The 115,343-nt window shown below is 37.2% G+C and carries 96 protein-coding genes, 1 pseudogene and 4 riboswitches (2 of these 101 cut by a window edge); of the genes and pseudogenes, 67 read left to right on the top strand and 30 right to left on the bottom strand.

The window, feature by feature from the left end:
* The 8 genes from AC4PID_RS09045 to AC4PID_RS09080 form a co-directional block, all read left to right on the top strand.
* Positions 1 to 154, top strand: the end of a protein-coding gene (locus tag AC4PID_RS09045) for a hypothetical protein (protein WP_492135246.1). Its footprint begins 443 nt before the window's first position; only the last 154 of its 597 coding nucleotides appear in the window; its start codon lies beyond the left edge, outside the window; its stop codon occupies positions 152 to 154.
* Between the two features lie 87 nt (positions 155 to 241).
* Positions 242 to 1,723, top strand: coding sequence for a metallophosphoesterase (locus tag AC4PID_RS09050; protein WP_492135247.1), 1,482 nt, complete (start codon positions 242 to 244; stop codon positions 1,721 to 1,723).
* A 2-nt stretch (positions 1,724 to 1,725) separates the two neighbouring features.
* On the top strand, positions 1,726 to 2,151 hold the full coding sequence (locus tag AC4PID_RS09055) for an HNH endonuclease (RefSeq protein WP_492135248.1): 426 nt from the start codon (positions 1,726 to 1,728) through the stop codon (positions 2,149 to 2,151).
* A 117-nt stretch (positions 2,152 to 2,268) separates the two neighbouring features.
* Positions 2,269 to 2,466 carry a hypothetical protein gene (locus AC4PID_RS09060; protein ID WP_492135249.1) on the top strand — a complete coding sequence of 66 codons (198 nt, stop codon included), beginning with the start codon at positions 2,269 to 2,271 and terminating at the stop codon, positions 2,464 to 2,466.
* A gap of 244 nt (positions 2,467 to 2,710) precedes the next feature.
* Entirely contained in the window at positions 2,711 to 3,190 is a 480-nt protein-coding gene (gene rlmH, locus AC4PID_RS09065) for a 23S rRNA (pseudouridine(1915)-N(3))-methyltransferase RlmH (protein ID WP_492135250.1), read from the top strand.
* Between the two features lie 117 nt (positions 3,191 to 3,307).
* A complete protein-coding gene (locus AC4PID_RS09070) occupies positions 3,308 to 4,774 on the top strand; it encodes a hypothetical protein (RefSeq protein WP_492135251.1) in 1,467 nt (488 codons plus the stop codon).
* A 1-nt stretch (position 4,775) separates the two neighbouring features.
* Positions 4,776 to 5,489, top strand: a complete 714-nt coding sequence (locus tag AC4PID_RS09075; RefSeq protein ID WP_492135252.1) for an ABC-three component system middle component 1 — start codon at positions 4,776 to 4,778, stop codon at positions 5,487 to 5,489.
* Complete coding sequence (locus AC4PID_RS09080; RefSeq protein WP_492135253.1) at positions 5,476 to 7,860, top strand: AAA family ATPase; 2,385 nt, start codon at positions 5,476 to 5,478, stop codon at positions 7,858 to 7,860. Before AC4PID_RS09075 ends, AC4PID_RS09080 begins: the two co-directional genes overlap by 14 nt.
* A 473-nt stretch (positions 7,861 to 8,333) precedes the next feature.
* Here AC4PID_RS09080 and AC4PID_RS09085 read toward each other — a convergent pair whose 3' ends face one another.
* A complete protein-coding gene (locus tag AC4PID_RS09085; protein WP_492135254.1) occupies positions 8,334 to 9,206 on the bottom strand; it encodes an SDR family oxidoreductase in 873 nt (290 codons plus the stop codon).
* A gap of 139 nt (positions 9,207 to 9,345) precedes the next feature.
* Here AC4PID_RS09085 and AC4PID_RS09090 point away from each other — a divergent pair, with 139 nt between their 5' ends.
* Positions 9,346 to 9,714, top strand: coding sequence for a winged helix-turn-helix transcriptional regulator (locus AC4PID_RS09090; RefSeq protein ID WP_492135255.1), 369 nt, complete (start codon positions 9,346 to 9,348; stop codon positions 9,712 to 9,714).
* A gap of 209 nt (positions 9,715 to 9,923) precedes the next feature.
* Here the strand turns inward: AC4PID_RS09090 and panF are convergent, their stop codons facing one another.
* From panF to AC4PID_RS09105, 3 genes are all read right to left on the bottom strand, one after another.
* Positions 9,924 to 11,375, bottom strand: a complete 1,452-nt coding sequence (panF, locus tag AC4PID_RS09095; protein ID WP_492135256.1) for a sodium/pantothenate symporter — start codon at positions 11,373 to 11,375, stop codon at positions 9,924 to 9,926.
* A complete protein-coding gene (locus AC4PID_RS09100) occupies positions 11,368 to 11,649 on the bottom strand; it encodes a YhdT family protein (protein WP_492135257.1) in 282 nt (93 codons plus the stop codon). The genes panF and AC4PID_RS09100 overlap by 8 nt, the downstream gene beginning before the upstream one ends.
* A gap of 318 nt (positions 11,650 to 11,967) precedes the next feature.
* Positions 11,968 to 12,435 (bottom strand): DUF2798 domain-containing protein, encoded by a 468-nt coding sequence (locus AC4PID_RS09105; RefSeq protein WP_492135258.1) that lies wholly within the window; start codon positions 12,433 to 12,435, stop codon positions 11,968 to 11,970.
* 358 nt (positions 12,436 to 12,793) lie between these two features.
* Here AC4PID_RS09105 and AC4PID_RS09110 point away from each other — a divergent pair, with 358 nt between their 5' ends.
* Positions 12,794 to 14,245: a flotillin family protein gene (locus tag AC4PID_RS09110; RefSeq protein ID WP_492135259.1), complete on the top strand. Its 1,452-nt coding sequence runs from the start codon at positions 12,794 to 12,796 to the stop codon at positions 14,243 to 14,245.
* A 185-nt stretch (positions 14,246 to 14,430) separates the two neighbouring features.
* Here AC4PID_RS09110 and AC4PID_RS09115 read toward each other — a convergent pair whose 3' ends face one another.
* The gene (locus AC4PID_RS09115) at positions 14,431 to 15,819 is read right to left on the bottom strand and encodes a PucR family transcriptional regulator (protein ID WP_492135260.1); all 1,389 of its coding nucleotides are present in this window, start codon (positions 15,817 to 15,819) and stop codon (positions 14,431 to 14,433) included.
* Between the two features lie 158 nt (positions 15,820 to 15,977).
* On the opposite strand from AC4PID_RS09115, the gene AC4PID_RS09120 reads away from it, so the two are divergent.
* From AC4PID_RS09120 to AC4PID_RS09145, 6 genes are all read left to right on the top strand, one after another.
* Positions 15,978 to 18,290, top strand: a complete 2,313-nt coding sequence (locus AC4PID_RS09120) for a sulfatase-like hydrolase/transferase (RefSeq protein ID WP_492135261.1) — start codon at positions 15,978 to 15,980, stop codon at positions 18,288 to 18,290.
* Positions 18,291 to 18,383: 93 nt separating this feature from the next.
* The gene (locus AC4PID_RS09125; protein ID WP_492135262.1) at positions 18,384 to 19,640 is read left to right on the top strand and encodes an anaerobic sulfatase maturase; all 1,257 of its coding nucleotides are present in this window, start codon (positions 18,384 to 18,386) and stop codon (positions 19,638 to 19,640) included.
* Positions 19,641 to 19,734: 94 nt separating this feature from the next.
* Positions 19,735 to 20,442, top strand: coding sequence for a B3/B4 domain-containing protein (locus tag AC4PID_RS09130; RefSeq protein WP_492135263.1), 708 nt, complete (start codon positions 19,735 to 19,737; stop codon positions 20,440 to 20,442).
* 70 nt (positions 20,443 to 20,512) lie between these two features.
* On the top strand, positions 20,513 to 20,956 hold the full coding sequence (locus tag AC4PID_RS09135) for a hypothetical protein (RefSeq protein WP_492135264.1): 444 nt from the start codon (positions 20,513 to 20,515) through the stop codon (positions 20,954 to 20,956).
* Positions 20,957 to 21,052: 96 nt separating this feature from the next.
* Complete coding sequence (locus tag AC4PID_RS09140) at positions 21,053 to 22,924, top strand: glycoside hydrolase family 3 protein (RefSeq protein WP_492135265.1); 1,872 nt, start codon at positions 21,053 to 21,055, stop codon at positions 22,922 to 22,924.
* A 117-nt stretch (positions 22,925 to 23,041) separates the two neighbouring features.
* Positions 23,042 to 23,767, top strand: coding sequence for a glycosyltransferase (locus AC4PID_RS09145; RefSeq protein ID WP_492135266.1), 726 nt, complete (start codon positions 23,042 to 23,044; stop codon positions 23,765 to 23,767).
* Positions 23,768 to 23,896: 129 nt separating this feature from the next.
* Here the strand turns inward: AC4PID_RS09145 and AC4PID_RS09150 are convergent, their stop codons facing one another.
* Entirely contained in the window at positions 23,897 to 25,255 is a 1,359-nt protein-coding gene (locus AC4PID_RS09150) for a M20/M25/M40 family metallo-hydrolase (RefSeq protein ID WP_492135267.1), read from the bottom strand.
* 181 nt (positions 25,256 to 25,436) lie between these two features.
* On the opposite strand from AC4PID_RS09150, the gene AC4PID_RS09155 reads away from it, so the two are divergent.
* The gene (locus AC4PID_RS09155; RefSeq protein WP_492135268.1) at positions 25,437 to 25,721 is read left to right on the top strand and encodes a hypothetical protein; all 285 of its coding nucleotides are present in this window, start codon (positions 25,437 to 25,439) and stop codon (positions 25,719 to 25,721) included.
* 417 nt (positions 25,722 to 26,138) lie between these two features.
* Complete coding sequence (locus tag AC4PID_RS09160) at positions 26,139 to 27,932, top strand: diguanylate cyclase domain-containing protein (RefSeq protein ID WP_492135269.1); 1,794 nt, start codon at positions 26,139 to 26,141, stop codon at positions 27,930 to 27,932.
* 91 nt (positions 27,933 to 28,023) lie between these two features.
* Here the strand turns inward: AC4PID_RS09160 and AC4PID_RS09165 are convergent, their stop codons facing one another.
* Complete coding sequence (locus AC4PID_RS09165; protein ID WP_492135270.1) at positions 28,024 to 29,373, bottom strand: prolyl oligopeptidase family serine peptidase; 1,350 nt, start codon at positions 29,371 to 29,373, stop codon at positions 28,024 to 28,026.
* 28 nt (positions 29,374 to 29,401) lie between these two features.
* Positions 29,402 to 30,748 carry an APC family permease gene (locus AC4PID_RS09170; RefSeq protein ID WP_492135271.1) on the bottom strand — a complete coding sequence of 449 codons (1,347 nt, stop codon included), beginning with the start codon at positions 30,746 to 30,748 and terminating at the stop codon, positions 29,402 to 29,404.
* 317 nt (positions 30,749 to 31,065) lie between these two features.
* On the opposite strand from AC4PID_RS09170, the gene AC4PID_RS09175 reads away from it, so the two are divergent.
* From AC4PID_RS09175 to AC4PID_RS09200, 6 genes are all read left to right on the top strand, one after another.
* Positions 31,066 to 32,394 carry a hypothetical protein gene (locus tag AC4PID_RS09175; protein ID WP_492135272.1) on the top strand — a complete coding sequence of 443 codons (1,329 nt, stop codon included), beginning with the start codon at positions 31,066 to 31,068 and terminating at the stop codon, positions 32,392 to 32,394.
* Positions 32,387 to 33,052: a DUF6320 domain-containing protein gene (locus AC4PID_RS09180; protein WP_492135273.1), complete on the top strand. Its 666-nt coding sequence runs from the start codon at positions 32,387 to 32,389 to the stop codon at positions 33,050 to 33,052. The genes AC4PID_RS09175 and AC4PID_RS09180 overlap by 8 nt, the downstream gene beginning before the upstream one ends.
* A 2-nt stretch (positions 33,053 to 33,054) precedes the next feature.
* Complete coding sequence (locus AC4PID_RS09185) at positions 33,055 to 33,972, top strand: alpha/beta hydrolase (protein ID WP_492135274.1); 918 nt, start codon at positions 33,055 to 33,057, stop codon at positions 33,970 to 33,972.
* Positions 33,973 to 34,147: 175 nt separating this feature from the next.
* Positions 34,148 to 35,572 (top strand): Na+/H+ antiporter NhaC, encoded by a 1,425-nt coding sequence (gene nhaC / locus AC4PID_RS09190; RefSeq protein WP_492135275.1) that lies wholly within the window; start codon positions 34,148 to 34,150, stop codon positions 35,570 to 35,572.
* Positions 35,573 to 35,788: 216 nt separating this feature from the next.
* On the top strand, positions 35,789 to 37,792 hold the full coding sequence (locus AC4PID_RS09195) for an ATP-binding protein (RefSeq protein WP_492135276.1): 2,004 nt from the start codon (positions 35,789 to 35,791) through the stop codon (positions 37,790 to 37,792).
* 4 nt (positions 37,793 to 37,796) lie between these two features.
* A complete protein-coding gene (locus tag AC4PID_RS09200; protein ID WP_492135277.1) occupies positions 37,797 to 39,134 on the top strand; it encodes a sigma-54-dependent transcriptional regulator in 1,338 nt (445 codons plus the stop codon).
* An 18-nt stretch (positions 39,135 to 39,152) separates the two neighbouring features.
* On the opposite strand, the gene AC4PID_RS09205 is transcribed toward AC4PID_RS09200, so the two are convergent.
* From AC4PID_RS09205 to AC4PID_RS09250, 10 genes are all read right to left on the bottom strand, one after another.
* A complete protein-coding gene (locus tag AC4PID_RS09205; protein ID WP_492135278.1) occupies positions 39,153 to 40,505 on the bottom strand; it encodes a YjiH family protein in 1,353 nt (450 codons plus the stop codon).
* 180 nt (positions 40,506 to 40,685) lie between these two features.
* Entirely contained in the window at positions 40,686 to 41,297 is a 612-nt protein-coding gene (locus tag AC4PID_RS09210) for a V-type ATP synthase subunit D (protein ID WP_492135279.1), read from the bottom strand.
* A gap of 8 nt (positions 41,298 to 41,305) precedes the next feature.
* On the bottom strand, positions 41,306 to 42,679 hold the full coding sequence (locus tag AC4PID_RS09215; RefSeq protein ID WP_492135280.1) for a V-type ATP synthase subunit B: 1,374 nt from the start codon (positions 42,677 to 42,679) through the stop codon (positions 41,306 to 41,308).
* An 8-nt stretch (positions 42,680 to 42,687) separates the two neighbouring features.
* The gene (locus tag AC4PID_RS09220; protein WP_492135281.1) at positions 42,688 to 44,457 is read right to left on the bottom strand and encodes a V-type ATP synthase subunit A; all 1,770 of its coding nucleotides are present in this window, start codon (positions 44,455 to 44,457) and stop codon (positions 42,688 to 42,690) included.
* A complete protein-coding gene (locus tag AC4PID_RS09225) occupies positions 44,444 to 45,001 on the bottom strand; it encodes a hypothetical protein (protein ID WP_492135282.1) in 558 nt (185 codons plus the stop codon). The genes AC4PID_RS09220 and AC4PID_RS09225 overlap by 14 nt, the downstream gene beginning before the upstream one ends.
* 61 nt (positions 45,002 to 45,062) lie before the next feature.
* The gene (locus tag AC4PID_RS09230) at positions 45,063 to 45,368 is read right to left on the bottom strand and encodes a V-type ATP synthase subunit F (RefSeq protein ID WP_492135283.1); all 306 of its coding nucleotides are present in this window, start codon (positions 45,366 to 45,368) and stop codon (positions 45,063 to 45,065) included.
* A complete protein-coding gene (locus tag AC4PID_RS09235) occupies positions 45,368 to 45,805 on the bottom strand; it encodes an ATP synthase subunit C (RefSeq protein ID WP_492135284.1) in 438 nt (145 codons plus the stop codon). Before AC4PID_RS09235 ends, AC4PID_RS09230 begins: the two co-directional genes overlap by 1 nt.
* 10 nt (positions 45,806 to 45,815) lie before the next feature.
* Entirely contained in the window at positions 45,816 to 47,783 is a 1,968-nt protein-coding gene (locus AC4PID_RS09240) for a V-type ATP synthase subunit I (protein ID WP_492135285.1), read from the bottom strand.
* Positions 47,784 to 47,788: 5 nt separating this feature from the next.
* Positions 47,789 to 48,817 (bottom strand): V-type ATPase subunit, encoded by a 1,029-nt coding sequence (locus tag AC4PID_RS09245; protein ID WP_492135286.1) that lies wholly within the window; start codon positions 48,815 to 48,817, stop codon positions 47,789 to 47,791.
* Positions 48,818 to 48,826: 9 nt separating this feature from the next.
* On the bottom strand, positions 48,827 to 49,156 hold the full coding sequence (locus AC4PID_RS09250; RefSeq protein ID WP_492135287.1) for a hypothetical protein: 330 nt from the start codon (positions 49,154 to 49,156) through the stop codon (positions 48,827 to 48,829).
* Between the two features lie 351 nt (positions 49,157 to 49,507).
* Between AC4PID_RS09250 and AC4PID_RS09255 the strand changes: the two genes are divergently transcribed.
* Positions 49,508 to 49,858: a DUF2200 domain-containing protein gene (locus AC4PID_RS09255; protein ID WP_492135288.1), complete on the top strand. Its 351-nt coding sequence runs from the start codon at positions 49,508 to 49,510 to the stop codon at positions 49,856 to 49,858.
* A gap of 78 nt (positions 49,859 to 49,936) precedes the next feature.
* On the opposite strand, the gene AC4PID_RS09260 is transcribed toward AC4PID_RS09255, so the two are convergent.
* On the bottom strand, positions 49,937 to 50,740 hold the full coding sequence (locus AC4PID_RS09260; protein WP_492135289.1) for an SDR family NAD(P)-dependent oxidoreductase: 804 nt from the start codon (positions 50,738 to 50,740) through the stop codon (positions 49,937 to 49,939).
* Between the two features lie 121 nt (positions 50,741 to 50,861).
* Between AC4PID_RS09260 and AC4PID_RS09265 the strand changes: the two genes are divergently transcribed.
* From AC4PID_RS09265 to AC4PID_RS09315, 11 genes are all read left to right on the top strand, one after another.
* On the top strand, positions 50,862 to 52,694 hold the full coding sequence (locus AC4PID_RS09265) for an urease accessory protein UreH domain-containing protein (RefSeq protein ID WP_492135290.1): 1,833 nt from the start codon (positions 50,862 to 50,864) through the stop codon (positions 52,692 to 52,694).
* A 26-nt stretch (positions 52,695 to 52,720) separates the two neighbouring features.
* Positions 52,721 to 53,425: a response regulator transcription factor gene (locus AC4PID_RS09270; protein ID WP_492135291.1), complete on the top strand. Its 705-nt coding sequence runs from the start codon at positions 52,721 to 52,723 to the stop codon at positions 53,423 to 53,425.
* Positions 53,422 to 54,819, top strand: a complete 1,398-nt coding sequence (locus AC4PID_RS09275) for a sensor histidine kinase (protein ID WP_492135292.1) — start codon at positions 53,422 to 53,424, stop codon at positions 54,817 to 54,819. Before AC4PID_RS09270 ends, AC4PID_RS09275 begins: the two co-directional genes overlap by 4 nt.
* A gap of 12 nt (positions 54,820 to 54,831) precedes the next feature.
* The gene (locus tag AC4PID_RS09280) at positions 54,832 to 54,969 is read left to right on the top strand and encodes an LDCC motif putative metal-binding protein (RefSeq protein WP_492135293.1); all 138 of its coding nucleotides are present in this window, start codon (positions 54,832 to 54,834) and stop codon (positions 54,967 to 54,969) included.
* A gap of 205 nt (positions 54,970 to 55,174) precedes the next feature.
* Positions 55,175 to 56,338: a GGDEF domain-containing protein gene (locus AC4PID_RS09285; protein ID WP_492135294.1), complete on the top strand. Its 1,164-nt coding sequence runs from the start codon at positions 55,175 to 55,177 to the stop codon at positions 56,336 to 56,338.
* A gap of 100 nt (positions 56,339 to 56,438) precedes the next feature.
* Entirely contained in the window at positions 56,439 to 56,933 is a 495-nt protein-coding gene (locus tag AC4PID_RS09290) for a 4Fe-4S binding protein (protein ID WP_492135295.1), read from the top strand.
* A 53-nt stretch (positions 56,934 to 56,986) separates the two neighbouring features.
* A riboswitch (FMN riboswitch) is annotated at positions 56,987 to 57,101 on the top strand.
* Between the two features lie 203 nt (positions 57,102 to 57,304).
* The gene (gene ribD, locus AC4PID_RS09295; RefSeq protein ID WP_492135296.1) at positions 57,305 to 58,432 is read left to right on the top strand and encodes a bifunctional diaminohydroxyphosphoribosylaminopyrimidine deaminase/5-amino-6-(5-phosphoribosylamino)uracil reductase RibD; all 1,128 of its coding nucleotides are present in this window, start codon (positions 57,305 to 57,307) and stop codon (positions 58,430 to 58,432) included.
* A complete protein-coding gene (locus tag AC4PID_RS09300; protein WP_492135297.1) occupies positions 58,413 to 59,054 on the top strand; it encodes a riboflavin synthase in 642 nt (213 codons plus the stop codon). Before ribD ends, AC4PID_RS09300 begins: the two co-directional genes overlap by 20 nt.
* A 9-nt stretch (positions 59,055 to 59,063) precedes the next feature.
* Positions 59,064 to 60,272, top strand: coding sequence for a bifunctional 3,4-dihydroxy-2-butanone-4-phosphate synthase/GTP cyclohydrolase II (locus tag AC4PID_RS09305; protein WP_492135298.1), 1,209 nt, complete (start codon positions 59,064 to 59,066; stop codon positions 60,270 to 60,272).
* A complete protein-coding gene (ribH, locus tag AC4PID_RS09310) occupies positions 60,269 to 60,730 on the top strand; it encodes a 6,7-dimethyl-8-ribityllumazine synthase (protein ID WP_492135299.1) in 462 nt (153 codons plus the stop codon). The genes AC4PID_RS09305 and ribH overlap by 4 nt, the downstream gene beginning before the upstream one ends.
* 1 nt (position 60,731) lies before the next feature.
* On the top strand, positions 60,732 to 61,391 hold the full coding sequence (locus tag AC4PID_RS09315; RefSeq protein WP_492135300.1) for an HAD family hydrolase: 660 nt from the start codon (positions 60,732 to 60,734) through the stop codon (positions 61,389 to 61,391).
* A 74-nt stretch (positions 61,392 to 61,465) separates the two neighbouring features.
* Here AC4PID_RS09315 and AC4PID_RS09320 read toward each other — a convergent pair whose 3' ends face one another.
* Positions 61,466 to 62,989 carry a sensor domain-containing diguanylate cyclase gene (locus AC4PID_RS09320; protein ID WP_492135301.1) on the bottom strand — a complete coding sequence of 508 codons (1,524 nt, stop codon included), beginning with the start codon at positions 62,987 to 62,989 and terminating at the stop codon, positions 61,466 to 61,468.
* Positions 62,990 to 63,200: 211 nt separating this feature from the next.
* On the opposite strand from AC4PID_RS09320, the gene AC4PID_RS09325 reads away from it, so the two are divergent.
* The 4 genes from AC4PID_RS09325 to AC4PID_RS09340 all read left to right on the top strand — a co-directional run bounded on the left by AC4PID_RS09325 (position 63,201) and on the right by AC4PID_RS09340 (position 65,596).
* A complete protein-coding gene (locus AC4PID_RS09325; RefSeq protein ID WP_492135302.1) occupies positions 63,201 to 63,752 on the top strand; it encodes an ECF transporter S component in 552 nt (183 codons plus the stop codon).
* Between the two features lie 31 nt (positions 63,753 to 63,783).
* Positions 63,784 to 64,893, top strand: a complete 1,110-nt coding sequence (locus AC4PID_RS09330) for a pyridoxal-phosphate-dependent aminotransferase family protein (RefSeq protein ID WP_492135303.1) — start codon at positions 63,784 to 63,786, stop codon at positions 64,891 to 64,893.
* A 137-nt stretch (positions 64,894 to 65,030) separates the two neighbouring features.
* Positions 65,031 to 65,261: a DUF1653 domain-containing protein gene (locus tag AC4PID_RS09335; RefSeq protein WP_492135304.1), complete on the top strand. Its 231-nt coding sequence runs from the start codon at positions 65,031 to 65,033 to the stop codon at positions 65,259 to 65,261.
* 17 nt (positions 65,262 to 65,278) lie between these two features.
* Positions 65,279 to 65,596: a hypothetical protein gene (locus AC4PID_RS09340; protein ID WP_492135305.1), complete on the top strand. Its 318-nt coding sequence runs from the start codon at positions 65,279 to 65,281 to the stop codon at positions 65,594 to 65,596.
* Between the two features lie 66 nt (positions 65,597 to 65,662).
* Here the strand turns inward: AC4PID_RS09340 and AC4PID_RS09345 are convergent, their stop codons facing one another.
* On the bottom strand, positions 65,663 to 67,663 hold the full coding sequence (locus AC4PID_RS09345) for an S-layer homology domain-containing protein (protein ID WP_492135306.1): 2,001 nt from the start codon (positions 67,661 to 67,663) through the stop codon (positions 65,663 to 65,665).
* 33 nt (positions 67,664 to 67,696) lie between these two features.
* Positions 67,697 to 69,205, bottom strand: a complete 1,509-nt coding sequence (locus AC4PID_RS09350) for a S8 family peptidase (RefSeq protein WP_492135307.1) — start codon at positions 69,203 to 69,205, stop codon at positions 67,697 to 67,699.
* 319 nt (positions 69,206 to 69,524) lie between these two features.
* On the opposite strand from AC4PID_RS09350, the gene AC4PID_RS09355 reads away from it, so the two are divergent.
* The 5 genes from AC4PID_RS09355 (at position 69,525) to AC4PID_RS09375 (ending at position 78,226) form a co-directional block, all read left to right on the top strand.
* Positions 69,525 to 70,547: an O-acetyl-ADP-ribose deacetylase gene (locus AC4PID_RS09355; RefSeq protein ID WP_492135308.1), complete on the top strand. Its 1,023-nt coding sequence runs from the start codon at positions 69,525 to 69,527 to the stop codon at positions 70,545 to 70,547.
* A gap of 79 nt (positions 70,548 to 70,626) precedes the next feature.
* Positions 70,627 to 71,268, top strand: a complete 642-nt coding sequence (locus AC4PID_RS09360; RefSeq protein WP_492135309.1) for a vWA domain-containing protein — start codon at positions 70,627 to 70,629, stop codon at positions 71,266 to 71,268.
* 249 nt (positions 71,269 to 71,517) lie between these two features.
* Positions 71,518 to 71,593, bottom strand: a riboswitch (cyclic di-GMP riboswitch).
* A gap of 248 nt (positions 71,594 to 71,841) precedes the next feature.
* On the top strand, positions 71,842 to 73,374 hold the full coding sequence (locus tag AC4PID_RS09365) for a methyl-accepting chemotaxis protein (protein ID WP_492135310.1): 1,533 nt from the start codon (positions 71,842 to 71,844) through the stop codon (positions 73,372 to 73,374).
* 180 nt (positions 73,375 to 73,554) lie between these two features.
* The gene (locus tag AC4PID_RS09370) at positions 73,555 to 75,888 is read left to right on the top strand and encodes a sensor domain-containing protein (protein ID WP_492135311.1); all 2,334 of its coding nucleotides are present in this window, start codon (positions 73,555 to 73,557) and stop codon (positions 75,886 to 75,888) included.
* Between the two features lie 295 nt (positions 75,889 to 76,183).
* A complete protein-coding gene (locus AC4PID_RS09375; RefSeq protein WP_492135312.1) occupies positions 76,184 to 78,226 on the top strand; it encodes a methyl-accepting chemotaxis protein in 2,043 nt (680 codons plus the stop codon).
* Positions 78,227 to 78,318: 92 nt separating this feature from the next.
* Here the strand turns inward: AC4PID_RS09375 and AC4PID_RS09380 are convergent, their stop codons facing one another.
* The gene (locus AC4PID_RS09380; protein WP_492135313.1) at positions 78,319 to 78,849 is read right to left on the bottom strand and encodes a GNAT family N-acetyltransferase; all 531 of its coding nucleotides are present in this window, start codon (positions 78,847 to 78,849) and stop codon (positions 78,319 to 78,321) included.
* A 123-nt stretch (positions 78,850 to 78,972) separates the two neighbouring features.
* On the opposite strand from AC4PID_RS09380, the gene AC4PID_RS09385 reads away from it, so the two are divergent.
* Genes AC4PID_RS09385 through AC4PID_RS09400 form a run of 4 tightly spaced genes read left to right on the top strand, consistent with a single transcriptional unit; the run spans position 78,973 to position 82,647 of the window.
* Complete coding sequence (locus tag AC4PID_RS09385) at positions 78,973 to 79,296, top strand: winged helix-turn-helix transcriptional regulator (RefSeq protein WP_492135314.1); 324 nt, start codon at positions 78,973 to 78,975, stop codon at positions 79,294 to 79,296.
* A 21-nt stretch (positions 79,297 to 79,317) separates the two neighbouring features.
* Positions 79,318 to 81,099 carry a sensor domain-containing diguanylate cyclase gene (locus AC4PID_RS09390; protein WP_492135315.1) on the top strand — a complete coding sequence of 594 codons (1,782 nt, stop codon included), beginning with the start codon at positions 79,318 to 79,320 and terminating at the stop codon, positions 81,097 to 81,099.
* Between the two features lie 29 nt (positions 81,100 to 81,128).
* Positions 81,129 to 81,602 (top strand): Cys-tRNA(Pro) deacylase, encoded by a 474-nt coding sequence (ybaK, locus tag AC4PID_RS09395; protein ID WP_492135316.1) that lies wholly within the window; start codon positions 81,129 to 81,131, stop codon positions 81,600 to 81,602.
* Between the two features lie 16 nt (positions 81,603 to 81,618).
* On the top strand, positions 81,619 to 82,647 hold the full coding sequence (locus tag AC4PID_RS09400; RefSeq protein ID WP_492135317.1) for a kanamycin nucleotidyltransferase C-terminal domain-containing protein: 1,029 nt from the start codon (positions 81,619 to 81,621) through the stop codon (positions 82,645 to 82,647).
* 88 nt (positions 82,648 to 82,735) lie between these two features.
* Here the strand turns inward: AC4PID_RS09400 and AC4PID_RS09405 are convergent, their stop codons facing one another.
* Genes AC4PID_RS09405 through cbiQ form a run of 4 tightly spaced genes read right to left on the bottom strand, consistent with a single transcriptional unit; the run spans position 82,736 to position 85,558 of the window.
* Positions 82,736 to 83,062 carry an energy-coupling factor ABC transporter substrate-binding protein gene (locus AC4PID_RS09405; RefSeq protein WP_492135318.1) on the bottom strand — a complete coding sequence of 109 codons (327 nt, stop codon included), beginning with the start codon at positions 83,060 to 83,062 and terminating at the stop codon, positions 82,736 to 82,738.
* Positions 83,062 to 83,814, bottom strand: a complete 753-nt coding sequence (locus AC4PID_RS09410) for an energy-coupling factor ABC transporter permease (RefSeq protein ID WP_492135319.1) — start codon at positions 83,812 to 83,814, stop codon at positions 83,062 to 83,064. The genes AC4PID_RS09405 and AC4PID_RS09410 overlap by 1 nt, the downstream gene beginning before the upstream one ends.
* Before the next feature lie 15 nt (positions 83,815 to 83,829).
* Complete coding sequence (locus AC4PID_RS09415; RefSeq protein ID WP_492135320.1) at positions 83,830 to 84,672, bottom strand: energy-coupling factor ABC transporter ATP-binding protein; 843 nt, start codon at positions 84,670 to 84,672, stop codon at positions 83,830 to 83,832.
* 1 nt (position 84,673) lies between these two features.
* On the bottom strand, positions 84,674 to 85,558 hold the full coding sequence (gene cbiQ / locus AC4PID_RS09420; protein ID WP_492135321.1) for a cobalt ECF transporter T component CbiQ: 885 nt from the start codon (positions 85,556 to 85,558) through the stop codon (positions 84,674 to 84,676).
* Between the two features lie 151 nt (positions 85,559 to 85,709).
* Positions 85,710 to 85,892, bottom strand: a riboswitch (cobalamin riboswitch).
* A 200-nt stretch (positions 85,893 to 86,092) separates the two neighbouring features.
* Here cbiQ and AC4PID_RS09425 point away from each other — a divergent pair.
* The 4 genes from AC4PID_RS09425 to AC4PID_RS09440 all read left to right on the top strand — a co-directional run bounded on the left by AC4PID_RS09425 (position 86,093) and on the right by AC4PID_RS09440 (position 91,426).
* A complete protein-coding gene (locus AC4PID_RS09425; protein WP_492135322.1) occupies positions 86,093 to 86,494 on the top strand; it encodes a Na-translocating system protein MpsC family protein in 402 nt (133 codons plus the stop codon).
* A 117-nt stretch (positions 86,495 to 86,611) separates the two neighbouring features.
* Complete coding sequence (locus tag AC4PID_RS09430; RefSeq protein ID WP_492135323.1) at positions 86,612 to 88,345, top strand: methyl-accepting chemotaxis protein; 1,734 nt, start codon at positions 86,612 to 86,614, stop codon at positions 88,343 to 88,345.
* A gap of 68 nt (positions 88,346 to 88,413) precedes the next feature.
* Positions 88,414 to 89,370, top strand: coding sequence for a diguanylate cyclase domain-containing protein (locus AC4PID_RS09435; protein WP_492135324.1), 957 nt, complete (start codon positions 88,414 to 88,416; stop codon positions 89,368 to 89,370).
* Positions 89,371 to 89,395: 25 nt separating this feature from the next.
* On the top strand, positions 89,396 to 91,426 hold the full coding sequence (locus tag AC4PID_RS09440; protein WP_492135325.1) for a sensor domain-containing protein: 2,031 nt from the start codon (positions 89,396 to 89,398) through the stop codon (positions 91,424 to 91,426).
* Positions 91,427 to 91,432: 6 nt separating this feature from the next.
* Here the strand turns inward: AC4PID_RS09440 and AC4PID_RS09445 are convergent, their stop codons facing one another.
* Entirely contained in the window at positions 91,433 to 92,761 is a 1,329-nt protein-coding gene (locus AC4PID_RS09445) for an MATE family efflux transporter (protein ID WP_492135326.1), read from the bottom strand.
* A gap of 198 nt (positions 92,762 to 92,959) precedes the next feature.
* Positions 92,960 to 93,043, top strand: a riboswitch (cyclic di-GMP riboswitch).
* 25 nt (positions 93,044 to 93,068) lie between these two features.
* On the opposite strand from AC4PID_RS09445, the gene AC4PID_RS09450 reads away from it, so the two are divergent.
* From AC4PID_RS09450 to idi, 4 genes are all read left to right on the top strand, one after another.
* Positions 93,069 to 95,648, top strand: coding sequence for an MSCRAMM family protein (locus AC4PID_RS09450; protein ID WP_492135327.1), 2,580 nt, complete (start codon positions 93,069 to 93,071; stop codon positions 95,646 to 95,648).
* Positions 95,649 to 95,851: 203 nt separating this feature from the next.
* Positions 95,852 to 97,282, top strand: a complete 1,431-nt coding sequence (locus AC4PID_RS09455) for an extracellular solute-binding protein (protein WP_492135328.1) — start codon at positions 95,852 to 95,854, stop codon at positions 97,280 to 97,282.
* 13 nt (positions 97,283 to 97,295) lie between these two features.
* Positions 97,296 to 99,407 (top strand): diguanylate cyclase, encoded by a 2,112-nt coding sequence (locus AC4PID_RS09460; RefSeq protein WP_492135329.1) that lies wholly within the window; start codon positions 97,296 to 97,298, stop codon positions 99,405 to 99,407.
* 12 nt (positions 99,408 to 99,419) lie between these two features.
* On the top strand, positions 99,420 to 100,337 hold the full coding sequence (idi, locus tag AC4PID_RS09465; protein ID WP_492135330.1) for an isopentenyl-diphosphate Delta-isomerase: 918 nt from the start codon (positions 99,420 to 99,422) through the stop codon (positions 100,335 to 100,337).
* Here the strand turns inward: idi and AC4PID_RS09470 are convergent.
* A complete protein-coding gene (locus tag AC4PID_RS09470) occupies positions 100,330 to 102,183 on the bottom strand; it encodes a diguanylate cyclase (RefSeq protein ID WP_492135331.1) in 1,854 nt (617 codons plus the stop codon). The two genes, idi and AC4PID_RS09470, sit on opposite strands and share 8 nt — an antisense overlap.
* 231 nt (positions 102,184 to 102,414) lie before the next feature.
* On the opposite strand from AC4PID_RS09470, the pseudogene AC4PID_RS09475 reads away from it, so the two are divergent.
* The 3 genes and pseudogenes from AC4PID_RS09475 to abc-f all read left to right on the top strand — a co-directional run.
* Positions 102,415 to 102,729, top strand: a pseudogene (locus AC4PID_RS09475) (GNAT family N-acetyltransferase); the annotation flags it as partial.
* A 54-nt stretch (positions 102,730 to 102,783) separates the two neighbouring features.
* On the top strand, positions 102,784 to 103,434 hold the full coding sequence (locus AC4PID_RS09480) for an NUDIX hydrolase (protein ID WP_492135373.1): 651 nt from the start codon (positions 102,784 to 102,786) through the stop codon (positions 103,432 to 103,434).
* Positions 103,435 to 103,831: 397 nt separating this feature from the next.
* On the top strand, positions 103,832 to 105,748 hold the full coding sequence (gene abc-f / locus AC4PID_RS09485; protein WP_492135332.1) for a ribosomal protection-like ABC-F family protein: 1,917 nt from the start codon (positions 103,832 to 103,834) through the stop codon (positions 105,746 to 105,748).
* A gap of 77 nt (positions 105,749 to 105,825) precedes the next feature.
* On the opposite strand, the gene AC4PID_RS09490 is transcribed toward abc-f, so the two are convergent.
* A complete protein-coding gene (locus tag AC4PID_RS09490) occupies positions 105,826 to 107,136 on the bottom strand; it encodes a methyl-accepting chemotaxis protein (RefSeq protein ID WP_492135333.1) in 1,311 nt (436 codons plus the stop codon).
* 272 nt (positions 107,137 to 107,408) lie between these two features.
* On the opposite strand from AC4PID_RS09490, the gene AC4PID_RS09495 reads away from it, so the two are divergent.
* The 7 genes from AC4PID_RS09495 to AC4PID_RS09525 all read left to right on the top strand — a co-directional run.
* A complete protein-coding gene (locus AC4PID_RS09495; RefSeq protein ID WP_492135334.1) occupies positions 107,409 to 108,734 on the top strand; it encodes a sensor domain-containing diguanylate cyclase in 1,326 nt (441 codons plus the stop codon).
* A 127-nt stretch (positions 108,735 to 108,861) separates the two neighbouring features.
* A complete protein-coding gene (locus tag AC4PID_RS09500; RefSeq protein WP_492135335.1) occupies positions 108,862 to 109,746 on the top strand; it encodes an ABC transporter ATP-binding protein in 885 nt (294 codons plus the stop codon).
* 1 nt (position 109,747) lies between these two features.
* Positions 109,748 to 110,545, top strand: coding sequence for an ABC transporter permease subunit (locus AC4PID_RS09505; RefSeq protein ID WP_492135336.1), 798 nt, complete (start codon positions 109,748 to 109,750; stop codon positions 110,543 to 110,545).
* A 9-nt stretch (positions 110,546 to 110,554) separates the two neighbouring features.
* Positions 110,555 to 111,352 carry a DUF2705 family protein gene (locus tag AC4PID_RS09510; protein WP_492135337.1) on the top strand — a complete coding sequence of 266 codons (798 nt, stop codon included), beginning with the start codon at positions 110,555 to 110,557 and terminating at the stop codon, positions 111,350 to 111,352.
* Between the two features lie 264 nt (positions 111,353 to 111,616).
* A complete protein-coding gene (locus AC4PID_RS09515) occupies positions 111,617 to 113,353 on the top strand; it encodes a DUF4153 domain-containing protein (RefSeq protein ID WP_492135338.1) in 1,737 nt (578 codons plus the stop codon).
* A 203-nt stretch (positions 113,354 to 113,556) separates the two neighbouring features.
* Entirely contained in the window at positions 113,557 to 114,915 is a 1,359-nt protein-coding gene (locus AC4PID_RS09520) for a glutamate-cysteine ligase family protein (RefSeq protein WP_492135339.1), read from the top strand.
* Positions 114,890 to 115,343 carry the 5' portion of a hypothetical protein gene (locus AC4PID_RS09525; protein WP_492135340.1) on the top strand. It continues 875 nt past the right edge of the window, so only the first 454 of its 1,329 coding nucleotides appear in the window; the start codon lies at positions 114,890 to 114,892; the stop codon falls past the right edge of the window. The genes AC4PID_RS09520 and AC4PID_RS09525 overlap by 26 nt, the downstream gene beginning before the upstream one ends.

A 115,343-nucleotide genomic window follows, 5' to 3' on the forward strand; every position in this document is an offset into this window, starting at 1 on the left:
TGAGTCGCCTTGGGGTGGTCGTTATGTGGTGATGTTTGACGATGAAGATCATCTTGTATTGACAGAGTATTATACAAATGTCACACCAAATGATGCATATAATAAATACACTTATTTGAAAATACCCGCAAATGAATGGACTATAAGCGAGTAATTATTTGTTCTTAAATGATGTAATCTGTACCTGCTTTCTAGAGTTTTCTACGCTGAAAGCAGGTATTTTTATAGAAAAGGAATATAAATGATTGAAAAAAAGTTTAAAAATTGGATTCAAATAGTAGTACTAACAACGCTTGTAATTTTTATATTATCTGGCTGCGGAATTACCAGTAACCTTCAGGCTACTAATGACGATCAAGCTTCAGAAAATGTTTCAAGCAATGAAAACAATATGCCTGAGAATGATGAACAAACAACTGACGAGCAAACATCTGAAGCGGGCAATCCCTCTGTAACTGATTTTGCAGATGAACGATATTCGCTGACTATTGCCTCAGATTTACACGTGCTTGCTCCTGATTTTATGGGGGATAACTCGGTATTCGACGCATTTGTTGCAAGTGGTGATGGTAAGTTGATTCAGTATGCACCGGAGATTATTGGTGCCATGCTTGAAAAGGTGAATACGGATATTTTGATTTTATCAGGCGATTTGACCACACATGGCGAGAAGGCTTCTCACCAGTGGCTTGCAGATCAGCTGAAAGCACTTGAGGCGAAAACGGGAACTCGTGTGTTTGTCATCCCTGGCAATCATGATATTGATAACCCCTATGCAAGAGATTTTAGTTCAGGGAAACAGGTTGTGGCAGAGAGTGTCACACCAGATGAGTTTGCTTCGATCTATGGCGCATTTGGTTACGATGAGGCTTGGTCTAGGGATCCAAACTCACTAAGCTATGTGATTCAGCTGGATAAGGATTATTATCTTTTGATGCTGGATACCTGTAAGTATGAAGACAATCAAAGCCTTGGTTATCCAGTTAAGTCAGGAGACATAAGGCCAGAGACTTTAAAGTGGCTAGATGAAGTGGCTCAAGAGATCAAGGTAGAAGCGCCAGAAGGTGCGACGGTGATATCTAGCTCCCATCACAATCTAGTTTCGCACTCACCGGTACATGACAAAGGGTTTGTCATAGATCACGCGGAGCGAGGGCTAGAAGTGATCAATAAGTTGGGGATAAAGCTGAATTTTTCAGGACATATCCACATTCAAGACATCGTTTCGGTGAAACTTTCAGAAGATACCAACCTTGACTCTGTATTTACTGAAGTAGTCAGTGGCAGCTTGATTCAATACCCTCAGACCTACGGTGTGGCAAAGGTCTCTAGTGATCGAGTAATTTACCAGACACAGTGGGTGAATATGGCGAGTTATCTCCTTGCACATGAACTCGATAGTGATGAAAAACTTGCATTTTTGAATGCCTTTGAGACGAATGCAGAGCTTAAATTTAGAGCGGATTCTGTGGCTTTAATCGATGCCTCGCTACTAAAAACGCATTCACAAGAGGAAGTAGACGCGATGCTCAGTGTATTCGCAGATCTTAACGAAGCGTATTTCGCCGGAACGGATAGCGATGAAGAGAGAAAGGAAGCGATTCGAAACGGAAAAGGCTACGCCCTTTGGACACAGGAAAAAGAAGGGTTTTTAAGCGGATACGTCGAATCCATGTTATTAGATACTTCGGACGATAACTTTTATGAAGGCGATTTGAGGTGAGCATGGTTTATAAAAGGACGATTCAACTCTATATATTTGAGCGCGAGGGCGGACACTGTTATCATTGCGGAAAGCTTCTAAAGCCTGGAAAGATGACGCTTGACCATTACTATCCTAGGAGTCTTGGCGGCACGGAGGAGTACTATAATCTCGTGGCGTCTTGTAAGCTGTGCAACAAGTTTAAGAAAAGTGTGGTGCCTAAGGATTGGATTGAGGTCAATATCGAGCTGCTTTTAAGGGCGATAGCAGATGAAAAAGTCGTGTTCGATCAGAGCCTAAAGCATGAAAAAGAGTTTATCGTCAGTTTGTTACCCAATGTGCGAACGATAGAGCATTCTAAAAGTGGCACACAGTTTGAGGGGCGAGGGTTTAGGGTGTTGATAAAGGACAATCGCGTGGTGAAGCTGGTGCGGTATGGAGAGGTCTAATGACACTTAATTGATGCCGTTTGTGGACTTTAGCATATTATTGACTAATACCCCTTGGGGGTATATAATAATGAGGCAACGTTTGTTGTCTAAAATATATTTTTGAGGAGTAATGATATGGTTAAGGTTTGTAAGTGCTGTTCAAACATGGATGTTGACGTGTTAAAATCTCAATTAGAGGGTATCGAAGTTGAGTTAGGTTGTGTTGACAACTGTACAGATGCTTCGGGTAAAGCATTTGGTTTAATCAACGAAGAGTTAGTTGTGGTTGAAGATGTTAACGCTTTTGCTAAAGAGGTTTTGGCTAGAAAATAGTGAGGAAGTCATAAGGAAATAATAAGGAATTAATAAGGAATAAATAAGTTATTCGTTTCTGTGATAAATAAAATCGTTCATTTAGGAAAGTATGATCTGGATGGTTTAATAAATTTATAGTGTAGTAGTGTTCTTAAGCCTTGCATCTGCAAGGCTTTTGTTATATCTTAAGGATAACGGGAATAAAGGTAGAATTTACCAAAGTTAGTTTCAAAGTTTAACATATAAAAGTTTAGGAGAAACGATGAGAATTACATTGATCACTGTTGGAAAAATTAAAGAGAAGTATTTTACAGGTGCGATAGAGGAATACGCCAAGCGTCTAACCAAATACTGCACGCTGACTCAGATAGAGGTGGCAGATGAAAAAGCCCCAGAGACGCTTTCAGATAAAGAGATGGAACAAATCAAGGACAAAGAAGGCGAGCGGATCTTAAGTAAGGTGAAGGATTCGCAGTATGTGATCACCTTAGAGATCAAAGGGAAGCAACTGACTTCAGAGGAGCTTTCAGAAAAGCTATCTAACCTAGGACTTGAGGGAAACTCCGATGTGGTGTTCATCATAGGTGGGAGCTTGGGGCTTTCCGATGCGGTGATGAAGCGGTCTAACTTTGCGCTGTCATTTTCGAAGATGACGTTTCCACATCAGCTGATGAAGGTGGTGCTGCTGGAGCAGGTGTATCGTGGGTTTCGGATTATGAAGGGGGAACCTTATCATAAGTGAGTGGGTGTTTATGAAGGCAGAGAATGTCAATTGAATAATTAGTACAGTGAAAAGGAGTATTATATTATTAGATAGTATTCTAAAAATATTGTGGGGAAATGATAGGAGAGTAATGTTATGTACATGGAAGCATTATATAATGAAAATCGAAATGCAATACCAAGTTGGCAAGGATATAATTATCAAGGTGAAGTAGCGTCTTATAAATTACTGGAATACATATATAACCAGTTAGAATCAGGAAGAAGTGATTTGACGGATATTAATATGAAAATAGAGTGGCTTGAAGATTTTGTTATTATCGATACAGAAGGAGTTAAAAAAATATATCAAGTAAAAAAAACATTAAATCAAACTAGTTATAATGAAGTAATAGATAATTTTATTCTTCAATATAAGCTATCTGAAGACGGATGTGTTTGGTATTTGGCATATGATGATGTTAAATCTGTTGAGTTAGAAGCAATAAGTCAACAATTGTTTAGTGAAAGGTACGAAATATTTATTAATAATTTGATTCTGAAAGAACTAATTTTACTTCAGCAGAATATAAATCTTGATTATTGGAAAGAAAATTTAAGACTTAAAAATTCTCAAACTTCGAGCTCAACTATTCCTAATATAAGAGGAATTATAAGAAAAATAATGATAATGAATGCCATTGAATATGATAATTTGACAATAGATCAATGTAGGGATTTTGAAAAAAATCATATTCGAGTTTTAGTAAATAAATTGGCTAGTAAAGATGATGACTATACGACCTTTTCAAAACGAATAATGTTTGAAAGGCTTGAAATAGCCAATATAAAGTCTAGCTCAATTGCAATTATTAATAAGTTGTGTGATAAAGCTTATCTTCAGAAAAATGATATTTTGACTGCAGAAAATATTTATGATTCGTTGTATATTTATGTGTACGAGAAGCTTATGAACATCAAAAACAAAAAGACTGAAATATTCAATATAGCATTTGAGGATATAAGAAGAGTGTTTTTAAATGAAGATAAGCTTAGGCTACTATGGTGTAATCTTGTATATAAAGCTAGAGAGGATTTATTAAAAGAAATATCATTACACTGTAAAGAGTGCAGGGAGCAACAATGTAATATATGTTCAATAAATTTATTTACAGATTTGGAATTTATTAGATTGGTTGAAAACTTAAATCTTGAATATCCAAAGACTACACAAGGTGTAGATCGGATAGATATCCAAAATAAATTGACAGAAGACAAAGTATATTATATTTTAGATATTTTGACAGAATTTAAGGACAAGATTGAATGTGTTAAGACAGATGACTTTATTGAAATTAAAACTTTGGATGAACGATTATTTGTTTCTGCCAACATATCAGATGACCATAGTAGAAATAAAGCAAGGTTAATAGAAAATATCAATGAACATATTGAAGTATATAAAGAGTATAGTCAAATATTAACTAAAAATTTCTCCGATACACTGGATTATGAGAAGACTAAGATTAAAAAAAATACAGAATTTCAATATGAAGGTTCAGAACCAACTTTTATGGATTTGTTACCAATTAAATATATAAAGAAAGACAATCTAGAGGTGTAAAATGAAAGAGATAATTAATAATTTGTTTTATGAGCATAAGTTTATGTTGTTTGATACAATTTGGGGAGATTTCGAAACAAAAACTTATATTAATGATTGTTCAGAAACATATATTCTTTTATACATAAAAGGATTATATGATGGGCTTTATACAGATATAGTTAACCTTTGTTCAAACGAAATTTTTGATTCGAATTTATTAACAAAAGCACAGAAGTCGAATCTCTATCTTATTGTCATATCAGAAGTAGAAAATGATTTTAATACAGAGGAATATAATTTAATATTTAGAATTGAAGAAAATAATTTATATTATAAGAAATTCTTTTTTTGGTATACCAAATCGGAAATAAAAGAATTAAATAAATTAACTAATGGTAATTTCTCAATTAAGCAAATGAATAGAATATTAGTTGATTATAAAGAATTTGAGGAAGCTAAAACTGGTAATATAGGCTATAAACTTTTATCAAGGATGTTTATAAAGTTTGCTTTCTTAACATTAGCAGATATAGATACACTAGATAAATCACTACTTGACTATATCAAAATTCATGTGAATGAAATAAATAATCAATTATTCGAAAGTATAGTTAATCAATTTGGTAAGAAGAGTTCTATAGACGAGATTTTGGAAATGATCGATGTAGATGATAGTATTTTGTTGGAAATAGAACAAAGCATGAAGGCGGTGAGAATTGATGAAAAATTGTAAGTTTATGATTAATAATTTATATATAAGTAATTTTAAACCATTCAAGCCATCAAATCCACCGTTGAAAGTTCCTTTTACGAACAGCGAAGGGACTCCAATTCATTTCATGATGCTTTCAGGATATAATGGCTATGGTAAAACATCAATATTTCAAGCAATAGAATTTATATTAAACGGAAGAATAGAAATCTTTTCTTTTAAAGATACAACAAGAAAATATACTGAACACATCTCGATTAATAAACTGAATGAAGAGTCATTATTGGCGTTAGAACTAAAGAACGTTACTGAATGTGAATATATTACGTTAATTAGATTTAATGAAAATGTAAAAGCTTGTACGGAAGCAGATTTAATAAATGGAGATAAAAATTTCAAATTATATTTAATCGAGGAAAAATTTGAATATAAAAAATTTAAAAAGATGTATGACCTTAAGTTGATTGAAGAAACTCAATTAGATGAAGTGGCCAAAATTTTTGGTGAGAAGAATTTTGATGAGTGGTTAAAAGCAAATTTTTTGAGGCAAGAGCAGACGTCAAACTTGCTTTTTAAAAGTAATAAAGAAAGAGTAAATTTTGTTAATAATTTTATAGAAACGGATTATGAAGAGTATTTTGAAAGTTATAAAAATGAGAGTGAAAAGGTTATAAATGAAATAAAAATTACGACTGAAAGCTTAAATTTATTAAAAAAGAGTATTTCTCAAAAGCAAGAAGAGGCTATAGGGGAAAAACCGGAGGATTTTAGTGTTTTTAATGATAATAAATTGGTCTGGGATAAGAATACATATTCACCTGAAGAAAACTTTGATGAATATATAAAAGTGCTAGATGAGTTAAGTTCATTAAATACTGGTATAGAACGTTATGTTGCACATGACAGTATTGAGGGAATTAATAAGCTTTTAAAACAAGTTGAAATTATTAAGAATATAGTTGTGTACGATTTATATCGTCAAGATTTAAAAACTTATCAAGTTAATTACTTGAAAAAAGAGTATATTCTTCAATTTGTTAAAGATAATGAATCTATTTTACATACTGAGATAGATGAACTTTACTTAGAAGCGGAATTAATTGACAGGATAACTGTTGTTAGAGAGAATTCAAAAGCCCTAGATAAAATGAAGTCAGATAAAGAGAAAATTTATCAAAGTGTCAAGAATATACGAAATCAATTGATATCAAATAAGGATATTGTAATAGATTTGTTTTCTGATGTATGTCCATTATGTGGTTGTAATTACTCAGAAAGTGAAAAATCATTATTTGATGTGATTAATGAATATCAGAAGTTATATAATGATATTATTGTTAGTTTGGATAATAATTCTCATGAGCTTCAAAAAAACTTAGATAACAATCTGCTTCTTTTGAAAAAAGATATACTAAATAGTATTAAAGAAATAAGTGTAGAAAAAGAAATCTATGATAGAATTGTAACTATTGATAGGGATATAAAGAAATATAATGATTATTTAATGCGTCTTAAGTTTCTTATTGAAAAAGATTGGTTTTTGCAAGAGAACAGCGAAGATGTTAATGCTGAAAAGCTTGAAATCTTTACTAAGAATATTATATCCTCCTTAGAGGCAGCATTAGCCCAAAATACTCTTTTGCTAACTGATGGAAAGCTGGATGAAAATGAACTAATGATTTTGGATGGAAATAGAAAGTTATTACAGAGAATTCAAGAGATCGGTAAAGACAAATTAGAAGAAAAATTGAAGAAAAAAAGAGATTTACTTCATTGGTATAATTTAAGAAAGCAATTCAATAAATACTCAAAAGATTTAAATGATTACAAGAAGGAGTATCAGAGACTGAAAGATATGCACATAAGAAGGATTAAGTTATCTAAAATATTGGATAGTGTAAAAAGTGCAAAGAATCAATATTTGAGTGATTTGATTAGATTTATAGAAATACCTCTCTATATCTATAGTGGTAAACTTTTACAGACTCATCAAAATGGATTAGGTGTGTATTGTACTACAGGAAAGAATGAAAATAATGTAACACAATTTAAATTAACCACAGATGCTAATATATCTGGACATGATATTGTGAATAAGTTTAGTTCAGGTCAAAAAGCAGTTATGAATATATCTATCATTCTTGCTTTTCGAAAAATAAGAGCCTCAAAATTGGACTTTTTTATGATTGATGATCCATGTCAGTCAATGGATGATATTAACATTGCGTCCTTAACTGAAATACTGAGGAAAGAATTTATAGATACACAAATTTTGATATCTACGCATGACGATACTACTGCAGGTTATATGTGCTATAAATATAGCAAGGCAGGTAAAGAGTGTAGAAATCTTAATGTACAAAATGAATTTTATCCATTAGCAACAGATTAATCCAAAAGTTTAAAGTTTCTTAACCATGACTTTTTAATAGTCATTATACAGGTAGTTCAAATTGAAAAGCATAATTGAATAGTACAAGAAAAAAATGCATAATGGCGTTAAACGGTGAACCGTATTATAAATAAAATTCATATTTAGTATTAAAAAAATTATGTTCTATATAGTAGTTCAATAATTTCCCAAATAACCGCTACCTAACATCAAAGCTGCATTTTGGATGATAAGCCAATATAGTTAACAAAAGTCTTCCATAAAGGACAAAAAATCTAAATGCCATACAAAAGTCTTGTACGAAAGACTTTTGTATGGCATTTTTAAGTAGCACAATATGGCTAGGTCAGTTAAAGAAAAAATTTTCAATTACAGTAATCTAGTCAAGAAACTACAATTTCCTTAACAATAAATCAATATCACCAGATTATCAACCATTCTACATTTTACAATTCTTTTGTCACCCATAGATCCTAATTCATTTTAGAAACATGATCAACCAGTTGCGCCAACGCATCCTTAATAGGCGTAGCCGATCTACCAAGAACCTTCTCAAGATCATCACTTACAACGTCAAGTGAACCATTTCGAATACTTTCTTGAATGCCCAATACGATCGGGATGACAAAATCAGGTAAACCCAATCCCTTCATAATCTCTGCGTATTTTTCATCACTCACTTGCTGTACAGAAATTTCTTTACCCAATACCGTTTGAAGTTCAGATACCAGTTCTTCTTGGGTTAAAGGCTTGCCAGAAAATTCATACACCGTATTTTCATGACCGCTACCGAGAAGTACAGCAGCTGCAGCCTCAGCGTAATCTTGTTGTAGTGACCAACCGACTTTTCCATTTCCTGCAGAGGTTACCCATGGTGCACCTGACATAACACCTTGAATACTTCCAATTTCATTTTCTAAATACCAATTGTTGCGTAGGAATGCATATGGGATACCGGTTTTAAGGATTGCTGCTTCTGTTGCCACATGAGTAGGTGCAAATAAATTCTTGCTTTCAGTTGCATTGACGATGCTTGTATAAGCAATAAATTTTACACTTGCACGCTCTGCAGCTTGAACTGCATTTGCGTGTTGACGGGTTCTGGTATCATTATCGCCATCAGCAGAGATAATTAATAAACGATCAATTCCTGCAAATGCAGTATCTAGAGTTTCTGGATGGTCAAAATCACCTTGGCGAACTTCCACGCCACGAGCACGAAGTCCTTCTGCTTTCTCTGGATTACGAACACTAACGGCCAATTGATTTGCCGGTAAAGTTTTAAGTAGTGATTCAACGACCTTTGAGCCTAGTTTTCCTGTCGCGCCTGTTACTAATATTTTCATTTTTTATGCCTCCTCTTAATAGGGTAGTTGTTTTATTGTTTGTAATATTATATTATATCCTTAGGCGGATTTTTAAAAGTAGGCACATTTTTATGACCTAGTCATAAAAATATAACCAATAGAAAAAGAAGGTGATTAAATGGCTCGTACTTCATTCACAGGAAAGATTCCTGAAGAACAAGTTACAGTATGTCCAGTAACAGAAACACAAAACATCATTGCAGGAAAATGGAAAATTATAATTTTATGGCATCTTAGAGAGACAAGACGCTTCGGCGAGCTTCAGAGACTAGTACCTGGGATATCGAAAGGGATACTAACCAGTCAGCTTAGGGAGCTTGAAAAAGATCAAATGATCAACCGCAAGGTGTATCAGGAGGTACCGCCTAAAGTTGAGTACTCATTGACCGCTGCAGGAAAGCAGTTTATTCCGATACTCGAAAGTATGGGAGAGTGGGGAAAGAAATATGCGATCAGCAAGAAAGAGGAATTATTAAGTGTAAAATAGTGAATTTTAAGTGTGAAAGAGGAATTCTTAAGTGTGAAATTGTAATTCGTATGATGCAATAATTCGTATAAATCTGTATAAAGCAGTAATTACGAATAATAGAAAAGAACTCATACTATTTAGCTTTTTATATCAAGCTAATAATATGAGTTCTTTTTATATGCATCGCTAATTTACTTTCATAAGATTTTTATCACACATTCAACTGATCAACTTTCCCAAAACAACTTAATCGTCTCTTCCGAATTCGCTTTTCCAAAGAATGAACCAATTAAGAATGCGATCAAGGCGATGAATAAGGTAGGTACGATTGGATGAGTACCGAATACCTGTATGCCTTGGATGGTAAAGTAAAAGAAGGCGGCGATACCTGTAACGATGGATAGAATAGCGCCTGTTGCGTTTGCTCTTTTCCAGTAAAGGCCCAGCAGTGTTGGCCAGAAGAAAGCGGCTTCTAGTCCGCCGAAGGCAAAGAGATTAATCCAAACGATTATTGAAGGTGGCTTAATCGCGAAGATAAAGACGATTAGGCCAATGATCGCTGTGGTTACAAAGCTGATACGGTTTAAGTGCTTCGCTTTCAAATTCCCTTTACCATAGCTGAGATAAAGATCTTTGATGATCGAGGCAGAAGCTAAAATAAGCATAGAGTCTACTGTAGACATAATCGCTGCAAGTGGGCCTGCGATAAAGATCCCTGTTAAGATAGGTGGTAATACTTTAATTGTGATACCAGGGATGGCACTATCCCCTGAAAGACCAGGAACGACATATGCGCCCAAAGCACCAACCAAATGCATGCCGAGCATCAAAAATCCAACCACTACTGTACCGATGATCATGGCACTGTGAAGTGACTTTGAGTCCTTAAAGCCCATACATCTGACAGTGGTTTGAGGTAAGCCAAGCACAGCAAAGCCAACGAGCACCCAAAAGGATAGAATGTATGGAATAGGAACTTTGCCACCTGCTGTAGGTGTCAAGGCGTCTGGATTTTCAACGATCATTTTTGCAGTGATGTTATCCATACCACCACCTGCATGAATGACGGCTACTAAGAGAAATATCGTTGCAAGCACCATGACGACACCTTGTATGGCGTCGGTTATTGCCACCGCTTTAAAACCGCCAATGGTCGTATAGATAATTACTGAGATGCCAAAGATGACGAGACCAGTGATATAGGAATAGCCGGTTACCGCTTCAAATAGCTTCGCACCACCGATGAATTGTGCCACCATTGCAGCGGCAAAGAAAACGATCATCGCGATAGAGGTAGAAACGGCTATGAAATGATTGTCATAGCGTTTCTTTAGATAATCAGTGACGGTAACCGCATTGATCTTTCTAGAGATAATGGCGAATTTTTTACCGAGGACACCAAGGGTTAAAAAGGCCGTTGGCACTTGTATCATTGAGAGTAAAATCCAAGCATAGCCTCTTGAATAAGCGACGCCAGGGCCACCGATGAAGCTACTTGCACTTGAGTATGTGGCGATCAAAGTCATGGCAAGAACAAATCCCCCCATTGAACGCCCTCCAATGAAGTAATTCTCTAGGAAGTTGCCGTTATTTGAAGCACGTGAGTTTGTATAAAATGCGATCGCCAACATAGAAAAGAGGTAGACGATCATAGGGATTAAAATCATAAGATTATTCATGGCGATCCTCCTTGTCGTTTGCGTCATCTTCAAATGGGATGTCTTTAAAGTACCTTTTTACGACAATAGCAAGAAGTGCTGAAATAAATACATATCCTAAGATACAGCTAAAAAAGAACCACGCAGGAAACCCTAAAATATAGTTGTATTCAGAAACGTCTTTTAGCCCTAGGCCATAAGCAAAGGCAAACCACCAGATGAAAAATATAACGTAGAGTCCAACGGTGATGAGGGCTTCTTTATTGATCTGTTTGTTTTTTTCCTTGAAATTCATAGCTATTCTCCTCATTAATAATCAAAAAGGCAATAAAAAAAGATGTAGATCGAGACCTAAATGTCTAACTACACCTGCTTAGAATCGTTTATAAAGTAAAACTTAAAGCCACCAAAAATCGATGGTTTTGGTCTGTCTTTGGCCGAAGCTCAAAGCAGAATGATGTTAAAAAAATGTATTCTAGCAGGTATGATTCATAAAGATATCATCCAATCGCATAATATCATAATTTTATAATGGAATCAATACAGAGTAAAATAGATCGGTAGCGAGTGGGATAAGTCAAACATCAGCTACCGATGATTGGGGAAATGTTCTTTATTCCATGATCACCCCTATAGGAAACACAGCTCTAAACACAAATCGAACGATTGGTCCTGCGATCAGTATCTGTAATGGGAGTGCAACGACAAAGTTTGCTGGAATATTCAATAGCCATACGATCAACGTTTGCGATGAAAAGCCTACGGCATGTATTGCGCCAAAGAGAGACATGATAACGACCATGCCACTCACCATGCAACCTGAAATGCCGAGGACCATTTTCCAGACAGGGGGATTTTGTCCGATGATTTTGAAGGCAATTTTTTTAGCTGGCTTGCCCCAAATGAACCAATCGGATATAAATGCGACCGCATAAGCGATGTGAAACTCAAGCCATGCCTCGCTAAACAGCGTTGTAGACACCCCTTTGACCATTGCGATGTTGTAAAGGGTCATGACATAAACCATAAAAGCGCACATCAAAATAGTAAAAATAAGACTTTCTCTCTTGTTAACTGGCATTTGTTTCTCCTTTTTCTTCATAAATAATTTTAAATAGAACACTTAAATACAAAAAATGGCAATAAAAAAGACAGCTGGCCAATACATAACTTTCGCTACGATTGACCTTCTGTCATCATTTTCACTACCATTTTCATCTAAGTTTCAATATTCAATTGCTTGATTATTTTAACATTAGCTTGCTCAATTAGCAATACTTTAGTAATTTGAGGTTTGAGTATAACGTACTGATTTGAAGCTAAAAATACCAATAACACCGCAATATTTATAATAATAGTAAAAAACACTATATTTATAATGGGAAAATCAGTAAAATGAAAGTAACGACATAAAACATACTATTTTGGAGGTACATACTATGGGCACTTTAATTACTTTTGCTTCGATTGCGATTCCGGTAATTGCAATTGTGGTCGCTATTTTAATGACGGGTTACATAAAAGCATCACCAGATGAGGCGATTATCATATCTGGTCTCAAGAAAACGCCGAAGGTGGTTATCGGTAAAGCGGCAATCATGATTCCATTTTTCGAAAGAAAAGACAAGCTGACGCTGAGAGCAATGAAGATAGATGTAAAAACCAGTGAAGCGGTACCGACACAAGAGTTTATCAATGTTTTAGTAGACTCGGTGGTAACTGTAAAAATATCATCTGAAACAGAGCTGCTGACAAAAGCCAGCGAAAACTTCCTCAACAAAAATGAAGATTACATCCGCAATATGGTACAGGATGTTTTGGAAGGTAACATACGTGAAATCGTAGGTACGATGTCGCTTACCAATATGATTTCCGATCGTCAAAAGTTCTCTGAGAAAGTTCAGCAAAATGCGGTTCCTGACATGCGAAAGCTCGGTCTTGAAATCGTATCGTTCAACGTTCAAAACTTTGCGGACCGCGAAGGGGTTATCAATGACCTCGGTATCGATAACGTGGCTAAGATTCAAAAGAATGCAAAAATCGTTAAGGCTGAAGCTGAAAGAGACGTAAAGATTGCTCAGGCGATGGCCAACAAAGAAGCAAACGATGCAGAAGTGGCTTCACAAGAAGAGATCGCAGTAAAAAACAATCAGCTTGAAATTAAGAAAGCGGAGTTAAAGCAAGAATCAGATACAAAAAAAGCGCAAGCAGATGCCGCTTATAGAATTCAAGAAGAAGAGCAACGTCGTACGATAGAGATTACGACAGCAAATGCGAACCTTGCAAAACAGGAAAAAGAAATTGAACTCAAAGAGCGTGCGGTTCAAATTATGGAAAGAGAACTGGATGCAACCGTTCGTAAAAAAGCGGATGCAGATAAATATTCAAAGGAAAAAGCAGCAGATGCAAAGCTTTACGAAGTTCAAAGAAACTCTGAAGCTGAAAAAGTCAAAGCTGAAAATGAAGCACTTGCACTTAAAGCAACGGCAGAAGCCAATGCTTTTGCGAAGAAACAGGATGCTGAAGCGCAAAAGGCATATATGATGGCAGAAGCGGACGGTATTCAAGCGAAGGGACTTGCGGAAGCAAAAGGGGTGGATGCAAAAGCTGAAGCGATGAAGAAGATGGAAGAAGCTGCTGTTCTTGAAATGTTCTTTAAAGTCCTTCCTGAAATTGCAGCGAATGTCGCAAAACCACTGGAAAACATCGATTCGATTACGATGTACGGTGAAGGTAATAATGCAAAATTGGTGGGTGATATCACTAAGTCGATGTCACAAATCATGAACGGCGTAACCGATGCAACTGGACTAGATGTTAAAGGATTAATATCCGCATTTATCGGTGGCAAAGTGGCACAACCGGATTATGAGGAAATAACTAAGAAATAAAGAAATATGAAAGGAAATAAAACAGGAAGTAAAAACAAGAAATATTACAAGAAAAACTGATTTCAGAATTAGAAATCAGTTTTTCTATTTAAATCAAAGCCACAACCACATGTGTGGATTTGTGTAATGTCGTTTTTTACACTTTAAACAAAAGCTTTCTTTAATATTTTAGTATTGTATACTGATTAAATAGACTTTGAATGATGTTTAAACGGTTGAAAGATATCATCATCAATATATTCTAATATTCTAAATGAAAAATAAATGAGAAAAAAATCATCAAGGTTCGTTAACTTTAGTTTAATGATTTCTTCAATCTTTCCAATGCGATAATAAAGCGTATTTCGATGGAGATGCTCTTTCTGAGAAATTTCTGTGGTCTTTCCAAAATTAATAATGTATGAATATAAAGTGTTTAAATAGGACGTGCCATGCTCATGATCGTAATCCCATAGCTCAAAGATGGCAGGATGACATAGATCTTTAAGCGGTTCTACTTTTGAGCAGATGTTAAAGACGTATTCCAGGGTTGCGTCATCGTAAAAGTTCACAGCATTTTTACCAGTCTTTTTTCGACTATTTTTCAAAGCAAGAAGTGATTGCTTGAAATACTTTTTCAAATCGAAAAGGTCTGTGAATATTCGACTTAAGCCGCAATATAATCCAGTATCCTCCATAAATTGATTTAATTGTACTAATTGCTTTTCACTGAAATCACGTTTTGGATCTCGCTGAAGAATGACGATAACATAGCCTACATATTTAATACAAAACGACTTTGGGAAAATATCGAGAAAGAACCCATTGACGTAGTTAAAGGGTATATTGGATATGGAATTCTTGTCATTTGTAATGGTGATTACCTGTAAATGATTATATTGACGCCATTCAATAAATCTCAATCTTTCTTCGATAATCATTTTATCTTTAATTTTACCTTGAATTAAATCGATAAATAACTTATCCCGGTAAGTGTCCACAAGTTCATCGTAATCTCTGTTGTTCTGAACGACTAGAGCAATTACTTGACTTATGAGTCTCATCATCTCAAAATCAGCTTGTTTAAAAGGTTGGAATGCCTCTAAGACGATTACCTGACCCATGGATTTATTATGCTTAATGATGTTTGACCAAATTCTTGGTATTATAACTTTTTTTTCTTCTATTCCATCCGCTATAAATTTATAATATGGATAATTTCCTTCATAAGTATCAAATAATTTTGCTTTTTCAAGATGTGATTCAATACCACGATCCAAGAAGCAAATCGGATCTTTAGCTTTTTCCATACTTTCCAAGAGACCTTTTTTTGAGAGGTACTGAAAGCTTTTGTAGTTTTGATAGCCCAATTGAACTATTTCTTCATTCCAAATATAGTCATCTACGATAGCATCTTTAGTATGGGCTAAGATTTTAAAAAAATTATCTCGGACAAACAGAGGATTTCCCATAATTTTGCTTGCAATATCAACAATTTCTTGGATGTCACAACCATTGGCCAATGCTTGGAAAAAAATGTGTGTCGCTTCTACAATGCTCAAGTCTTTTTTAATATTTTCAATTAACCCATTCATTATAAACCACTCCTTTATAGTCAATCAGCCATTGTGCAATTGCACAAAAACATTGTTCCTTTTTCCAACTTATGTCCATTGTTTTCATGTACATAAATAGATAAACTTTTCCTTGTAAGATAATATATTTATCATATTACAAAAGGGGGAAAAGTTAAATGAAATTTAGTTTTGCATGTAAAAATCTTGCGAAAAGAGCGATAGTACTTGGCTCTGTTTTGGCGCTTGTAACGCCAATGTCATCAAGTGCCTTCGCTGAATCAAATGATTCACAAGCAAGTCCCGTTAGCACTGATAAAAATAATATTACTCAAAATGTCACTAAGAATGCAGATGATACAAACATCGTCTATATCATCTTAGACGACATTGGATTCTCCGACCTTGGGAGCTATGGTTCTGAAATTAAAACACCAAACATCGATTTATTGGCAGAAAATGGATTAAGATATACCAACTTTAATGCATGTCCTCTTTCTTCTGCAACAAGAGCTTCTTTATTAACTGGTCGTGATAATAATGCGGTTGGCGTTGGTCATGTTGCTAACGTTTCAATGGAAATGGACCGTCCTGGTTTACAGGGTGGGGTAACACCAAGTGCGGCACTAATATCAGAGATTTTAAAAACCAATGACTATAGCTCTTATGGTGTGGGGAAATGGCATATTGCACCAGTTAATACCGTAACTCCTGCTGGACCATTTGACTACTGGCCATTAGCTAAGGGCTTTGACCGTTACTATGGTTTCATGGATGGTGAAACTGACCAATACACACCTCAACTCGTTAATGGTAATGAGATGGTTACAGCGCCAACGACTGAAGGTTATAATTTAAACGACGATTTATTAGCACATGCAAAACAATACATCACAGATCATGCCTCTATATATCCTGAGAAAGGCTTTTTTCTAAACTTTGCATTTGGAACTGGTCATTCACCTCAGCAAGTTCCTCAAAATTATGCAGATGCATATAAGGGAGTTTATGATAAAGGCTGGGATCAAATCCGATTAGACCGTTTTGAAAAACAAAAAGAACTCGGCATAATACCATCAGATGCAAAACTTGCTCCAGCAGATCCAACTGTAAAAGCATGGGATACTTTATCCGATGAACAAAAAAAGCTGTATATAAAATTTATGGAAAACTATGCCGGCTATATCACACAAGCGGATGAAGAAATTGGAAAACTGATCTCACATTTAAAATCTGTTGGCGAGTATGATAATACTATTTTTGTTATATTAGGCGACAACGGTGCTTCACCTGAGGGCGGACCTGATGGAACGGATAGCTTTTTCAGTGCTTTCGGTGGACGAATAGCAACAGTTGAAGACTTAATGCCAAAATATGATTTAATTGGTGGCCCAGAAATGCAAGCACTCTATCCAAAAGGTTGGGCACAAGTATCCAACACACCTTTTGCTGGTTATAAAGGCTCAACAGCTGCAGGAGCACTAAGAAATCCGCTTATTATTTCCTGGGAAAATGGCATCTTAGATAAAGGTACGATTAGAAATCAATATGTCAACGTTACAGATATCACACCAACTGTACTTGAAATGGTAAATGCAGATATCCCTCTAAGAATTAATGGCGTTAATCAAATGGCAATGCATGGTAAGAGCTTTACTTACACTTTTAGTGATGAAAATGTTTTAGAAGCGCCACGTACTGCCATCACCTACGTATCACCAAAAAGAGCAATTTACAGTGATGGATGGAAGGCAGAAGCCATTCATATCCTTGGAACTAGCTTTGATTCAGACGAATGGAAGCTCTTCAATGTAAAAGAAGATTTTACTGAATCACTTGATGTTTCAAAAATATATCCTGAAAAGCTTGAAGAACTCAAAGCGTTATTTGAAAAAGAGGCTTATCGTAAAAATATTCATCCGTATAAGGAAGTAACGCCAAAAGATATGGGATATACTCAATCAGGGTCTGCTGCAGATAGAAAAACCTTTAAATACTACCCTGGAGTTAATACTATAAATGTTAAAGCTACACCAAGTGTAAACACCAGTCATTTTACAATAACTGTACCCGTAACAATCAATTCTAAGGAAGATCAAGGTGTGCTTGTTGCAATGGGAGATGAAATGGGTGGCTACTCGCTTTATGTAATGAACAACAAACTTACCTTCGTCTACAATAAATATGGTGATTACACTAGAATTACATCTGACATTAATGTACCTCTTGGTAAAAGTGAATTCAAATTTGACTTCACACGAACAAGTATGGAGGGCGGTAAAGGTAAACTCTATATCAATAATCAATTAGTGGGAGAATCTGATTTTAAAACTGCAATTAACCTTACACTTGAAGGCCTTGATATCGGTAGAGATCAGTACAAGGCAACAGAAGTACTTTATAAGGATTTCGGAGATTTTGTGTTTACAGGTGAATTTGATTATGTCAAATTCGATCTTAAGCCATTTATTCCGGTAAACATTAATCATTAATATATTTATTTTGAATAGCGTCTTAAGCCTCTTACAAGTTGAAGAGAGTTTAAGACGCTTTCTTCACAAAATTAATCAAATCAGAGGTGAATGATGAATTTAACTGAAATCGGATCAGGTTTTCATATTTTAGCGAAGCCAATTGGCCCTCTTTGTAATCTAGACTGCAACTATTGTTTTTATACAGAAAAGTCCGAACTTTTTCCTAAAACGGAAAGTTCAAAAATGTCGGATCAAGTTCTTGATGCGTTTATAAAAAATTACATTCAATCTCAAAATATACCTGAGATTCAGTTCGTTTGGCAAGGCGGTGAACCCACTTTACTTGGTATAGATTATTTTAAAAAAGTGATTCAATATCAGCGTAAATATTCTGGTGATAAAACCATTATAAATTCTATTCAAACCAATGGTACTCTTATAGATGAAGACTGGTGCCAATTTATCAAAGCAAATAACATCCTCATGGGAATTAGCATAGATGGACCGGATTACATTAATGATTTTTATAGGAAAGACTTGAAGGGACAAGCCACAGCAAGTCGCGTCATTAATGCTATTGAACTTTTTAATAAGCATGGAATTCATTACAACGCTTTGGTTTGTGTAAGCCATGCATCGGCTGGATACGGACTTCAGATTTATGACTTTTTAAAAGGAATAGGTGTGAAATATATTCAGTTTACTCCTATTGTAGAACGAACAGCTAACATAAGTGAGACTCAAATCGGATTGAAGCACGCCACTCCTGCACATAAAAAACAGGCATCTCAACACCATCAAATTACCTCTTTTAGTGTCCTTAAGGGTGAATATGGTGCTTTTTTAATTGAAATTTTCAATCATTGGGTTCAAAATGATGTAGGTAAAATTTTTATTATGAATTTCGAATGGGCACTTGAACCTTGGCTGGGATTGCCTTCGACCATCTGCATATTTTCCAAGACCTGTGGTAGGGCGTTAGCAATAGAGAGCAATGGCGATTTATTTGCCTGTGATCACTATGTCTATCCAGAATATAGACTTGGCAATGTCATTGAAGATAATCTTAAAACAATTATAGATAAGCCTAGACAGATTGCCTTCGGTAAAGCTAAAGTTGAATCACTACCCAATCAATGTCAAAGTTGTGAAGTCAAATTTGCCTGTAATGGCGAATGTCCTAGACATCGTTTTGAAATTACAAATGATGGTGAATACGGCTTAAATTATCTGTGCTCTGATTATAAAAAATTTTTTCATCACATTCATCCTTATATGAAGGTCATGGTGAAACTTATTGAAAATAAACTTCCTGTCTCTAGGGTAATGGAAGTAAGCAAAGGACCTATTATCGTGATAAAAGATTAAGCTTGTAACAAATTAAGTAAAAATCAATTTATGTAGTTTAAATCAGTTTTTTGATATATTATAGAAAATAAAATGATTACTAAAGGAGGCACATATGAAGTATACCATTCAACCGGATGTATTTGATTTAAATCCTAGATTGCAGTTTGGAATCTTAATCGGAAAAGGCCTTAATAATAGTGAATCAACGTCATCAGATGTTACTTTACTTAGAGATGCTGAAAATAACGTAAGACAAGCCATTCACGAAGAGGCATTAAGAAGTGTACCAAATATACAAGATTATCGTGAAACCATGGAAAAAGCGGGTCTAAACCCTAATAAATATACCGTATCCACAGAGGCAATGCTCAAAAGGGTATTAAAAGGAAATCCACTTCCCAATATCAATGCACTTGTTGATTTGTGTAATGTCGTTTCCCTACAGAATCAAATTTCCTTAGGTGGTCACGATCTCAGAGATCTACATGAGGATTTAAGTGTATGTTTTAGCAAAGGAACAGAGCAATTCTTACCATTTGGAGCAGATGCGTACGAACCAGTTGAAGCAGGAGAATTAGTATTTACAAGTGGTGATATCGTTCAGACGAGAAAGTGGATTTGGAGACAAAGTGAACTGGGTAAAATGACTTTAGATACAAAAGATGTCTTCTTTCAACTCGTGGGGTTTGATGAAAGTGAAAACGGTTCATTGGTGTGCGCTCTAGATACTTTGGGTAAGTATATTGAAGAGCGATTTGATGGAACTTATCAAAGGTTTATAGTAAATAAAGACAATCCTAGTATTGAGTTTGACGTGTAGTGGCTCAATCATTTAACCTGAATATTTTAACTGTATTATGAATCAATCCTTAAGAAGATTGGAGGGCAAATTGCCAAAACGAAATGATATTTCGATAAAAACCAAATATAATACAAAAGAAGAATGTATGGAAAACTGTAGAGACGTCAAAGGAAAGCCAGTTCTTGCAACCACCTACTCAAGACAAATCAGTGGTGAGGTTTTTCCAGATGGTAGCTTTGTGCTTAGTAGCAGAGCAAAAGGAAGCTCTATGTTTGAATTTAAAGGTATCATTAGCGAGGAAGCAGATGGCGTCTATATGAAAGGCGACATCGTTAAAAAGCCTTCTTCCATAAGAATCGTTTACGGCTCAATTCTTATTTCAACCTTAATAGCCATCGCAATGGTGATGACGATGAATCCTGTCTTCATCTTATTTGCAATCTTATTTGCAACGATACCATGGCTAAATTTGATAATTATCAATAAAAGTGATTTTTTATATAACGATATTTTGAATAAGGTCGGTTCATGATTCATGTCATTTAATACAGTAAAATTATTATGGAGTCAATTAAAAAACAGTATAAAATCAATCGCATAATCAACTATTAGTGTTCGAGGAGACCATATGAAAAAATCATTCATATTATTTATAATCATAGTTGCAATAATCAGTCTAGCAGGGTGCTCCAAACAGACAAATACACCAAATCCAAATGTGAGTAGTGAGCAAGCAGAAGCGGTATACCTTGATTCAACGAGGTCAACAGCTGAGCGTGTAGTTGACCTTTTAGGTAGAATGACGCTTGAAGACAAAGCGGCACAGATGGTTCAAGGCGAACGTAATGCGGTAACGAGCAAAGACTTAAAAGAATATGGCCTTGGCTCTGTGTTAAGTGGTGGCGGTAGCGTGCCCGGTGATGGAACAGTTGAGGACTGGGAAACGATGATGGCACAGTATCAGGATGCGATTTTGTTACGCGATTTAAAGATTCCGATGCTCTATGGAATCGATGCGGTTCATGGACACTCAAACGTAAAGGGAGCAGTTGTTTTTCCGCATAACATTGGTTTAGGTGCTGCAAATGACCCTATACTTGTAAAGGAAATGGCTAAAATCGTTGCGGATGAAATGAAGCTGACAAAGATAATTTGGAACTTCTCACCATGTGTGGCGATTGCCAGTGATCCAAGATGGGGGAGAACCTATGAATCTTACTCTACAGACCCCAGTATCGTAACTGAGCTAGGGAATGCTTATTTTGAAGGTTTAAAAGAGTCGGGTGTCATAGCGACAGCGAAGCATTATGTGGCAGATGGCGGTGTTACCTTTGGAACAGGCAGTGGTGGTAACCTTATCGATAGAGGGGATGCACAAATGTCAGAAGAAATGCTAAGAGCGATCTACTTAGAGCCCTATAAAGAACTCGTGAAAAATGGCGTACCTGTGGCAATGGCATCCTTTAGTAGTTTCAATGGCGAACCGATGCACAGTCACAAGTACTTGCTAACAGATGTATTAAAGAACGAGCTAGGATTTAAAGGCTTTGTGGTATCTGACTGGGAAGCCATTCACTTGTTAGAGGCAGGGACAGATTTTAACGATCAAGTGCAGCTTTCTATCAATGCAGGTGTAGATATGCTGATGGAGCCGAACGAATGGTTAAGATCGATAGAGGCTATTGTAACAAATGTGGAAAACGGTAAGATTTCAATGGCAAGGATAGACGATGCTGTCAGTCGCATATTGACAGTTAAATTCGATTCGGGTCTGTTTGAAGATCCTTATCTTACACAACAAGCACTAACTGATAAGGCTTTAGGCGATACAGATGCGCGACAAGTCGCTTCTGAGCTTGTGAGCAAATCGTTGGTCCTTTTAAAAAATGAGGATGAAATCTTACCATTTAAAAAGGGTGAGACCATTTTAGTGTTTGGTCCGGGAGCCGATAATATGGGAATTCAGTGCGGTGGTTGGACGATCTATTGGCAAGGGTCTCCTGATATTGCAGGCTATCCACTGACAACTGGTACGACCATATTGGAGGGTTTACAAAGCCTAGGTGAAAAACAAGGGGTTACGGTTATAACCGATGTGAATCAAGCTTCAAAAGCGGACAAAATCTTGCTCGTACTAAGTGAAGTGCCATATGCGGAAATGAATGGCGATACCGCTGATATGAGCATCACAGGTAGCTTAGCTTCGCCTGAGAATAAAGCAGCGATAGAACTGGCAATTGCGCAAAACATACCTATAGCTACTTTGTTAATAGCGGGAAGAGAAGTCATTATCGATGACTATGTCAATCAATGGGATGGGCTGGTTATGGGCTTTTTACCTGGAAGTGAAGGACAAGGCGTTGCAGATGTTTTTCTAGGTGTAAAGGCGTTTGTCGGTAAACTTCCTATGCCTTGGTACAAAAGTGTCGAAGATATTGGTAATGAGCAAGCTGAACTGATGTATCCGATTGGTTACGGGTTGAGTTATGCAAATCACTAGAATGAATAGTCGCTTATATTGAATATGTATTTGTTTTGTAAAAGGACAGTACGTAGGGATTAAGTAGATGAAGTAAATTAAACAATGATTTGAAAGTTAAACCAAGTGGAGACCGTAATGAAAATTTCCTTGATTATTCCAGCATATAATGAAGAGCAGCTGATTGAAAAAATGCTGCTTTCAGTTATGAAAGCAAAAAAAGAGTTCGAAAAAAAAGAGACAAATTTGCTAGAAATCATTCTTGTAGATAATAATTCGAATGATAGAACCGTTGAAATCGCAAGCAAATTTGACATCGTAATCGTAAATGAAAGTGTGCATAACATTGCAAAAGTTAGAAATACAGGGGCTCGGTATGCTTCTGGTGAGGTCCTGTGTTTTCTTGATGCTGATTCTGAAGTTAGCTTAAATATGTTCAATCTTATTTGTAAATATATGCAGACAAACAAATATATTGGAGGGGGAACAAAGTTTAAACTGGATAGAAGGAACTTGACTTTTAGTCTTATATTCGTTGCAAGTGTTCTTGCGACTCACATCATTGGATTAAGTGGCGTACTGTTATACACAAAGAGAACGTTTTTCGATGAGTTAGAGGGCTTCAACGAAAAATTTTATGCCGCTGAAGATATCGATTTTGTTTTGAGGTTAAGGGATTTAGGTAGGGAAAAGGGACTAAAATATTGCAATATATATCGTGGTTATATTAAAACCTCATCTCGTAAATTTAAAAAATTGAAGTTCAAGGATTTATTTTTACAAGGCGGTTTACTTTTGCATAAGTCACTTCGAGAAAATCCTAAAAAATGTGAACAGTGGTATAATACACATAACTATAGATAAATAAATAAGACATACAGAATAAAGCAAGGCTAATCTTTCTATAAAGCCTTTCATTATTCTGTATGTCTTTCTGTTTTGAGCATATTGCCTATATATTAGATAAAAGTGATGGTTTGACTGCGATAGGGATTAGTATTGAGACATGAGTAAATCGGGAATTCGTTTCACGATGAGCTCTGTCCCTAGCGCACATACTTCCACTAATCTCTCAGGATTGATCATCTCAAAGGTATCTAAATCTGTATGATAGTCATGAAAAGGTCCAACTTGGATGTAAACAGCGTCTATTCCAGCCTGAGCAAATGGTGCATGATCACTTCTATCGGTCATAGATGTCGTTGGAAAATAGCCCATATCTTTTAAGGCATCACGTGCGATACCGATTAATTTAGGTGCCACAAGTCCTTCTGCAGAACCGAGATCAAAGCTATCTCCAACACCAACCATATCAAAATTTAGCATAGCTACGATCTGATCTCTATCTTTTTTAGTTAAACGATCGACATAGTAATGAGAACCGACGAGTCCAATTTCCTCAGCACCGAATGCGATAAACTCGACATCATAAGGCAGTGAGACTTTCCCGTCGCTGATAGCCTTTGCCATTTCAACGATGGCTGCTGCACCAGAGGCGTTGTCATTTGCTGCAGGTGTGTCCACACCATCATAATGTGCACCGACTATGATCCGTTTACCATCAGGATTATTCTCTGATTTATAAAGTGCAATAATATTACTTGAAGTAGCATCTTCATAGGTGATGTCCACTGTGAGTGAAACTGATACTGTATTACCTTCTCGCGTTGCATTTTCAAAGGATTGACCATCATCGCGAGTGATACTAACAGCAGGGATTTTGGAAAGCTGTGTTAAAGTCGCTGAAATAGCGCCTTCGCTGTTAGGATCATAGAATAAGACTGCTGCTGCTCCCTTGCTAGCCGCCCTTGCAGTTTTAATATAAAAATACTCTCCACCCCGCTGCATCAGTACGATTTTACCATTAACATCTTGACCAACATAGTCACTTTCTGCACCCATACCCAGTGGTACGATATCAGCGGTGATGCCACCTTCTGGTGTCGCGGCGCTGTAGCTCAATGCTTTAGCCTCACTTAATACACGATTTGAATCACTTGTCACTTTTAGCTCTAATAGATCACAGACGTAAGCTTTAACTGGAAAGCTTTGTTTAGATACTTCAAGTCCAAATGAAGTGAGTTGATCGATTAGATAATCTGCAGCGGCAGATTCCCCTTCAAAACCAGTGATGCGTGCGTTATCTTCTGAGGACAATAATTTAATGGTATCGAGCATGCGTTCACTTGAAAATTCAGGTTCAAATAGAGCAACCTCATATCCATCTTCAATGGATGATACAGTAGTGTTATTTGACTGTGCATCTGTCTCCTTAACGCTGCATCCAGCACTGATCGCCAAAACAAAGACCAATAGTGCTATAATAATTATATATTTCGTTCTTTGTTTCATAAAAACCTCCGCTTATAATTGTCAGATAATTCTGTTAACTATAGTTTACTTCTTTTGACAGAATAAAGATTTTTTGTTTTCTTAATAATCAGCGAAAAAATTAATTAATTGTAATAATTAAAATGGATGTGGGTAAAAAAATAATTCATTTTAATCAATTAAAAAGGAGACTGTAAAATCATTGAATAAAAGAAAAGCAGATCTAAACGCATTTGATCAAAGCGAAAGTGATTTTGTGATAGGTAATCTTGAACATACAGGTATTCAAATTGAAGAACTAACAGAAATCAATGAAAGAAATGATTTAGTGTGCCAAGTCATAGAATCAGGTCTGACAGGTGTAATCTATCAAATTAATAATATTGATGTGCAGCTTTCATTCTTGAATGAGTTGATCTGCAGAGATAAAATCATGAAATCTAGTGACGCGTTTGAATCTTTGAAAAATGGGCATTACATCGGATGAAAACCTAAAAGGGGGTTTTATTAAAGACATGATAAGAGCTCATATTCTAGACATTCATGATGATTTATCGGAAGAATCTTGCACGAAAGACTCACTTTTAAGAATTAAGCATCTCCGAACGATAGTAGAAACATTCTCTTGGGAGCTAATAAAACCGATAGTAAATCATGATTCAAAAGTGGATATTTAAACGCACTGACAAATTATTATGATCAAACAATACTTTTTCATCAAAAATTGATAGCATTAGATTGAAAGTCAAAACTAAATCATTCAAAATATAGACCTTACCGCTTCAATATTGGTGTTTTCAAAACTTTATGCGTAAAAAACATAAATTTAGTATATATTAGTATAAGGAAGTATTTATGTGTTTAGATTCAGAGATTCATAACTAAGAAGATTAGGAGCATATACATGGTTCAGCTAAAAACCAAACTAAAAAAGAATTATAGACTTGCCTTATTTGTTTCATTTTCAGTTTTTATTTTACTTATGTTTGTGAGTTCTGTTTTTATATACAATTATTCTATGAGAGTAAAAGAAGATAATGAGAACAATGCAACTGTCTCTTACTATAGTTTAATTGATGAGATTAGAGATTTTAAAAATCAGAATATAAGTCTTCTATCCGGTTTTGCAGCTTATGTTGAATTAAAAGATACGACAGATGAGGTAGAGATTTATAGATATTTAGATTTTCTTTTGAAGGATCATCTTGATGATATTAGAAGTATAGGGGTTCTTGTAGATACCACGATCGAATGGGTTTATCCACTTAAAGGCAACGAAAGTGTCATAGGTAGAGATTTGGCTGAAATTCCGGATCAAGCAGAGGATGTTCTAAGAGTAAAGAACAACTTAGAAACGCTTTTCATAGGTCCAGTAAACTTAATTCAAGGTGGTACAGCATTTATTGTCCGAATGCCACTTCTGAAAGATTCGTCTTATTGGGGCATGGTAAGCATTGTACTCAAAGCAGAAAATGCATTTAAGTTTGTCGATGAAAATTCTGAAAACTATAAAATGGAATATTTGATAACATCTGCCGATCAACCTGACGAAATCTTATATGGGAATAAAGAGGTTCTAAGTGAGTATCCACTACAATTTCGAACAGAAGATGCATTAGGTGGATGGGATGTGTATGTTGTACCTGTTGGTGGTTGGGATTATAGAATAAAACAGATTTTAATTATCCTCATGATCTGCATAATCTTCAGCATTTTAATTTCATGGCGCATATTTTCATGGATGAGAAATTACAGTCAGGTACTAAAAGACAAGGTTGAACTGGAAAGCAAATATATATTAGATCGCTTCACGCAAATATATACGAGAGAATATTTTAACTTTCGATTAAGAGAGGAAGTTAGTAACGGGTTAAGAAGTAATCGACCAATAGGTATGATCTATTTTGATCTAGATCACTTTAAGAATGTGAATGATGAACATGGTCACTCCGCAGGGGATGAAGTGCTACTTGAAGTGGTAAAAAAGTTAAAAACCATCATCAGAACGGAAGATGTATTTGCTAGATGGGGTGGAGATGAGTTTATTCTGTTACTTCCAAACACAAATCTTGATGGTACTAATTATGTAGCTGAAAGGATTCGATACGAAATTGAGATGTTGGAAATTAGTAAAGCTTATGGCGTGACAGCTAGTGTCGGATATTCTGAATGGAAAATGAAAGAGTACATTGAGTCATGGTTTCTTAGAACTGATCATGCACTTTACACATCTAAAAATACTGGTAAGAATAAAATTACTGCAAGTGATTACAATACCGAAGAGAACATCCTTGTAAAAGTGGACTGGGATGAATCTTCAAACTCTGGATGTAAAATCATCGATGATGAACATAGAGCAATTTTAGAACGGTGCAACAAAATCGTTGAAAGTGCACTTGAACAGTCTTCATTTGATGAAACTGTAAGAAATGTTGAACTTGTAATCCAGGAGATGGAACAGCATTTTAATGATGAAGTTGAGATCCTATATAAAGCAGGATTTCCAAATGTTGAAATGCATAAAATGGTTCATGAAGCTCTGTTAAATAGGACAAAATCAATTTTTCAAAAGACCATTCAAAGGGACATTAATGCAGTGGAGTTCTTCTCATTTTTGTTGATAACTGTCGTTGAGGGTCATTTTAAAAATGAGGATGTGAAGTATTTCCCATATATTAAGGATTACAAGGATAGCTAGTTAAGACTAACGAGACATAGTTTAATAATTAAGAAGGACACTGCATCAGAGATTAATGCGGTGTCCTTTTATTCTTTTAAGGAATGTAGTATTACTTTTTTTGTTGAGCCAACCATTCAAACAAGTAAATGGTTTTTCCATCTATGATCTGTGAGCAAGTATTGCTAAGTGTATAGACCCAAGACCAATGTCCATGATACTTATAGGGTTCACCATCCGGTGTCAAATATTTACCGGAAGGATCTATCACTTGATCATACTGGTTATAATATATTTTTTTATTCCCAGAGTTTTTGAGTCTTTGATAAAGTGCATTTGAGTATGTGTCAGTTGGTATGAAATGACCTTTTTCATCAATAATGGGAATACCACAAGTCATATCAAACTCAGAAATCCTTACAACTGGATCATCTTGTGAATGGACGAGCCAAAGAGGGATATTTTTAATTTTGGCAACTCTTTCATCTGTTAGCCACTCTGTTTCATAGACCTCACAAGTTGGATAAGCTGCTGCGAAGAGGTCTGGGTATTCAACGAGCATTTTAACTGTCATATAACCACCGTTAGAGCAACCACCAATGTAGATCCGATCGGTGTCAATATCCACGTGTTCAGCTAGAAAATGATCACACAATGTTTTTAGTGCGATCGTATAATGTGAATGACCATCACTATTTAAAACGGTGTTGTTGTAAACACTTTTACCGTTGTAATCCATCCACATTGTCGGTACTTGTGGAACGAGAACATACGCACCCTCATTGCCAAAAAGAGCTTGAATCTCAGGTTGTATTAAATAGGTGACTTTGTTCCCTAAGACGGCGATGCTTGTATCATTTCCACCTTCACCAGCACCGTGGAGCCATATGATGAGCGGCACTTTAGCTTCTGTCATGGAATCTATATCTTGATCTAAGTGAGTTGGTTTTTTGTGGTTCGGTTCAAAGTATGCATAGCTAAGTTTCACATGATCCACTTCAAACGCTTGATTGTGCTTAAAACGATCGCAAAGTGGCTTGATATCACCAGCAAAGGCTTTAATCGTCGGGTTATCCATGAGCGCTGTAGCCACTGAAGTATCGGTAGCATTTGAAACTAGCGTTTCTTTTGAAATTGAAATCTCATAGCTGGTTTGAACGTATTCATTACGTCCTGTAAGTCGATTATAGTTAAAAGGCGATCCTTCAGTTCTAGTGGGACCTACTTCGAGTTCGAGTGTGATATATCGACTATCATCAGAGACATTTCCTAGCTCATCTGAGGTGTAAGCATTCAATACATTTCTTTGTGCTTCCTGTACCTCTTCAAAATTACGACGAACGGTTACTTTAAAGGCTTCTTCGGTTACCTTATTTGAGTCGATAATGATTTCTAGATCGAGGATGATTTTATCGATCGCTGGACCCCAATCGTATCCGTTGGTGACAGTTTTATAAGTCAAGTGGATGACCTCCTTAGTAGAAAAAACGTTATTTTGCGGTTTCTTCTCTATAGAATAACATTCCTAAACCCACTGCTGCAAGAGAGACAATGAGATAAAGTCCAATACTAGGATTGGTTATACCACCATAAACGATGACAAGAGCACCTAGAATGGCACAGATCGGAACGACATAGCGTTTCCCAAAACCGAGATCGTCAAACGTTCTAATGTACCAGATGTAGAGGAAAATATATAAGCCATAAATCATGACGATAGGGATTTCATCGAGTCCAATATATCTGCCAAAGGTTTCGTTGATACTTGCGTACCAAAGTGCGGTATAAAACAAAGATAATGCTGCGGCGAATAACGCGGAATAAGTCGGGATACCTGACTTAGGGTTAACAAGCGCAATTTTCTTTGGAAAAGGACCTTGATTTCTAATCGCCAAAGAATATGGAATACGAATAGTAGAAAGAACGAGGCCATTCAGTGTTCCTAAACAAGAAATAATAACGAACACCGTTAAAATTGTGGAAGCTACAGATCCAAACAGCTGTGTTGTCGCAGTTGTGATGGCACCATCTCCCTGAGCAATGATTTCAGAGGTTGGTAATACTGATGCGATTCCTAAGAAGTACATGACGTAGACCACAAATACGATAAATGCGCCAAAAATAAGTGCTTTAGGGAGATTTTTCTTTGAGTCTTTAATTTCGCTGTTGATCGTCACTGCCGTTATCCATCCTTCATAAGCGAAAGCAGTTGCAACAACCGCGTTTGCAAGTGTACCACCGGAGCTGCCTATCGAACTTACTGCTGATGAGAAATTATCAAAAGTAACGTGATTAAGAAGACCAGAAATCGTCCCAATTATAGCCACTAAGCTAAGTGGTATCAGCTTAATCACCGTAGAGCCAACTTGCAGTTTACCAGCTAAAAGAGGCGCAAGGTAGTTAATTAGGTAGATAACGACTAGGTAAATAAGTGCCAATCCCCATGTCATTGGTGAATTCGAAGGATTGTCGCTACCTGATAGTATCATCGTATAGAGTGAAGCTACCCAAGCGAGGATCGCTGATAGTGGCGCATAGTAGAGCACGCCTTTAAACCATCCGACCAAATAGCCAAAGCGTTTGCCGTATGCCATCTCTGAGTAGTCTACAATACCATTTGATTTTTCAATTCTTTGTGCAAACTCAGCAAATACCAATGATCCGAAAATCATGGAAAAGGCACCCAAACCCCATGCGAGTAAAGCTAATATTAAGTTACCGTTAGTAAGTGTTAAAACGTCATCGGCTTTAAAGAAGACTCCAGAACCGATTACGACGCCGACTACCATTGCGATAGCAGTGGGTAGCCCATATTTTTTCTCTAATTTTTTCTCCATCCTACACCCCTTGGTTAATGTTAGGTGTAATTTTAAGGGTTTCAGATAACTCTGTCAATGTATTTATATAATACATAGCGTTTAGAAATATAGATAAGTTATAAACAATTTTGAACATTAGTTTTCTTTACGGCTTTCAAAAACGCGTTTATAATTATAAATAAGCATTATAAGGATAATTATTTATAAAAACAACACAATAGGAAAATCATCAAAACGCTCAATAATTTAATTGCAATAAAAAGACGAATTCTATTATCACAGAAAGCAACTCCAAGAGAAGTTTCTGTGATTTTTATATTAGGAAGGTAATTTATATGCCAGATAGAGAAAGCAAAAAAGAAGAGAGACGCAAAAAGAGAGAAGCCTTTTTTAACGATGCTGAAATTTGGTGGGATAAGCTCGATAATACCGCACATATTTTTCCCGTAATAGCAGGTGAAAATATGTCGAATGTGTATCGCATCAGTGTAATTCTAAAGGAGGATATTATACCTGAAAAGCTTCAAGAGGCTCTTTCAATTGTCTTGCCAAAGTTTAAGGGATTTAATGTTAGATTGAGACAGGGACTTTTTTGGTATTATTTTGAGAAAAATGGTAAACCCGCACCAACTGTGAAGGAAGAATCCTACTATCCGTGCCGACTCATCGTCCCACATAAAAATAGGAGCTATTTGTTTAGGGTCAGTTACTATAAAAAGAAGATCAATCTAGAAGTCTTCCATGTTCTATCAGATGGCATGGGAAGTTTGGCTTTTTTAAAAGAGCTTACCTATCAATACCTGAGATTGGTCCACCCGACATTACGCGAAAATCTTGGCGATACCTTGAGTAGTGAAACCTCTATGAACCGTGAGGATAGCTTTTTAAGTAACTTTAAGAAAAAAGCGGCCAAACCTTATGTTTCTAATCGGGCGTTTTTAATTAAAGGATCTAAGCTGACCAAAAATGAAGTAGGTATCTTACACGGCTACATGCAGGTGGATCAGCTTAAAGCAGTTGCTCGAAATTTTGGTGTCACCATAAATGAGCTTTTAGTTGGGGTTTACACGTATAGCATTTATAAGGAGCATCAAGAAGAGGTTAAAAATAATAAAGCCATAAGAATCGCCGTTCCCGTAAACTTAAGAGGTTTTTTTGAGTCAATAACTACAAAGAATTTCTTCGCGGTGGTATCATCCGAATTTCAAGCAGAAAATGATGATTATACATTTGAAGAGGTGCTTGAAATCGTAAAAACTAGCCTTAGAAATCAGATTACACCTGAAAATTTAATGAAGATCGTCTCTTATAATGTTTCTAATGAAAAGAATCTTTTAATCCAAGTTTTACCACTGGAGATTAAAAAACTTGCGATGTATTATATTTTCAGAAAGGCATCTCTTGCAAATACTTCAACGATATCTAATCTAGGCAATGTCGTTTTCAAGGAAGAGTATGAGCCTTATATTGATAAATGTAATGCGATTATTGCATTATCAAAAGGCCAAAATCTAAAGGGAATTGTCTGTTCCTATAACGGAGTTCTATCGTATACGTTTAGTTCGATTTTAGTAAAGCCAGCGATTCAAAGGCGCTTCTTCAGAAAGTTTGTGGAGCTAGGCATAGACGTTACTATAGAAAGTAATGGGGTGTACGATGAGTAGATGCAATCAATGTAACATAGAAATTAAAGACAATCATGCCGTTTGTCCGCTGTGTCAAAGTGTTTTGGAGAAAACTGAGCCAGCTGAGAATTTATATCCCAATGTACGCGTCATTGCTAAGCGCATTGATCTTATGATTAGAGTCTATGCTTTTGTGGCAATTGTGGTTGAGACTTTTCTCGCGTATTTCAATTATAGGACGTATGAAAACTCCTATTGGTCAGTGCTGGTAGGTGTCGTCTTATTTTATGTATTTATCGCACTTAGAGTTACCTTTAAAGAAGGCTACGAGTATCGAACCAAGAGCATTATGCTTGTGACCATTGGGGTTATCTGTGTGGTACTAATTGATCTACTAACAGGATTTAGAGGCTGGTCTCTAAATTACGTTCTGCCGTCTGCAATAATCCTTGTTAACACAGGCATCGTCGTCGCTATGATCATCAATATCAGAAATTGGCAAAGCTATATGATGATTGAGCTTTTTACAATCCTCTGGAGCATCCTCCCCTTTATACTAAATAAAATGGGATTACTGACGAAGATGAACCTTAGTCACGTGGCATCAGGCTACTCTGTTTTATTATTTTTAGGCACCATCATCATTGGTGGCAAACGTGCATCCAATGAACTTAAACGAAGATTTCACGTGAGGTAAACATGTCAAAAGAGCCTAGCATTAGAGGTAAAATCGCACGAAATATGATTGCCAGTATAGCTTCAACCAAGCTGGTTGGACTTAAAATAAACGTCGGTACGAATCTAAAAAGTAAAAGTATCTTCAAATGGATCTATCCACAAAGCTTTAAGAGTGAGACCGTAAAGAAAGCACAATTTACTATGGAAACAGTGACTAAGAATGGTTCAAAAGCCACAATCGCCATCCTTTATCTACATGGAGGTGGCTATGTTGGGAAATTAAAAAACAGACATCGACTTATGGCGATGAAGTATTGTGAAAGTACAGAAGACGTTATGATTTTGATGCCTGACTATAGAACCGCACCAGAGCATCCTTATCCAGAAGCCTTAGTCGATGCCGTAGATGCATTTGATTGGTTGATCAGACAGGGGTTTAAAGAGGAAAATATAATAATTGCAGGTGATTCTGCGGGAGGCGGACTTGCGCTAGCGGTTTGTCTATATCTAAAGCATTACAGAAGAAATTTACCAAAGGCAATCATTGCAATGTCTCCGTGGACGGATATGACGGCAAGTGGCGCCTCTTATCTATTTAATTATGAAAATGATCCGTTATTTGGTAAAACTAAGAAATCACTTTTATACAACAGAGATTATTTAGGAAAAGCAAATCAACAAACGCCGTATGTGTCACCCCTTTTTGGAGATTACACTGATTTTCCACCGATGCTGATTCAGGTGGGTGGCGATGAAATGCTACTATCAGATTCGATTAGAGTAGCAGAAAAAGCCAAAAAAGAAGGCGTAAAAGTGTGGCTACATGTTTATGATGGCATGTTCCATGATTTTCAAATGGCGGGCGATTTGATTCCAGAGTCAAAGGAAGCGTGGAAAGAAATAGCTGAATTTTTAGGGGACTTAAAAGAATTAGAGTAATCCGAGTCAATATTCTAACTATTTTGAAAAATATTTCAATTGAATTGAAATTTATTTCAAAAAAACATTCATTGAAAACTTTATAACCCTTCAAAATACAAACCTATTACTTGGCATGGCATTTGCAGTTAAAGTAGTAGGTTTTTATATGGAAGAAATAAGAGGAGGGTTACAAATGAAAGTGAGATCACCTTATTTGATCGAGGCAGTTTCAACATTTGCTATGCTTATTTTGGTTATGGGGGTAGGGATTGCAGTGTTTGGTGCAGACCCGCACATACCGATGCTGATTGGTACTGCAATTGCAGCCATGATGGCACTTAAAATCGGTCACAAGTGGCATGACGTAGAACAGTTTATGTTCGATGGGATCCGTCAAGCGCTACAAGCAATTATTATTTTAGCAATTATTGGTGTTTTAATCGGGGTTTGGATTTTATCTGGTGTCGTACCATCGATGATTTATTATGGATTAAACATTTTGTCACCTAAGATTTTCTTGGTTGCAACCGTATTAATTAGCTCTGTGACATCACTTGCTACAGGAACGTCATGGGGAACTGCGGGTACTATTGGTATCGCTTTGATGGGTATCTCATCAGGCCTTGGCATTCCTGCGCCTATCGCTGCTGGTGCGGTTATATCAGGTGCTTATTTTGGTGATAAGATGTCACCATTATCAGATACGACAAATTTAGCACCTGCTATGGCGGGTACAGATGTTTTCACACACGTTAAATTTATGCTTAAACCAACTGTAATTGCATATGGGATTACTTTAACTGTTTTTGCAATTGTTGGACTTAAATTTAGTGGTACAAATGTTGATTTAACAACCATTGAAACGATGAAAAGCGGACTTGAAGGTGCGTTTACATTATCGCCAATTTTATTATTACCACCATTAGTGGTTATTTTCCTTATCTCAAGAAAAATGCCCGCTATTCCTGGTATTTTTATCGGTATCATTTTAGGTGCTATCATGGCACCGATCTTCCAAGGGGTTAACTTTGGCGATATTCTAAATGTGAGCTACGGTGGTTATGAATCAGCAACTGGTATTGAATCTGTAGATAGCTTGTTGTCTTCAGGTGGTTTAATGAACATGATGTATTCTATATCGCTTACAATTATCGCGATGATGTTTGGCGGAATCATGGAAAAAACAGGTCAATTAGATGTTATTGTCGAGAAACTACTCAAATTGGTACACAGTACAACGAGCTTAATTACGCTTACGATTTTAACTTGTATCGGATCAAACATGACGATGCCAGAACAGTACATCTCTATCGTCGTTCCAGGTCGTATGTACTCAAAAGCTTATCACGATAGAGGGCTTCATCCTAAGACGTTATCCAATGCACTTGAATCTTCAGGGACGCTCACTTCAGCACTTATTCCTTGGAATACCTGTGGTGTATTCTTAATGGGTGTATTAGGGGTTCCGACGCTACAATATGCACCATGGGCAATTTTCAATTATACGATGCCAATTATCGTAATTCTATTGAGCTTTGTCGGTGTAACTGTGGCGAAACTAGAAGATGATAAAGCATCTGTCATTCAACCGTTGGATGCATCAGCTGAAGCAGCATAGTTGTTATTCAGTCAAATTTTAATCTGTGATATACTAAAAACCGGAGATGACTCCGGTTTTTATATTATTAAGCAGCAAGGAACTTGATGTAAAATCTGAGGACTCGATGTCCGAAGATTTTTATTTAGACACAATCTTGCTTGTGGTAAAATCTGAAGGCTCAATGCTCAAAGATTATATTAAGCATCAAAATAAAAAGATAGTTGAGGCAGATTCGTGAGAAGAGAGCTTGGTGTAACTGGAATTGTATTGTTAGTGATCGCATTAGTGGTTATAAATAATTTTATCAATATCGATTACAACTTAAATATTTTTGAATACATTGCATTATCATCTGATATTACAGCTGAAGAACGTGCTGTTTTGAAAAGTTATGGCACTTTGACGTATGGTGGCAACATAACAGAGCCACCTCTGGGGAAGTATTATGAGGATACCGATCAATATTATGGTCTGATGACGGACTTAATCTATGCCCTATCCTTAGAGCTTGAGACTGAAATTGAGATGCGTCCACTGGTTTGGGAGGAAGCCCTTGAAGCTTTGAAAGAGGGTGAAATCGACTTTGTGGATTTAACGCCTTCTCCTAATAGAAGCAAAGATTATCTGTTTACAAATCGAATTTATGATCTTAATGGCTCAGTTTTAATCAACTCTGAAGATGCAAAAACGATTATTGCAGTTGAAGACTTGAATGGGATTTCTGTTGCTGTTCAAAGTGGTGATTATGTAATAGAAAGCTTGTACGACAAAAATATTTATCCGAATTTTGTATATACTGATAATCTTACCGAAGCCATGTCGCTATTAGAAAATGGTGAGGTTAATGCCATTGTAGGGGATGAACCAGTAATAAAGAACCATCTGAACGATGTGAGGAATGTCAGTAAATACGAGATACTACCAGAAAAGATCTACGAATCGTACACTGTGCTGGGTCTCCCAAAGACGCATGAAGACTTAAAACCAATTCTGAATAAGGCCATTTTTAAAATGAAAAAAAGTGGTATTCTACAGAAAATTCAAGGGAAATGGCTGGGTACCGATTCAGCCAACGAAATCAAGAGAACCAACGAAAAGATGAAAAGCATTGTCTTTGTTGTGATCGCACTTTTTGGCATCTTACTTTATTTGATTTTTGCCTGGAATAGAAATCTAAAGAAACTTGTAGATGAGCGTACCTTGGATTTAAGACAGATTACAGACGAACATGAAATCATCCTAAACAATATTAAGTCGACCATAATCTTAGTAGATCCTAAGGGCAAGATAAGAAAAGCCACAGGAAAACTACAACTAGAACCGCAAATATCTGAAATTAAGGAAGGGAGATCTATAGAGGATCATGCTTTTCTTAAGTCTTTGAACCAGAAATATTATGAGAGAACAGGTCATAGAATATATGAAGCTGAATATGGTGTAACCTTTGAGTTTTCAAATGTAAATCATATCTATCAGTGTCATGTCACACCAGTCGATTCAAAACAAGAGCTCGTATTAATCATCATTTCAGATGAAACCTTAGAACGGATTCAAAAAGCACAGATCTTTCAATCCAATAAAATGGCTGCAGTTGGACGACTTGCTGCTGGCATTGCACATGAGCTTAGAAATCCACTGGGCACGATTCGCAACTCTTCCTATATATTAAAAGACACTGCGGATTTAGATCAGGATCATGCAATCGCAATCAACTCAATTGAACGATCGGTTTCTAGAGCGAGCCAGATTATTGAGAGCCTTTTAAAGTATTCGAGGCTGGATGAAGGACAAGACACGAGCATTAACATAAGTCACTTACTTGAAGAACAGATCAATTATTATAAAAAGAGTCCAGAAAATAGAGCGGTAAAGTTTAAAGTAGAGGTTGATCCTAAAATTTATGTCATTTCAAAGGAAAATGCACTGCGACACATCATCACGAACTTAGTGGGCAATGGTATTGAGGCGATGAACCGTGAAGGTCAATTATCCGTCGTTGTACGCGAAATAGAAAACGACATCGAGATTTCAGTAGAAGATGAAGGCATGGGCATTTCAGAAGAGCAAATTGAACAGATCTTTGATCCGTTTTATACCACAAAGCCAGTTGGACAGGGGACTGGACTGGGCCTATACATTGTCTATTCACAAGTGGAAAAGATTAACGGGACGATAAACGTAGAGAGCAAGCTAAACCAAGGCAGTAAATTTACAGTAAGAATGCCAATGAGGGAGTGAAGAAATGCTAAAAGTATTGGTTGTTGATGATGAACAGGACTTTAGAGAATTGCTGGGTATTATTTTAAATAGAAAAGGCTATCAGGTTAAGCATGCTGATAATGGTAATACAGCAAAACGTATGCTCAGTCAGGAAGCGTTTGATGTACTCATTACGGATTTGGTTATGGAAGAATGTGATGGGATTGAATTGTTGAAATTCACTTCAGAAGAGTATCCACTGATTGAAACCATTATTATGACGGCATTCGGCAGTATAGAAAATGCGGTTGAAGCTATGAAGCTGGGGGCATTCTCCTATTTTATCAAGAGCAATAATCCAGAAGAAATTCTGTTTGATTTGGATAAGATACAGAAGATTAGAAAATTAGATGCAGAAAACAGAATGCTTCGAGATGCGGTTGTAGATAACAACATCATGCTGGATTCTAAAAGTGAGATATTTAATCGTGCGATAGACATCGCTAAAAGAGCTGCTGCCTCAAATTCCAATATTCTTATCCTGGGTGATTCCGGTGTAGGAAAGGAGGTTTTCGCAAAGTTCATCCATATGAACAGTCAAAGAAAGAACAATATTTTCATGCCTGTAAATTGTTACAGTTTTTCTGAATCACTGATAGAAAGTGAACTCTATGGTCATGAAAGCGGCGCTTTTACAGGTTCAACTGGCCGTCGTATCGGGCGATTTGAAGCTGCAGATCAAGGCACACTGTTTTTAGATGAAGTAGGGGATTTGCCTGAATCTACGCAAATCAAGATTCTTAGGAATATTGAAAATCGAGAAATTACGCGAATCGGTAGCAATGAAGTCATCAAAACAGATTTTAGATTAATTGCTGCAACCAATAAGGATTTAAGTGCAGCCATTAAAAATATGACATTTAGAGAAGATCTCTATTATCGACTGAGCACGGTGATCATCAGAATTCCTTCACTTAAGGAAAGACGTGAGGATATCCCTAACCTAATCGACTATTTCGTAGAAAAGGCTTCGATTGATTTAAAAAAGAAATTTACTGGTATAGAGCCAAAACTTAAAAATTTACTTTACAGTTATGACTATCCAGGGAATGTAAGAGAGCTCAAGAACCTTGTAGAAAGATTGGTCGTTTTATCGCCTGAAGGGGTTTTACAAATGGATGAGGGCTTTATCATCAATCCACTTAAAACCACAGACAGCGATAAAAGTTTAAAAACAGTGAGACGGATTGCGGAAACCGCTCATATCAAATCGGTTCTTGCTTCGGTAGAATACGATTATAATAAAGCGGCTGATATTCTTGAAATTAGCTCAAGACAGTTGTATAACAAATGTCACGAGTACGATATTAAGAAAAATTAGTTAGGCAGATCCCTCAATCTAATGTACCAATATCCCTAAGAAGATCAATCCTCTTGTAAGGATGAATAAAAGTGGAATTGATAGCAAGGTTCTGAAGACAAATACCTTTATTACATCCCAAAAGTTAAGTCCAATTTTACTTTTAACCAGTACCATACCTGTCTCAGACATAAAGACAAGCTGCGTAAATGCTAAGACACCGATAAAGAAACGTGAGGATTCTGATAATGATTCCCCTATGAAAAGTGCAGGTAGATACATGTCAGCAAAACCAACCACGCTAGCAGGTGCCATTAAGGTTGCTACCTCGTGGCTGTAGCCAACGATCTGAAAAAGCGGAATTAATGGTGCACTGATAAAACTAAAAAACTGTGTGTATTCTGCAACGATCAGTGAAAATGTACCGACAAACATGATAATCGGTAAGAAGCCGACATAGATATGAACTACGCTTTTTAATGCATCGATAAAAGATTTACCAACGTTTGTTTTTCCTGCGGTTTCTGTGGCTTCAGAGAATGCGTAAGCAAGTCTCGATGTTCCCTCAGGTAATCGGATCTCATTTGGTGTGACCCCTTCATAGTAAGTAGGGGCAAATTTTTTAAGTGGCAGTTTAGACGTAATCACAGCAAGAATCACTGTAATTAATGAGATGGTGCCATAGAAAATTGGGAAAATTGCTGAGAAACCAAGTTCTTCTGCAACTGCAGATGCAAATGCAATCCCTACGATAGAGAAGCTTGTCGCTATGATAAAAGCTTCTCTTTTATTATAGTAGCCTCTTTGATATTGAGTGTCGGTAACGACGATTCCAATGGTACCATCTCCTACGAAAGAAGCGATAGCATCAACAGCGGAATAACCGGGCACATTGAAGAGCTTTTTAACCACCGGTCCAAGTAAGATGCCAAAGAACTCAACTGAACCGAAATGCGTGAGTAATGGTAGTGCGATGATCCCAACAAAGAAAGTAATGTATAAAGTGGTTAAAAGGCCGCCATCACCAGCCATGACACCACCTGTGTTTGGGTTGAGAATCGGCTCGGCCCACGAGAAATTGCTAAACCAGTTGGACAAGACCATGAGATATAAGAAAGAACCACCAATTCTTAAGATCTGGTTGAGCCATGATGTTTTGAACACAGAATTCCAGTACTGACTTTTTACTGATATCCAGTTAAATAGCACTGTACCCAGTATAACAATCCATGCACAGACCATCGTGAAAAGGATAAAGGCATCGAAGAAGTTACCCGTAATAAAATTGACGATGTGTGAAATGGCGATTTTTTCTTCGCCCATTAATTCTATCGGAACCAAAAAGAATATAAATCCTATCAACGATAGGATGATAAATTTAAATTTTCCCAAAATAAAACCTCCAAAAGTATTATAAAATGACAACTATGCCAGTATAACACGAGGAGGTTTCGCAAACAATATATATACATATTTGTGAATAAAAATACACAATCTTGAAATACATGTTTGAGTAATTGATCAATTAGGAGTTCAATTAATAGTTCATGTAAAATTAGATAACTGATTTTTTTAGAACTTTTTCCCCTTAACCCGTTTCAGTCTAAAGAAATCTTCGCGCTCTTTTTCTTCCAAGGAATCTTCGATCCATTTGGTGAGCTCTGAATACTTAGGGATCTGAATCTTATCCAGAGCATTGGCGCGTTTGCTGGTTTTTCGAATCTCTTCAGCCAATCTGAAAACCGCATTCTCAACCTCAGCTAGTCGGTAGAGCAGCTGCTGAACATCCTTCATCTTCGTCACAGTAATATCTACCGCTGAATTTGTCCTATAAAAACCGTAAGAAGGCGCATTGCCACGTTTGGTCTGCTTAATGGTCGGCAACTCGACGTTCATAACGCTTTTATTCAGGATGCTGATGTCCTCGTCCTTTGGTATAGAGAGAGCCGTTTCCATAACTGCATTGGTTCCCATAGTGATATTGGCGTGCTTGAGGGCTTCATAGACCTCTGTAAACACCTCGTCGATATCCTTTTGAAGGGTCTCTACCTCTTCCATCATGGACATCATTTCTCGAATTAAAACCGTACGTTTTTTATCTAGCAACTGATACCCTTGCTTAGAGAAGGCAAGGAGTGATTTTGATTTCATTAAGTTGGCTTTGGTTGGCGTCATTTTTTCCATAATACACCTTATTTCCGTCTATAATACTTACGAATCAACTCGTCATTGAGGCGGTCGAGGGCTTCTGGTGGCAATTCGCCGAGGAGCTCCCAGCCTAAGTTTAAGCTGTCAATTATAGTGCGGCGGGTAGAGAAGCCTTGGTTGACGAACTCTTCTTCAAATCTTTTACCGAAGGTCATGTAATGCTTGTCGATATCGGATAAGTCCGCTTCACCTATGATTTGTGCCAATGACCTGATGTCCAAAACCTTTGAATAAGCTGAAAATAGCTGATTGGCAAGGTCTGGATGATCCTCTCGCGTAAACCCTTCTCCGATGCCATCCTTCATGAGTCTTGAAAGGGAAGGCATGACGTTGATTGGTGGATTGAAGTCCTTGTTGGAAAGTTCTCTTGAGAGAACGATCTGTCCTTCAGTGATATACCCAGTAAGGTCTGGAATAGGATGTGTGATGTCGTCATTTGGCATGGTGAGTATCGGTAAGAAGGTAATAGAGCCATTCTTAGTTTTTAACATACCAGCGCGTTCATAAATAAACGCAAGATCTGAATAAAGATACCCTGGATAACCTTTTCTACTCGGTACCTCTTCCTTAGCGGAAGCGATTTCTCTTAAGGCTTCGCAGTAGCTGGTCATATCGGTCATGACCACAAGGATATGCATATCTGCTTCAAATGCAAGATATTCAGCGGCTGTTAGAGCACATTTAGGGATGCTCAAACGCTCGGTGACAGGATCGTCGGCATAGTTCATGAACATGACGACGTTGTTAATCGTGCCACTTTCCTCAAATCGTTCGACAAAGTAAGCACCATCGTCTTTAGTAATCCCTATAGCGACAAAACATACGGCAAATTTTTGTTCAGATTCAGAGGCGATTTTGGCTTGACTAACGATCTGAGCAGCCAGCTCCTTATGTGTTAGACCATTTCCTGAAAATATGGGAAGCTTTTGGCCACGGATCAGCGTAAACAAGGTGTCGATCGTTGAGATACCTGTTTCGATGAAATCTCTAGGGTATTGTCTAGCCACTGGATTAATCGGCCTTGAATTAATGTTATACCGCTTGCTAGCAAAGATAGGACCACCACCGTCGATGGGTTCTCCAACACCATTGAACATCCTTCCGAGGATGTCCTTTGATAAACCTATCGTAAGCGGCTGACCAGTGAAACGAACAGAGCTATTGACGGTACTCATTCCTGAAGTCCCTTCAAAAACCTGTGCAACCACCATATGTGCGTCTATTTTGATGACCTTTCCAAGACGTCTTTGACCTTCCACAGAGATCTCGATGATTTCGCCATATTTGGCTTCGTTGATCCCTTTTAAGAAGATTAAAGGGCCTTCTATTTTATCTATTCTCAAATATTCCTTTAGCATGGTGCCTCCTATTCGTATTCTGACGTTAAAGCGTCATAATACCCATCGATGTCTCGAACTAAGGCGTCAATTGGCTCTTTATAATCATTTGGAATTGTATATTTCATCTTAACCACGCGCTCAAACAGAGCTGAATCTTTGATCCGAGAGATTGGGATGCCAAGCTCTGAACAAGCTTTCGCTCTGTCGTAAAGGTGTAAGACGACTTTCAGCATACTGAACTGTTTTGCAATCGGCACAAATGAATCATCTTTATGAAATGCGTTCTGTTGTAGGATACCTGTCTTTAAAATCCTAGAGATTTCAAGTACCAAGCGCTGTGAATCTGGTAAAACGTCTTCGCCGACCAATTGAACGATATCCAATAGCTTGCTTTCCTCTTGTAGGAGCTTCATAGCATTATTTCGCATTACCAGTGCATCTTCACCGACATTTGTCACATACCAATCGCCCAACATTTTAACATAGCCACTATAGCTGGTCAGCCAATTGATCGCTGGATAATGTCTCGAGTATGCGAGTTTTCTGTCCAGTGCTAAAAATGCGTTGACGTAACGCTTTGTGTTTTCCGTTACCGGTTCAGAGAAGTCACCGCCCGCAGGGGAGACTGCACCAATAACTGTGATAGAGCCTTCTTGATCGTTCAAGGTCGTCACATAACCTGCGCGCTCATAGAATTCTGCCAGTCGGTAAGGGAGATAAGCAGGATAGCCTTCTTCAGCAGGCATCTCCTCTAGACGACCGCTGATTTCACGAAGTGCTTCAGCCCATCTAGAAGTAGAATCCGCCATGATTGCCACATGATAACCCATGTCGCGATAGTACTCTGCGATGGTGATCCCTGTATAGATACTGGCTTCACGAGCAGCAACAGGCATGTTTGAGGTGTTGGCGATTAAAACCGTTCGCTCCATAATGGCTTTTCCCGATTTCGGATCGATGAGTTTTGGAAATTCTTCAAGAACATCTGTCATCTCATTCCCACGCTCTCCGCATCCAATGTAAACGATAATATCGGCATCTGACCACTTGGCAAGCTGATGCTGCGTCATGGTTTTTCCCGTACCAAAGCCACCAGGGATAGCCGCAGTTCCACCCTTTGCAATAGGGAAGAAACAGTCAAAAACACGCTGCCCAGTGACGAGTGGCTTAGAGATTTTCATTCTGCGCTTTGAAGGTCTCGCTTTTCTAACGGGCCATTCTTGATACATCTTAATATCGTGTGTGATGCCCAAAGCATCTGTAATTTTCATAACCACTTCATCGGCGCTATGAGAGCCATTTTCTGCAACAAAAGCAACTGTGCCGTTGAGTTCAGGCGGCACCATCAATCGGTGCTCAACGAGCCCTGATTCGCCTATGGTCGCATAGATATCGCCTGCAGCTAAAGTATCACCAACTGAAACTTTAAAGGTCACATCCCACTTTTTCTCAAGATCGATACTGAGTAAGCCAATCCCATTTGGGATAAAATCAGCACTCATTTGATCGATGCGCTCAAGGGGTCTTCCGATGCCATCGAAGATGCTACCGATTAACCCTGGCCCTAGCTTAAGTGAGAGGGGAACCCCCAAGCCGTAGACGGTTTCACCCAGCTCGATGCCCTCGGTTTCTTCGTAGACCTGAATGGTCCCTATGGCATCATCAATAGAGATGACTTCAGCTATGAGTTTATCTTCACCGACGAGAACCATCTCGCGCATTTTAAATTCTTCCATTTGGCTTCCTTTAATAACAGGGCCATTAATGTATATGATTTTTCCTTCATTCGCTTTCATTCTGAATCTCCTCATCGTCCTCGAATAAGGCGTTTACTTGCCAGCCAAGATCATCCATGATGTGTTCCAGTTCAGTATTTAAGGTGTAATCGTATTTGACTCTGCTATTTCTGACGAGGTAAAAGCCACCGATGATTGTATCATCAATATGTGAGCGCATGTTAATTGGGAGAAGATCGACATCAAAGGCTTTAACGCCAACCAAAACATCGTCTTCACCTTCGAAATCCTTCATCGCCTTTTCAAACTTCTCTTTAAAATAGGTTGCATAACCCTGCGATTCTGTAAAGTTCATAATAGCCGACTTAAGGTCGGTCATCAGTCGATTAAAGAGTTCATTCTTTTTTATGAGAATTTTCTTTTGAATTTCTGATTCAGTTTTAGATAAAAGCTTGTTTTTGTCTTGAAGGGCTCTTTTTTTAACGCCCTCAAGATATTGACTTCTCTGCTCATGATATTTGACTTCAAGGTCATCAAGAATTTGAGCGTACTTACGATTCAACGCTTCTAAAACACGTCGATCTTCTGATGCCCCTTTTTCCATAACCATTTTTGAGAAGAGGTCTATTTTTACGTCTATCGTAATGATAAGATCACCCTCTTTATTATAATTTTAGACCAATGGAGTTTTTGATGTACTTCATAATGTAATCTTTGTCCTTTAGACCATCGGTTTCTGGGATTTGAATGATAAGTGTATGCTTACATTCCAGTTTAATCGGCATAATATAAGGCTTAATGCGATTGTGAATGTTCTCAGATACCATGATTAAAGCAATTTGAGAATCCTTTATCAGCTGATCGATGAGTGACTTCGCCTCCTCGTCTGAGTGGATGAGTTTGCCTTCTATACCGCCCAAACGCATCGCTGTTAATGTTTCCTGAGACTCACAAAGACAATAGGATCGCATTATAATTTTCCTAAAATTAAAATAGAGATAATCAACCCATAGATGGCAATCCCTTCTGCAAGACCTACGAAAATAAGCGTCTTACCAAGGATCTTTGGATTTTCAGATACAGCGCCGAGGGCAGAAGAGCCAACGCTACCAACAGCATAACCAGCACCTATCGTAGCAAGCCCAGTTGATAGAGATGCAGCGATGAATCCCAGTCCTGAAGCACTTGTGGTAGTGGTAGCTGCTGCAGTCGTACCAGTTGCAGCAAATGAAGCGCCAGAGAATGCGGAAACTGTTCCTGCAACGAGCATCATGATGAACAAAGCAACATTTGCGCCGAGGATGAATTTTAACTTACCCTTCGCATTAGGGTCTTCCTTATTCATAAAGTAAAAGCCGAGACCTACGGTAAATACAACGACTAACCCAAGACTTATAACATAAAACATGTGCTACCTCCTATAGTTTATCAGGCATATAGGGCACGCCATCACCTGAATAGTATTTGCTAAAGATTTCATAATAGAAAAGTCTTAGTCCCTGTATAAATACGATAAGACCTTCTAATCCGATAATAATCGCATTGCCTAAAAAGAACATAAAAATATTACCACCTGTATTGCCGATCAAATCTGCCAACGTTTGAAAAGCAATAAACAGACCGACGTGGTTGAGTGCAAATGCGCCAACCCGTATAAATGAAGTGCTATTACTTAACGTGCTGAGCAAGGTTTCTAATACGTCAAAACCACTTTCGATGTAATAGCCATCGGATTCATCTTCTAACCTAAATCCAAACTTGCCGTGCTTGATTAAGTTTGTAAGTGGCAACTTAATCACAAGTAATGCCAAGGAAACGAGGATTGCGATGTACAGTATTATATTTGGAAGGATCACAATCTTAAAGCCCAGATTCAAAACCAATAGGATGAGGAACGTCATTAAAAAGGCACCGTTAAAGCCATTTCGTCCGAATACACCTTCCTCGATATCCCCAACTCTTAGTTTATTGATAATACTATAGACGAAGCTGACATAGAGTAGGAAGATCCCAACGCCTATGGCAAGCTCGAGAATCAAATTAATATTTTCAATCGGTCTAAGATAGTAAAGCCCTGGTAAGAATTTTGAAATCACTTCTTCATATCCAAAAAATGAATCATATAGAACCCCGAACAGCATTGAACCAACGCCGATACGGGTTAAGATACCACAAAATTCAGGTGCTACTTTCTTCTTAAGAAGTAAACCAGCTAATACTAGAATTAGCCCTTGTCCAAGGTCGCCAAACATGGCACCAAATAAAAAGACATAGGCAATTCCCATAAAAGCGGTTGGGTCAATCTCGTTGTGAGATGGTGTGCCATACATATTCACGAGTGTTTCGAATGGCTGAAAAAAAAAATTGTTTTCCATCCTAGTTGGTACGGGGATGAGTGGAGAAACTTCCTCCGCAGTTTTATATGAAACTAAGATATCAGGGTGTTTTGCGAATGCGTCTTCAAAATGATCCTGTTTCTCACTTGGCACCCAAGCAGACAAGTAAGCAAAATTTGCTGTTGCGCCTACTTTCACGCGGATCGTGTCGATCTTAGCTTCCATTATCAGTTTAGAATACAAGATATCGATGGCTTCGCTTTGAGCGTTGAGTTTGTGCTTGGCGTTATCGAGAACTTCTTTTAACTGGTGCTTATAAGCGTGTAAATCTTCATGAATCTGATCCAGCATCTTCGAAGGTACATCTAGATAGCTTTCAGGAATCATGATTTCCATAAAGTTTGTACTTCTTAAAATTCGCCCCATCTCCACATCTAAACTCTTTGGTGTCAGAATCATATAAAATTCCTTTTCCTCTGAGCTACCGACGTGAAGAACGATTGCTTTGATATTTTCATAGTTTTGTGCGATTTTGCGCGCCTTTTCACGTGTTAAATAACCAAACTTCATAGTGAAATGATGTAGATTAATGAGCTTGCTAAAGTCCACATCTATATTTTTCATATAATCAAGTGGTTTTAGATCTTCAAGCGTTTGGATGTTTTCTGAAAGACGCCGGATATCTTCGGTTTGACTGGCATAATCATCACAAAGTTGGTCGATCTCTTTTTTAATCTTTTCGAAATGATGCTCACCGTGCATGTATTTGGTCTTAATTTTAGGCTCGTATTTCATATCCTGTAACGTCTGCTCGAGTTTTTGCGTGTACTGCTTGATTTCCTTGTTTTCTTTAATGGGGACGATGTCCTCCATATCCAAGATTTCATCTGCATGTTCTTTGGAGATACCAATATTGAATTCACCTTCGTTGATCTCCAAAAATGTATCTATGAACTCGCATTTACCAATGAGAATCAAGTCACGAATCAACTCATCTAGTCCGTTCCTACGACAGACTATATTGACCATAGATAGTTTTTTAATTGCCATTTAAATTACCTCTCAATCTCTCGGATAAGCAAGTCTTTCACATCCTCTGAACGGTAGTGAATGCCCTCCAAGATGGTAAATAAATCTCTAATTTCGTATTCGAATTTAAAAAGTAGTACCACGGGAACTGCGATTGAAAAAGTTGCCTTTTTTGTATAATCATTGAGTGCATAATAGAGGTGCCTTTCCATTGCACGTTCCATCATATATTCTTTATCGCTGAAGATATCTCTGTAATCGCCACTTGAGATAAAAGTTCTAAACTCATCTAAGGGCAGATAACACAACATCTTTATGGCTTTTTCATCATAGCGTCTACCATGTAATAGCGTAAAGTTGAAAAGTTCCTCTGAAGATATATCAAAGAATCGTCGCCCTCTATAGAGCCACTGAATATTGAGGATGTCGATGTTAATCCCTAACAGCTCAAGCATAATTTCACGATCGTACTTACCCAGCTTAGTGATGGCAAGGTAAAGTCGATCAAAATAGAGTTTGTCGAGCACCATTTCCATATGGAAGACCATTAATGAAGAGTCGTCCTCGATGAATTGTTTCAGTGGATTATAGTAAAGCGTGTCTTTTAATCCTTCAATAAACTCGGTGATGGTCGTAGCTTTGCTCAGTTTTGCATAATCCAAATTTGAGTAAAGTGAAGAAAAAATCAAGTGCGTTTCAAGGTTTTCAATCTTATCGTCCCTCGCCAATAATCTAAGGTAGAGTTTTAAGTTCTCAACCTCATATCGAAATAACAAAGCTTTAAAAAAATCGCGATAGTTATCGACGTAGTAATGGTAAAATTTTTCGTAAGTATTAAAGAAGTACTTTTCAATGCGAACCTCTATTTGATCTAAGGATTCGCCCTCAGTAAACTCCAACACAGCATGATAATGCGTTTGGTTTCTCAAATAATCAATAACCTCTTGAAAGGTCTCAAGCTTGAGAAGCTCTTTATAATGATGATCCGTTAGCAGCCGACCCATAATGGCTTTTGCCTTCGCGATAGCGGCTGCATGTGTGCCAACTTTGTCCACAATAGCCTCCTAACGCTGTAGATTTAATTTGCTAAGCGCATCCTTAATCAGTGCTTCCTTACCAGATTCGTACAGCTGATCCATCGACTCTAGTTTGCTTCTACACTCAGTTTCTTTTTCTTCCTTCTCCTTATTTGCTTCAGAAAGGATGAGGTCGTAAAGCTTTTTACCTTGCTCTGCCTGAAGGAGATTGGAATTGTTTTCAATATTGCGCCGAATATCCTTGAGCTTTTTCTCTCGATCTTTTATTTCTGCTTGGAGCTGTTCAATTGTTTGATCGGTGCTTTCGTCAATCTCAATAATTCGTTTTAATACGGATTCAACTAAAATATCATCCAATTTGATCACCTTCTAATCTTTAATGTAAATTTCAAATCCTGTAAAATTAATTATCTCGGAAGATATCATTATAACTACCCAATATTTATGTTAAATAAATAAAATCAGTTATAATGTTCTTGACGGTAAAAATTTAATGTCTAATATAAGTTTCTACCTTAATTATAAACCTGATTTTACAGAATTGTGCAAATTTTATGAATTTGCGTACAAAATTTAGTACAAGTGAAGAATAATTTCTTTCTTGGGTATATTAAAAACATCGAGTTTTTTTATATAGCAGTACAGCAAACATGTTCAAAGAATGTGGATTTGAGCAGATATGAGATAAATGAAAAAAAGGAGAAGCAGATGGCAAAATTTGATGTTACAAAATCCAGCTTTGGTGGCGTATATCCACTGTATATTACAAAGGCTGAAAGAAAAGGAAGAACCAAAGCAGAAGTAGATGAAATTATTTTTTGGTTAACAGGATATGATGAAGTGGGATTAAAAAAAGTAATCGACACTGCGGTCACATTTGAAGATTTTTTTAAAGAGGCACCCGAGATGAATGCTTCAAGAGGACTGATAAAAGGCGTCGTTTGTGGTGTACGCGTCGAGGATATTGAAGACGATACGATGAGAGAAATTAGATATCTAGACAAACTGATAGATGAGCTGGCTAAAGGCAAGGCAATGGAGAAAATTCTTAGAAAATAAGGTAGAATGAAAAGGTATCAAATAGATTAAAAGCTCTACATTTGTCTAACACTGGTAACGACAAATGGAGAGCTTTTTTTAATGTGTTTTATTAGAAGCCATAAATTTTGTGATTGTATGAATTGCAAATTTAGGAAAGTGTTTATAGAGAAAAAAGAAGACGTTACTATCTTTGCTAAGCTTCATTGACAGCTTGTTTTTTTCCATTGCTTTTATGATTAGGGTTGCAGCTTTATTTGGGCTGAGCAATATCTTTGCAGCAGCGCTATCAGTTGCTCCAGCACCAACTTCTACACCAGAATGCCTTGCTATGTCGGTATTGATACCGCCAGGCATAACCACTGAAACGCCAATGTTTGTATCTTTTAGTTCAGCGTATAAGCCTTCGGTTAATAGCCTAACTGCAGCTTTAGATGCACCATATACTACCTGTCCAGGAACTGGTAAAAAGCCCCCCATACTTGAAACGTTGACAATATGTGCTTCAGGTCTTTTTAGAAGCTCGGGAAGTAAAGCTTTTATAAAGTAGAGCTGACCATAGAAATTGACGTGCATAACTTGATCAATTTTTTCCCAATCCAAATCATTTACATCAATGAAGGGTTGTATGATACCTGCATTATTGATTAGACCATCAACTACATGCCCATCCTGTAAGATCTGAGATACTGCATTTGAAACGGCCTCTTTACTAGAGACATCAACAGAATAAATGATTAGCTGATTACCATATTTAGAAGTTTGCTTAAAGGCTTCAAGTCCCTTGATGTTTCTACTTATGGCGATTACCTTTGCCTCTCTAGTAAGTAGTTCTTTAACGAGTTCAGTACCTACACCGCCGCTTGCACCCGTTATTACGATGGTTTTTCCTTTTACGAGCAAATATTTCCCTCCTTTTAAACACTAAATATCCCAAAACCCTAATTATAAACAGATGAATCCACATAATAACCACAAATTCTTATCCTATAATGATAATGAGATTAACTGTAGGAGGATTCGGATGGACGAATACCAGAAGCAATATCGTATAAAGATCAGTGGCATGACATGTGTGCAGTGTCAGAATAAAATTCAAAAAGAGTTACTTAAACATCCAGGAATTATCGAAGCAACAGTAGATTTCAAGAAAAGCAGTGCATCTGTAGTCTATAATCAAACCATGACGGATGAGAGTAGAATCAATCAGGTAATTATTGATGCTGGTTATGAAATTGATAATAATAAAGCCAGTAGTATGGATAGTGTCAATCGATCCATAGAAGTATTAATCAGTATTGGACTTATGTATTTCGTCATACAAAGATTTGGACTTTTAAACTTACTCTCGCCCAATCAGTTGGTTACAAACTCAATGAATTATGGCATGCTGTTTATCGTCGGGGTATTTACCTCTGTACATTGTATCGCCATGTGTGGTGGCATTAATCTATCACAAAACATTCAAATTGATACAAATATAGGGGAAAGTGAATCGAAGGGTATCTTTAAAAAAAATGTGGCTTTACGTCCAGCTTTCTTATATAACTTTGGTCGTGTAGCGTCCTATACTGCGGTTGGATTCGTCGTTGGTGGTCTTGGATCTGTACTGGATTTTTCTCTCACTTTGCAAGGCGTTATAAAAATCTTCGTTGGATTTTTAATGATAGCCATGGGGATGAACCTATTAGATGTATTCCCATTTTTTAGAAAATTTGTACCGAAGGTGCCTGACTTTATTCGAAAATTAAAACCAACTGGTAAAAGTAGTCCACTTTTAGTCGGTCTTCTAAATGGTTTAATGCCATGTGGTCCTCTTCAGGCGATGCAGCTCTATGCATTATCAACAGGAAGTCCAATTAAAGGTGCATTTGCAATGCTGATGTTCAGCCTTGGAACAGTACCGCTTATGTTTATTTTAAGTGTCACCAGTGCTTATATGAGCAAAAAATTTGCTCAAAAAGCGGTTGCTGTCGGAGCGATGCTGGTTGTGGTTATGGGACTATCTATGTTCAGTCAAGGAATAGCGCTTTCAGGTTTAAATAGCGTGAGCTTTGCTCAATCAGAGCCATCTGAAACCTTTGCTATAGATGATACACTTTCTCCACAGCTTATTGAAAGTACACTAAATACAAGAAGTTATCCTGAAATTACAGTTGAAGCTGGAAAACCAGTTGTTTGGAAAATTATCGCACCTGAAGGTACGGTTAACAGTTGTAATAATCGATTTTTTATTAGAGAATATAATTTAGAGGTTACTTTAAAAACTGGTATTAATGAAGTCCGTTTTAGTCCAGAACAAACAGGTGTCTATAATTATACGTGTTGGATGGGAATGGTATCTGGAACCATAAGAGTGGTTGCACCTGGATCAGATGCAGTAATCGGAGATACAACACCAGTGCCAGAACCGCCAAAGCCAGCGGGGTATCAAATTCCAACAAATGAGTTAGAAATTGCTGGTATTAAAGCAACTGAAGACAACAAGTTATATCAAGAGGTTAAAATCACACTGACAGATGATGGATTTTCGCCAGCTGTCATAGTCATTCAGAAAGACATCGAAACGAGATGGACGATTGATAATCAACAGACAGAAACAGGTGATTTTGAGCTCAGAGTACCAAAGTATGCGACTAAATTAAAGATAAAATCTGGTGAAAACTTGTTAATGCTATATCCGGATCAAGATTTTGAATTCACAAATGCTACCAGTCAATATTTTGGGTATATTAAGGTTGTAGATGATTTAGAAACACTTGATGTTGAGACGCTGAAAAACGAGATAAATCAGTTTGAAACACTCATTTATCCAGAAGAAACATATCAGTCTAATTCAGGCGCGTCTTGTCATTAAACCTTATTCTATGAGGAGTCATAATTATGGCAGAAATCTTAATTGTAGATGATGAAAATAAAATATTGGATGTAGTTGAGTCCTATTTAGTGAGTAAAGGCTATCAAGTTAAGGTTGCGACAAATGGCTCAGAGGCACTAAGCATTATTAACTCAGGACAAATTGATCTAGTTGTTCTTGATTTGATGTTACCTGATATCAGTGGTGAAGAAGTATGTCAAAGCATTCGGGAATCAAAAAATGAGCGCGTTCGATTAACCCCAATTATTATGCTTTCAGCTAAATCACATGAGGCTGCTATCATAGATGGCCTTAAAACAGGTGCAGACGACTATATGGTTAAACCTTTTAGCTTAAAAGAGCTACAGGTTCGGATAGAAACTGTACTTAGAAGATTTGATTTGAGTAGACTTCTTTTAAAACCTACGGTTTGGCAAGACGATTATCTAATGGTGGATTTAACCAACAAAACAGTAAGAATTAATCATGAACTGATCAACTTAACGGTAAGTGAACTGCGAATATTAATGACGATGCTCGATCAACCCAATCGCGTTTTTACAAGAGAGCAATTGATCGATGCGGTATTTGGAGATGACTTTGACAGCTATGATCGAGTAATTGATACACATATAAAAAACTTGAGGCAAAAAATCGAAAAAAACCCCAAGGAACCCTTTTATATTAAGACCATATATGGTCTAGGTTATAGATTTGGCGGTGAAAAGTGAAGGGTGGATTAAAGAAAGAACTAACGGTTACCATTACAGGTATTGTTCTTTTGAGTATCGTTTTGATTAGCGTTGTTGCCAATGTGTTTATCAATAAAGAGTTTGAAAAATACGCTCAAAAAGAACAATCTGCAAGATCTGAAGAAATTGTAACCCATTTGGAAAGCCAGTATCAACCTCTGTTTCAGTCTTGGAATGACGATTATATTCATGGACTTGGCATGTATGCATTATATGAAGGCTATATCATCCGGTTATTTGACAGCAAACACAATCTTGTTTGGGATGCAGAAAATCACGATATGGCACTTATGACAGAGGTTATGCAAGCAATTGAATCTAGAATGAAGTCCAGTAAACCTTTTTTTGAAGGCGGGTTTGTTACAAAATCGTTTCCGCTAAATTATGACAATTCAGCTATTGGAAATGTTGAGATTACATTTTATGGGCCGTATTTTTATACGGAAAATGATTTGAATTTTTTAAAAGCGCTCAATACGATTTTTTTCGTTGTTGGTTTAATTGCTTTGGTCGGAGCTATGATTACAAGTCGATTGATTTCTCAAAAAATGATAAAACCGATTTTAAATACAGTTGAAACCGCAAAGTTAATATCGAAAGGCCAGTACAAAGTAATGGAGGAAGATATTCCTGATAGTGATGAGCTTAAAGTGTTGGTTACGACGATGAATCAAATGGCCTCTTCATTAGAGCAACAGGAGAAGTTAAGAAAGCAGCTTACAACTGATGTTGCACATGAATTAAGAACCCCTCTAACGACTGTTTCTTCACATTTAGAAGCGATGATTGAAGGCGTTTGGGAGCCAACAGAAGATCGGTTGAGAAGCTGTTACGAGGAAATAGGGAGAATCACAGGACTTGTTTCTGATCTTGAAAGTCTATCTAAAATAGAAGTGGACAACCTTAAACTCACTAGGACCAATGAAGATTTATTTGAGATACTGAATACCATTAAGTATAATTTCGAGATTGAAACACGAAAAAAGCAGATTGACTTTACTATTACTGGTACTTCTGTAATTGCACCTATTGATAAAGATCGCATCTACCAAGTTATCGTAAATTTAGTGTCTAATGCGATTCATTATACGCCAGAAGGTGGAAGCATAAGTTGTTCTATCATCAAAACAGAAAAAGAAGCAGTTTTAGAAGTAGCCGACTCTGGAATTGGTATTTCAGAAGCAGATTTGCCCTATATATTTGAAAGGTTTTATAGGACAGATAAATCCAGAAATCGACGAACAGGTGGCGCTGGAATAGGTTTGACCATTGCGAAATCAATCGTATTAGCACATGGTGGTAGCATAGAGGTTGAAAGCGAGTCAAGTCTTGGCAGTCGGTTTATTGTAAGACTACCGCTTAAAACGATTTGAAAGGAGTGCATCATGTTTAAGAAAATCAAAGCTTCATGGCAACATTTTTTAGAATCACTTGCCGAACAAAATAAAACAAACTATGGTGAGGGTGGCATAAACTGTTGTGAACTGAAACAGGCAAATTCAGACCAACCAAAACAGTCTTAATCAAAGTAAACTAGAAGCATACCGATAGGTGTTGAGGAGCTAAATCATAGCTCCTTTTTTATTTAGCAGCAAGGAACTTGATGTAAAATCTGAAGGTTCGATGCCTTAGGATTTTTATTTTAGCTAAAGAAATTGATTATGTTATAATAAATTGGGTTAAATCTATTAGATGGATATTAAAAACTTTCACTGAAATGAGGCTCAAATGTTCAAACGCATATTTAGCAATGAATCTATAAGAGAATTAAATGAGTTAAGCCCAGAGCAACAAAATCAAGTAAAGATAGAATTAATCAGGACAAATAATAAAAGGTTGTTGATTTTCAGTATATTAACTGCTTTTTTAGAGCTGATGTTAATCATTTTTAACGATATTCCTAATATTATGAGCCAGTCGGGTGATTATAACATTAGTTTGCTTTATCTAGTATTTCATTCTCTTATTCTTATGACGAGCCTGACGGTACTGGTTTTATTAAACCGTTTTAAAAACAAGCTTACCAGTCGATTGTATAATTATCTATCAGAAGCAATCGTATTATCTGGCATGATATGGATGGCCTTTATAGGTGTACTAGACCAACTCACACTGGGCAACTTCACATCGTATATTACGATTTTTATCGTAGTTGGGATAGCCGTATTAATTAAATCACCGAATAATTTTATCGTCTACACCATACCACAGGTTCTGTTTTTAACGCTTAGCTTTTACTTTCAAGAGGATACAAATATGCTCATGGATGTATTCGTTAATGGAACGATGTTTTATCTATGCGTATTATTTATTTCTAAAATCACCTACGAAAATCACTTGGATCATATCGTTAAAAATATGGTCTTAGAGGAAATTAATAAAAAATTAGAATACATTTCAAATTATGATTTTTTAACCGGGCTTTATAATCGTAGATATTTTGAAACTATTCTAAAAGAGAACGTGATAAATGTAACCTCGCTTTCTAAAAGTGCTATCTTCCTTGGTATTATGGACATCGATCACTTTAAAACCATCAATGATCAGTATGGTCACAAAACAGGTGATCTCGTCTTAGAACAAGTTGCTGATCTAATAAGAAAAAGTATACAAGAGGACGCTATCTATGCCAGATGGGGTGGAGAGGAGTTCGTATTCTTATTTACCGAAAAAGATAAGGTATCCAGTCATGAATTAATGGAAGGATTACGACTCAGAATAGAACAAGCCGAAATTTATGTTGATGGAAAAGCGATTACAATGACTGTGAGCTCTGGAATCACTCAAGTTCTAGATACTTCGGAGTTATCGTTTACAAATGCATTTAAAAATGCGGATCAAGCGCTTTATTCTGCGAAAGAAAACGGAAGAAACAGAGTGGAGTGGTTTTAGTAATCTAAAGTATTTTTTTTGATTTAAATGAACTTAAAAACATGCTATACTGATTTAGACCCCCTGTACAGGGGGTCTAAATTTTAGGAGGCATAAAGTTATGGTGAAACGATTGGCGAAGTATAGAAGGAGTTTTCAATATCTTTTTGGTGGCATTACACTTTACTTGTTTTTGGCGCATCCCAAGGGCATTTTAATCATTCTTGGTGTAGGCATTATCCTCGGTGCTTTATTGGGTAAGGTATTTTGCAAATGGATGTGTCCAATAGGGCTAATGATGGAGTTTATGACTAAAAATATGTCGTCAGAACAAACCAAAGTACAAATGTATAATTATTATAAATTAGGGTGTCCTGTGGCATGGATACAAGGGTTTTTAAATAAATTTTCACTCTTTAGAATTCGAAGAAATAAAAGCACCTGTACCTCATGCGGTCTTTGTGATAAAGCTTGTTACATTTCCTCGATCAATCCAGAGATGAGCCTATATAAAGCTGATAAGAAGGATTCTAGTACAGCTTATAGCTGTTCTAAATGCATGGCTTGTGTAACCTCATGTCCAAATAACAGCTTGGATTTTACCATTAAAAATTAATAAATCTTAACTTTGACAAATATATATCGATGTGTTATCCTAACGATGAATTGAATAATCTTCAGGGCAGGGTGTAATTCCCGACCGGCGGTGATAGTCCGCGAGCCTAACGGCTGACTTGGTGTAATTCCAAGACCGACAGTATAGTCTGGATGGGAGAAGAGTGTATCGGTAGGCTATCTATTTTTTTGGTCTGTACTTTTTTCGATGAGCATGGCTCTGAAGGTATTTTTATACTTTCAGAGCCTTTTTTTATCCTTAAAGAGTTGCATAGCTCATCAAAAGTTGAGATTTTATTATCCGAGAACTTATTTAATGTGTTTTATGAATTATACCTGAAGACCTCAATATTAATTAATAAGGAGGTTAAAATGGATCAAAATTGGATGAATCAAGCCATTGCTTTAGCGCGGCTAGGCAGTGGACATGTCAATCCAAACCCCAAGGTAGGGGCGGTTATTGTAAAGGATAACCGCAAAATTGGCGAAGGCTATCATCAAAGATATGGTGAGCCACATGCAGAAATCATCGCCATTCGTTCAGCAAGTGAATCATGTGAAGCTGCCACACTTTACGTCACATTAGAACCTTGCTTTCACTACGGCAAGACACCCCCTTGTGTAGATGAAATCATCAGACAGGGCTTTAAAAGAGTTGTCATTGGCATGGTTGACCCCAATCCAAAGGTGGCTGGGAAAAGCATTGAAAAACTAAGAAGTAATGGGATTGAGGTGACTTTAAACGTACTTGAAGCCCAGTGTCGAGAATTGAATCCAGGATTTATAAAGCTCGTAGAAACTCAAAAACCTTATGTCTTACTGAAATCGGCGATGACTCTAGACGGAAAAATAGCCACTAAGACAGGTAAGAGTCAGTGGATAACATGCGAAGCTTCGAGGAATAAGGTGCATGAACTGAGACAGGATTTTCATGCGATTATGGTTGGGATCGGTACGGTTTTATCAGATGATCCGATGCTGAACACTCGTATCTACGAGACGCCGTCACATCCTATTCGCATTATCGTCGATTCAAAAGGTAAATTGCCACTAGACTCTCAGATCGTAAAGACTGCGAGAGATTATAAAACCATTTTAGTGACCACGGATCAAATTGAAGCTAAAAAAAGAGACGCGTTATTACGTGCAGCTATAAAAGTCGAAATTGTTAATCAAAATAATGCCAAAGGCTGTAATCAGGATAAAGTTTGCATGGATGCAATGATGAAACGCTTAGGTGAGCTAAACATCTGCAGTATCTTACTTGAAGGTGGCGGTACACTAAACGATAGCTTATTAAGAAGCGGCAATGTAGATGAAGTATTATTTTTTATTGCTCCTAAAATTTTCGGTGGAGAAGCTGCTAAGTCACCAGTATCGGGTATTGGCATCGAAAACATATCAGAGGCAATAGAATTGGTTGATTTAAATTATGAAATGTCTGGAACAGATCTATGCATTAAAGGAAAGGTGGTCAATCATGTTCACAGGGCTGATTGAAACGATGGGAAGGGTAAACAGCATAAAAAAGACCTCTGAGAGTGCCATATTAACCATTGAAGCGCCAGAAATTGCATCTTTTATAAAAGTGGGCGACAGTATCTCTACAAATGGGGTCTGCCTAACGGTTACTGCGATTATGGGCAATCAATATACCACAGATGTCATGCCGATTACCTTTGCATCGACGAACCTAAATTTATTAAGTATCGGCAGTAGGGTTAATTTAGAACGTGCAATGACCTTGAAAGATAGATTGGATGGACATCTTGTAACTGGACATGTCGATGCAATCGGTAGGATTTCAAATGTTCAGAAGCACGGAAATGCAACTCTTTACACGATTATGATAAACGAGGCATTAATTGCTCGGATGATTGAAAAAGGCTCCATAGCTGTAGATGGGATTAGTCTGACCATACAAAAGCTGAACCATGATAGTGTCGTCGTCTCTATCATTCCACACACGTCGAAAATGACAACACTATCATTTTTAAAAACAGGTGACGTTGTGAACATTGAAAGTGATGTAATTGGAAAATATGTTGAAAGACTGTTAGGTAAATCGTCACAAACATCAAGTGTAGACATGGACTTTTTAAGTAGAACAGGTTTTTTATAGGAGATCATTATGTTTAGCAAAATAGAAGAAGCAATTGCCCAAATTAAGTTGGGAAAAATGATCGTTGTCGTAGACGATGAGGATAGAGAGAATGAAGGCGATTTATTGATGGCGATGGAACATGTCACACCACAAGCGGTCAACTTTATGGCGACACATGGTAGAGGGCTTATCTGTGCACCTATGGTTACAGAGGCTATCGAGCGTCTTGATCTCCATCCAATGGTCGTCAACAATACAGATCCAAAAGCAACTGGATTTACAGTTTCTGTGGATGTTAAAACTTCAACCACAGGCATATCTGCCTATGAGCGTTCTGAAACGTTAAGAGCGCTTCTAGATCAAAATAGCAAACCAGCTGATTTTACGAGGCCAGGACACATTTTTCCACTTCATGCAAAAGAAGGTGGCGTGCTAAGAAGAGCTGGACATACCGAAGCTGCAGTTGATTTTGCAAGACTTGCAGGACTGGAGCCAGCTGGTGTCATCTGTGAAATCATGAACGACGATGGCACGATGGCTCGCGTTCCAGATTTAGTGAAATTCTGCGATAAGCATCAGTTAATTATGGTGACGATTAAGGATTTAATCGAATATAGAAAACGAACTGAATCTCATGTAAGACAGATTTCTGCTGCCAAAATGCCGACGAAATATGGTGAGTTCACAATGGTAGGATATGAGAATCTTTTGACGCATGAGCACCATGTTGCTTTAGTTAAAGGAGAGATAGGTCCAGATGATGTCGTAATGGTTCGTGTACATTCAGAGTGCCTTACAGGAGATGCGTTTGGTTCATTAAGATGTGACTGTGGTGATCAATTAGCTCACGCACTTGAAGCCATCGAAAAAAAAGGTAAAGGTGTGCTGCTCTACATGCGTCAGGAGGGAAGAGGAATAGGCCTACTGAACAAAATAAGAGCATACGCCCTTCAGGATCAAGGACTTGATACTGTGGAAGCAAACCTGGCATTGGGATTTGCCGAGGATCTAAGAGATTATGGCATTGGTGCACAAATTTTATACAATTTGGGTTTACGTAAAATTGAGCTAATGACCAATAATCCGTTGAAATTAACTGGCATAGAAGGTCATGGACTTGAAGTGGTTGGTCGCGTTCCAATCGTTATGTCTCACAATGATAAGAACTTCAAGTATTTAAAAACCAAGCAGGATAAGATGCAACATCTATATAACATGGAGGAGAACAAAATATGATATTTAGTGCGAATTTAATAGGAACTGGGAAAAAATTTGGAATTATCGTTGGCAGATTCAACGAGTTTATTGGGAGTAAACTTCTTGAAGGTGCAAAGGATACGCTCATCCGACATGGTGTAGATGTGGATGCAATCGATGTGGCGTGGGTACCAGGCGCTTATGAAATCCCTCTTGCAGCAAAAAGACTGGCTATGACGAACAAGTACGATGCTATTATCTGTCTGGGTGCTGTCATTCGAGGTGCGACACCACATTTTGAGTTTGTTTCAAATGAAGTCGCTAAAGGCGTTGCGCAGGTTTCTTTAGATCAAAATCTACCAGTGATATTTGGCGTATTAACGACAGATACCATTGAACAGGCCATCGAAAGAGCGGGGACCAAGGCTGGTAATAAAGGTGCGGATGCTGCGATGACCGCTATCGAAATGGCAAATTTCCTTGCCTTAGTCGAGTAACATGGACAAGATTATCTATTTTGATTTTGATGGGACTTTGCATGAAACAGCCTTAATTTATCAAAAAGCATTACAAGCGGCTTATGATATGCTTAGAGGCAGAGTAGCTTTGCCGGAAAGACGATTAAGTTTGGAGGAAGCATCTGTTTGGCTGGGGTATTCACCACCGGAGATGTGGGAAAAGTTTATGTCTGAATTAGAGCCGGAACTTAAAAAAGAAGCTTCTCAGTGGATTGGTCAGCTTATGTCACAGGCGATTGAAATGGGTGAAGGACGCTTATATGTAGGCACTGAGGCGGTATTGCAAAAGCTTAAGCAAAAGGGATATCGCCTGAAGATTCTCAGCAACTGTAAGGAAAGCTATCGAGATGCAGTCGTAAAAGCCTTTCAACTTGATCGTTATTTTGATGCCTTTATTGCAGCGGAGACATACGGTTATTTGCCTAAGGAAGAGATATTAAAGTTGGTTGAGGATCTTAATCAAGAAGATTCAAAAGCAAAAATCGCAGCATTTATTGGAGATAGAAAAGCAGACATCGATGCGGCAAGTGCCAACCAGTTGTTTTCCATAGGCTGTTTGTATGGGTATGGTGAGCTGGAGGAACTAAAGGCTGCCAATGCTTTAATACATGACATTGGTGAACTTTTAGATTATTTTTAAGCTTAGTATCACAAAATTAAAGAGCTAAAATAACACATTTAAAAGTCGTTATTTTAGCTCTTTTTGATCTTTCATTACTTATTTAAAATTTTCGACCGTTTTTTCTCTTTTGAAAGATACATCTCTTTGTCTGCAAGCTCTAGTATCTCTTCAAGCTGCATGGTTTTTTCATATTCGATGACACCCATGCTAAAGCTCAAACTATAAACCTTGTGTGAGGTTTTGTTAAACTGATCAATGGCGTCAATAATCAGAGCTTCAACAGATTTAGCTTTCTCTAAATTGTGGTTCTTTAAGATGATTAAGAACTCATCACCACCCAATCGTATAACATATCTAGGATCTGGTATGGCATCAAGTACGAGTTTGATTGCATCAGTAATCATTTCATCACCAGACGAGTGACCAAATTGATCATTCACAAGCTTTAAGTTATCAATATCAAGATAAATAACAGAAAAGGTGGCTTCGTTATTTTTAAAACTCTTAATTAAACCGTCCAAAATATCTAAACCGATCCGTCTGTTATAAACCCCAGTCATATCATCGTATGCGGCGAGTTTAGAGAGCTCAGTATGAATTTCGTCGATTTCCTCCAGCATCAGATTGATGTTTTCACCGAGTTCACCAATCTCATCATAGCCTTTGGAATTAAGCCTTTCTTTGGTGCTTCTAGATTTTCTAATAAAGGCAATTTGTCCATTGAGCTCTAAAAGACGTCGAATGACAACACGTTCAAAAGACACATTTAGTAAAACAGCAAAAAAGCTAAGGATTAAAAAGACTAAAAACACTGCGAGATAAATGAATCGTGTCCCTAGCTTTTGGATTGCGTTTTCAAGATTTGTCGTTAGGACAAGGGTTTGATCTGAATTAACGATTGGAACAACGAGCTTGAGTGTACTATCTGCACTTCTCGTATGATTGAGATTACTGGATACATTAAAATGACCTCGCATTGAATTGTTTGCTGAATCATTTGAGTCTGAGTCATCAGTAACCACTATCTTTTCTATAGTGAAATCCATACTGGTTTCTATATTAAAAAACTCAACAAAATCTGAGTCAATCACCTTGGCAAATCCGAGGAACCCTTTTGGGTCTGCTGTCCCTTCATTATTGGTAATACGCATGGTAGAAAAAATAATGAGCTGATCGCCTATGGACAACACACCAGTCTGATTTGGATATTCCTTCAGCACATCTAAAACAATCTGATCAATTCCTGTGCTGAATCCATTTGGATCTTTCATTTGATCATAAAGCAGTTTGTCAGAATCATCGTAAATATAGAGATAGTCTAATTCTAATCCCCCTAAAACATCGCCGCTTAAATTCTCCTCAATAAAATTGTTATCCTCTCCAGATACGAAATCGTAGGTCAAATCCCATTTCGACCAGTCCGTTAAGGTATACTCAAGTGCGTAAAATTCATTTTCAAGAGCAACTCTTGCGGTATCTACCTTGTCCTTATAAAAAATGGATTCAACCCCATAGAAATTCTGTCGGCTGATAAGGACCAATACAAAACTGAGAACGATAATAACGATAACCGTAAATGCAACGGTTAGTGAATGAAGCTTATATCTTAATTTCATCTAAACTCCTTTTTCTAGATGTGTCATTATAGACGGATAAATCTTTTTCTATGACTATTATAACTCAAAATTTGAAAGAAATACGCATTTTTAATATAAGTACGACGATCAATATATCGAACTGACCCTATTATATAATTCGATTCTGACACTTTTTAAAAGGACAATCCCCTTTTATAATGAAAATGAAAAATTCATTTGGAGAGGTATTATGAAACCGACAAATTTAAAAACAAAACAAGTGGTTCTTGCAGGTCTTTTTACTGCCATCGTATTTGTATGTACTTACGCAATTCAAATTACGCTTCCAGGTATTGCAACTGGGGGATTGATTCATCTTGGTAACGTCGCTTTATTTACCATTGCAGTTGTTTTTGGCAAGAAGTATGGTGCGATTTCAGGTGCACTGGGTATGGCACTATTTGATATATTATCACCTTGGGCAATTTGGGCACCAGGTACTTTTATCATTAGAGGCATCATGGGCTATGCGGTGGGTAGCATCGCAAACGGTGGAAAAAGTGAGAGCAAAAGCTTTTTTAGATTGCTTATAGCACTTGTTTTGCCAAGTGTTTGGATGATTTTCGGTTATCTCGGATATAACTTATTACTTTACAGAGATTTGCCAGCTGCAATCGCATCGATTCCTGGCGATATCACGCAGGCTGTTGCGGGTATCGTAATCGCAACACCAGTTATTTTAACCATTCAAAAGAGTGGCTTCTCAGGCTATTTGAGAAAGTTATCCGCTGTTTCGAATTAATTATGACGATTGATCTATGAAAGGAAGTCACATGAATGCAAATTATCTAATGATGACACCTGGGCCAACGATGATCCATGAAAGTATAAGAATGGCAATGTCAAAACCGATGCTTCAGCCTGATATTGATCCCGATTTCTTTCAGCTGTATCAGGAGACGGCTTCGCTTGTGGCAAAGCTTTTGAAGACAAAAAATGAAACCCTAATCCTCAGTGGAGAAGGGATACTGGGACTAGAGGCAGCTTGTGCCTCCCTTATAGAAGATGGTGACCGTGTGCTGATTATCAGCAATGGTATCTTCGGTGAAGGCTTCGGCGATTTTGCAAAGATGTATGGCGCAGAGTGCGTCTATTATCAGCAGGACTTTAGAAAACCTGTCGATATCTTAAAACTAAGTGCATTCTTAGATAAGGATCACGATTTCAAGCTTGCGACGGTCGTACACTGCGAAACGCCATCTGGACTAATAAACCCTATCGAATTGATCTGCCCACTTCTCAGAAAGCATCGTATACTAAGTGTGGTGGACGCAGTTTCTTCTATCGGCGGCATGCCGATTGAGACCGATGAATGGTCAATCGATATGATTCTGGGCGGCTCACAAAAATGCCTGTCCGCACCTCCAGGTCTCACCTTTTTAGCGATGAGCGAGGAGGCGAAGCAAGCCATGAAAGAGAGAAAGACACCGATTAGAGGCTTTTACACCAACCTATTAACATGGGAAGGGTATAACGAGCAAATGTGGTTCCCTTATACACAGCCGGTTAGCGATATTTATGCATTTAATGCTGCGCTAAAAAGATGGTTTGAGGGGGAAAACGTCATAGCAAAGCACGAAACTGCTGCGAATCGCACAAGAAAAGAACTTCTCGAGCTTGGTTTTGAGCTTTACCCACTTGAGAGCCCTTCTAATACCGTAACCGCTATCATAGTTCCAGAAGGATTTGATGAGGCTGTTTTTAGAGAAACACTTTTAAAACAGCATGGCATTATGATCACAGGCGCATTCGGTCCATTAAAGGGGAAAGTACTCAGAATAGGACATATGGGCGAAAACATCAATGAAGACTATCTGGATCGAACCTTGAGTGCGATTAAGATGTTGGTTCAAACCGATAAGAGATTTAATATCAAACTTTAAACCCTAATAGAACACATTCAGTTGATTTCTGCTTATGATATAATGAGATGAGAAGCTTACTGCATGTGTTTTTTATTTAGCTCGTGCCTGTGTGGTATAATTAGGTTAATAAGCCTTGTAAGGGGGGAAAACTTATTTTGGAAGAGCTAGTTATTGGCGGTACTTACAGACATTTCAAAGGCAATCTCTATAAAGTGTTGGCAGTGGCGACGCACAGTGAGACGGAGGAGCGCATGGTCGTCTACCAAAAGCTTTACGGTGAACAGGATGTATGGGTAAGACCCTATGATATGTTTTTGGATATGAAGGAGACGCCGGAGGGCAGGGTGAAACGCTTTGTCCTTATGAGTGAAGATTTGAGTAAGTAAAATCATTGGAGGGATCTATGAAAAAGAAGAGTATCTTATTGATTTTGTTAGTGGCTATGATGGCAGTACTTTTGACGGGCTGTCTGCCTGGAGATAGCAAGTACACCAGCGAAGATCCAGCTGGCTTCTTTTGGGGCATCTGGCATGGTTGGTTAGCACCGCTATCATTAATTATCAGCTTATTTAATGACACGACTCGTGTCTATGAGGTCAATAACACTGGTTGGTGGTACGATTTTGGATTCTACATCGCCATCATCAGCGGATTTGGTGGTGTCAGACTTTCAAGAAAGAAAGCAAAATCTAAGTCAAAGTCCAGTAGGGATGACTATTAATAAAAAAGAAAAACGTCTCAAGCGGTACCGTATGAAAAACGGTATGCTTGGGACGTTTTTATTTGATTACTTTAAAGTTTTATTGGTGATTTGTTCATAGAGTTTCACAAACATCACAATGGCTTCTTCTCTTGTTACATTACTTTTCGGAGAGAGTTTGCCGTTATTGCTTATAAGGATGCCATTTCTATTGCAGAAATTTACTGCGTCAATGGCCCAACTGGAGATGGATGCTTGATCTTTGTAACTGGTATCAATGGCATATGTTTCATAAGTTCTTTTTTCAATTTTTTGAGCAAGTTTGTAGATAACGACGCAAAATTGCTCGCGGGTTATAGTGCTTTGTGGACTAAAATGTTCTTTATCTGTACCACTTAGTATGCCAGCCTTAAAGGCTTTTAAAATAGCTTCACTTTCAGTATCTTTAAAAGTTGAAGTATCAGCTGTTTTCAGAGTCCCGACATATTTTTCGAGAATTTTTACTGCTTGAATACTCACTTCACCTCTTGTAATATCTTCCTGATACTGGCTTAGAATACTATTTTCAACTAGTTTTTTAGTAATTGCAATCGCTATGCTTTCTTTCGCCCAATTTGAGGCATCCATGCTTATGATTTCTGGAATTGGCGTAAAATCATCACCATTTTCATTGTCATGTGATCGTATTAAATTAAGTGTTGTGGTCGTTACGCCTCCAGCGCCATCGTAAGCATTTACCTTTACGACGATATCGTTATTTTTATAGTTCGAAAAATACAGAATATTGTCGATAACACATCCTTTATCAGCTTTATAGACCAACGTGGATTGCTCATTATCTTTGAAAATTCGATTTAAATCAATCCAACCACTGAAATTTTTCGTAATATAATAAGTGTGAGAGGTATCTGAGCTTGGGGCAGTGTTTGTACCATTAAATATTTTATTGTCTTTGATTTCTACAACCGAATCATAATGTGCATAAGGGAAGAAAATTACACCTTCTTCATATTCGAAAGTCATTCTGTATTTTCCATTTGGAATCCCTTTTAATTTGTAAGCATCTTGAGATTGCTCATTCACGTAGCTATAATAGCCTAATATAGTTTTATATCCTTTTATTCTGTATGTTGCTTTCGTTTTAGTATCTGTTAGGACGAGTATTGGGTTTACATAGTCATGTTCAGTTATTACGATACTACCGCCAACGTTGTTAACCAGTTCATGGAGGATAACACCTTCTCCACTATCTAACATGACCTCTTCTTTAACTTCTTCTAAAAAAGGAGAGTCTATTATTAATGGTTCAAAAAGATTTATATTGGTAAAGATTTTGTAGTATAATTCTCGATTATTAAGCGCATGTTTAAAACAGTATTTTATATTATAGATATTTCTACCGAGCTTAACATCATATGAATCGGCGACGCTGTCTAGATAACTCAAATCTACATTTATTACATAACTTAATGAAACTGGATCTACAATTTCAATTTGATTGAAATAAGCTTCTGGAACTAGTTTAAATGAAACATCACTAAAGTCTTCATAGGTAAGATCAAAATCATCTAAATAACACAAGTAATCGTTATACAATACTTCAGGTGGCTTAATACTATCTGAATAACTTGTATCATTGTAAATTTTTACAAAAAATTTCCCTTTATCTTGTGATATTGAATAGGTTCCATCTGGATTATCGTATACTTCTTGGGTTGTTAAGAGCTGCCTCATGCCAACTGTATATTGCAGGACTCTTTCATATAAGGGACTAATATATTTTGAGTTTTTAAAACGATCAAATGGAATGTTGTATTCCACGTAAGCGTTGTCTCCGAATTCCCAATCGGACTCAAAGGTTACGGTTTCACAACTGAGTGGTTCGAGTAAGGTAAGACCGCTGGTAAAGAGACCTCTAAAATAAAATGGTGTATCCGAATAGGACAAGTTTAAACAACCATATGTGATTCGATTTGCCTTGGCCATTGCTGTAAAATCAATATTGAGCTGATAAACATTTTCATCCATGAAAAGAGAAGAAGGCTCATCATAAATATTTTCGTCTAAATCATACTCATAAAATTCCATTTGAGGACGAAAATTGTCTGAACCAATAATATTTCAAAGAAGATCAAATACAATAATTGAAACATTGTAATCAGGGATTAGAAATTTTGAATTAATTACGGTTTCTTGACTGCCATTGGTGTTGTTTATTGTAACGGTTAGCTTATGTTCACCTAATTTCAATTTACGAATGTTAAGTGAAGCGTCTTGTACGCTATCTGTAGAATACAAGGTTTTAACAGGAACACCATCTACCAAAAAATCGATGGTCTCAATAGTATTATCTGAGTAAAATTTAATGGGAAGATCGAATTTATATTCGGGGATGTTGTCAACGTTTGCATAAGTATGTCCAATCAAGTAAAAAGAATCACTAGAGGCATAACCAGTTAAATTTATTTCACCAGATCCGAAAAATTGATCCTTTCCTAGAGCGCCAAGATCTTTTGTTTGGGAAAGCATAATTTTTTTAACTTCATCTGCATCCAAATCAGGCTGGTCTAGCCAAATTAGAGCAGTAGCTGCTGAGATAAAAGGTGCGGCCATAGAAGTTCCTGACATTGAAACTGTGGTATTGTCTAGATAGGTGCTGACTATATTTTCGCCAGGTGCACAGATATCAACTGAATCACCGAAGTTAGAGTAAGATAATAAGCTACCAAGTGTGTTAGTTGCCCCTACTGTAACGACATCATCAAATGCAGCTGGATACAGATAGCTATTATCAGAAGCATCATTTCCAGAAGAAACAACAACAATGACATCTCGGTCTATTGCGTATTGAATCGCATTTTCAAGATAGTTGGTTTTTCCTTCGCCTGATAGTGACATATTAATGACTTTTGCACCTTGGTTAACAGCATAATAAATACCGGTAACTATATCAGAATCCTTAGCCAAACCTGATTCATCAAAAACATCTATAGGTAGAATTTTCACATTTGAAGGTGTAGACATTGCGATTATTCCAGCAACATGCGTACCATGCCCGTTGGTGTCATCAGTGTCTTTTTTGTTTTTAACGGTATTATAACCAGGTAGTAATCTCGATTTTAATGTCGCGTTTTTTACATCAACTCCGGTATCCAGAATCGCGACGACAATATCTGTGCTGGATTGAGCAACTTTATTAGATAATTGTGAAAATCCTAGCTCTTCGGCCACATAAGGTACGGATAAAGTAGTATAAAAGTAACTAAACTCGCCTTCATCGAAAGAACGATATAAATCGGGTTCAAGGTAGAGCCCTGTTTTAAACTCGCCGTTAATGTCGTATGTAATCTGTGTTGTGCCATCACTTAATAGTTGGTATTCAGTAATACTGTCACTGTTGACGCTAACAGGTTTTGTGGTATTATCACCATCCTCATCTGCCAAGAAAAAAGTATCGTTTCCCGTTTTGTCTTTTGAGTCTAGTGTATTAATTGCTTGTATTTCTTGTGTTGATGTGTTTTCAATCAGGATCGTTTCAGCAAATGAGATAGTCCCGTCAAAGTTGAACTGAAAGATGGTAGAGACTGTTAATAGAAACAGGCTTAATAAGAGTACTTTTTTTCTTCGCATACTTCCCCCAGGAAATGATTTACTGCGGAAAATGTTAATACATTAACAAAAACAAATCTAGTTAAAAGTTCATTTTTTACAGAGTTATTTAGTTGATTTATGTATAAAATTTCCACTAGCTTTATTAGTATAGAGTATCTATATAAATGTGTAAATTAAAATTTATGAGGTAAAGTATTTTTTGTAAAATAGTATCTTTAAGGACTACAGCGTATTAAAGGAGAAATTTTATTAGAGATTTTTGTATGACTTTTATGCATTAACCAATTTCATGTTTTATAATAAAATAGAGATACAATTAAAGTGAAAGGTGATGCATATGCCATTTGAAATTATTAGAAATGATATCACAAAACTGAAAGTGGATGCAATCGTTAATGCGGCCAATACTTCCTTGCTAGGTGGTGGTGGCGTTGATGGGGCAATCCATAGAGCCGCTGGTCCAAAGCTTCTTGAGGCGTGTCGAATGCTAAACGGTTGTAAAACAGGTGATGTAAAACTAACGGAAGGCTTTAACTTGCCTTCAAAATATGTGATACATACTGTAGGACCTGTTTGGCACGGTGGTGGTCATAATGAAGAGTATTTACTGAGATCTTGCTATCAAAAGGCTTTGGCACTTGCTTTTGAGAAAGGATTGGCTTCTATTGCCTTTCCATTAATTTCTTCAGGGGTATATGGCTATCCAAAAGAGCAAGCGATAGAAGTCGCAATTTCTGAAATCGATTTATTTTTGAAATCAAATGATATGATGGTCTATTTGGTGATTTTTAATCGCACAACTACCTATCTATCTGATAACAGATACAGTGAAATTAAAGCTTATATAGATGACGCTTATATAGATGACGCTTATGAAGATGAAGAAGAATACATTAATGATTCAGCAGAGATTTTTAAACATGCCTTAAACGATTCAGATATGGGAGTGTTACTCGATCAACCACGGCACAACGTGACATCTGCATCTTTAAAAGAAAGAAATTTAGAAGATGTGCTTTCTGAACTTCAAGCGACCTTTTCCGAGCATCTATTTAGGCTAATTGATCATAAGGGTTTTGATGATGTAACGGTCTATAAGCGGGCAAACATCGATCGAAAACTGTTCTCTAAGATTCGTAGCGATCGTGCTTACAAGCCCAGCAAAGCGACGGTTATGGCTCTGGCGATTAGCTTGGAGCTATCGTTCGATGAAGCTTGTGATCTGATGCAAAAAGCTGGTTATGCCTTTTCAAATAGTAGCAAACAGGATTTGATTATTCGATATTTTATCGAGAAGGAGCAGTTTGATATATACGCGATTAATTTGGCTTTATTTGAATTCAATGAGCCAATGTTATAGTGAAAATGTCGCCTATTAGGCGACCTTTCTTTTTTTAAAAAGTGATATCCTTTGAGTAACAAATCTTAGGAGGTAGCATATGAAAAAGAAGACGATTACCGAGGTTGTTTTTATTCTAGATAGAAGTGGTTCTATGGCTGGGCTGGAAAGCGATACCATAGGCGGTTATAATGCTTTGCTTGAGAAACAGTTGGCGCAAGAAGGGGAAGTAAGGGTTACCACAATATTGTTCGATAATTGCTATGAAGTCCTTCACAATAGAAAATCACTGCCATTGGTAAATCCTTTGACATCTGCTGAGTACTTTGTGAGAGGGACCACTGCTTTACTAGATGCGATTGGAAAAACAATTACAAGCATGAAATTACAACATGAGGAAACAAAAGCGGAGTATAAAGCCAATCAGTTTCTATTTGTGATTACAACAGATGGACTTGAAAATGCAAGTAGTGAATATACCTACAGACAAGTGAAACGTCTAATCCAAGAGCAAAGAGAAAAAATGGGATGGGAGTTTATATTTTTAGGTGCAAATATAGATGTAACTGAAGAAGCAAATCGCTTAGGAATTGATAAAGAAAGAGCCGTTAAGTATTGCAATGATCGGGAAGGCGTCAGTCAAAATTACGAAGCGATTAGTGAGGCTTTAACAGAGTTGAGATTACACGACTCTATATCCAGTTCGTGGAAAAAGAAAATTAAAAAAGACAGTAATTCGTGAAATATGCTTTTATAATATGTAGTATTCAACGAAAAAACACCAAAAGTTGACAGCCTTTAAGGTCATCAACTTTTGGTGTTTTTCTATGATATAGGTTATTGAAATTCTCCCATATTAATATAGAAGAAGATATGTTGTGACTAGTGAGTGATTTGATCTAGTAAAGATTCTAATAAATTCAGCATTATAAAGTAGAATGTAGAGCGCAATCATATGGTTTTTAAGTTTTTTGAACATAAAAAAATACCTCAAGGTAACTGGCTGCCATTTGAAAGGCCCTGTAGCTTTGCGTCACTATCTTTCGATAGTTTTGCCCTTGAACATGAGATATATAATTCATTTTGACTAATAAAATAGGTCATTGTGTCTAAGCCGAATCGAATTATATCATTTTTAAATCTTTAGAGTCAATCAAAAGATTTAGGAAGAGTATTAAGTTAATTTAACATTGACCAAAATTTAACAATTGGCTGTAGTTTGTCGAGTTGTTAATTTGAACTTAAGTCGCATTTAATTGTTTTCTTTAATAATCCTTCGGTATAAATACTGTAACAAATATGAAGGGGTGGTTATATGGAGCAAAACTCTAATAATGTTATTGATAATATTAAGTTTTTTATTTTCAAATCGTTTCGGCAGGCGACAATTTTTATATTTGCATTTATAGCGGTTTACTCACCTTTTACTGCACTTTTAGCACCGGAAGGACTGAGTAATTTTAATCCGACGTTAATTATCATATCCATATTTTCAATAGTTGTGGGTATATTTGCTTTTTTTACACCTAAGATTAAGATGGCAGTGGACAATAAAATTATAGTATTGGCATTTACTTTTATGGCAGGGATTATGCTCGTATTTTTTTCATCCTATCCATTAAACGTGATGTTGGTTGCACTTTTAATCAGTGCTTTCATTCCAATAGTATTGCTTCACAATACGCTTGTCAGTGTTACTTATACAGCGCTTGTGGTTATTGCATTTATTATCAACGTACTCATGGGACATTCTGAGTTAAAAACGCTTGAGGGAACCGTGCAGGTTTCTTTGGCTTTGGAGACAAAAATTACGATATCTGCAGTCTTAATGATTGCACTTGTGATTGCCTTTTTTATTAGAAGGTCAATTAAAAATATCTTTGACAATTTAGTAGTAACGGTTGAAGAACAGATTAAGACAACCAACGAGATAAACGCTTCAAGAGCGGTTATCGTCTCTGGTGTAGCAGAGTCAGAGAATAGCTTTAGAGGACTTAGTGATGCGATAATCACCTTAAATACAACCTCCAATGAAATTGGGTATGCGATAGAAGAAATTTCAAAAGGGGCAGTGGATCAAAGTAACGACCTAGAAAAGGCGATGCAGATTATGGATGCGTTGAGTCACTCAGTCGATGGTATCAATGAAGTGATCAATGAGCTTTCCAAGGGAACTAAGGAAAGTGAAATAATTAATCAAGAAAGTACCATTACGCTGAAGGATTTAGAGGAAATTGTAAAAAATTCAGAGTCCCTGAATTCTGAAATCTATGAAACGATCAGTCAAATGCTTACTGAGTTTAAGGTTATTATTTCAGCGATTCAAAAGATTGATAATATTGCACAGCAAACCAATTTACTGGCTTTAAACGCTTCTATTGAGTCTGCTAGAGCAGGAGAAGCTGGACGTGGATTTGCTGTCGTTGCGGATGAAATTCGTAAATTAGCTGAAGAAACCTCTGAAAGTGCTAAAAGCATCAATCAAGTGGTTACCGGAATGGATGCGCATATTATATCTGCACAAGAAACCATGACAGCATTAAAGTCACAATCAGATGAGACCAACAAAATCGTTAAGAATACGGTTACAAATATTGGTAAAACCATAGATTTTTTAAAGGTAACAAATGTTGGGCTCAATAAAGCAGGGGCTAATGCAAAAGATCTTGAAAACCATAAGGAAGATGCTTTTAATACGATCACTATGATTGCTGGCGTTTCAGAAGAATATTCTGCTACAACGGAGGAAGTGAATGCTGCAGTATCGAAAATGATAGACAATATTCATGAAATAACAGAAAATACACAGGCGATACGAACGGAAATCGAAAAAATTGCTTCGTTATAAATGGATTTTCAATTATATAAAAGGATTCTCATTAGTTATAAAATATGATAGTATTAATCCAATAAATAATTGTTAGTATGTTTTATGCTAACAATTATTTTTTGTATTTATATAATGGTTAGATTGAAAGTAAATGAAATATAATGTTACATTGAATTTCAAGTATTTAAATGGGGACTTATGAATACGATAAAGCTGAAAATTAAAAATGAATATGAAAACATCCGAGCTAACACGATCCATGAGGTTATAGTCAGTTTAATTATTCTCATCTATTTAACTTCAATTCCAAGTGTTGTATTTTCTACCTATGGCATGCAACAGCAAATACTTACGATTACAATTTTTTCGCTACTCTCGATGATGAACTATATCATTGTACATATAGCGAAGTATATGAATTTTAAAAGTGAAACGCGATTTAAAATTTACCTTGCTATGTCATTGTTTTATTTGGTGTTAATTAATTTTTCAGCACCAGGAAAGTATATGACAACGACAGGATCTGCTGTGATTGTTTTTCTAATTGTCATGTTTTTAAGTCTTTCAAAAGCACTTTTAGTCATTCAAGGGGTTGTGACGCTAATGTTTACAATAACCAATGGATATCTTGCCATTGGACAGACTGTAGATATAGGTTCAGGTTATGTCTTTAATATTACAGGTATGGTACTTTTAGCTGGTTTCACACTATATAAGGGAATTGGCATGTACCGAAAATTTGAAGAACTCTACCTTGATCAACTCATATCTGTAAATGAAATGAACCTCGAGCTTACAGCACTTAATGAAGAATATGTGGCTGCTGAAGAGGAGCTTAGATATCAGTACGATGAGATCTCCAGATTAAATAAGGATTTTACAAACCTAAATGATTTTTTAAGTGCCTTACTTAAGGTAACAGAAGATGGTTTTTTAACCTATAACTTGCTCACTAAAGAATCAAAGCTTTATAATAGAATGACAAGCTTGATGGGAATTGAGACTTTCGAAATCGTAGACGAGGTACCTAACTTTTATCATAATATAGACGAAAAAGATCAAACTACATTTTTAGAACTATGGAAAAGTCTTTTAAAGCATGAGATTCACTATGGCAAAATCGAGGTTTCTTATCATCATGAAAATAAGACCCATGATTTAAGGTTGGCACTTTTGATTTCACATTCGAAGTTAGGTGAAACAGTGCTCGTTGTTGCAGTTAAAGATATTACTAGACAGAAGCGAAGTGAAAGGGAGCTATTGTTCCAAGTGGATCATGATTTGCTCACCAGTGCCTATAATCTCGATGGATTTGTCAAACGATTGGATCGGGACTTAAAAAACTATCCAGACTTAGATTACTACATCATTTTACTGGACATCGATAATTTTAAATACATTAACAATTCTTTTGGTTATGAAATAGGCAATCGAATTCTAGTGGCGATAATTGATATTTTGAGAGACTTTGACTGTGTTAAGGACGATATAGCAAGAACGAACGGCGATACCGTGGTCTTTAAGGTGACAACTGAAATTTCTCTAGAAGAAATCCTAATGAATCTGAATGAATTGTTGGCAACTGTAAAAGTAAATAATGTCGTCTACAAAGTACCTGTCAGTATCGGTATTTCTGATACAAGAAATCGATTATCTGCTATAGACATGGTTAGAAACGCAGAAACAGCGATGTATAAAGTAAAAGAAAAAGGAAAGGGTGGCTTTGCACTTCACGATACAGCGTATCAAGAGCTACTCGAGAAGAAATATCGCATTTTTAGTAAGATCAACGAAGGAATTGAAAACAAGGAATTTTACAACGTGTATCAACCTATTGTAGATGCCCATAATCGAGAGGTTGTCGGTTTTGAGACTCTAGTGAGATGGCGTTCAAGTGAATTGGGTATGGTTTTCCCAAATGAATTTATAGAAGTAGCGGAGCAAACTGGACAGATTATAGACCTTGGGAATTATATCCTTGAGGAAGCTTTGAAGTTTATATCAAAAGCGGTTGAGATTAATCCAAACTTAATGATTTCAATAAATATTTCACCGAAACAGCTTTTCGAGGTACATTTTTTAAAGAGACTTCAAGAGTTTTTGCAAAAACACAATGTTTCAGTGTCCAGTGTTGCACTTGAAATCACAGAGTCAGTCTATATTGAAAATCAAGAAATCGCTAGAAATATCCTAAAATCGTTACAGACGATGGGTATAACCATCTATCTCGATGACTTTGGCACCGGTTATTCCTCGCTCAGTTACCTCAATAACTTGCCGATCAATAAGCTAAAGATCGATCGAGAGTTTATCAATTCAATTCAAAAAAATGAGAGTTCAAATGCACTATTGATCGGTATCATTAATTTAGCAAAGTCGCTTGGATTTGAAACTATAGCAGAGGGTGTAGAAACAGAAGAACAGCTTGAAGCGTTAAAGTCTTATCAGTGTGATTTTATACAGGGTTACTACTTTGATAAACCTTTAGAGGCTATAGAAGCGATGAATCGACTAAGCCATATATATATATAATTTAAAGATGTAATGAAACCTCATAATTTAATTATGAGGTTTTTTTGTGAGAATTTTCTTATTTTATTAATAGAGACATCAAATTGCTAATATAGTAAAATGTGTAATTTACTTGTTTTGGAAAAGATAGGGTATTTTAAGTAACGCCTTTTAACCCATTTGAGATAGGTATTAATACCTAGTTAACAAAAAGTTCATGTTATAAATTGTGAAATCGGTGTACATATATTACATTAAGTGCATAAATAAAATTTAAATAGAGATCGGCACAAATTTTGAGTGGATGAGGGATGGTATGAAAAATAAAAACAATTTTTTTGTAAATTTAAAGATTAGGAATAAACTCTATTTGGGATTTTCATTGATGATTATCATTATAGTGATTTTATCCTTGATTAACGTAAGCAATTATCGCGCTATGAATAATCAAATTGAGATTTACGATCTCGTATCAGATATGGAAGCCAATGTGTTAGCAGCAAGAATTGAACAGGTTCGATTTCAACAGGATGGTTTGGCGGACACATCAGCTAAGGTACAAAGTAGCCTTGATATAGCGAAATCGTCTATCGAACAGGCTTCTTCACTTATGAAGTCAGAAGCGAATAAAAATAATTCAGCTAAAATCATTCAGGATCTAGATCAATATGTTGCTAGATTCAACACGTATGTGCAGATGGAATCAGAAAAAGACAACCAAAGTGTAATTATGTTGGATGAATCAACGATTGCATATGATCGTCTTAACGAGACGTTAAGACTAGAGGAAGAGTATATCTTAACCCTCACTGATCCTGAGGAAATAAAGGCTTCATATGAGAAATATGTCTTACTAAGAAAAATCAATATGGCCTTTATGAATATGAATACGCATATGAAAGATTATCAAATTGATAAGAATACTGAAAACCACCAGGCCTTTGACGATAGCGTTATTCAAGTGAAGGACGAAATTGCAAATGCAAGGACGATTTTGAAAGCTCAAGATGTTTTGGATGAACTAAACACTGCAGAAGCTTCAATCATTACCTATGATGGTGCATTTGATAAATATGTGGACTTGACGTCGCAACAGATTGAAGAGGCTAACTCGGTAAGAGCTGTAGCTACAAGTATTTCAGATACTGCAGCCGTTATCAGACAAGGCGTGTTGGATTATGTCTCTAACCTCGAAAGCAAAATTAATTTCTTAAATCTGATCTTAACAATAGGCGCAATTATCTTAAGTGGTATTGTTGCATTAATCATCACATCTATGATTACGAAACCACTCAAAAAGACTGTGACGATTATGGATAGTATTGCAGCGTATGATTTAACAACTGTTTTAGATGAGAAGTTTATCTCAAGAAAAGATGAAATGGGACATTTGGCTAAGTCGATCAATCAAGTCAGTCACAATCTTATAGAGATTCTTAAGAATATCAGCTATACTTCAGATCAGTTGGCTTCATCAGCAGAGGAATTGGCTGCAACCAGTTTAATGAGTGCGAACTCAGGCAATGAAGTAGCAAAAACCATTGAAGAAATTGCTGAAGGTGCGACCAATCAAGCTAAAAACACATCTAATGGCGTTGATAGTGCCAACGATTTGGGCAGATTACTTGAACAAGATGCTGACAGAATTAACAGCCTTTCAGATGCAGCCGGTCAAGTTAGTCAGCTTAAAGATGAAGGAATGAAAATTGTTGACCATCTCGTCGTCGAAACGGAACGAAATAGTGAGGCGTCAAATTCAGTATATGATATCGTTCAAGAGACGAATAAAAGTACAGAAAAAATAGAAGTAGCAAGTCAGATGATTAAAAGCATCGCAGATCAAACCAATCTTCTAGCTCTAAATGCGGCTATAGAAGCGGCGCGTGCTGGCGAAGCTGGTCGAGGATTCTCTGTAGTGGCTGAAGAGATTAGAAAGCTAGCTGAGCAATCGACTGCTTTTACAGAAGACATCCAAAACACCATCAATGATCTGATTAAGAAATCACTTCAAGCAGTAAATACAATGAAGGATTCACAGCAAATTACGCTTTCACAGTCTAAAAGTGTTGAACTGACTTCGGATAAGTTTATGGGAATATCAGCTGCTGTCGATCATATTTTAAATCAAATTTCAGAGATTACAGAATCAAGAAATGTGATGACTACAAAAAAAGAAGATTTAATCGATCTCATGGGCAGTTTGTCGGCGATATCAGAGGAAAATGCAGCGGGGACAGAACAAGCGGCAGCTGCAATTCAAGAACAGTCAGCATCTATGGATGAAATCTCGGAAGCAAGCAACGAGCTGGCTAAGATAGCAGAAGAGTTAAAAATGGCAGTGTCTAGATTCAAACTATAGTGTGCATTTAGCATTAAAAATCTAAAGTTTTAAGAACCCCCTAAGTGTGTATACAAGAAATACGTATTTGTAAACGCATAAGGGGGTTTTATTTACTTGTTTCTCATAACGGTGATAAAACCATCAAGTATATCATGACTTATGATAAATCCTTTTTTAAGATAAAAATGGAGTGCATCTGTATTGCCATTAGAGACAAAGATAAAGTGATTTTCTATCTCTGGAAAGCCACTAAGCCATGCCATTGATCGATCAAATAATTGACTGCCGATCCCTCTTCCACGATATTCAGGAATGATGTAAAATTGTGATAAACAACCGACCAGATCCCCTTTAACAGAGTCCATCTCAAAAAACTTACCAAAAGGGCCTTCGGCGTAAGATAATTTTGAATTGATGTTGGCATAAGCATACGCAACGATTAAATCAGCCTCTTTCGCTACTAAAATATGATTTTTCATTGCACCTTTTACTGAAGGTAAAAGTCTGGTTTCAAATGTCATCGTATCAAATCGTTCAGGTGTGATAAAAGCTTTGGTTTTTTGAAATTTCATCAAGTCATTGCAAAGTACCCGTAGTGCTTTAAGGTTAACTTCGTGTAAAACTTCGTACGTAATTCCCATAACGAACTCCTTTTTGTTGACCGTAATATGCCTTTCAGTTACAATTTTAATTGAAAGTTAGAAATGTACAAGTATGCAAGATATACTGATTAAGGAAGAAAAAACTGAGTAAAGAGGATACATATGTCTAATGAAAAATATATGAGCAAATACGATACTTGTCCACTTTCCGCTGCTATCGATGTGATCGGTGGAAAATGGCGCCTTCCGGTTATCTGGGCGATCCATAAGAATGGCGTTGTTAGATACAATGAATTAAAAAGACAGGTTGAAGGCATCACAAACATGATGCTGACTCAGTCGCTTAAAGAGCTAGAGGGACACGGCGTCGTCAAAAGAACTCAATATGCAGAAATTCCACCACGAGTAGAATACACCCTTTCAAATAAAGGTGAAGCACTCATACCGACGTTAAAAGCGTTGGCAGATTGGGGGAAGGCATTATAATTTAAGCGTTTGAGGGGGCTTATGAAAAAATTTGTTCAAAGAGGTTATACCTGTCAAAAAAAATCTTTAATGGTTTTACTTATTCTAATGATGCTGGTGTTATCAGGCTGTGCTGACAGTCATGATACCGAGCTCATCGAGTTTGGAACATTGGATTTAAGTGAATGGGTGCCAAAGGACGACGTAACAGTTAAACTAAATGGCGAATGGGAACTATATCCGGGGCAACTTATCTTTCCAGGAGAATTTGATGCTTTCGCAGAGGACAAGATTTATTTTCATGTTCCCAATCCATACAAAACTGGGGCGCACGGTGAAGTGCTCGAAAAAGATGGCGTAGCAACGCTAAGACTGGTTATCAAAATGCCTGAAACTGCACCTGAAACAGAGGTTTATGGGCTAATCGTCAGACAGGTAATGACGGCATCAAAGGTTTGGATCAACGGTGTTTCTTATTCTGAGGTTGGATTCGTTACGAATGATCCAGATGCGTTTAAAGGTAGCTTTGAACGACAAATGATCACATTTAAACAAGAGCTTCCTGAGCTTGAAATAGTGATCCAAGCGGCAAATTATCATAACATAACCGGCAAGATTAGAGACATTCAGTTGGGCACGGCACTGGCGATTAAACACCACTATATTCAAAGTGTTTCCACCGATATATTTATTGCTGGAGCGCTTGTCATAATGGCGGTGTATCATTTTGCGTTGTTTTTAAAACGACGCTCTTATAAAGCACCACTTTATTTTGGCTTTTTTTGCTTGATTATCTCGCTGCGCAATGTTTTAGTTGGCGGTAGATTTGTCTATGAGTTCTTCCCAAACATTACGGTAGAACAGTTGAATCGATCGGCATATCTTACTGTCTACGGAGGATTGCCATTTATCGTCGCATTTTTTAGAACTCTTTTTCCTAGGAAAATACCTGCTAAGCTCGTGTATGCATTAGTCGCTTTAACATTATCGGCGAGTAGCTTAACCCTACTTACACCTATCAGTCTATATAGCAAATTGCTTTTACTATATGAAGTCGTATTCGCATTGATTTTCCTATATGTACTGTATGCAATCTTCTACGAAGTCACGCAAAAAACACAGGGAGCACTCATCCTTTTTATAGGTGTGCTTGTCTTCGTAGGTGCAACCTTTAACGACATGCTTCTTCAAGAGGGGATTATCCAAACGAGGTCGCTTGCATCTATCGGATTTTTTATCTTCATCTTTTCTCAGGCGTACATTATGGCAATTCAGTTTTCAGATGCCTTTAATAAGGTTGATAAACTAATGGAAGAGAATAAGGCCGTGTATAGAGACGATTTGACTGGACTTCTAAACAGAAAAGGATACTATGAAAAAGCTGAAACCGTACTGAAAGAAGCGAGAGAAAGTAGACGTTCCTTTGCTATTATCTATGGTGACTTAAACCGTTTTAAACAAGTGAACGATAATTACGGTCACAAAGAAGGCGATAAGGCACTGATCATGGCGGCTAACCTATTGGTTGAAGGCTCGCACAAGTCCGATGTAGTTGCTAGATTAAGTGGCGATGAGTTTATCATACTGTCAACAGAGCTTAAAACAGATGCAGCTGTATTAGATCGAATCAATCAGGTGAGCATTTTATTTGATAATTATAATAAAAAGTCGGTAAAACCTTATCAACTATCCATCAGTATGGGTTATGCCTTATATGATGCAGATGCAAATCAAAGCCTAGATATGTTGATGCTGGTAGCGGATAAAGGCTTATATGTACAAAAAGAATCGTTTGCAAAAGCAAGTGATCGACGAACAAAATAAAGATGATCGATTTGGAATGGAGCAATACAATGAAGAAAACAAATGTAGAACGTATCTTAGAACAAAGTAAGGTCCAATTTACGGTGGCACACTATGAACCTGACGATGGAAAAATTGATGGTGTATCCGTAGCTGAAAAAGTAGGCAAACCAGTGGAATGCGTTTATAAAACACTTGTCACCATGGGGCAGAGCAAACAGCTTTATGTATTATTGATCCCTGTAGCTGAGAATTTAGATTTGAAGAAAGCTGCAAAGGTTTGTGGCGAAAAAAGTATTGAAATGATTCCCGTTAAAGACATTGAAAAATATACAGGCTATATAAGAGGTGGCTGTTCACCTATAGGGATGAAAAAGAAATATAAAACCTTTATACATGACGCTGCAACTGAACTCGACGAAATCACAGTAAGTGGTGGTAAGATTGGGACACAAGTATCACTCAATCCTGAAGTGTTAAGGCAAATGATACAAGCTGAGTTTTCTGATTTAATTACGTCTTAATCTTCATGGAGGTTATATGAAGCCAGTAAAAGCATTGGAAGCACTACTTGAGAAAATTAAGAAGGACTATGCGGATGACATCGCTATCGTCGTGGTGATGGGATCGACGATCTATGGTGAAACACATGCTCGAAGCGATTTGGATCTATACTTTGTCGTTGATAATGATCGAGGTTACGAACTGGGCAAAGTGTTTATCATCGATGGTATCGGTTATGATTTTTGGCCAATTTCTTGGGAAAGACTTACGAGAATCGCCAATCACGATGAGCGAATTACTTCGATCATCACCGAAGGTAAAATTATGTACTACAAGGATCAGACAGCGTTGGATCGGTTTATGTCGCTTAAGGAGATTGCACTTGATACGAAGGACCGTGAAAAGTTTGAGTACAAGGCGTTTTCCAAGCTGACTGAGGCGTACCGCCCACTTTATCAACTGGTACAAACAGAAGACCTGTCTGTAGCGAGGCGATTTGGGATAGAAGTTATCTATTCAGTCACAAATGCCATTGCGCTGTTTAACTCAGATACGGTAAAACGTGGTCGAGGTAAGTTGAAAAAAGAAATTCTTTCAATGGCACTTGTTCCACCTGAGTTTGATAGATTATACGACACGGTGTTTGTATCAAATGAAATAGAAATAATAAAATCAGACATCATTCAGTTGTTTGAAGCTACAAAGCGTTATTTTGAGTCTAAGAAAACGACACATCCATTTAAAGATTGTTTTATAGACTTTTATGAGGAACTCATTAATTCCTATAATAAGATTGGTCGTGCAGTTGAGATCAACGATGCACAGACTTGTTTGTTTGTCGCTGTTGAGATGGATATTGAGTTAACGCCAACGCTTGATAGAGCAGGGCTAGACTTAAGTGTTCTCCCTAATCTAGTCGCAGCCTATCGTTCAGATGATTTGGTCAATTTTGGTCTAGCTGCAAAGGCACATCAAATAGCCTTAGAAGCGCTTTTAAAGGAAAATGGCGTTGCTTTAAGAATATTGAATGACGAACTGGCGCTGAGACAGTTCTTAGGGCTTTAAATTATGATTATGATATAAAAAAGTGAGCTGAGATTAATATCAGCTCACTTTTTATATATGCTAATTAGTAGTTATTAATTAGTAGTCACTATTGATCTTCCATAGCTCTCATTTTTTCTTGTTTTGTTCTCTCTACAAATCGTCCTAAGAAAAAGGCGATGATCCCAACACCGATACCCGTTTGAACACAGAAAAGTAAGCTTTCGACTTCTCCAGGCAGTTCGCCATCGATCCATCTTTCCATAACCGGGGTGAACCAGGGTTCGTATTCAGTACCTGTAATTTCAGAGACCACCTGACTGCCTGCATCATCAGAACCACCAAATTCAGCGCCTTTTACGAGGAAAAGTGGAACAATCGCGATGATTAGAACGAGGGAGAGCAATAAAACGACCTTTAACTTTGTTTTTTTCATCACTCTTCACCTACCTTTATAAATCCAATGCCCTTAAGCTCAGATTTTGCATAAGTTTCAAGCGCCATGATGATTAAGACACTGAGGATGCCTTCGATAATTGCCAGTGGGATTTGAGTCGGAGCGAAAACTGCAAGGAATTTTGCGCCTGAAACCAGAAAGCCACCAGATTCTGAAGGATAAGCAAGCGCAAGTTGTAAGCTTGTGATGCAGTAAGTGAAAAGATCACCTAAAGCTGCAGCTAAAAACACGCTCATATGCTTGCCGACTTTGAGTTTGCGACAGATCACATAGACGGCATAGGTTAAAAAAGGCCCTGCGATCGCCATTGAAAATGTGTTTGCACCCAGTGACGTCAAGCCGCCGTGTGCAAGTAGAATTGCTTGAAAAATGAGTACAATTACGCCAAGTACACTTACAGCAGTTGGACCAAAGAGGATCGCACCTAGGCCTGTTCCTGTCATATGCGAACAACTACCTGTAACTGAGGGGATTTTTAACGATGAAATGACAAAAATAAACGCACCGGACATAGCGATGAGTGTGATTGATTTGCGATCGTTGTTAACCGTTTTCTTTATAGATAGATAACCCAGTACTAAGAATGGCAGTGTAATTGCGCCCCATAGGATACAATACATTGGTGGTAGATAACCTTCCATAATATGCATTGCATTTGAAACTGGTACAAAGCCGACGATGAAAGCAATGGCGATACTGACCATAAAGATCGTTTTTTGTTTCAAATTCATGATGTGTCCTCCCTATCAAATATTGGTGTAATTTTTAATCAGCGCTTTTAGCGCTTCAGAGGTTCTTGGATAATCATCATTAGCAGGTAGAAGGGAAGCTTCTACCATTGCCTCATAAACAGCTAGCAGGCTTGGCTTTACGAGATTGGCTCTTTTTAAAAGCGCATCGTTCTTGAAAATCTCAAGAGCAGTACCATCACCTATGATTTGTCCCTTGTCAAACACCACCACTCGATCTGCCCAGCGATAGGCAAACTCAATATCATGAGTGGACAAGATCAAGGTTTTACCCGAAGCATTTAGATCGTGAAGTAGGCTTTCGAGCATTTGACTGCCGACAGGATCAAGAGAGGCAGTGGGTTCATCAAATATGATGACTTCAGGATGCATCGATAGAATGCCTGCTATCGTGACACGTTTCTTTTCACCACCACTTAGATAATGAGGTGGGCGATCTGAAAGTTCGGTCAGGTTTAGAGTTTCAAGTGCAGCGTCAACGCGCTGAGTTACCTCTGAACGAGACAGCTTTAAATTCATAGGTCCAAAACCGACTTCCGAACGTACGGTGGACGCAATGATCTGGTTATCTGCATCTTGGAAAACGATGCCGATGTGCTTTCTAAGATTTTTAAGACTGCCCTTATTAAGCTCAGTTCCGCGATAAAGGATCGACCCTTCGTCAGGCGAATAAACCCCATTTATATTTAAAAAGAAGGTAGATTTTCCAGAACCATTGGCGCCGATAACGGCGATTTTTTCGCCTTCACTAATGATGAGGTCAATGCCGTTTAAAGCATTCGTACCGCTGCCATAGGTATATTTTAACTGTTTGACTTCAAGTATGGTTTCAGTGCGCATTTTATCCCCTTAAGTATGAATTTAGCCCTACCATGAAAATGAAACTGACGAGAACAGATACTGTTGCTAAAAGCTTAGGATTAAAGTACCTTTCTTCCTCGTAGTAATGGTATTCACCTTCATAACATCTGGATTCCATTGCAATATAGTATTGATTGGCCTTTTTAATAGATTGAATGAGTAGCCCAGCTGCGATTTGACTAAACGTCCTCAGGGAGGCTTTATAGTCGACATAACCATTCCTCGACTCAGCAGCATTTTTCATACGCATCGTAACGTCTAGTAGTATGAAAATAAACCTATAAGTCAGTGCCATCAGCTCTATGATCAAGCTTGGAAGATGACACTTTTTTAGTACTAAGATTACCTCTGAAGATGGCGTAGTAAGCGCCAACATCTGCAAACAGCTAATGGCTGCAAACATTTTTAATCCCAATAATCCAGCTGCTTTCAGAAGATCAAGATTTGTATAGAGATACCCACTCAAAAATCTGACCGATAAACCGGAAGGCACCAGCGTGCTATAATCGACACTAATCGTCAATAGACTCAGAAGTATGAAAGTTATCGGAATTGAAAGAACTCTCAAATACTGAACCAGACTCAGTTTGCCGATAACGACCACAAGAAACATCGCTGTCACCAAGATCATCGTGGAGACCAGCGCAGAATCGAATCCGATTCCCATCAACAGAAGTGAGATTGAAAGAACTGACTTTAGTACTGGGTGCCAGTGTTTTAATCCCGATTGATAGGCATAGTAATCGATTGAGAGCGATTCACCGTGATGATGATGTTTTTTACCTTGCGTCTTTGCTGATTTTAGGACGTTTGCGAAGATGATCATAATCATGATCAAGATATATGATAATGCGATGAGTTTCATTTGATTCCTGCTTTCATAATAAATTAAAATCAAAAAGACCTCTCGAAACGAATTCGAGAGGCCATGTCATCAAAGCTCATAGCAACAAGGTTTTCAGATGCCCAGAATAGGCGCACTTCAACCGTGTATCTCCTCTATATCTTCGTAGAGTTTACAGATACAAGAAATGGCAGGCATTCTGACTTAAGCATCAACATCTTTTCCACCTTCCCAGTTACCCAGTGGCACTACGGAAAAGACTCTTCTATTACAGCGGCGAGACCGTGGGAGATTTACACTCCACTTTCCTTTTAACAGTAGAAAAACCTACTGCACCTATTTCTATTTTTAATTACGACTCTAATTATAATGGGTTGATAAGAAAATATCAATTGAAATTAAAAATAATTTTAGTTGTGTTTGAATCCCCCAATTTCCTGAGTTAATTAAAATGATTCAATTGTGAAGGTGAATTCTAGGGAATTATTTACAAAAAAATGAAGAATAAATTAACTTCCGCAAGTATACTTGCAAATAAATGGTTTTAGTTTTATAATGAAATTGTATATTGTAATAATTTATTCATGTGGTGATGAGTTGATTTTTTCGAATGATGATAAAAGCAGGTTTCTAAAGGCGTTTACAGACATAATAAAAAGTATCAACGGAAAGGGCCCTAAGAATATATATATAAAATATTATGAAGAAGAGCTTCACGTGGTATTACAGGGGGTTGTCACTGAATACGAACGCTATTTAATTGAGAATTTTGGAGATGAAGCGATTGAAGTATTTACTAGCTTTTATCAAAGAGATTGTTTGAATACGGAGTATAAATTTTTAAATAAAATCAACGATCAGTTTCAATTTAGTTTCTATAAATTAGAAGTTGATTTCTTAAATGATATTTTTGTATATAAAATGAAAATTATGCATCAAAGTGATTTGAACGAATAGCTTGGTTGGACTAAAAGAGAGATAATTATCTGGCTGAAAAGTAAAACCGATCTTAATATGTCATATGACATATTTAAGGTCGGTTTTTTTGTTATAAAAAATGAGGGAGGAAAATTTATGAAGGGGTTTAACAATTTAAAAACGGGCACAAAAATTATTTCTGGTTTTATTTTAGTTGCGATTATTACTGCTGTAGTAGGAGTCGTAGGGATGATGGTGACACAAAAAGTGGACGGTTATTTGGAAGAACTATATTCAGAGAGGCTAATTCCAAACGCGATTCTAGGGAAAATTCAGCTTAACCAAGCAGAAGCTCATTTTGAAATGGGGGAGCTACTTTATAAATCTCAGCTTGGTAATGTAGATAGTATCATTAGCGACGTCACTCAGACACTAAATCGTATTGCTACAGAGAACAATGATTTAATTGAAGAATATGAAGCCAGCAACCCACATGAGGACGAGCTTGCGCTACTAGAAGCCTTTAAATCTTCAAACACTGCCTACAGACAATACCGTGAGGAAATCATCTCATTGGTATCACAAAAAAAATACAGTCAAGCTATTAAGCTTAACGAAACGGCTGCAGAGCTCAGAGAGCAAACAGAAAATGATTTAGCAGATCTAAAGGATATGAATAACCAAATTGCAATAGAGCTTAAAGATAACAGTGATGCTTATATGATAATGGGTAGAACGACTACATTTATTTTAACCGCAGCGAGCATTTTTTTAGCCATTTTTATTGGATTATTAATTACTAGAAATATCGTCAGAGGTCTTAAAGAAACAGTCAAACAAGCTGAATACTTAAGAGAAGGTGACTTTAGGCAAAGTCAAAATGAAGCGTTCACGAGTAGAAAAGATGAAGTGGGTCAACTTGCGAAAGCATTTGATGAAATGACAGGTAAGCTTAAGACGCTACTTACAACCATAAATAGAAACAGTATGGAAGTAACTTCTACAAGCCAAGAATTAAGTGCAACAGTTGAGGAAATTAACGCTCAAGTGCAAAATGTAAACTCGTCAACACAGGAAATTGCAGCGGGTATGGAAGAAACATCTGCAGCCATAGAAGAGATAAGTTCATCAGGTATACAAATTAGAAACTTCTCAGAAACATTAGTAAATCAAGCTGAAGAAGGTAATATGAATTCAATGGAGATTGCAAATAGAGCTTCAAAGCTGCGTGAAGGTGCTGAAAAAGCAAGAGATAATGCAATCAATATCTATCAAGACAGACAAAAAGAAATCCACGCTTCTATCGAACGAGGTAAAGTCGTCTCAGAAATCATAGTCATGTCAGAATCTATAGAGAAAATTTCGGAGCAAATTAACTTACTTGCATTAAATGCAGCTATCGAAGCAGCGCGTGCTGGCGAGCATGGTTTAGGATTTGCTGTAGTTGCGGACGAGGTAAGAAAACTAGCTGAAGCATCTCGTAAATCAGTAGATCAAATAAATATTCTAGTAGAAGAAGTTAATGTTGCTTTTAATGATCTCTCATCAAACTCAAATGAGCTGCTTACATTTATTGACACAAAAGTAATCGCGGACTATGATGTACTTGTAGAAACTGGAGATTTATATCTTAAAGATGCTGAGTATGTCAGTCATTCTATGAATTCTTTTAATCTCAGTGCGGGAGAAATAAACACTGCCATCGATCATATCAACACAGCGATAGAATCAGTAGCCAGTGCTATTGAACAAGCAACCGCAAGTAGCTTAGAGATTACAGGGAACGTCGAGGAAGTTACTAAGGCTATTGATGAAGTCTCTAAGGTTGCAAATGTACAAGCTGCCTTAGCTGAGGAACTCAATAATAATGTCAATGTATTTAAAATTTAAACTAAAAGAGAATCTTTAACAGTTCAAGAGGGGAAGTCCCCTCTTGATATTTATAAAGGTAGGCAATGATGAAACCAGAATATGAAGAAAAAAGCCAAATGACTTATACTAAAACCTTATATAATCTCATTGATCATGCACCCATAGGTATGCTTTTACTAAATGCAGAGACTGAAGTAGTCTATGCAAATGAAGTGATGGAAGCCTATTTTGAATACTTTCCTGAAAGCGAGTCTAGGCAATTTGGGAACTTATTTAACTGTCAAATCGTCTCAAATGAAGCGGATGCCTGTGGAACAAAACGCCAATGCTCTAATTGTAAAATTAGAAACTCAATAAAAAATGCAATACAATACCACCGCCCAATAAAGGATATTAAAGTCCATAAGACATTTGTTAAAAGTGGGTTATCGCAGAATAAATGGTTGGATATGTCCATTGTACCTATCATTATCAAAGAAGAACTGAATCTTGTTATTTATATCAATGACATTTCAGAAAGTACGAAATACCAAATCAATCTTGAAATGGATGCGTTATTACATTATGAAGATAATAATAAGGAAAAGACTCAGTTTCACGAAAATGTGATTAGAGATATTAGTGAAAATTGTAATGCCGATGGTCAAGCGTATTTAATGCTAATTGAACTTAATCACTATCAACCGATTAAAGATACATTTGGAGCAATTTGGGCAAACGATTATTGTTTGGATTTTATAAATTACTTTTTTAGCTTGATAGAGAGTAAGGACTATGCTTGCCGATATTCTGAAAATCAAATTATGGCTTTTATTCCGTGTTCAAATTTTGATGTACAATATTATCTTGAACAAGTAAATAATTATAAGTACAAGCATTTTACAATTAATGCAAGTATGCAGATTAAAACCCTTATTTTGAAAGGTAAGAATCATAGTACAAATGAACATACCAATGATGAAGAATTATATCTCTCATATTTTAAGAGTATTTCGCGCCTTGAAAAAGCATTAAACAATGAGATTGTTGAATGGGAAATCTAGGTGAATCTTTTGTTTAGGAGGAGTAATGAAAAATAAATACAAAGTAGAAGATGATAAATTGCTAGAGGAGACACCAGTAAAATTTGAAGGCTACCCATGGCAAATCATTATCATCTATCTTATATTTGGCTTTACTTGGATCATCTTCTCAGATAGTTTCCTATCATTTACAGTGAAAAATCCAGACGCATACACTGCAATTCAAACCTATAAAGGGATGCTTTTTGTTGGTTTGACCTCTTTGATACTGTATTTCTTGGTTCGAACATATTATGATAAGACCTCGAAGTTAATCAAAGCAATCACGCTTAAAAATCATGATTTAGTATCTTACTCAGAAGAGCTCGTAGCCATGAGTGGTGAATTAAACGATAAGATTTTTGAATTAAATCAAACTATGGATGATTTGGTATCACAAAAGCAATATGTCTACGAAATCTATAACAACAGTAATACCGCGATATTGGTGTGGAACCTTAAAGGTGAAATTATCGAAGTGAACAATAGATTTATAGAGCTTTTAGGCTATAGTGAAGACGAGTTGATTGGTAAGAAATGGTTTGAGGTCATCTTACCTGACTCTGAGAAAATCATCGTGACAGATATCATTTCAGGCCTGAAGGAAAATTACAATGTTTCAAATTTTGAAAATAAGGTGAAAGCAAAGTCGGGTCATATTTTTGATATGATTTGGAATGATTCTTTAATTCAAGATCAAAAGTCAGGAAAACCAATAGTCGTATCATTTGGCATCGATATCACTGCTGAGAAGGAGAATGAAAGGAAGGCTTTTGAACATGCCTACACTGATTCGCTAACTAAGCTAGGAAATAGAGTGGTTTTTGAACAGTTTGTGCAGAACTTGATTGAGAAAGGCCAAGGCTTTACGGTTTATTATTTAGATATTGATAACTTTAGAAACATCAATGACTATTATGGTCACAAATACGGTGATTTGTTTCTCCATGCATTTTCAGAACGATTAAAAACGCATTTTTCAAAATATGGTTTATTTAGATGGTGCGGAGACGAGTTTATGATCGTAAATGAAGACACCTCAATCCATGGAATAAATCAAGTTATAGCAATCATTACAAATGAGCTAACACAACCTTGGCAGTACGAAATGGTGGATTATAATCCCACAGTTAGTGTGGGGATAGTGAAATACCCTGAGGACTGTAAGACCATTGAAGAGATCTACAAAAATATAGATCTGAGCTTACATCACTCAAAAAATAAAGGCATCTCAAATGTAAGTGTTTATCATCCAAACTATCAAAAGGATTTTGAAAATAGAGTTGAAATTGAAAAATTAATCCATGATGCGATTCAAATGAATGCGTTTGAACTTAATTTTCAGCCGATTTATCACCTTGATACCAAAACTGTTCGTGCCATAGAGATACTCATCAGATGGAAAGATAAAACGATTAAGGTATCTGCTGGGGAGTGGATCGCTATCGCTGAAGAAACAGAGCAGATACTGAAAGTGGATCAGTGGGTAATTAAAACGACCTTTGAGTTTGTTCAAAATAACTTGAAAGGTAAGGACGTCATTACAACCATTAATATTTCATCGAAAACGCTTTTATCTGATATTTTCATAGAGTTTGTGAGAAAAGCAAAGACAGAATTTGATATTCTACCTAACACTATCGAGTTTGAACTAACAGAACACTCTTTAATAGATGACCTTAACAATAGCTTGAAACAGGTTAATGACCTAAAAGCATTAGGCTTTAAAATCGCACTTGACGACTTTGGGACAAGATACTCATCATTGAATTATCTGAGTCATATGCCATTTGATAGTCTAAAGATTGACAAATCCTATGTTGATAAAATTGTCAATCAACCAAGAGATTTAATAATTGTTAAGCAAATCGTTCATCTATGCAATCAGCTAAATATCGTAACAATTGCAGAAGGAATAGAAAGCATTGAACAGCTAGAGCTCCTACAAGAGATAAAATGTGATTTTGGTCAGGGGTATTTATTCTCAAAACCAGTGGATGAGAAAGGCATATTAACGCTCTTAGAAGTGAAAACATAAGAGGTGTTATTTCGTGTAGTGATGGGTAATTCCCATACAGATCAGCGCACCAATCCAGGCTGTAACGACAACACCCCACCAAATACCAATAAGCCCAAGCTTAAAAAATGTTCCCAGTAAAGGAAATAAAATGATAGGTAGCATCAATTGCCTCAATAAGCCGATCCATACGGCAAATTGAGGCTTTTTTATTGCCTGAAGAATAGATAAGCCAATGTTCAGAATAATATAAGCATTGAACGCAAGAAACTCTATCCGAAGGTATCTAGCACCTTCGAAAATAACGTTTGAATCACTATTGAATAATCGAATGAGTTGGGAGGCAAAAGGATAGATGATCAACATGCCAATTGTCATAATCAAGATGCCAATTTTAAGGCTTTCATGATAGGTTTGTCTAATTCTTTCATGATTACCAGCACCAAAATTTTGACCAGCAATTGTGAGTGCAGAAGTGTTTAGACCTATAGCAGGTAATAATGCAATTTGCTCAATCCTAACGGCAACGCCATACCCTGCAATCGCAGTATCATCGCCATGTAGATAGATGAAGTAATTAATAACATAAATGCCAAGTGCAATCGTAATCATATTGAGTGAAGCTGGTATGCCTTGAGATAAAATGCTTTTAATTGTTTTAAACTGAATCAAGTTGAACTCTATTCGCCTTAAACCCAATAGCTTACGACATTTTAGCGCAAGATAAAAGTTCCCTGTCAATTGTACGATCACCGTAGCAAGTGCAACGCCAAATGTCCCCATTTTAGGAAGTCCAAATGGACCAAAGATAAATAGTGGATCTAGAATGATATTCATGATAAATCCAATAATGAGGAAATTTCTGTATGGCTTTGTTAGACCTCTAGATGAAAGTAAGGCGTTGAAGGCGGAATTAAGTCCAAAGAACAAAGTACCAGCATAAATCCCTCTCAGATATTGCACCCCTTTACCAAGTGTGTCTCCAGTTGCACCTAAAGCAGATAGTAAGATGGGTGAAAGCACAATTCCTGAAATAGAAAAAAGGATACTTACGATAAAGGTTAGAAAGATGCCATTTGCTGAGAGGACTCGTACTTCCTCTTCATTTTTTTTTCCTGCAGCGATAGAAAGAAGTGCAGAAAGACCAGTACTAATCCCTGCAGTTATAGCAATCAGCATAAAAAAGACTGAAAAGGATAAGGACATACCTGCAAGTGATGACGTACTTAGCTTGCCCGCATAAAACGTATCAACTACATTAAACATCGTGTTGAAAAACATGCCAATACTCACGGGGATCGCCATGGTTAAAATTTGTTTTTTTATATTACCCTTCGTATAATCCTCTGGAACCATTTGCACCTCTTTATCAATTAAGGTTTTCTTAGTTATAAGGTATAATACCCAAAATGGGCCAGCACTATCAGCTTGACAGATACAACTGTGGTCTTAACTGGAGCCGGTTTGCATAATTTATGTTATGTCACGCATATGTCACACAGATGTCCTACTTATGTCACGTTGTGAGGGTATACATCTACCAGAGGTATAAAGAACTTGAAAAGAAGTGATGAAGTGCATTTTTTATGTGGGCACTTTAAATGCATGGAACTTATAGTGCAACCGGCTTTTCTTAAAACGATGTTTTAAGAAAGGGGTAATTATGAAAGCGAGGTTTAAACGCTATCTAGCGATAGCAATGACGGTTCTTATCATCGTATCTATGATCCCAACAGTGTTTGCTGCTACAAATGGCGAAGTTGTAGAAGGTAATAACCCTGACAAGGATCATGACATTCTTAATTCAGATTCAGGCAGTATTTATCTAGATGTATCAGACTATAACTGTGTAAAGTTTGACGAAGTTATAGTCGAAGGTAAATCATATGATTACGGATTTGGATCTGTTGTTTTTACTAAAGTTGATGTCGATGAGCCAGATGGAGTGGATAAAGACCCTAAACCACCTAAACCACAAAATTGGTCTTGGACATCTACTTCACCGATCAGCTATTTCTTTATAAAAACGGGGAATTTCAAACCTGATAAAGCGCCTTATTATATTGAGGGTCAAGAAAATCAAACCGCTTATCTTTTTAATATAGGTGGTGCAACCAGTGGAGAGTTTGTCATTCCAACGCAACAAGGAATTAGCCACTTCTTCGTCTTTACAAAGACACCTGACAAGGGCACGATTAAAGTGCTGAAAACGCTATCAGGTGATCCACCACCTACTAGTGCAACGTTTACATTTGAGCTTTATGAAGACAAAGAGCCACTTGGAAGTCCTATAGATACAATTACCATCACGGGTGCAAATGAGGGCTACTTTAAAGATGTAAAATTTGGCAACTATATCGTGAAAGAGGTAAGTATTCCTGATAAGTACCATGTAACTACAAATGATCAAGAAGTTACAGTTGTATTAAATAATCTTTCGCCAACTGTCACCTTTAATAATGAATATACAGAGAAATATACAATTTCAGTTAAAAAAATCATTACAGGAGATACACCACCAGAAGGAATTGAATTTACTTTTAATTTAATTGATGTGAGCAGTGATAAAATTCTACAAACAGCAAAAATTAAAGAAAATGAAGTCTTTAATTTTGATCCTGTACCAGCAGGACAATATAAAATTGAAGAGGTTAATTTACCAGATGGGTTTACAGCAGTGACTGAAAATCCAAGCGCTGTGTCAGTAGATGGACGCAACCCTAGTCCGCTAATTACTTTCACTAACAATTATGAAAAAGATAAGTTTAATATCCGATTGATTAAAGTGGTTTTGGGCTCGCCTGAAACACAACAAATATTCAAATTCCAATTATGGCGTGTTAACACTGAAGGGCCTGATACCCTAATGGAAGAAAAGAATATTTTAGGAGCAGGCACGATTACCTTCTCAAGTGTCGATGCTGGTGAGTACTATATACGTGAGGTATTGGGATCGACTGACTATGAGCTTATGAACGACAACGATATCCCTGTAATCGTTGGACCAGATGTAAATACAGTAGTTCCAACCTTTACAAATGCCTATTTAACTTATCCTATTGAAGTGAGAAAAGTTCTATCTGAGGATTCTGACACGCCACCAGATCCAGATGTAGAGTTCACATTTGATTTGTATAATAAACTTGATCTCACAACCATCCTTCAAACTTTGACTCTAAAAGTAGGGGAAAGCAAATCGTTTGATGCTGTCCCTCAAGGTGATTATGTGGTTGTAGAGCGTAAAGAAAATATGCCAGAAGGCTTTGAACAAGTGGCTGAGCCTGGGGAAGAGGACAAAGAAATCACAGTAGGTCCACTCACTCAAAATGAACCACTTACTTTCATCAACAAGTTTACGAGACTGTATGAAATCTATGTTTCTAAAGAACTATATGATGAAAACCCTGAGTACAGAAACTTAATTGGACCGACAGCTGTTTTACCATCGTTTGAGTTCAAGCTTTATAACACAAGTGAACCGGATGTGGTAATAGAGACTATTATGGTTCAGGCTTGGAGTGTTGGTAAGTTTAGTCCAGTTCCTGCAGGAAACTATAAAGTTATCGAGTCGAAAACGAACAGTAGCTATGAGCTTTACGTAGGTGATGGTTCGCCAGAAGAGCCATTTGATCTCAATGAAGATTTTAAATCAAAACGACTTCTGTTTGTAAATCGATTCGTTCAAAACTATGATATAGAAGTTGAAAAAACACTTGTTGGCGGCAATGCAAACACGGTGTTCACTTTCAGATTATTCGAGGTTGAAAACCCAGAATACCTTCAAGAAATTCAAATTGTGGGTTCTGGCAAGGCGTCGTTTGATCCAGTACCTGCAGGTGAGTACTATGTAAAAGAGGTTACCGTTAGTGGTTATGTTCTTGAAACGCCTAATGACGTGGAAGCTGTCGTTAATAGTGATTTCCCAAGTATTACTGTCAGCTTTAGAAATCGATATGAAGAGACTACTGAAACTGAGACGATTACTGAAACGACTTTACCAACAGAAACCACGCTTCCTACTGAAACGACTCTGCCTACTGAGACAACGACAGAACCTACGGTGGATGTCACTGTAGAATCAGTTCCATTAGGACCAGCTGAAGAAACTGAAGAAATTACTGATATCGTACCACTTGGACCTGCTTTACCACAGACAGGTCAAGTTGGACCAGAGGTATATTATGGCATCGGTAGTTTGGTTTCATTACTTGGTATTTATATGAAGAAAAACAGTAAAAAATAAGGGTAAAAGAGTATAGAATTTGAAAAATTGCGTTACAAGTGAAAAGGAAGGGCTATTTCCCTTCCTTTTTCCTTTTCCAAATGATACTCTAGGAGAGAATAATAAAAATACTTCAAATTTAACAATTTTACTAAAACATTTCTGGGTATATAAATAGCTAATCTACTTTTCACAGTTGAAAATTGATAAGAATAGAGGTAATGATGATGAAGAAAAAAGGTATAGGCTTAGTTGTCCTCTTATTAATGCTACTGACAATTTTAACAGCTTGCGCTCAGTCTAATAATAAGAATCCACTGGACCCAGAAAAACCGATTACAGTGACCATTTGGCATTATTATAACAGTAGTACTAAAGAAAAATTTGATGCTTTGGTAAATACATTCAATGAAACCATTGGTCTTGAAGAGGGAATTGTTATCGACGCGCAAAGCCAAGGAGATGTTAACCAATTGGCAAATGCGGTGTTTGATGCAGCAAATCAAGCAATCGGCTCTTCTCCGATGCCAGACATTTTCGCATCCTATCCAGACAATGCTTATCGTGTCAGTCAGATTGTACCTTTGATCCCGCTTGCAAGCTATTTCACAGAAGAGGAGCTAAAATTATATCGAAGTGAATTTTTAGAAGAAGGCAAATTTGTCACTGATAACACTTATTATATTTTACCGATAGCAAAATCAAGTGAAAATTTATACATCAATCAAACAAACTGGGAACCATTTGCGACTGAAAATGGTTTGTCGGAACTAGATTTACAGACTTGGGAAGGGCTCTATCGCGTTTCCAAGCTTTATTATGAGCAGACCGGTAAAAGCTTTTTTGGATTCGATGCTACTGCGAATTTTATGATGGCCGCAGCTATGCAAATGGGTGAAGAAATTTTCACGTATAATGAAGATGGTAGTGCGAAACTGACTTTATCGAAGGAAAAAGCAAAATTGATTTGGGATTACTATTATGTACCATATATCAACGGTTATTATGCAAAGACAGGTCGTTTTAGTTCCGATGATGCAAAGACGGGAACTGTAATTGCTTATACAGGATCGACAGCTGGTGCTGGCTATTTTCCTACAGAGGTTACTAAAGAAGATCAAACGGTGTATAAAATCGAGCCTCTGGTATTGCCATATCCTTATTTTGAATCGGGAGATAAGATTGCCATCCAGCAGGGTGCAGGGATGTGTATCAGTAAAAGTGACTATGCACATGAGTACGCTGCTTCATTGTTCTTAAAATGGTTGACAAGTCCTGAACAAAATATTGATTTTGCTGTATCTACTGGGTATTTTCCAGTTCAAAATAGCGCGATTGATTCAGATAAACTTATCGAAGCATCTGACAAAGCGGAAAGAACAAATCCGGCAATCCATCAATCCATTGCTTCAAGTATCAAGATGTTTGACACCTACACCCTTTATAACAGCAAGCCGTTTAACGGCAGCTATGACATGCGTGTCTTTTTAGATGCAGATCTACTGGATAAGGTAACAAATGATATCACCACGCTGGATAAACGAGTGGCGGCTGGTGAAAGTAGAGAAAAAGTAATAAGAGAGCTTATTTCTGAAACTAACTTTGACAGTTGGTACAATCATCTTTTGACAGAAGCAGAGCTCATCATGAAATAATCGGAGACTATTTATGATCAAGTGGCAAAAAAAATCGATCCTGTCGAGATTGTCTATGATGACCTTAGTGATCGTGTTATCTCAGACCATCTTACTGGTTGCTTTATTGGTTTTTGGGGGCGTTTTTAATCAAGCGGAGTTAAATGCCTACCAAACCTTCTACGACAAGGTCAATAACAGGCGGGATTATCTACAAAGAGAGATGAAAAATAGATGGACGAATATCAGTCCTTATCTTATGACGATTCGAAAAGCCGTTTCTGAAAATCCAGACAATCATGACGCCTTTTTTGAAGCATCAATAGATGAGTTAATTTTAATGCTTAGAACCAACCAAGTTACTGGTGCGTTTATTATTTTAAACGAGTCAAGAGTTCAAGATTTTAGATACCCATCGCTCTATATTAGAGACTATGATCCACTTGCAAATGGTTATACGGATGACGATTTGTATATGGTCAATGGCCCTTCTGACCTTGCTAAAAATCTTCAGATTCCACTAGATCAAGGCTGGCAGTACAATTTGCAGTTAACAGAGGAAAATACACCGTTTATACAAAAGCCAATTGAGAGTGCGATGATTACCAGCAAGTCAAACTTAGTAGGCTACTGGAGTCAGCCTTTTAAGCTAAAGGATGGCGATATGGACATCATCACTTATTCGATGCCACTCTTAGACCTTTCAGGTGAACTTGTTGGCGTTGTCGGTGTGGAAATTTCAGTGAGTTATCTTTCAAAGTTTCTTCCTGCAACAGACTTACAACCGAGAGATTCTCTTGGCTATATTATTGCATATAAAGAATCGACAAGTGAAGCACTCGTCCCTTTAATAACAGGTGGTGCACTACAACAAAGATTAATTGATACAGATACGCCTCTTGAACTTGCTTTAGAGGATGAGGGTAAAAAGATTTATCGACTAACCAATCACTTTGGAAATGAAGCAATCTTTGCTTCGTATGAAAAACTGGGGTTGTATGCACTGAACACACCATTTGAAAGTGAGGACTGGTACCTCATTGGATTTATGCGATCGGACTATCTGCTCAGCTATGTAAACCGTATCGCACAAATATTAGAGATTTCTATCGCACTTTCTATAGGCATCGGTATATTGGGTGGCATCATTATCAGCTATCAAATGTCCAAGCCAATTATTGGTCTTGCAAAAGAGGTGAGAGATTCAAATCAAATGCAAACCATAAAGCTTAGCACAACGGGGCTTAGAGAGTTAGATGAACTGTCTTTTGCAGTGGAAACTGCGAATAAGATGATGCTGGATTCAGCATCTCGATTATCGAAAATAATCGACCTTGTTTCCCTTCCAATAGGTGCATTTGAGATGTCAAAGCAGACGGAGTCCGTATTTGTGACTGATCAGTTTTACGACATACTGGAGCTTACAGAATCCGAAATTTTATCTTGTGGTGAGAAATCAGCTTTTTCTGAAATGCTAGGACGTATTTTCTCAAATCCTGAACCGGAAGAGGAAAATGTTTACAAACTAATGGGCATGCCTACCCGCTGGGTAAAAGTCATGATCAAAGAGACTGAAAACGATGTATTGGGTGTGGTTCAAGATGTCACTGACGAAATTTTAGAGAAAAATCAAATCAAGCAGGATCGAGATTTAGACCCACTCACGAAGCTATACAACCGGAAGGGGTTCCAGTGGCGTGCGGAGAAGATTATTCCTATCGCTAAGGGTGAAAATGCGCTCCTTATGTTCGATCTTGATTTCTTAAAGCAGATCAATGACGCTTACGGTCATAAATGGGGAGATGTCTATATCATAAACGCAGTGGAAAATCTCAAGAAAACCGCTCCAGAAGGTCATATGCTATTGGGGAGGCGTTCGGGCGATGAATTTGTAATGCTTTTACATGATTATGAAACGAAGGAAGAACTTATAAAAGCCGTTAATCAATTTTTTATGCGTTTAGAGGAGCGAAAAACAGTGTTTCCAGATGGCAGCTTAAAGCCGGTTCGTATATCAGGTGGTTTACTTTGGTTGTCTGACAGAAGCTTAAGCTATGATGAGATGCTGCATTATGCCGATGAAGCGCTTTATGATTCTAAACGTTATAATAAGGGTTCGTATACCATCAGTCAGTACCAAGCATAATTAGGAGGCAACATGGAAATTTTCAATCACAAAGCAGAATCCAGCGGGATTAGCATCACCATGACAGCAGTGCCATGTGGCAAGGATTATTCTATAACACTTTCAGGTGGTGACGTACCACATATCGGAGCGACAGCAGTAGCTGTGCCAAGAGAGAGCTTAGACAACTCGAAAATGCCTTTAGAGGAAAAGAAAAGTTCTGCCAGTGCCAGTGTCATCTGTGTGACTGGACATAAAGAGGATGAGCTTGCGCGTAGGGTTGCGCTGAAGTTGAGTACAAAATGGCAGGTAAATTGTGTGGTTTCAGCTGGCATTCATTTATCTAACATAGAAGCGCATACATTCGAAGTCGTTGAAAATATAGTGGACACATTGGTTCAGACATTTAATGAATGGGTGACGCTTCAAAAGGAAAACGTCGTTTTAGTGGATGAAAAGGATCAGATGATCGGCACGATGGATAAATGGCGTGCACATAAAGAGGGGCAGCTGCATAGAGCCTTTTCAGTGCTAGTGTTTAATCAAAAAAACGAATTGCTTTTACAGAGAAGAAGTGCAACCAAATATCATACACCACTACTTTGGACAAACACGTGTTGTTCACATCCTAGAAGTGAAGAAGCGGTTATCGATGCAGCACACAGAAGGCTGAGAGAAGAAATGGGCTTCGACTGTGAAATCACACCATTGTTTGAATTTTTATATAAAGTGGAGTTTGAACCTGGACTATTTGAACACGAGTACGATCATGTTTTCATCGGTAGATGGGAGGGTGAGGTGGCGTTTGATCCTTCAGAAGTAGACGCTGTAAGATGGATCAGTTTAGAGAAATTAAAAGGTGAAGTTCAGAACCAGCCTGAAAACTTCACCTATTGGTTTAAATATCTTCTGGAAAAAGGGTTTGATCAAATTCAAGCGGCGATTAGCTAGAAACCACACGGCATCTACCCGCTTGCTTACCTGAGTATAAAGCGGTATCGGCACTATGGATGCATCCATCTATGGTGCCTTTTTTATCGTACAGGCTCATGCCGATGGTAAGCGAAATCTTAGCTTCAACCGGGCTAAAAACATTCTGTGTCACTAGCTTAAGGATTTGATTAGAGAGTGCCATCGCATTTTGTTTGTCCGCTTCATGCAGGAGGATTAAAAATTCCTCACCACCCCATCTGCCGATCACGCCTCGATCGCCCAAGAATTCTGTGATTAACTGTGACAGTTCTACCAGTACTTGATCGCCAATATCATGTCCATAGGTATCGTTGATATTTTTGAAGTGGTCGATATCAGCAACGGCTATATGAAAGCCTTCACCTGAAAGAATGGCTTTTTCAATCTGGTAAATCATGTGCCTTCTATTGGGAAGTCCAGTTAAATAGTCGATGTTTGATAGCATCTCAACTTCTTTTAAAGCAAGCTGTAAATCTTCAGTTCGCTTTTCTAAATCAGCCGTTCTTTTTTCAACCTCACTTTCAAGCTTTAAGTTCATATCCTTAAGCTCTAAAAGAATTTCACTGTTTTCAATTGATAGTTTTTCAGATTGAGAGAAGGCATATGCCGACTTTGCCGATAGCATGTAAGCCTGTAGGAAGACGAAAAAAGTCAATCCAAACGGAATCATGGAAGGGATATTTTTAAGTGTCACCTCATAAAGGTAATCATTGACGAATACGATGAGCAAGCAGCTAAATCCAACTAAAACGGCACCTGTAAAGGGCACTTTTTTATAAAGACCATAAATCAAACGATAAAGTATATAGAAAAGCGTTGTAAAGCCAACCACCATATAGAAACCTAATAGTCGATCAAGCCATACAAAAGGCAAAATAAGGGCAAATATGGTGTATAGAATACTTATCCCTAATGAGAGATACACGGCAAAAGGCCTGATTAAATCTTTAAACGAGCTGTATAAAAACGCGCAGAGGCTTGAAAAACCTAAATAAACAGCGATATAGGTAAGACGTGCAAAGCCTTTAAAGTTGAGGTCGAAAAACGTCGGCAGGAATCTTTCACCAACCAACAGCATGCGAAATGCAAATGCCAAACAAAAGATGCCAAAATAGAGTGGCGATCTGTCTTTACTGCGTTTGATAAAGAGACCGATGTGGTAGACGCCCATGATGAATAAGATGCCAAATAAAAGTAAGTCTCTGGATAATTTAAGCTTTGAAGCATCGGAAATTTGATCTGCAAGCCCCAGAAGAGGTGCCTTAATCGCCTTATCGCCAAAGTGAAAATCCGAAGCTTGATAGATAATCTCTAATTGATGGTCAGTAGGCTTAAAGTAAGACTGAGTTTGTTTATAATAAGGGGTACTAGATGCCTGATCGACGCCTACCTTACCCACTTCGGTTTGGAAGGTATCATCTATGAATAGCTTATATGCACTCATAACGATGTCAGTGGATAAACCGTAGACTGCATCAGACGATGGTAGGAGAATCGAAATATGATAGGTACCATAAAAGTAGTCGCTATTCATCAGTGTACTGCTGAAGGTATCTCTTGAAGAGGGCACGGTCACCCATTGTAAAGGGGAGCTTTGACCGTTCTTGATATCAATGGCGGAATAAAAGGCATCATAATAAAAAGCCCATTCACCGTTTAAAGCAACTGGTCCATTTTGAACAAAATCCCATTCTCTAAGATCGAGGATCCCATTTTCAATTTTTGGTGTTGTCACACTATTGTTTGAGGGTAGTACCAAAGGGATGAATATAACACTCAAAAATCCAACAATGATCAACAGTCCAAGCCAAGTTTTTTTTCTCATTAGAATCCTTCCTATTACTTTTCTCGTCCTAGTAAATGGTATTCTCTATTCTATAAATTTAGTTTATCATAAAGATAATAACATTAGATATGAATATTGCATTGTTAACCATTAAAGTTAGAAAAAGTTAGTAAAGATTGAGAAAGATAGGAGATAAAGATGATTTATATAGAAACGGAACGGTTAATATTAAGAAAATGGAAAGATGAAGACTATTTGGAATTTAGAAAGATGAACGCTGATTTGGAAGTGATGCGATTTTTTCCAAAGACTCTGAATGAAACTGAAAGTGACCAATTTGCAGAACGCATAAAAACAGACATTGCGAAGAATGGTTATGGATTATTTGCTGTTGAGGAAAAGAGCAGCCGTTCATTTATCGGTTTTATCGGTTTCAAGGAAGCAAATTTTGAAGCGGAGTTTACACCTTGCATGGAGATTGGCTGGCGTCTAACTAAAAGTGCTTGGGGGAAAGGGTATGCAACAGAAGGTGCAAGAGCTTGTTTAACTGCAGCCTTTGAAACATTTGGTATTGAACAAGTATATAGTTTTACAGCAAAGATTAATTTGCCATCAGAAAATGTTATGAAGAAAATTGGCATGAAAAAGATAGGTGAATTCGACCATACAAGAGTTGAATCTACAAGTCCACTTTATAGACATATTTTATATCGATATGATAAAAAGGATTATTATAGAGAAGCCATTAGAAACTATCAGCCCATCAACGAGCAGGAGACCTTGGACAAGCGTATGATTGAAGACTTAATACAACTTTACGGGGATCAGCTACTAACACGTGAAGTTGAGGTTGCACATATGACCAGCTCTGGGTTAATTCTAAACCAAAGCTTAGATAAAATTCTCATGGTACATCACAATATTTACAACACATGGGCATGGACTGGTGGTCATGCGGATGCGGACACGGATCTTTTAACTGTTGCCATAAAAGAAGGGATTGAGGAAACGGGGATCAATGCTCTCGAGCCACTTAGTGATCTGCCATTATCGATAGATGTGTTAACCGTTAATGGTCATTATAAAAAGGGTAAATACGTTTCAGCACATCTTCACTTAAACTTAACCTATGTACTCATTGCATCTGAAGATGCGTCACATCAGATAAAGCCTGATGAGAATAGTGGTGTTATGTGGATTCCTGTCGATGCACTCGAGCAGTATTCAAATGAACCTTTTATGATAGAAGTTTATAGAAAAATAGTGAATAGAGCCAGAAATCTTAAATAAAATCCGCTTAATAAAAAGGTTGAATATTTTGAATTGTCACAAAGTTGTCATATAGTGGCAATCATACTGTCACTTTACGTCGAAAAGTGAATTTGTTATACTAATAGTGACTTTTAAGAAAAGGAGATAAGGTTATGACACCTTCTAACTGCTAAACAGAAGCGAACTGAACAAAAAAAGTGAACCGCCTTAGTGGGGGTTACTTGTCGTTTTTAGCTTAAAGCAGTTAGACATCCTAATAAAGTCATGATATAAATCATCATTTTGAAAGTAATAAAGGCTTCCTAAAGGGAGTCTGATATTAGTATGACTTTATAAACGTAGGAGATGTCTCCTACGTTTTTTATTTAGCAACAATCTAACTTGCTTATATCATATCAATTAAGGAAGTGAAAATATGTTTGAACTATCATTCAATAAAGTTATGAAATACATGGGCACACATCTGCTATTAGAGGATTTGTCCTTTCAAATATACTCTGGTGAACGGGTTGGTATCGTTGGTCCAAACGGGTGCGGTAAGAGTACCATTTTAAAATTAATCGCAGGGATAGAGCCTTTTAACGTGTACATTGGTTCTTGGAGCGTCGGTTACGATAAAGGACAAATCAATATACCTAAAGAAGCAAAGGTGGCATATCTGGAGCAGATTCCAGTTTATCCAAGCGATATGTTGGTTAAGGAAGTTTTGATGCTTGCCTTTGAAGAGACGCGTGCATTGGAAAGTAAACTACGTTCAATTGAAGAGCAGATGAAGCATGCAGATGAAAATGCACTTAATATTTTACTTAAGCAATACGCAAGTGTTACAGCAGCCTTTGAAACTGCTGGCGGCTATGACGTTGAGGAAAAATACAGTCGGATCTGTATCGGTTTGGATTTTCAAGAAGCCTTTCTCAATCGACCATTTGAGCTATTAAGCGGTGGAGAAAAAACGACAGTGATATTGGGCAAACTCTTGATGGATCAACCAGACATCTTGCTTTTAGACGAACCTACCAATCATTTAGATACAAAAGCAATTGAGTGGCTAGAAGGCTATTTAAAACAGTATAAAGGCATCGTCATCATCGTCTCCCATGACCGTTATTTCTTAGATCAGGTGGTTGAAAAGGTCATTGAGATAGAAGGTAAATCGGCGAAAATGTTTAAGGGGAATTACTCTGAGTACGTGAAGCAAAAGGAAGAGCAGGTTCGTATTGAGCTGGCGCAGTTCATGGAGCAGCAGAAGAAAATCAACCAAATGGAACAAGCGATTAAATCATTGAGAGATTGGGCGATTCGAGCGGACAATAACAAGTTTTTCAGACGTGCTGCGAGTATGCAGCTCAAACTTGAAAAACTGGATAAAATGGACCGTCCACAAATCGACAAGCCAGGTATGAAACTGGGATTGACAGCCTCAGGTCGAACAGGAAATGAAACGATAGTTGCCACTGATCTGTGCAAAGCATACGATGGAAAACGTCTTTTTGATTTTGCAGATGTGCTCATACAGTACAAAGAGCGTGTGGTACTCGTCGGACCAAATGGCAGTGGAAAAAGTACATTTATCAAAATGCTTTTGGGCTATGAGACAGCAGACAGGGGTCATCTTAAGATTGGATCAGGAGCAAAGGTGGCTTACTTGCCGCAAGAGATAGAGTTTGAGAATACACAGCTTAACGTACTTGAAACCTTTAGAGATGGGATTGATATCCCTGAGGGAAAAGCAAGAGAGTACCTGTCAAAATTTATGTTCTTTGGGCCACGTGTTTTTACACCTGTTTCGGCACTATCAGGTGGCGAGAGGATCAGATTGAAGCTGTCTAGATTGCTTTATGAAGAGGTGAACCTTCTGATTTTAGATGAGCCAACCAATCATCTGGATATCGATGCAATAGAGACACTTGAAGAGGCGCTTGAGAACTTTAAAGGCACCATATTCTTTATTTCACATGACCGATATTTTATCAACAAGATTGCAAAACGCGTCGTAGCAATAGAAAAAGGCAAACTTGTCAGCTATGATGGCAATTATAATGATTACCGCAATGAGCTTCAAAAGAGGCAAGATCAAATGCAAGTTGAGACTATAAAAGTCGAACCGATAAAAAAGAAAGAAAAGCGATCTGAACCAGATGAAGCGGTCATCAAACAACGTGCTATCGATAAAATTGAGAAAGAGATTGGTTATCTTGAGTTTGATCTCGCTCAAATCGAAGCTGAGATGGCAGAGTGTGGAGATGACTATATAAAACTCGGTGAGTTATATGAACAGAAGAATCAGAAACAAGAGGCGTTAGAGGCCCTTTGGGAATCCATGCTGGAATAATATATGTAATAATATTAAAGCCTATGCTATATAATAACACTCAGTGTAATTATATAGCATAGGCTTGTATTTTTTACTTATATCTTTTTAAGTCGATTCAAGATTGTGATGACAGCTTTTGAGCTTTCATCCATTTCTAGTAAAACGGATTCTGCTTTGTTTCGATCACCAGCATTATATGCTTTAATCGCTCGTGAAGCTTGTTCGTGTAGAGCAGCGTGAGGCTTTTCCATCTCAGTCAGTAGACCTTTGTACTTGTCAATATTCATTCCGACATTGTCCACCCATTTTCCTAAGCGGCAGGTCTTATGTGTGCCGACTTGCTCAGGTGAGAGGCGATCAAAGCCCAAAATCATATTGTAAACACGCCACCTCCAAATCAGATGATCACAAATACAAAGTTCAAGTTGATTCGTTACGCTCAAGCCATCAATATGTCCGATTGCTTCTATTCTAATACTGTCTACCATTTTGCTTATGGTATAGAAAACTTCACCTGTTTTGTTGGTTTCAGATCTTAAATGTTGAATCTGCTCGTTTATCAAACTTAAACTGGATGCCATTTCTTCAGTTGCAGCGGTTTGCTCTTCTATATTCGCTGTAATCTCTAAGAAATTACTGCTAATGCCTTGAAGCGAAGTTCCCATCGTGTCCATTCCATTCATTGACTTGTCTATGGCATGACGCCCTATAGAAAAAGTATTGGTCGCATCATCTATAGAGTTTGTGCTAATCATCACTTCTTTTGAGAGGCTTCCTACGAGCGTTTGAATCTGTTCAACCTGCTGCTTAGTATTATCAGCAAGTTTTTTAATCTCATCTGCGACAACTGAAAAGCCACGTCCAGCTTCACCTGCTCTTGCAGCTTCTATAGATGCGTTGAGAGCGAGTAAATTGGTTTGATCGGCTACTTGTTTGATAACCGCTACCATGCCAGAAATCTTCTCAGCTTCATCGTTGACGCGATGCATTGCGTTTTGCGCTTCTTGTGTTTTAACAAAGGCTTCCTCAATTTGCTTAAATGCACCAGTAATATCACCAATACAACCAGAGGTGAGCTTAAGTGCCTGTCCTGTGCTATCGCTTGATGCTGCCACAAACTCAGAGATGTCAGTTACAGACGCGCTGACTTCTTGTGAGCTAGCTGCAACACCTTCGACGCGTATCGCTTGATGATCCATGTCTACTAACATATCTTTGATATGATCCTGTCTTGTCATAAAAGTAAGTAGTTCGTTAATTGCCATTAAGGCTTTCTCGAAGAACTCTTCTTGTTGATTTCTCTTATGTCTTGGAACCGTTTTAATCTCATCATGGATATGCTGTGAGCTGCTGTTATTACCTTTTAAATCTTCTTTGTTCTTATCCCTCTTACTTAATTTCCACATATTTATCTCCTTTTATCTCTATAGACCCCATTTCTATAATTGACAAATTATGTATAAATGTTTTGGCTGTGAAAAATATGTAATCGAGTGTAATTATTTATTTACACATCGTATCACAATTGTGACATAATTCACAGACTTATTTATGGATTTAGAATTTTTATGCGTGATAATCGCATTATGGTGTATATATGTAATATTATAAGTAGAGGCAATTTGAACAGGTGAAACAGGATTAACTGTAAGTACGAAATAAACTTAGAGGCGATTTTATGAAGAAAAAGCAAAAGTCAAAAGATCATTTCAGAGCAAAGGTGACAGCCATATTAATTGGTATAATAATGTTCTCTATAACCGTTGGCTTCTCCTTCTATGAGCTGAATCGAATCAATCAAGCAGAAATACTTCGGATAACAGAAGATTATGGGATATTTGATAATACAATTAGAAACATGATTTATTCCAAAATTAACCTCATAAAAGGCGCAATTGCCTATATTCAATCCACAGATGATTTAACGGATGAAGCGTTTTATAATTATATGGGCAATTTGTTTTCTGAAAACGATGAAATAATAAAAAATGTTGGGGTCATCTATGGTACGATCATCCACTGGAATTATCCTTATGAAGAAAATAAGGCGAGTATCGGAATTGATCTAAGTACCATAGAAGCACAAAAACCTTATATTGAAAGGGTTCAAAATACAATGAAACCTGTCTTCCAAGGACCTGTTGATCTTGTACAAGGAGGCAAAGGCTTTATCATTAGATACCCATTTTCTAAAAATACAGACACCTATTTTGGACATGTAAGTGTTGTGCTAAAAGAAGAGGTCTTTAATGAAGTGCTTGCAAATCTTGAGAAATCTCTAAAAGTTAACCTTTTGATTAAGGATAATGACAAAATTATTTATGGTGAAGACAGCTTCTCAGATGAGAGCACACGTTGGTTTGAGTTTGAGGACGGGCTTATTAACTGGCAGTTGGGAATAAGTTTAGGCAAACAACCATTTACAACTTATATAAATATGGTGATCTATATTTTTATTGGTATATTTCTACTTGCTGGAACTTCTATATTTAGTTTTGTTATATTAAGAGCAAATGATGTGATTAAAAATGAGTCGATTCATGATCATCTTACTGGACTCCGTAATAGAAATTCACTTGATGAAACCATTAAGCAAGTGTTTGCATCCGCTGAGCGGAATAACCACGATGCAGGAATATTGATTATTGACCTCAATCGATTTAAAGACATCAATGACACCTATGGGCACATCGTTGGTGACGAGGTATTAAAAGAGACCGCATCCCGATTACAGCAAGCCATTCGGACGGATGAAATCCCATTTAGAATCGGTGGCGATGAGTTTTTAATCGTCATCCCATATGTTCATGAAAAAGAGAACTTACAGCAGATGAAGAAGAGGCTAAAGAGCGTTTTATCCTATAAGCTTGAAATCAATGGCTACAGTGTTTTAGTTACTGCTAGTATAGGATATGCTGTCTATCCGAAGCATGGACTCGACTTCGATATGTTGTTTACCATCGCTGATGAACAAATGTATGTTGATAAAAGCACTGTAATTTAGGTATGAAGGAAACCTTATCAAATCCTTAAATAAGTATTAAATGCAATGTGACCACCTTGTCACATTGCATTTATTATGCTATTTTCAGAATATACTTAGTCAGTATGACTATAGAAAGGGGTTTGTCATGAAAATTATTGAAATCAATCAGTTGACGAAATACTACGGCAAGCATCGAGGCATAGAAGGCGTCTCCTTTAGTGTGGAAGAGGGAGAAATCTTTGGTTTTATCGGTCCAAACGGTGCCGGTAAATCGACAACGATAAGAACGTTACTATCACTGATCTATCCAACCAGTGGTTCAGCAACTATTTTTGGAAAAGACTGCATACAGTTCGGCGATGAAATCAGAAAAGACATCGGCTATTTGCCATCAGAGGTTTTCTACTATGAAAACATGAAAGTAATTGATGTGCTTAAATATTCGGCAAGCTTCTATGAAAACGTAGATATGAGTAGAATTGAAAAACTGTCTAAAGCGATGGATCTTGACCTAAATAAGAAGATTGAGGATTTATCCTACGGAAATAAAAAGAAAGTGGGTATCGTGCAAGGTTTACTTCACGAGCCAAAGCTCATTATTCTAGATGAACCGACCAGTGGTTTAGACCCGTTAATGCAACAAAAATTCTTTGATCTTATTCTCGAAGAAAATAAGAAAGGGGCGACAATCTTATTTTCATCACATATCTTATCTGAGGTTCAAAAGCTATGCTCAAGAGTGGCCATTATTAAAGAAGGCAAAATCGTTAAAGTAGAAAATATCAATGAAATGCGCAATAACACATATAAACGCGTCATTATAGAATCTACTTCTGAAGGCATTGCTTCAAAATTCAACTTTGAAGGCATCACAAATTTACAGACAACTGCAGAGGGCGTTCAATTCCTCTACAAAGGAAATATCAATGAAATTATTAAAGTTCTCTATACTTTAGATCTTAAAAATATCATTATAGAAGAGCCAACGCTTGAAGAAATCTTCATGCACTACTATTTAAAGGAGGCATAATATGAACATTTTAAAGCAAGAGCTTAAAATGGGCAGAAAATCCCTCATAGTATGGGGCCTCTCTTTGGTTGGTACACTCGGTCTTTTTATGGCGATGTATCTTGTTATACACGATCAAGTGGCTGATTTTCAAAAGGTTTTTGAAGCTTTTCCACCTGAGTTTAGAAAGGCACTTGGCATCACGACCACAAATCTAGGTGAAGTTCTAGGCTATTTTAGTTTCGCATTTCTCTATGTTTTGTTGGCTGGCTCTGTACAAGCGATGAATCTAGGCGTATCTGTTTTATCTGCAGAAGTTAGAGATAAAACAGGGGATTTTCTATATGTTAAACCCATTAAAAGAAGCAAAGTCATCACGATGAAAATGCTTGCGGTCTTTATTCAAATCATTATAATGAACGTGGTGATGATCGCATCAAGTTTTATAATTATTAAGTTAGTAAGTGACGAGAGCTTTGCGTTTATGGACTTTTTAGCGATGGCAGGGACGCTATTCATGCTTCAAACGTTCTTTGCATTCCTCGGTCTTGCTGTATCTGTATTCTTAAGACGCATTCGCACCGTTTTGCCGATCAGCATGGGTGTGGTGTTTATGTTCTACATCATTTATCTACTGAATCAAACACTAGATGATGCGAAGTTAGCATGGTTATCGCCATTTGGCTATTTTGACTTAGCTTATGTTTCAGAGCATTTCGCCTATCAAGGTAAGTTTGTAGCCGCATGGTTTGTTTTAAATGCCGTATTTATCTTTTTTACTTATAAGATTTTCAGTAAAAAAGATTTACCGTCTATATAGGAGGTTCATATGAATATTGTACTTAGAGAGCTTAGGGCACATATGAAGTCTCTAATCATATGGTCGATTGCACAGATATTCATCATCCTAGCTGGAATGATGAAATACGTAGGATTTTCTTCATCTGGTGTGGATTTAAAAACCATGCTTGAAGGTTATCCAGAAGGACTGATGAAAGCACTTGGCATGAATCGTGTGGATTTAACCACTGTAGAGGGTTTTTATACCGTATTTTTCTTATACTTTATGCTGCTTGCTGCGATACACGCAGTGATGCTCGGAGCGGTTATCATCTCTAAAGAAGAAAGAGATCACAGTGCAGATTTCATCTATTCGAGACCTGTCAAAAGAAGTAAAGTTGTCTTTAGTAAACTGATTGTTGGCGTCATCAATGTCATCATTTTTAACCTAGTTACACTGGTTACTTCAGTTATCATGATCGCTCAAAATAACGATGGCAACGGCTTATTGCCAGAGGTTTCACTTTTAATGTTGGCACTCTTCTTCATTCAGCTCTTCTTCTTAACGTTAGGTGTATTACTAGGTGCCGTCATGAAGACGACCAAGGTTGCCACCTCAACGGCGACAGGCATCGTGTTGGGCACTTTCTTCTTATCGATTGCATCTGATTTAAGTGATAAAGTTGAGTTCCTTAAATATATCACACCTTTTAAAGCTTATCAGGCCAGTGATGTGGTGCTGGAGCATACGATGAATGTGGCTTCGACAATTGTACTGATCGTATTAAGTGTCATATTTGCATATGTTGCAAACCAACAATTTTATAAGAGAGATCTGTCAGTTTAATATAGGATTTAGTGGATCATATATTTGACAATTATCTTATTTTGACACATCTGATAGCATCATTTTATCTTAAATAATGCCCCATATCTTTAAACCTTCTTCCGTGAAATAGAGGTCATATTTTAAGAAAAGAAGGAATAAGAGATGGGGTTTTATCTTGCACCAAATGTCACATTTAGATTAAATTGGGTATATAAGTAACAGGTATTAGGTTTAATGAAGTATAATAGTCATATTACTACAAATAAAAAAGGAAGTGTTGAAATGAGTAAGATAACGAAATTATTCAAATTTGTGATGACACAGTTAAAACGTTCTATAGAGCGATTTCCTATCACGCTCATCTTTAGTTTGTGTTTTATGGCATCAGTGATGACGCGTGTTCATATGTCATATGATGCGAGTGGTACAGATACAGTAGAAAAATTAATGATGGTATTTGCACTGGGTATTCCTATGTCAGCACTTGCTAAAGTCACCATAGAGCGATATCAGTTTAACGGTCTTTACAAGTACCTAGCTCATGGGGGTGGCATTCTTCTCCCTTTACTGTACTATCTAACCATCCCAACGCCGATGGGCGATTATTTTGTTATGCGATATTTGGCACTTTGGGGAATTCTGTTTTTAATGTTCCTAACGATGCCATATTTTATCGACAGAAAAGGCTTATCTAGATATATCTTACACCTAGCGGGTAAATTTTTTATGACCGTTCTATTTGCAGGCGTTCTATATGGCGGCATAGCGATGATGGTCTTTACCATTGAGGTCTTATTCGACTTCAATTGGTGGGATGAAATCTATTTTGATCTGTTCATATTCATTGCTGCGACATTTGGTGTGACACACTTCTTAGGCAATGTCCCTGAGAAGAATCAGGAAATACAGCTTGAAGAGTTTTCAAAGCTGTTTAAGAGCTTGTTTCTGTATATCGTTTTACCAATAATCAGTGTCTACACCGTTATCCTGTACGCCTATTTCATTAAGATCCTGTTTAACTTTAAATTACCAGAAGGTGTCATCGGCAACCTTGTGCTTTGGTATGCGTCTGTAAGTGTAATCACGCTCTTCTTCGTAAGAGATCTTAGATACAAATTAGAGTGGCTAGAGAAATTCTTTAGAATCTATATTCCTATGATGACGATACCATTAATTATGCTGTTCGTTGCACTTTTCATTAGAATTAATGCATTTGGAATTACCATGCCGAGATATTTTGTAGTGACATTAGCCATCTTTGCTGCGCTTAGCCTTGCAAGTATGTGGCAAAAGAAACGAGAAACAGCAGTTGTTGTGATGATTCTACTCATCGCTATGACAACCTTATCTTTCTTTGGACCATTATCTGGCTATCAGCTTACTTTTAACAGTCAAACAGATCGTCTTGAAGCCATGTTAACACAGTATGGCCTCTTGAATTCAGATGGGTCTATCACGCCCAACTCATCAGTCACAAAAGAGGGGCAAGGTGAAATTTCCAACCAAATCAACTTTTTGATGAGTGCATATGCGGATAAAAAAATCTCAGTTTTGCCTGATGGATTTGATAGAGGAGATGCTAAAGATGTATTAGGTTTTGAACTCCTTTACTACTGGGATCCTGGCTATACAGTAAATGACTATATTAACTACTATGTAAAAATGCCTCAACAAGTGATTGACTTGCAAGGTGCAGACTATTTAGTAGAGCTCAATAGTTACGACCAAACCTTTGAATACGATTTAAATGCAAATTATCATGTTAAATTTGATAAGGATCTATTTGAACTCACTAAAGATTCAGTGGTCGTTCTATCAGAGGACCTTCGCGTAGCAGCTGCAAAATTTTATTTGAACCAAGATATGATTCCTGAACTTGTGGGAACTGATGGTACGATGGTGCACCTAATTTACCAAAACATTGACGGTAGAAATCTAGCAGATCAAGCACCTACAGCAGTGTTAGACCTTGAAATTAACGGTTTCTCAGTGCGTATGCTCATTGATATAACAGAGTAAACACAGAATCCTCGCTAAGTGAAAACTCGGCGAGGATTTTTTTGTCATCATCTTGATGGCGGTAAAATCTGACGGCTCGATGGTTGAAGTTTTTTAGAGTGGTCATATTTTGTTCACGTTCTGTTCGTTGCTTTTTATAAAATCAAATTGTATAATATTTTGTAAATCGAAATAAAATGACCAAAAGACGGAAGGTAAAAAACATGAATCATGAAGAAGAGCAAAAAATGGCCATACATTACAATACGACTTCTTTCGTTAATTCACAGACAAAGTTTTTTCAGGCACATGCAAGAAAACAACCCACACTTTTAGGAATGGAATTTGAGCATATTCTTATCGATCGAGACTCTCTTAGAAGCTATGATTATTTTGAGCCAGATGGACAAAAGGCAATATTTGAGAAGCTTCTAACTAAAGGCTGGGAACCTATTTTAATTGAAAAGAATCATCTCCTTGGGATACAAAAAGAAGGGGATACCCTTACACTTGAGCCAGGTGGACAGATTGAAATCAGTCTTCGCCCACTAAGTGATATAAAAGAAATCGATTTTTACTATCACAAAGTGATAGAAGAGGTGTACTCTGTCCTAAAGGAAAATCAAGTGATCGCTGGAATTGGCTATCATCCTGTAACACGGATACGCGATCTATCGCTACTGCCAAAGGAGCGTTACGGCCTTATGTATCGCTACTTTGAAAACAACGGTATTTTTTGTCATAACATGATGAAAGGAACTGCAGCGACTCAAGTATCCATCGACTATTCAAATGAACAGGATTTTATTAAGAAGTTTAGAGTTGCCAATTATCTGTCACCTGTTCTCGCATCACTTTTTGACGCAACGCCTTTTTTTGAAGGTGAGCCTGTAGAGGGTGGGAACATGCGTCTTCGTATTTGGGAAGAAACGGATATCAAAAGATCGAAATTAATCCCCAAGAGCTTGGATCAGTTATTCGGATTTGAAGATTATGCAAAGCATCTTTTAAATATCCCTCCAATATTGATATATAGCGATGGCAACTTGATTCAAACTGAAAACGAGCGTTTGGATGACCTCTTAGAAAAATATCCATTAAAGCCTTCCGAGCTTGAACACATACAAAGTATGGTTTTCCCTGACGTGAGACTAAAAAGATATATAGAGATTAGGATGCCAGATGCACTCCCATATCCTTATAATATCTCAGTAGGTGCAGTTATAAAGGGACTTTTCTATAATGAAGAGAACTTAGAAAAGTACTATGCATTAAGTCAAAAGGTGGATGACAGTTGGGTGATTAAACTCAATAAATGGCTATCATCGGGCGATGATATCTTGTTAACCAAAGAAGAAGGCGACTGCTTCAATCAACTTAAGCAACAAATCCTAGAAGATGTCATACTCGCACTTGATCCAGAAGAAGCAAGATACGTCAAAGCACTCAAAACCATTGTGGATGCTGAATCATCTCCAATGGCATATATGCGAAAAATATACAATCAGTCAAAAGAAGCATTCGTTGACCTAATAGATGTAAGGAGGACATGGGCGCATGTTGGATCAGAAACTAACCGATAAATTTATGAAATCTTATGCAACCTACAAGCAGGATTTTGACAGAGTTAAAACCGCAGTAGCAAATTCAAAAGCAATCTATAAAGGGGCACCAGTGCCTTACTTATATCTACCGATGCTTTATCTTGAGCAAGATTTAGAGACGTTTAAATATGCCTTAAATGGTATTCATGATATCTCAAAGCGCACCATTGAGCTTTATCTAGAAGACGAAAGTGTTAGAAACCTCTTTAATTTTGACTCGAGATTAGACGCTTTAATTAGAGTGCCACATCACTACGATACAACGGTTCCTATGGGCCGATTTGACATCTTCTACTATGGCGAAGGCAATTTCCAATTCTGTGAGCTAAACGCAGATGGCGCTTCTGCTATGAACGAGGAGTTTGAACTCAGTAAGATTATGTCACAGACCGCTCTCCTGGATTCTG

The organism is Fusibacter sp. QWL-12, from assembly GCF_058683495.1.

Excerpts from the sequence above, each read along its gene's own strand:
- AC4PID_RS09050 (WP_492135247.1), top strand. The coding sequence starts at position 242 with ATGATTGAAAAAAAGTTTAAAAATTGGATTCAAATAGTAGTACTAACA.
- AC4PID_RS09055 (WP_492135248.1), top strand. The coding sequence starts at position 1,726 with ATGGTTTATAAAAGGACGATTCAACTCTATATATTTGAGCGCGAGGGC.
- AC4PID_RS09060 (WP_492135249.1), top strand. The coding sequence starts at position 2,269 with ATGGTTAAGGTTTGTAAGTGCTGTTCAAACATGGATGTTGACGTGTTA.
- rlmH (WP_492135250.1), top strand. The coding sequence starts at position 2,711 with ATGAGAATTACATTGATCACTGTTGGAAAAATTAAAGAGAAGTATTTT.
- AC4PID_RS09070 (WP_492135251.1), top strand. The coding sequence starts at position 3,308 with ATGTACATGGAAGCATTATATAATGAAAATCGAAATGCAATACCAAGT.
- AC4PID_RS09075 (WP_492135252.1), top strand. The coding sequence starts at position 4,776 with ATGAAAGAGATAATTAATAATTTGTTTTATGAGCATAAGTTTATGTTG.
- AC4PID_RS09080 (WP_492135253.1), top strand. The coding sequence starts at position 5,476 with ATGAAAAATTGTAAGTTTATGATTAATAATTTATATATAAGTAATTTT.
- AC4PID_RS09085 (WP_492135254.1), bottom strand. The coding sequence starts at position 9,206 with ATGAAAATATTAGTAACAGGCGCGACAGGAAAACTAGGCTCAAAGGTC.
- AC4PID_RS09090 (WP_492135255.1), top strand. The coding sequence starts at position 9,346 with ATGGCTCGTACTTCATTCACAGGAAAGATTCCTGAAGAACAAGTTACA.
- panF (WP_492135256.1), bottom strand. The coding sequence starts at position 11,375 with ATGAATAATCTTATGATTTTAATCCCTATGATCGTCTACCTCTTTTCT.
- AC4PID_RS09100 (WP_492135257.1), bottom strand. The coding sequence starts at position 11,649 with ATGAATTTCAAGGAAAAAAACAAACAGATCAATAAAGAAGCCCTCATC.
- AC4PID_RS09105 (WP_492135258.1), bottom strand. The coding sequence starts at position 12,435 with ATGCCAGTTAACAAGAGAGAAAGTCTTATTTTTACTATTTTGATGTGC.
- AC4PID_RS09110 (WP_492135259.1), top strand. The coding sequence starts at position 12,794 with ATGGGCACTTTAATTACTTTTGCTTCGATTGCGATTCCGGTAATTGCA.
- AC4PID_RS09115 (WP_492135260.1), bottom strand. The coding sequence starts at position 15,819 with ATGAATGGGTTAATTGAAAATATTAAAAAAGACTTGAGCATTGTAGAA.
- AC4PID_RS09120 (WP_492135261.1), top strand. The coding sequence starts at position 15,978 with ATGAAATTTAGTTTTGCATGTAAAAATCTTGCGAAAAGAGCGATAGTA.
- AC4PID_RS09125 (WP_492135262.1), top strand. The coding sequence starts at position 18,384 with ATGAATTTAACTGAAATCGGATCAGGTTTTCATATTTTAGCGAAGCCA.
- AC4PID_RS09130 (WP_492135263.1), top strand. The coding sequence starts at position 19,735 with ATGAAGTATACCATTCAACCGGATGTATTTGATTTAAATCCTAGATTG.
- AC4PID_RS09140 (WP_492135265.1), top strand. The coding sequence starts at position 21,053 with ATGAAAAAATCATTCATATTATTTATAATCATAGTTGCAATAATCAGT.
- AC4PID_RS09145 (WP_492135266.1), top strand. The coding sequence starts at position 23,042 with ATGAAAATTTCCTTGATTATTCCAGCATATAATGAAGAGCAGCTGATT.
- AC4PID_RS09150 (WP_492135267.1), bottom strand. The coding sequence starts at position 25,255 with ATGAAACAAAGAACGAAATATATAATTATTATAGCACTATTGGTCTTT.
- AC4PID_RS09160 (WP_492135269.1), top strand. The coding sequence starts at position 26,139 with ATGGTTCAGCTAAAAACCAAACTAAAAAAGAATTATAGACTTGCCTTA.
- AC4PID_RS09170 (WP_492135271.1), bottom strand. The coding sequence starts at position 30,748 with ATGGAGAAAAAATTAGAGAAAAAATATGGGCTACCCACTGCTATCGCA.
- AC4PID_RS09175 (WP_492135272.1), top strand. The coding sequence starts at position 31,066 with ATGCCAGATAGAGAAAGCAAAAAAGAAGAGAGACGCAAAAAGAGAGAA.
- AC4PID_RS09180 (WP_492135273.1), top strand. The coding sequence starts at position 32,387 with ATGAGTAGATGCAATCAATGTAACATAGAAATTAAAGACAATCATGCC.
- AC4PID_RS09185 (WP_492135274.1), top strand. The coding sequence starts at position 33,055 with ATGTCAAAAGAGCCTAGCATTAGAGGTAAAATCGCACGAAATATGATT.
- nhaC (WP_492135275.1), top strand. The coding sequence starts at position 34,148 with ATGAAAGTGAGATCACCTTATTTGATCGAGGCAGTTTCAACATTTGCT.
- AC4PID_RS09200 (WP_492135277.1), top strand. The coding sequence starts at position 37,797 with ATGCTAAAAGTATTGGTTGTTGATGATGAACAGGACTTTAGAGAATTG.
- AC4PID_RS09210 (WP_492135279.1), bottom strand. The coding sequence starts at position 41,297 with ATGGAAAAAATGACGCCAACCAAAGCCAACTTAATGAAATCAAAATCA.
- AC4PID_RS09215 (WP_492135280.1), bottom strand. The coding sequence starts at position 42,679 with ATGCTAAAGGAATATTTGAGAATAGATAAAATAGAAGGCCCTTTAATC.
- AC4PID_RS09220 (WP_492135281.1), bottom strand. The coding sequence starts at position 44,457 with ATGAAAGCGAATGAAGGAAAAATCATATACATTAATGGCCCTGTTATT.
- AC4PID_RS09225 (WP_492135282.1), bottom strand. The coding sequence starts at position 45,001 with ATGGAAAAAGGGGCATCAGAAGATCGACGTGTTTTAGAAGCGTTGAAT.
- AC4PID_RS09230 (WP_492135283.1), bottom strand. The coding sequence starts at position 45,368 with ATGCGATCCTATTGTCTTTGTGAGTCTCAGGAAACATTAACAGCGATG.
- AC4PID_RS09235 (WP_492135284.1), bottom strand. The coding sequence starts at position 45,805 with ATGTTTTATGTTATAAGTCTTGGGTTAGTCGTTGTATTTACCGTAGGT.
- AC4PID_RS09240 (WP_492135285.1), bottom strand. The coding sequence starts at position 47,783 with ATGGCAATTAAAAAACTATCTATGGTCAATATAGTCTGTCGTAGGAAC.
- AC4PID_RS09255 (WP_492135288.1), top strand. The coding sequence starts at position 49,508 with ATGGCAAAATTTGATGTTACAAAATCCAGCTTTGGTGGCGTATATCCA.
- AC4PID_RS09265 (WP_492135290.1), top strand. The coding sequence starts at position 50,862 with ATGGACGAATACCAGAAGCAATATCGTATAAAGATCAGTGGCATGACA.
- AC4PID_RS09270 (WP_492135291.1), top strand. The coding sequence starts at position 52,721 with ATGGCAGAAATCTTAATTGTAGATGATGAAAATAAAATATTGGATGTA.
- AC4PID_RS09280 (WP_492135293.1), top strand. The coding sequence starts at position 54,832 with ATGTTTAAGAAAATCAAAGCTTCATGGCAACATTTTTTAGAATCACTT.
- AC4PID_RS09285 (WP_492135294.1), top strand. The coding sequence starts at position 55,175 with ATGTTCAAACGCATATTTAGCAATGAATCTATAAGAGAATTAAATGAG.
- AC4PID_RS09290 (WP_492135295.1), top strand. The coding sequence starts at position 56,439 with ATGGTGAAACGATTGGCGAAGTATAGAAGGAGTTTTCAATATCTTTTT.
- ribD (WP_492135296.1), top strand. The coding sequence starts at position 57,305 with ATGGATCAAAATTGGATGAATCAAGCCATTGCTTTAGCGCGGCTAGGC.
- AC4PID_RS09300 (WP_492135297.1), top strand. The coding sequence starts at position 58,413 with ATGTTCACAGGGCTGATTGAAACGATGGGAAGGGTAAACAGCATAAAA.
- AC4PID_RS09305 (WP_492135298.1), top strand. The coding sequence starts at position 59,064 with ATGTTTAGCAAAATAGAAGAAGCAATTGCCCAAATTAAGTTGGGAAAA.
- ribH (WP_492135299.1), top strand. The coding sequence starts at position 60,269 with ATGATATTTAGTGCGAATTTAATAGGAACTGGGAAAAAATTTGGAATT.
- AC4PID_RS09315 (WP_492135300.1), top strand. The coding sequence starts at position 60,732 with ATGGACAAGATTATCTATTTTGATTTTGATGGGACTTTGCATGAAACA.
- AC4PID_RS09320 (WP_492135301.1), bottom strand. The coding sequence starts at position 62,989 with ATGAAATTAAGATATAAGCTTCATTCACTAACCGTTGCATTTACGGTT.
- AC4PID_RS09325 (WP_492135302.1), top strand. The coding sequence starts at position 63,201 with ATGAAACCGACAAATTTAAAAACAAAACAAGTGGTTCTTGCAGGTCTT.
- AC4PID_RS09330 (WP_492135303.1), top strand. The coding sequence starts at position 63,784 with ATGAATGCAAATTATCTAATGATGACACCTGGGCCAACGATGATCCAT.
- AC4PID_RS09340 (WP_492135305.1), top strand. The coding sequence starts at position 65,279 with ATGAAAAAGAAGAGTATCTTATTGATTTTGTTAGTGGCTATGATGGCA.
- AC4PID_RS09345 (WP_492135306.1), bottom strand. The coding sequence starts at position 67,663 with ATGGAATTTTATGAGTATGATTTAGACGAAAATATTTATGATGAGCCT.
- AC4PID_RS09350 (WP_492135307.1), bottom strand. The coding sequence starts at position 69,205 with ATGCGAAGAAAAAAAGTACTCTTATTAAGCCTGTTTCTATTAACAGTC.
- AC4PID_RS09355 (WP_492135308.1), top strand. The coding sequence starts at position 69,525 with ATGCCATTTGAAATTATTAGAAATGATATCACAAAACTGAAAGTGGAT.
- AC4PID_RS09360 (WP_492135309.1), top strand. The coding sequence starts at position 70,627 with ATGAAAAAGAAGACGATTACCGAGGTTGTTTTTATTCTAGATAGAAGT.
- AC4PID_RS09365 (WP_492135310.1), top strand. The coding sequence starts at position 71,842 with ATGGAGCAAAACTCTAATAATGTTATTGATAATATTAAGTTTTTTATT.
- AC4PID_RS09370 (WP_492135311.1), top strand. The coding sequence starts at position 73,555 with ATGAATACGATAAAGCTGAAAATTAAAAATGAATATGAAAACATCCGA.
- AC4PID_RS09375 (WP_492135312.1), top strand. The coding sequence starts at position 76,184 with ATGAAAAATAAAAACAATTTTTTTGTAAATTTAAAGATTAGGAATAAA.
- AC4PID_RS09380 (WP_492135313.1), bottom strand. The coding sequence starts at position 78,849 with ATGGGAATTACGTACGAAGTTTTACACGAAGTTAACCTTAAAGCACTA.
- AC4PID_RS09385 (WP_492135314.1), top strand. The coding sequence starts at position 78,973 with ATGTCTAATGAAAAATATATGAGCAAATACGATACTTGTCCACTTTCC.
- AC4PID_RS09390 (WP_492135315.1), top strand. The coding sequence starts at position 79,318 with ATGAAAAAATTTGTTCAAAGAGGTTATACCTGTCAAAAAAAATCTTTA.
- ybaK (WP_492135316.1), top strand. The coding sequence starts at position 81,129 with ATGAAGAAAACAAATGTAGAACGTATCTTAGAACAAAGTAAGGTCCAA.
- AC4PID_RS09400 (WP_492135317.1), top strand. The coding sequence starts at position 81,619 with ATGAAGCCAGTAAAAGCATTGGAAGCACTACTTGAGAAAATTAAGAAG.
- AC4PID_RS09405 (WP_492135318.1), bottom strand. The coding sequence starts at position 83,062 with ATGAAAAAAACAAAGTTAAAGGTCGTTTTATTGCTCTCCCTCGTTCTA.
- AC4PID_RS09410 (WP_492135319.1), bottom strand. The coding sequence starts at position 83,814 with ATGAATTTGAAACAAAAAACGATCTTTATGGTCAGTATCGCCATTGCT.
- AC4PID_RS09415 (WP_492135320.1), bottom strand. The coding sequence starts at position 84,672 with ATGCGCACTGAAACCATACTTGAAGTCAAACAGTTAAAATATACCTAT.
- cbiQ (WP_492135321.1), bottom strand. The coding sequence starts at position 85,558 with ATGAAACTCATCGCATTATCATATATCTTGATCATGATTATGATCATC.
- AC4PID_RS09425 (WP_492135322.1), top strand. The coding sequence starts at position 86,093 with ATGAAATTGTATATTGTAATAATTTATTCATGTGGTGATGAGTTGATT.
- AC4PID_RS09430 (WP_492135323.1), top strand. The coding sequence starts at position 86,612 with ATGAAGGGGTTTAACAATTTAAAAACGGGCACAAAAATTATTTCTGGT.
- AC4PID_RS09435 (WP_492135324.1), top strand. The coding sequence starts at position 88,414 with ATGAAACCAGAATATGAAGAAAAAAGCCAAATGACTTATACTAAAACC.
- AC4PID_RS09440 (WP_492135325.1), top strand. The coding sequence starts at position 89,396 with ATGAAAAATAAATACAAAGTAGAAGATGATAAATTGCTAGAGGAGACA.
- AC4PID_RS09445 (WP_492135326.1), bottom strand. The coding sequence starts at position 92,761 with ATGGTTCCAGAGGATTATACGAAGGGTAATATAAAAAAACAAATTTTA.
- AC4PID_RS09450 (WP_492135327.1), top strand. The coding sequence starts at position 93,069 with ATGAAAGCGAGGTTTAAACGCTATCTAGCGATAGCAATGACGGTTCTT.
- AC4PID_RS09455 (WP_492135328.1), top strand. The coding sequence starts at position 95,852 with ATGATGAAGAAAAAAGGTATAGGCTTAGTTGTCCTCTTATTAATGCTA.
- AC4PID_RS09460 (WP_492135329.1), top strand. The coding sequence starts at position 97,296 with ATGATCAAGTGGCAAAAAAAATCGATCCTGTCGAGATTGTCTATGATG.
- idi (WP_492135330.1), top strand. The coding sequence starts at position 99,420 with ATGGAAATTTTCAATCACAAAGCAGAATCCAGCGGGATTAGCATCACC.
- AC4PID_RS09470 (WP_492135331.1), bottom strand. The coding sequence starts at position 102,183 with ATGAGAAAAAAAACTTGGCTTGGACTGTTGATCATTGTTGGATTTTTG.
- AC4PID_RS09480 (WP_492135373.1), top strand. The coding sequence starts at position 102,784 with ATGAAAAAGATAGGTGAATTCGACCATACAAGAGTTGAATCTACAAGT.
- abc-f (WP_492135332.1), top strand. The coding sequence starts at position 103,832 with ATGTTTGAACTATCATTCAATAAAGTTATGAAATACATGGGCACACAT.
- AC4PID_RS09490 (WP_492135333.1), bottom strand. The coding sequence starts at position 107,136 with ATGTGGAAATTAAGTAAGAGGGATAAGAACAAAGAAGATTTAAAAGGT.
- AC4PID_RS09495 (WP_492135334.1), top strand. The coding sequence starts at position 107,409 with ATGAAGAAAAAGCAAAAGTCAAAAGATCATTTCAGAGCAAAGGTGACA.
- AC4PID_RS09500 (WP_492135335.1), top strand. The coding sequence starts at position 108,862 with ATGAAAATTATTGAAATCAATCAGTTGACGAAATACTACGGCAAGCAT.
- AC4PID_RS09505 (WP_492135336.1), top strand. The coding sequence starts at position 109,748 with ATGAACATTTTAAAGCAAGAGCTTAAAATGGGCAGAAAATCCCTCATA.
- AC4PID_RS09510 (WP_492135337.1), top strand. The coding sequence starts at position 110,555 with ATGAATATTGTACTTAGAGAGCTTAGGGCACATATGAAGTCTCTAATC.
- AC4PID_RS09515 (WP_492135338.1), top strand. The coding sequence starts at position 111,617 with ATGAGTAAGATAACGAAATTATTCAAATTTGTGATGACACAGTTAAAA.
- AC4PID_RS09520 (WP_492135339.1), top strand. The coding sequence starts at position 113,557 with ATGAATCATGAAGAAGAGCAAAAAATGGCCATACATTACAATACGACT.